The sequence below is a fragment of the Acinetobacter sp. ESL0695 genome (assembly GCF_029392135.1).
GTDB lineage: Bacteria > Pseudomonadota > Gammaproteobacteria > Pseudomonadales > Moraxellaceae > Acinetobacter > Acinetobacter pollinis.
On record NZ_CP113932.1, the window covers coordinates 461,372 to 576,714 of the forward strand.

The 115,343-nt window shown below is 36.9% G+C and carries 112 protein-coding genes, 2 tRNA genes, 3 rRNA genes and 1 pseudogene (2 of these 118 running past the window's edge); 92 read left to right on the forward strand and 26 right to left on the reverse strand.

The genetic code is table 11. From position 1 onward, the window contains the following. From OZX61_RS02105 to OZX61_RS02215, 23 genes are all read left to right on the forward strand, one after another. A protein-coding gene (locus OZX61_RS02105; RefSeq protein WP_277095154.1) for a filamentous hemagglutinin N-terminal domain-containing protein crosses the window boundary here: on the forward strand, positions 1-13,503 show its 3' portion. Its footprint begins 1,764 nt before the window's first position; 13,503 of the gene's 15,267 nt are visible here — the last part of the coding sequence; its start codon lies off the left edge, out of view; it ends in the stop codon at positions 13,501-13,503. 16 nt (positions 13,504-13,519) lie between these two features. Next, the gene (locus tag OZX61_RS02110) at positions 13,520-14,002 is read left to right on the forward strand and encodes a hypothetical protein (RefSeq protein ID WP_277095155.1); all 483 of its coding nucleotides are present in this window, start codon (positions 13,520-13,522) and stop codon (positions 14,000-14,002) included. A 178-nt stretch (positions 14,003-14,180) separates the two neighbouring features. Then, on the forward strand, positions 14,181-14,471 hold the full coding sequence (locus tag OZX61_RS02115; RefSeq protein WP_277095156.1) for a hypothetical protein: 291 nt from the start codon (positions 14,181-14,183) through the stop codon (positions 14,469-14,471). Between the two features lie 183 nt (positions 14,472-14,654). Continuing rightward, positions 14,655-15,296: a hypothetical protein gene (locus tag OZX61_RS02120; RefSeq protein WP_277095157.1), complete on the forward strand. Its 642-nt coding sequence runs from the start codon at positions 14,655-14,657 to the stop codon at positions 15,294-15,296. A gap of 288 nt (positions 15,297-15,584) precedes the next feature. Then, the gene (locus OZX61_RS02125) at positions 15,585-15,956 is read left to right on the forward strand and encodes a hypothetical protein (RefSeq protein ID WP_277095158.1); all 372 of its coding nucleotides are present in this window, start codon (positions 15,585-15,587) and stop codon (positions 15,954-15,956) included. A 23-nt stretch (positions 15,957-15,979) separates the two neighbouring features. After that, positions 15,980-16,105 (forward strand): hypothetical protein, encoded by a 126-nt coding sequence (locus OZX61_RS02130; RefSeq protein WP_277095159.1) that lies wholly within the window; start codon positions 15,980-15,982, stop codon positions 16,103-16,105. Next, on the forward strand, positions 16,081-16,407 hold the full coding sequence (locus OZX61_RS02135; protein WP_277095160.1) for a polymorphic toxin-type HINT domain-containing protein: 327 nt from the start codon (positions 16,081-16,083) through the stop codon (positions 16,405-16,407). The genes OZX61_RS02130 and OZX61_RS02135 overlap by 25 nt, the downstream gene beginning before the upstream one ends. A gap of 430 nt (positions 16,408-16,837) precedes the next feature. Beyond that, the gene (locus OZX61_RS02140) at positions 16,838-17,272 is read left to right on the forward strand and encodes a hypothetical protein (RefSeq protein ID WP_277095161.1); all 435 of its coding nucleotides are present in this window, start codon (positions 16,838-16,840) and stop codon (positions 17,270-17,272) included. Positions 17,273-17,405: 133 nt separating this feature from the next. Further along, positions 17,406-17,726 (forward strand): Imm45 family immunity protein, encoded by a 321-nt coding sequence (imm45, locus tag OZX61_RS02145; RefSeq protein ID WP_277095162.1) that lies wholly within the window; start codon positions 17,406-17,408, stop codon positions 17,724-17,726. Between the two features lie 52 nt (positions 17,727-17,778). Beyond that, complete coding sequence (gene imm45 / locus OZX61_RS02150; RefSeq protein ID WP_277095163.1) at positions 17,779-18,105, forward strand: Imm45 family immunity protein; 327 nt, start codon at positions 17,779-17,781, stop codon at positions 18,103-18,105. Positions 18,106-18,143: 38 nt separating this feature from the next. Then, positions 18,144-18,299 (forward strand): hypothetical protein, encoded by a 156-nt coding sequence (locus OZX61_RS02155; RefSeq protein WP_277095165.1) that lies wholly within the window; start codon positions 18,144-18,146, stop codon positions 18,297-18,299. A gap of 161 nt (positions 18,300-18,460) precedes the next feature. Next, the gene (locus OZX61_RS02160; protein WP_277095166.1) at positions 18,461-18,946 is read left to right on the forward strand and encodes a hypothetical protein; all 486 of its coding nucleotides are present in this window, start codon (positions 18,461-18,463) and stop codon (positions 18,944-18,946) included. 159 nt (positions 18,947-19,105) lie between these two features. Continuing rightward, a complete protein-coding gene (locus tag OZX61_RS02165; RefSeq protein ID WP_277095167.1) occupies positions 19,106-19,504 on the forward strand; it encodes a hypothetical protein in 399 nt (132 codons plus the stop codon). A gap of 72 nt (positions 19,505-19,576) precedes the next feature. Then, positions 19,577-19,870 carry a hypothetical protein gene (locus OZX61_RS02170; protein WP_277095168.1) on the forward strand — a complete coding sequence of 98 codons (294 nt, stop codon included), beginning with the start codon at positions 19,577-19,579 and terminating at the stop codon, positions 19,868-19,870. 42 nt (positions 19,871-19,912) lie between these two features. Beyond that, entirely contained in the window at positions 19,913-20,437 is a 525-nt protein-coding gene (locus OZX61_RS02175; protein ID WP_277095169.1) for a hypothetical protein, read from the forward strand. Next, positions 20,434-20,577 carry a hypothetical protein gene (locus OZX61_RS02180; RefSeq protein ID WP_277095170.1) on the forward strand — a complete coding sequence of 48 codons (144 nt, stop codon included), beginning with the start codon at positions 20,434-20,436 and terminating at the stop codon, positions 20,575-20,577. Before OZX61_RS02175 ends, OZX61_RS02180 begins: the two co-directional genes overlap by 4 nt. Before the next feature lie 181 nt (positions 20,578-20,758). Then, entirely contained in the window at positions 20,759-21,037 is a 279-nt protein-coding gene (locus tag OZX61_RS02185; protein ID WP_277095171.1) for a hypothetical protein, read from the forward strand. Next, entirely contained in the window at positions 21,034-21,369 is a 336-nt protein-coding gene (locus tag OZX61_RS02190; RefSeq protein ID WP_277095172.1) for a hypothetical protein, read from the forward strand. The genes OZX61_RS02185 and OZX61_RS02190 overlap by 4 nt, the downstream gene beginning before the upstream one ends. Positions 21,370-21,544: 175 nt before the next feature. After that, positions 21,545-21,973: a hypothetical protein gene (locus OZX61_RS02195; RefSeq protein WP_277095173.1), complete on the forward strand. Its 429-nt coding sequence runs from the start codon at positions 21,545-21,547 to the stop codon at positions 21,971-21,973. A gap of 195 nt (positions 21,974-22,168) precedes the next feature. Next, positions 22,169-22,765, forward strand: coding sequence for a hypothetical protein (locus OZX61_RS02200; protein ID WP_348521175.1), 597 nt, complete (start codon positions 22,169-22,171; stop codon positions 22,763-22,765). Positions 22,766-22,833: 68 nt separating this feature from the next. Next, entirely contained in the window at positions 22,834-22,986 is a 153-nt protein-coding gene (locus OZX61_RS02205) for a hypothetical protein (protein WP_277095175.1), read from the forward strand. A gap of 146 nt (positions 22,987-23,132) precedes the next feature. After that, positions 23,133-23,444, forward strand: coding sequence for a hypothetical protein (locus tag OZX61_RS02210; RefSeq protein WP_277095177.1), 312 nt, complete (start codon positions 23,133-23,135; stop codon positions 23,442-23,444). Between the two features lie 11 nt (positions 23,445-23,455). Continuing rightward, positions 23,456-23,881 carry a hypothetical protein gene (locus OZX61_RS02215; protein ID WP_277095178.1) on the forward strand — a complete coding sequence of 142 codons (426 nt, stop codon included), beginning with the start codon at positions 23,456-23,458 and terminating at the stop codon, positions 23,879-23,881. Between the two features lie 324 nt (positions 23,882-24,205). Here OZX61_RS02215 and OZX61_RS02220 read toward each other — a convergent pair whose 3' ends face one another. After that, positions 24,206-24,370 (reverse strand): hypothetical protein, encoded by a 165-nt coding sequence (locus OZX61_RS02220; protein ID WP_277095179.1) that lies wholly within the window; start codon positions 24,368-24,370, stop codon positions 24,206-24,208. 543 nt (positions 24,371-24,913) lie between these two features. Between OZX61_RS02220 and OZX61_RS02225 the strand changes: the two genes are divergently transcribed. The 28 genes from OZX61_RS02225 to OZX61_RS02360 all read left to right on the forward strand — a co-directional run bounded on the left by OZX61_RS02225 (position 24,914) and on the right by OZX61_RS02360 (position 41,023). Continuing rightward, the gene (locus OZX61_RS02225) at positions 24,914-25,261 is read left to right on the forward strand and encodes a hypothetical protein (RefSeq protein ID WP_277095180.1); all 348 of its coding nucleotides are present in this window, start codon (positions 24,914-24,916) and stop codon (positions 25,259-25,261) included. Between the two features lie 363 nt (positions 25,262-25,624). Next, positions 25,625-25,867: a hypothetical protein gene (locus tag OZX61_RS02230; RefSeq protein WP_277095181.1), complete on the forward strand. Its 243-nt coding sequence runs from the start codon at positions 25,625-25,627 to the stop codon at positions 25,865-25,867. A 133-nt stretch (positions 25,868-26,000) separates the two neighbouring features. Next, the gene (locus OZX61_RS02235) at positions 26,001-26,285 is read left to right on the forward strand and encodes a polymorphic toxin-type HINT domain-containing protein (RefSeq protein ID WP_277095182.1); all 285 of its coding nucleotides are present in this window, start codon (positions 26,001-26,003) and stop codon (positions 26,283-26,285) included. Between the two features lie 300 nt (positions 26,286-26,585). After that, a complete protein-coding gene (locus OZX61_RS02240; protein ID WP_277095183.1) occupies positions 26,586-27,086 on the forward strand; it encodes a hypothetical protein in 501 nt (166 codons plus the stop codon). A 618-nt stretch (positions 27,087-27,704) separates the two neighbouring features. Next, entirely contained in the window at positions 27,705-28,001 is a 297-nt protein-coding gene (locus OZX61_RS02245; protein WP_277095184.1) for a hypothetical protein, read from the forward strand. Next, complete coding sequence (locus OZX61_RS02250; protein ID WP_277095185.1) at positions 28,001-28,525, forward strand: hypothetical protein; 525 nt, start codon at positions 28,001-28,003, stop codon at positions 28,523-28,525. The genes OZX61_RS02245 and OZX61_RS02250 overlap by 1 nt, the downstream gene beginning before the upstream one ends. Before the next feature lie 110 nt (positions 28,526-28,635). Next, positions 28,636-28,809 carry a hypothetical protein gene (locus OZX61_RS02255; RefSeq protein WP_277095186.1) on the forward strand — a complete coding sequence of 58 codons (174 nt, stop codon included), beginning with the start codon at positions 28,636-28,638 and terminating at the stop codon, positions 28,807-28,809. Positions 28,810-28,978: 169 nt separating this feature from the next. Continuing rightward, positions 28,979-29,152 carry a hypothetical protein gene (locus OZX61_RS02260; RefSeq protein WP_277095187.1) on the forward strand — a complete coding sequence of 58 codons (174 nt, stop codon included), beginning with the start codon at positions 28,979-28,981 and terminating at the stop codon, positions 29,150-29,152. A 14-nt stretch (positions 29,153-29,166) separates the two neighbouring features. Beyond that, positions 29,167-29,811, forward strand: a complete 645-nt coding sequence (locus OZX61_RS02265) for an S-layer family protein (protein WP_348521172.1) — start codon at positions 29,167-29,169, stop codon at positions 29,809-29,811. Positions 29,812-29,817: 6 nt separating this feature from the next. Next, positions 29,818-29,958, forward strand: coding sequence for a hypothetical protein (locus OZX61_RS02270; protein ID WP_277095188.1), 141 nt, complete (start codon positions 29,818-29,820; stop codon positions 29,956-29,958). Between the two features lie 181 nt (positions 29,959-30,139). Beyond that, a complete protein-coding gene (locus OZX61_RS02275) occupies positions 30,140-30,481 on the forward strand; it encodes a hypothetical protein (protein WP_277095189.1) in 342 nt (113 codons plus the stop codon). A 168-nt stretch (positions 30,482-30,649) separates the two neighbouring features. Next, entirely contained in the window at positions 30,650-30,901 is a 252-nt protein-coding gene (locus OZX61_RS02280; RefSeq protein WP_277095190.1) for a DNA/RNA non-specific endonuclease, read from the forward strand. 3 nt (positions 30,902-30,904) lie between these two features. Further along, positions 30,905-31,351 (forward strand): hypothetical protein, encoded by a 447-nt coding sequence (locus OZX61_RS02285; RefSeq protein WP_277095191.1) that lies wholly within the window; start codon positions 30,905-30,907, stop codon positions 31,349-31,351. 980 nt (positions 31,352-32,331) lie between these two features. Beyond that, positions 32,332-32,670, forward strand: coding sequence for a hypothetical protein (locus OZX61_RS02290; RefSeq protein WP_277095192.1), 339 nt, complete (start codon positions 32,332-32,334; stop codon positions 32,668-32,670). 147 nt (positions 32,671-32,817) lie between these two features. Continuing rightward, positions 32,818-33,105, forward strand: coding sequence for a hypothetical protein (locus OZX61_RS02295; RefSeq protein WP_277095193.1), 288 nt, complete (start codon positions 32,818-32,820; stop codon positions 33,103-33,105). 375 nt (positions 33,106-33,480) lie between these two features. After that, entirely contained in the window at positions 33,481-33,777 is a 297-nt protein-coding gene (locus OZX61_RS02300; RefSeq protein ID WP_277095194.1) for a hypothetical protein, read from the forward strand. Positions 33,778-34,040: 263 nt separating this feature from the next. Then, the gene (locus OZX61_RS02305) at positions 34,041-34,409 is read left to right on the forward strand and encodes a barstar family protein (RefSeq protein WP_277095195.1); all 369 of its coding nucleotides are present in this window, start codon (positions 34,041-34,043) and stop codon (positions 34,407-34,409) included. Between the two features lie 234 nt (positions 34,410-34,643). Continuing rightward, the gene (locus tag OZX61_RS02310) at positions 34,644-34,811 is read left to right on the forward strand and encodes a hypothetical protein (RefSeq protein ID WP_277095196.1); all 168 of its coding nucleotides are present in this window, start codon (positions 34,644-34,646) and stop codon (positions 34,809-34,811) included. A 306-nt stretch (positions 34,812-35,117) separates the two neighbouring features. After that, complete coding sequence (locus OZX61_RS02315; protein WP_277095197.1) at positions 35,118-35,411, forward strand: hypothetical protein; 294 nt, start codon at positions 35,118-35,120, stop codon at positions 35,409-35,411. Positions 35,412-35,705: 294 nt separating this feature from the next. Further along, complete coding sequence (locus tag OZX61_RS02320; RefSeq protein WP_277095198.1) at positions 35,706-36,173, forward strand: hypothetical protein; 468 nt, start codon at positions 35,706-35,708, stop codon at positions 36,171-36,173. A 133-nt stretch (positions 36,174-36,306) separates the two neighbouring features. Next, a complete protein-coding gene (locus OZX61_RS02325) occupies positions 36,307-36,480 on the forward strand; it encodes a hypothetical protein (protein WP_277095199.1) in 174 nt (57 codons plus the stop codon). Positions 36,481-36,497: 17 nt separating this feature from the next. After that, entirely contained in the window at positions 36,498-36,842 is a 345-nt protein-coding gene (locus OZX61_RS02330; protein WP_277095200.1) for an Imm8 family immunity protein, read from the forward strand. 350 nt (positions 36,843-37,192) lie between these two features. Beyond that, positions 37,193-37,396 (forward strand): hypothetical protein, encoded by a 204-nt coding sequence (locus tag OZX61_RS02335; RefSeq protein ID WP_277095201.1) that lies wholly within the window; start codon positions 37,193-37,195, stop codon positions 37,394-37,396. Between the two features lie 307 nt (positions 37,397-37,703). Beyond that, positions 37,704-38,123 carry an Imm42 family immunity protein gene (locus OZX61_RS02340; RefSeq protein ID WP_277095202.1) on the forward strand — a complete coding sequence of 140 codons (420 nt, stop codon included), beginning with the start codon at positions 37,704-37,706 and terminating at the stop codon, positions 38,121-38,123. Between the two features lie 285 nt (positions 38,124-38,408). Further along, positions 38,409-38,855 (forward strand): hypothetical protein, encoded by a 447-nt coding sequence (locus tag OZX61_RS02345; RefSeq protein WP_277095203.1) that lies wholly within the window; start codon positions 38,409-38,411, stop codon positions 38,853-38,855. A 268-nt stretch (positions 38,856-39,123) separates the two neighbouring features. Further along, positions 39,124-39,306, forward strand: a complete 183-nt coding sequence (locus OZX61_RS02350; protein WP_277095204.1) for a hypothetical protein — start codon at positions 39,124-39,126, stop codon at positions 39,304-39,306. Positions 39,307-39,578: 272 nt separating this feature from the next. Continuing rightward, positions 39,579-40,046, forward strand: coding sequence for an SMI1/KNR4 family protein (locus OZX61_RS02355; protein WP_277095205.1), 468 nt, complete (start codon positions 39,579-39,581; stop codon positions 40,044-40,046). 506 nt (positions 40,047-40,552) lie between these two features. After that, on the forward strand, positions 40,553-41,023 hold the full coding sequence (locus OZX61_RS02360) for a hypothetical protein (protein WP_277095206.1): 471 nt from the start codon (positions 40,553-40,555) through the stop codon (positions 41,021-41,023). A gap of 13 nt (positions 41,024-41,036) precedes the next feature. Here the strand turns inward: OZX61_RS02360 and OZX61_RS02365 are convergent, their stop codons facing one another. Together OZX61_RS02365 and radC are read right to left on the reverse strand one after the other, a co-directional pair. Further along, complete coding sequence (locus OZX61_RS02365; protein ID WP_277095207.1) at positions 41,037-41,948, reverse strand: bestrophin family protein; 912 nt, start codon at positions 41,946-41,948, stop codon at positions 41,037-41,039. Positions 41,949-42,000: 52 nt separating this feature from the next. Then, positions 42,001-42,693, reverse strand: a complete 693-nt coding sequence (gene radC, locus OZX61_RS02370; RefSeq protein WP_277095208.1) for a DNA repair protein RadC — start codon at positions 42,691-42,693, stop codon at positions 42,001-42,003. Between the two features lie 76 nt (positions 42,694-42,769). Between radC and coaBC the strand changes: the two genes are divergently transcribed. Next, the gene (coaBC, locus tag OZX61_RS02375) at positions 42,770-44,026 is read left to right on the forward strand and encodes a bifunctional phosphopantothenoylcysteine decarboxylase/phosphopantothenate--cysteine ligase CoaBC (RefSeq protein ID WP_277095209.1); all 1,257 of its coding nucleotides are present in this window, start codon (positions 42,770-42,772) and stop codon (positions 44,024-44,026) included. Between the two features lie 29 nt (positions 44,027-44,055). On the opposite strand, the gene OZX61_RS02380 is transcribed toward coaBC, so the two are convergent. Beyond that, positions 44,056-45,411, reverse strand: coding sequence for an MATE family efflux transporter (locus OZX61_RS02380; RefSeq protein ID WP_277095210.1), 1,356 nt, complete (start codon positions 45,409-45,411; stop codon positions 44,056-44,058). 241 nt (positions 45,412-45,652) lie between these two features. Here OZX61_RS02380 and hemW point away from each other — a divergent pair, with 241 nt between their 5' ends. Together hemW and OZX61_RS02390 are read left to right on the forward strand one after the other, a co-directional pair. Continuing rightward, positions 45,653-46,810, forward strand: a complete 1,158-nt coding sequence (gene hemW, locus OZX61_RS02385; protein ID WP_277095211.1) for a radical SAM family heme chaperone HemW — start codon at positions 45,653-45,655, stop codon at positions 46,808-46,810. A gap of 130 nt (positions 46,811-46,940) precedes the next feature. Beyond that, entirely contained in the window at positions 46,941-47,858 is a 918-nt protein-coding gene (locus tag OZX61_RS02390; RefSeq protein WP_277095212.1) for a Dyp-type peroxidase, read from the forward strand. A 44-nt stretch (positions 47,859-47,902) separates the two neighbouring features. Here OZX61_RS02390 and aroE read toward each other — a convergent pair whose 3' ends face one another. Continuing rightward, the gene (gene aroE / locus OZX61_RS02395; RefSeq protein WP_277095213.1) at positions 47,903-48,697 is read right to left on the reverse strand and encodes a shikimate dehydrogenase; all 795 of its coding nucleotides are present in this window, start codon (positions 48,695-48,697) and stop codon (positions 47,903-47,905) included. Positions 48,698-48,951: 254 nt separating this feature from the next. On the opposite strand from aroE, the gene OZX61_RS02400 reads away from it, so the two are divergent. Next, positions 48,952-50,466, forward strand: coding sequence for an OmpA family protein (locus OZX61_RS02400; protein WP_277095214.1), 1,515 nt, complete (start codon positions 48,952-48,954; stop codon positions 50,464-50,466). 489 nt (positions 50,467-50,955) lie between these two features. Here the strand turns inward: OZX61_RS02400 and hemF are convergent, their stop codons facing one another. Together hemF and ribA are read right to left on the reverse strand one after the other, a co-directional pair. Beyond that, positions 50,956-51,894 carry an oxygen-dependent coproporphyrinogen oxidase gene (gene hemF / locus OZX61_RS02405; RefSeq protein WP_195772717.1) on the reverse strand — a complete coding sequence of 313 codons (939 nt, stop codon included), beginning with the start codon at positions 51,892-51,894 and terminating at the stop codon, positions 50,956-50,958. Positions 51,895-51,996: 102 nt separating this feature from the next. Next, complete coding sequence (gene ribA, locus OZX61_RS02410; RefSeq protein WP_277095215.1) at positions 51,997-52,605, reverse strand: GTP cyclohydrolase II; 609 nt, start codon at positions 52,603-52,605, stop codon at positions 51,997-51,999. A 298-nt stretch (positions 52,606-52,903) separates the two neighbouring features. On the opposite strand from ribA, the gene dxs reads away from it, so the two are divergent. The 3 genes from dxs (at position 52,904) to OZX61_RS02425 (ending at position 57,943) form a co-directional block, all read left to right on the forward strand. Beyond that, complete coding sequence (gene dxs, locus OZX61_RS02415; RefSeq protein WP_277095216.1) at positions 52,904-54,823, forward strand: 1-deoxy-D-xylulose-5-phosphate synthase; 1,920 nt, start codon at positions 52,904-52,906, stop codon at positions 54,821-54,823. 118 nt (positions 54,824-54,941) lie between these two features. After that, positions 54,942-55,772 (forward strand): inositol monophosphatase family protein, encoded by an 831-nt coding sequence (locus tag OZX61_RS02420; RefSeq protein WP_195772720.1) that lies wholly within the window; start codon positions 54,942-54,944, stop codon positions 55,770-55,772. Between the two features lie 386 nt (positions 55,773-56,158). Further along, positions 56,159-57,943 (forward strand): DEAD/DEAH box helicase, encoded by a 1,785-nt coding sequence (locus OZX61_RS02425; RefSeq protein ID WP_277095217.1) that lies wholly within the window; start codon positions 56,159-56,161, stop codon positions 57,941-57,943. Positions 57,944-58,011: 68 nt separating this feature from the next. Here the strand turns inward: OZX61_RS02425 and OZX61_RS02430 are convergent, their stop codons facing one another. The 4 genes from OZX61_RS02430 to rplM form a co-directional block, all read right to left on the reverse strand. Then, positions 58,012-58,437 (reverse strand): ClpXP protease specificity-enhancing factor, encoded by a 426-nt coding sequence (locus OZX61_RS02430; RefSeq protein ID WP_277095218.1) that lies wholly within the window; start codon positions 58,435-58,437, stop codon positions 58,012-58,014. 4 nt (positions 58,438-58,441) lie between these two features. Next, positions 58,442-59,101 (reverse strand): glutathione S-transferase C-terminal domain-containing protein, encoded by a 660-nt coding sequence (locus tag OZX61_RS02435; protein ID WP_195772723.1) that lies wholly within the window; start codon positions 59,099-59,101, stop codon positions 58,442-58,444. 141 nt (positions 59,102-59,242) lie between these two features. Further along, positions 59,243-59,629 carry a 30S ribosomal protein S9 gene (gene rpsI / locus OZX61_RS02440; protein WP_195772724.1) on the reverse strand — a complete coding sequence of 129 codons (387 nt, stop codon included), beginning with the start codon at positions 59,627-59,629 and terminating at the stop codon, positions 59,243-59,245. Positions 59,630-59,641: 12 nt separating this feature from the next. Beyond that, a complete protein-coding gene (gene rplM / locus OZX61_RS02445; protein ID WP_023272904.1) occupies positions 59,642-60,070 on the reverse strand; it encodes a 50S ribosomal protein L13 in 429 nt (142 codons plus the stop codon). A gap of 263 nt (positions 60,071-60,333) precedes the next feature. On the opposite strand from rplM, the gene pdxA reads away from it, so the two are divergent. The 3 genes from pdxA to OZX61_RS02460 are packed head-to-tail and all read left to right on the forward strand — an operon-like array spanning position 60,334 to position 62,988. Continuing rightward, positions 60,334-61,311, forward strand: a complete 978-nt coding sequence (pdxA, locus tag OZX61_RS02450; RefSeq protein ID WP_277095219.1) for a 4-hydroxythreonine-4-phosphate dehydrogenase PdxA — start codon at positions 60,334-60,336, stop codon at positions 61,309-61,311. A 17-nt stretch (positions 61,312-61,328) separates the two neighbouring features. Next, complete coding sequence (rsmA, locus tag OZX61_RS02455; RefSeq protein ID WP_195772725.1) at positions 61,329-62,141, forward strand: 16S rRNA (adenine(1518)-N(6)/adenine(1519)-N(6))-dimethyltransferase RsmA; 813 nt, start codon at positions 61,329-61,331, stop codon at positions 62,139-62,141. 1 nt (position 62,142) lies between these two features. Further along, a complete protein-coding gene (locus OZX61_RS02460) occupies positions 62,143-62,988 on the forward strand; it encodes a symmetrical bis(5'-nucleosyl)-tetraphosphatase (protein WP_277095220.1) in 846 nt (281 codons plus the stop codon). Between the two features lie 857 nt (positions 62,989-63,845). On the opposite strand, the gene hflX is transcribed toward OZX61_RS02460, so the two are convergent. After that, the gene (gene hflX / locus OZX61_RS02465) at positions 63,846-65,180 is read right to left on the reverse strand and encodes a ribosome rescue GTPase HflX (RefSeq protein ID WP_277095221.1); all 1,335 of its coding nucleotides are present in this window, start codon (positions 65,178-65,180) and stop codon (positions 63,846-63,848) included. A gap of 396 nt (positions 65,181-65,576) precedes the next feature. Between hflX and OZX61_RS02470 the strand changes: the two genes are divergently transcribed. Further along, the gene (locus OZX61_RS02470; RefSeq protein WP_277095613.1) at positions 65,577-66,386 is read left to right on the forward strand and encodes a lysophospholipid acyltransferase family protein; all 810 of its coding nucleotides are present in this window, start codon (positions 65,577-65,579) and stop codon (positions 66,384-66,386) included. 7 nt (positions 66,387-66,393) lie between these two features. On the opposite strand, the gene OZX61_RS02475 is transcribed toward OZX61_RS02470, so the two are convergent. After that, complete coding sequence (locus OZX61_RS02475; protein ID WP_277095614.1) at positions 66,394-68,016, reverse strand: phospholipase D family protein; 1,623 nt, start codon at positions 68,014-68,016, stop codon at positions 66,394-66,396. 76 nt (positions 68,017-68,092) lie between these two features. Here OZX61_RS02475 and OZX61_RS02480 point away from each other — a divergent pair, with 76 nt between their 5' ends. Next, positions 68,093-69,103: a metallophosphoesterase gene (locus OZX61_RS02480; protein ID WP_277095222.1), complete on the forward strand. Its 1,011-nt coding sequence runs from the start codon at positions 68,093-68,095 to the stop codon at positions 69,101-69,103. 197 nt (positions 69,104-69,300) lie between these two features. Here OZX61_RS02480 and polA read toward each other — a convergent pair whose 3' ends face one another. From polA to OZX61_RS02510, 6 genes are all read right to left on the reverse strand, one after another. Continuing rightward, positions 69,301-72,063, reverse strand: a complete 2,763-nt coding sequence (gene polA / locus OZX61_RS02485) for a DNA polymerase I (RefSeq protein ID WP_277095223.1) — start codon at positions 72,061-72,063, stop codon at positions 69,301-69,303. Positions 72,064-72,126: 63 nt separating this feature from the next. Beyond that, on the reverse strand, positions 72,127-73,008 hold the full coding sequence (locus OZX61_RS02490; RefSeq protein ID WP_195772929.1) for a mechanosensitive ion channel family protein: 882 nt from the start codon (positions 73,006-73,008) through the stop codon (positions 72,127-72,129). A gap of 8 nt (positions 73,009-73,016) precedes the next feature. Next, complete coding sequence (locus OZX61_RS02495) at positions 73,017-73,838, reverse strand: hypothetical protein (RefSeq protein WP_277095224.1); 822 nt, start codon at positions 73,836-73,838, stop codon at positions 73,017-73,019. Positions 73,839-74,100: 262 nt separating this feature from the next. Then, positions 74,101-74,604 carry an anti-anti-sigma factor GigB gene (gene gigB, locus OZX61_RS02500; protein ID WP_195772931.1) on the reverse strand — a complete coding sequence of 168 codons (504 nt, stop codon included), beginning with the start codon at positions 74,602-74,604 and terminating at the stop codon, positions 74,101-74,103. Positions 74,605-74,721: 117 nt separating this feature from the next. Next, positions 74,722-75,690: an RsbU family protein phosphatase GigA gene (gene gigA / locus OZX61_RS02505; protein ID WP_195772932.1), complete on the reverse strand. Its 969-nt coding sequence runs from the start codon at positions 75,688-75,690 to the stop codon at positions 74,722-74,724. A 107-nt stretch (positions 75,691-75,797) separates the two neighbouring features. Then, positions 75,798-76,637 (reverse strand): VacJ family lipoprotein, encoded by an 840-nt coding sequence (locus tag OZX61_RS02510; RefSeq protein WP_195772933.1) that lies wholly within the window; start codon positions 76,635-76,637, stop codon positions 75,798-75,800. 560 nt (positions 76,638-77,197) lie between these two features. Between OZX61_RS02510 and OZX61_RS02515 the strand changes: the two genes are divergently transcribed. The 12 genes from OZX61_RS02515 (at position 77,198) to OZX61_RS02570 (ending at position 90,257) form a co-directional block, all read left to right on the forward strand. Continuing rightward, a 16S ribosomal RNA gene (locus tag OZX61_RS02515) occupies positions 77,198-78,732 on the forward strand. A gap of 59 nt (positions 78,733-78,791) precedes the next feature. Next, a tRNA-Ile gene (locus OZX61_RS02520) sits at positions 78,792-78,868 on the forward strand. Between the two features lie 41 nt (positions 78,869-78,909). Beyond that, positions 78,910-78,985 (forward strand) — tRNA-Ala (locus OZX61_RS02525). 369 nt (positions 78,986-79,354) lie between these two features. Next, positions 79,355-82,244: ribosomal RNA gene (locus OZX61_RS02530) — 23S ribosomal RNA — on the forward strand. A 148-nt stretch (positions 82,245-82,392) separates the two neighbouring features. Further along, positions 82,393-82,507 (forward strand): 5S ribosomal RNA (rrf, locus tag OZX61_RS02535). The 16S, 23S and 5S rRNA genes sit together here with 2 tRNA genes alongside, the layout of an rRNA operon. A gap of 184 nt (positions 82,508-82,691) precedes the next feature. Next, positions 82,692-84,140, forward strand: coding sequence for an RNA polymerase factor sigma-54 (locus OZX61_RS02540; protein WP_277095225.1), 1,449 nt, complete (start codon positions 82,692-82,694; stop codon positions 84,138-84,140). A 135-nt stretch (positions 84,141-84,275) separates the two neighbouring features. Further along, positions 84,276-84,527, forward strand: a complete 252-nt coding sequence (gene ibaG, locus OZX61_RS02545) for a BolA family iron metabolism protein IbaG (RefSeq protein ID WP_195772561.1) — start codon at positions 84,276-84,278, stop codon at positions 84,525-84,527. Positions 84,528-84,534: 7 nt separating this feature from the next. Next, a complete protein-coding gene (gene murA, locus OZX61_RS02550; protein WP_195772560.1) occupies positions 84,535-85,797 on the forward strand; it encodes a UDP-N-acetylglucosamine 1-carboxyvinyltransferase in 1,263 nt (420 codons plus the stop codon). Positions 85,798-85,800: 3 nt separating this feature from the next. Next, on the forward strand, positions 85,801-86,484 hold the full coding sequence (hisG, locus tag OZX61_RS02555) for an ATP phosphoribosyltransferase (protein ID WP_277095226.1): 684 nt from the start codon (positions 85,801-85,803) through the stop codon (positions 86,482-86,484). 124 nt (positions 86,485-86,608) lie between these two features. Beyond that, the gene (gene hisD, locus OZX61_RS02560; protein WP_277095227.1) at positions 86,609-87,910 is read left to right on the forward strand and encodes a histidinol dehydrogenase; all 1,302 of its coding nucleotides are present in this window, start codon (positions 86,609-86,611) and stop codon (positions 87,908-87,910) included. A 48-nt stretch (positions 87,911-87,958) separates the two neighbouring features. Beyond that, positions 87,959-89,050 carry a histidinol-phosphate transaminase gene (hisC, locus tag OZX61_RS02565; RefSeq protein WP_277095228.1) on the forward strand — a complete coding sequence of 364 codons (1,092 nt, stop codon included), beginning with the start codon at positions 87,959-87,961 and terminating at the stop codon, positions 89,048-89,050. 13 nt (positions 89,051-89,063) lie between these two features. Beyond that, entirely contained in the window at positions 89,064-90,257 is a 1,194-nt protein-coding gene (locus tag OZX61_RS02570; RefSeq protein ID WP_277095229.1) for a glycosyltransferase, read from the forward strand. Here OZX61_RS02570 and pabB read toward each other — a convergent pair. Together pabB and OZX61_RS02580 are read right to left on the reverse strand one after the other, a co-directional pair. Then, positions 90,245-91,579, reverse strand: coding sequence for an aminodeoxychorismate synthase component I (pabB, locus tag OZX61_RS02575; protein WP_277095230.1), 1,335 nt, complete (start codon positions 91,577-91,579; stop codon positions 90,245-90,247). The genes OZX61_RS02570 and pabB overlap by 13 nt on opposite strands. A gap of 57 nt (positions 91,580-91,636) precedes the next feature. After that, positions 91,637-92,182, reverse strand: coding sequence for an NUDIX hydrolase (locus OZX61_RS02580; protein WP_277095615.1), 546 nt, complete (start codon positions 92,180-92,182; stop codon positions 91,637-91,639). Positions 92,183-92,410: 228 nt separating this feature from the next. Between OZX61_RS02580 and OZX61_RS02585 the strand changes: the two genes are divergently transcribed. The 6 genes from OZX61_RS02585 to fghA all read left to right on the forward strand — a co-directional run bounded on the left by OZX61_RS02585 (position 92,411) and on the right by fghA (position 97,714). Beyond that, a complete protein-coding gene (locus OZX61_RS02585; protein WP_277095231.1) occupies positions 92,411-92,953 on the forward strand; it encodes a gamma carbonic anhydrase family protein in 543 nt (180 codons plus the stop codon). A gap of 82 nt (positions 92,954-93,035) precedes the next feature. After that, positions 93,036-93,698: a tRNA (adenosine(37)-N6)-threonylcarbamoyltransferase complex dimerization subunit type 1 TsaB gene (gene tsaB, locus OZX61_RS02590; RefSeq protein WP_277095232.1), complete on the forward strand. Its 663-nt coding sequence runs from the start codon at positions 93,036-93,038 to the stop codon at positions 93,696-93,698. Between the two features lie 3 nt (positions 93,699-93,701). Further along, positions 93,702-94,523 carry an undecaprenyl-diphosphate phosphatase gene (locus OZX61_RS02595; protein WP_277095233.1) on the forward strand — a complete coding sequence of 274 codons (822 nt, stop codon included), beginning with the start codon at positions 93,702-93,704 and terminating at the stop codon, positions 94,521-94,523. Beyond that, positions 94,523-95,329 carry a class I SAM-dependent methyltransferase gene (locus OZX61_RS02600; protein WP_195772550.1) on the forward strand — a complete coding sequence of 269 codons (807 nt, stop codon included), beginning with the start codon at positions 94,523-94,525 and terminating at the stop codon, positions 95,327-95,329. The genes OZX61_RS02595 and OZX61_RS02600 overlap by 1 nt, the downstream gene beginning before the upstream one ends. 122 nt (positions 95,330-95,451) lie before the next feature. Beyond that, the gene (locus OZX61_RS02605; RefSeq protein ID WP_277095234.1) at positions 95,452-96,870 is read left to right on the forward strand and encodes a C13 family peptidase; all 1,419 of its coding nucleotides are present in this window, start codon (positions 95,452-95,454) and stop codon (positions 96,868-96,870) included. A 10-nt stretch (positions 96,871-96,880) separates the two neighbouring features. Next, on the forward strand, positions 96,881-97,714 hold the full coding sequence (gene fghA / locus OZX61_RS02610; protein ID WP_277095235.1) for an S-formylglutathione hydrolase: 834 nt from the start codon (positions 96,881-96,883) through the stop codon (positions 97,712-97,714). Here fghA and OZX61_RS02615 read toward each other — a convergent pair. Then, complete coding sequence (locus OZX61_RS02615; RefSeq protein WP_195772547.1) at positions 97,704-98,003, reverse strand: DUF2218 domain-containing protein; 300 nt, start codon at positions 98,001-98,003, stop codon at positions 97,704-97,706. The two genes, fghA and OZX61_RS02615, sit on opposite strands and share 11 nt — an antisense overlap. 169 nt (positions 98,004-98,172) lie before the next feature. Here OZX61_RS02615 and rpe point away from each other — a divergent pair, with 169 nt between their 5' ends. The 7 genes from rpe (at position 98,173) to OZX61_RS02650 (ending at position 103,966) form a co-directional block, all read left to right on the forward strand. Next, a complete protein-coding gene (gene rpe / locus OZX61_RS02620; RefSeq protein ID WP_195772546.1) occupies positions 98,173-98,847 on the forward strand; it encodes a ribulose-phosphate 3-epimerase in 675 nt (224 codons plus the stop codon). Positions 98,848-98,977: 130 nt separating this feature from the next. Beyond that, positions 98,978-99,481, forward strand: coding sequence for a lipocalin-like domain-containing protein (locus tag OZX61_RS02625; protein ID WP_277095236.1), 504 nt, complete (start codon positions 98,978-98,980; stop codon positions 99,479-99,481). A 230-nt stretch (positions 99,482-99,711) separates the two neighbouring features. After that, positions 99,712-100,104, forward strand: coding sequence for a hypothetical protein (locus tag OZX61_RS02630; protein WP_196337902.1), 393 nt, complete (start codon positions 99,712-99,714; stop codon positions 100,102-100,104). Positions 100,105-100,145: 41 nt separating this feature from the next. Then, entirely contained in the window at positions 100,146-102,014 is a 1,869-nt protein-coding gene (locus OZX61_RS02635) for a copper resistance system multicopper oxidase (protein ID WP_277095237.1), read from the forward strand. Next, positions 102,001-102,747 carry a copper resistance protein B gene (locus OZX61_RS02640; protein WP_277095238.1) on the forward strand — a complete coding sequence of 249 codons (747 nt, stop codon included), beginning with the start codon at positions 102,001-102,003 and terminating at the stop codon, positions 102,745-102,747. The genes OZX61_RS02635 and OZX61_RS02640 overlap by 14 nt, the downstream gene beginning before the upstream one ends. 58 nt (positions 102,748-102,805) lie before the next feature. Further along, positions 102,806-103,300, forward strand: a complete 495-nt coding sequence (locus tag OZX61_RS02645; RefSeq protein ID WP_277095239.1) for a methylated-DNA--[protein]-cysteine S-methyltransferase — start codon at positions 102,806-102,808, stop codon at positions 103,298-103,300. Between the two features lie 33 nt (positions 103,301-103,333). Continuing rightward, on the forward strand, positions 103,334-103,966 hold the full coding sequence (locus OZX61_RS02650) for a nuclease-related domain-containing protein (RefSeq protein ID WP_195772541.1): 633 nt from the start codon (positions 103,334-103,336) through the stop codon (positions 103,964-103,966). A 33-nt stretch (positions 103,967-103,999) separates the two neighbouring features. Here OZX61_RS02650 and OZX61_RS02655 read toward each other — a convergent pair whose 3' ends face one another. Further along, positions 104,000-104,767 (reverse strand): hydroxymethylpyrimidine/phosphomethylpyrimidine kinase, encoded by a 768-nt coding sequence (locus OZX61_RS02655; RefSeq protein WP_195772540.1) that lies wholly within the window; start codon positions 104,765-104,767, stop codon positions 104,000-104,002. Between the two features lie 92 nt (positions 104,768-104,859). Between OZX61_RS02655 and OZX61_RS02660 the strand changes: the two genes are divergently transcribed. Beyond that, positions 104,860-105,510, forward strand: a complete 651-nt coding sequence (locus OZX61_RS02660) for an HAD-IA family hydrolase (RefSeq protein WP_195772539.1) — start codon at positions 104,860-104,862, stop codon at positions 105,508-105,510. A 10-nt stretch (positions 105,511-105,520) separates the two neighbouring features. Here the strand turns inward: OZX61_RS02660 and OZX61_RS02665 are convergent, their stop codons facing one another. Continuing rightward, positions 105,521-106,414: a DMT family transporter gene (locus tag OZX61_RS02665; protein ID WP_195772538.1), complete on the reverse strand. Its 894-nt coding sequence runs from the start codon at positions 106,412-106,414 to the stop codon at positions 105,521-105,523. Between the two features lie 72 nt (positions 106,415-106,486). Continuing rightward, positions 106,487-108,700: an OsmC domain/YcaO domain-containing protein gene (locus OZX61_RS02670; RefSeq protein ID WP_277095240.1), complete on the reverse strand. Its 2,214-nt coding sequence runs from the start codon at positions 108,698-108,700 to the stop codon at positions 106,487-106,489. Positions 108,701-109,166: 466 nt separating this feature from the next. Between OZX61_RS02670 and pgaB the strand changes: the two are divergent. From pgaB to dcd, 3 genes and pseudogenes are all read left to right on the forward strand, one after another. After that, a pseudogene (gene pgaB / locus OZX61_RS02675) lies at positions 109,167-111,174 on the forward strand (poly-beta-1,6-N-acetyl-D-glucosamine N-deacetylase PgaB). Between the two features lie 176 nt (positions 111,175-111,350). Next, the gene (locus OZX61_RS02680; protein ID WP_277095241.1) at positions 111,351-113,069 is read left to right on the forward strand and encodes a thiamine pyrophosphate-dependent enzyme; all 1,719 of its coding nucleotides are present in this window, start codon (positions 111,351-111,353) and stop codon (positions 113,067-113,069) included. A 78-nt stretch (positions 113,070-113,147) separates the two neighbouring features. After that, positions 113,148-113,717 (forward strand): dCTP deaminase, encoded by a 570-nt coding sequence (gene dcd, locus OZX61_RS02685; RefSeq protein ID WP_023273668.1) that lies wholly within the window; start codon positions 113,148-113,150, stop codon positions 113,715-113,717. A gap of 32 nt (positions 113,718-113,749) precedes the next feature. Here the strand turns inward: dcd and OZX61_RS02690 are convergent, their stop codons facing one another. Continuing rightward, positions 113,750-115,343 carry the 3' portion of a proline--tRNA ligase gene (locus OZX61_RS02690; RefSeq protein WP_277095242.1) on the reverse strand. It continues 125 nt past the right edge of the window, so 1,594 of the gene's 1,719 nt are visible here — the last part of the coding sequence; its start codon lies beyond the right edge, outside the window; it ends in the stop codon at positions 113,750-113,752.

Below are 115,343 nucleotides of genomic sequence, written 5' to 3' on the forward strand. Positions count from 1 at the left end.
ACTGATCTGAAAATGACGGGGCAGCATTTAAGTAATCAGCAAGGACGTATTTTTAGTAAAAATATTTCAATAAATCATCAATCTATCGATAATGATCAAGGGGTAGTGTTTGCAAATAATACCGCAAATATTGATGTTTCTGAAGAAATAAAAAATAATCAAGGGAAGATTGTTGCCAATGATGATGTTCAGTTAAGTTCACAATCTCTTTCCAATAATCAAGGTGTGATTTCATCTCAGAAAAAAGATGTTTATTTAGATGTTAATGACAAAATTGATAACACACTTGGACAAATAACTGCTCAACAAAATCTTCACATTGAATCTAATGAGCTAAATAATCAATTTGGACAAATTGGTTCGAACCACACTGCTTATATTTATGGTCATCAGATTTCCAATGATCAGGGATTGATTCAAAGCCAGGCCTTGTTGTTAGAAGGTAATGATCTATTCAATAGTGGTCAACTTCATGCTCAGAAGAATCTAACCATTGCAGTTAATCAAATTCTCAATAATGGTATTTTAAGTTCGAACACAGATCTTAATGTCTTAGGAAATGTATTTGTACAAGCGAATTCAGGGATTTCTGTTGCTGGCTTAAATAATGGATTGAATGAAGGTAATTTAAAGATTACCAATAATGCTGTATTTGCAAAAGGTACATTACAAGCAATAAAGGATATTCATATAGATGGTCAGACCACACTTCATCTAGATCAAAGTCGTGTCAGTGCACAAGCCATTGACCTTAGCTCGGTAGAGGGAGATGTATCAACTGCCAATGCCCAAGTCCAAGCCAAAGATCAACTGAAACTAAGTGCAGGCCAGACATTAAATAACCAACAGGGACAACTCCAAGCCAATCAGGTTGAGTTAACAGGACAAACCCTGAATAACCAACAGGGTCAAATTGTTCAGTTGGGTCAAGCTGGACAAAACATTCATCTTGCCAAGATTAACAACGCCCAAGGCCAGATTAAGACCAATGCAGGTGATTTAGATATCGTCAGCCAATCGCTAGATAACCAATCTGGATTCATACTCCATACGGGTTCAGGGGCGTTGGGAATAACAAGCGAAGCGATTGATGGTGGACAAGGTGAGATCCAAAGCCAAGGTCAACTTCAACTTCAAGGTCGACATATTGATCTAAACCATGCAAAAACCCAAGCTGCAGGGATTGAGATCAAAGCAGATCAGCTCGATCATCATTCAGCTCAGATGTTACAAACAGATCAACAGCGTCAGTTAAACATGACTGTGCAACAAGACCTAAACAACCAATCGGGTCAGATTGCAGGACTGGGTGATGTTCGCATTCACAGCACACAGCTTGCAAACCAACAAGGGGCACTACAAAGTGCCCAGCAGGTCATGGTAGAGAGCACTGATCTGAATAACCAACAAGGGATGATCAATGCAGGGACAACAGTTGATCTACAGAGCAAGCATTTAGACAATAGCCAACAGGGTCAGATTCAAAGTCAGGGCAATGTAACGATTGTTAGTGATGCACTCAAGAATAGCACGGGTCGTATTTTGGCCAATAAACAAGTGCAATTGATCGGTCAAACGATCGATAACCAATCTGGGCAGATTGCCAGTATTGCAGGTAAAACACATTTAATTAGTGATGAGGTTAAAAATAGTCAAGGCGTAATACAGTCAAATGAGTTACAGCTTGATACACCAAATTTGGACAATACATCTGGTGTGATTTTATCTAAATCTTCATTGGTATTAAATCAACAAAAGGAAATTCTTAACCGAGCTGGTATCATTCAAACTGGTCAGGATTTAACAATTTCATCTGATTCAGTTGATAATGACCATGGTGTTTTACAGTCTGGAGGTAATCTTGATATTGATGTAGGTAAAGGAACAATTTCAAATCGTGATTCTGATACATCATTAAATTTGGGTGGGATATTAAGTCGAGGTACGATTAATTTACATGCTCAGAATATTGACAATACATTTGGTCGTATTCGTGCAGATCAGAATATTTTACTCGATACAAGAAATACAAAAAACAATAATGGTCAAATGACATCAGCGAATCGTTTAGAGATTGTTGGTGAAACATTAGAAAATACTGGAACAATTGAAGCGCAACATGTGCAATTGTTGCAAGATAAAATAAATAATATTGGCCAGATTTATGGTCATGAAGATATCAATATTTTTGTACCTATCCTTTCAAATGCAGGGACTATTGTTACTGGTAAGCAATTGATATGGAAAGGTTCACAGCTATTACAGACATCGACAGGGAGTTTATGGTCAGGTCTAGATGCATCCGGTAAATTGAGTCAATCAGGTGAAATTGGATTAAGTGCTTCTGATCATATTGAACTACAAGGTCAAGCAATTGCAGATGGTCAAATTCAAGCAACTTCGGCACATGTATTTAATGCCGATCACAGCCAAATTATTGGTCAAGCCATTGACCTTAGCTCGGTAGAGGGAGATGTATCAACTGCCAATGCCCAAGTCCAAGCCAAAGAGCAACTGAAATTAAGTGCAGGCCAGACATTAAATAACCAACAGGGACAACTCCAAGCCAATCAGGTTGAGTTAACAGGACAAACCCTGAATAACCAACAGGGTCAAATTGTTCAGTTGGGTCAAGCTGGACAAAACATTCATCTTGCCAAGATCAACAATGCCCAAGGCCAGATTAAGACCAATGCAGGTGATTTAGATATCGTCAGCCAATCGCTAGATAACCAATCTGGACTCATACTCCATACGGGTTCAGGGGCGTTGGGAATAACAAGCGAAGCCATTGATGGTGGACAAGGTGAGATCCAAAGCCAAGGTCAGCTTCAACTTCAAGGCCGACGTATTGATCTACACCATGCAAAAACCCAAGCTGCAGGGATTGAGATCAAAGCAGATCAACTCGATCATCATTCAGCTCAGATGTTACAAACAGATCAACAGCGTCAGTTAAACATGACTGTGCAACAAGACCTAAACAACCAATCGGGTCAGATTGCAGGATTGGGTGATGTCCGCATTCACAGCACACAGCTTGCAAACCAACAAGGAACACTACAAAGTGCCCAACAGGTCATGGTAGAGAGCACTGATCTGAATAACCAACAAGGGATGATCAATGCAGGGACAACAGTTGATCTACAGAGCAAGCATTTAGACAATAGCCAACAGGGTCAGATTCAAAGTCAGGGCAATGTAACGATTGTTAGTGATGCACTCAAGAACAGTACGGGTCGTATTTTGGCCAATAAACAAGTGCAATTGATCGGTCAAACGATCGATAACCAATCTGGGCAGATTGCCAGTATTGCAGGTAAAACACATTTAATTAGTGATGAGGTTAAAAATAGTCAAGGCGTAATACAGTCAAATGAGTTACAGCTTGATACACCAAATTTGGACAATACATCTGGTGTGATTTTATCTAAATCTTCATTGGTATTAAATCAACAAAAGGAAATTCTTAACCGAGCTGGTATCATTCAAACTGGTCAGGATTTAACAATTTCATCTGATTCAGTTGATAATGACCATGGTGTTTTACAGTCTGGAGGTAATCTTGATATTGATGTAGGTAAAGGAACAATTTCAAATCGTGATTCTGATACATCATTAAATTTGGGTGGGATATTAAGTCGAGGTACGATTAATTTACATGCTCAGAATATTGACAATACATTTGGTCGTATTCGTGCAGATCAGAATATTTTACTCGATACAAGAAATACAAAAAACAATAATGGTCAAATGACATCAGCGAATCGTTTAGAGATTGTTGGTGAAACATTAGAAAATACTGGAACAATTGAAGCGCAACATGTGCAATTGTTGCAAGATAAAATAAGTAATATTGGCCAGATTTATGGTCATGAAGATATCAATATTTTTGTACCTATCCTTTCAAATGCAGGGACTATTGTTACTGGTAAGCAATTGATATGGAAAGGTTCACAGCTATTACAGACATCGACAGGGAGTTTATGGTCAGGTCTAGATGCATCCGGTAAATTGAGTCAATCAGGTGAAATTGGATTAAGTGCTTCTGATCATATTGAACTACAAGGTCAAGCAATTACAGATGGTCAAATTCAAGCAACTTCGGTACATGTATTTAATGCCGATCACAGCCAAATTATTGGTCAAGCCATTGACCTTAGCTCGGTAGAGGGGGATGTATCAACTACAAATGCCCAAGTCCAAGCCAAAGATCAACTGAAACTAAGTGCAGGCCAGACATTAAATAACCAACAGGGACAACTCCAAGCCAATCAGGTTGAGTTAACAGGACAAACCCTGAATAACCAACAGGGTCAAATTGTTCAGTTGGGTCAAGCTGGACAAAACATTCATCTTGCCAAGATTAACAACGCCCAAGGCCAGATTAAGACCAATGCAGGTGATTTAGATATCGTCAGCCAATCGCTAGATAACCAATCTGGATTCATACTCCATACGGGTTCAGGGGCATTAGGAATAACAAGCGAAGCGATTGATGGTGGACAAGGTGAGATCCAAAGCCAAGGTCAGCTTCAACTTCAAGGTAGCCATATTGATCTAAACCATGCAAAAACCCAAGCTGCGGGGGTTGAGATCAAAGCAGATCAGCTCGATCATCATTCAGCTCAGATGTTACAAACAGATCAACAGCGTCAGTTAAACATGACTGTGCAGCAGGACCTAAACAACCAATCGGGTCAGATTGCAGGATTGGGTGATGTTCGCATTCACAGCACACAGCTTGCAAACCAACAAGGGGCACTACAAAGTGCCCAGCAGGTCATGGTAGAGAGCACTGATCTGAATAACCAACAAGGGATGATCAATGCAGGAACAACAGTTGATCTACAGAGCAAGCATTTAGACAATAGCCAACAGGGTCAGATTCAAAGTCAGGGCAATGTAACGATTGTCAGTGATGCACTCAAGAACAGCACAGGTCGTATTTTGGCCAATAAACAAGTGCAATTGACCGGTCAAACGATCGATAACCAATCTGGGCAGATTGCCAGTATTGCAGGTGATGTGCATGTATTGGGCAATGATATTGACAATCAAACAGGCTTAATTCAAGGCAATACGTTAGACATCAAAGGTGACCACCTCAACAATCGTTCAGGGTCATTAATTTCAAATCAATCCATGACGCTTGAACAACACGGTCGCTTTGATAACCATGCAGGGGTATTACAATCTGGTCAGCGCTTAGATCTATCTGCCCAAGGAATTGATAACAGTCAAGGGCTCATTCAGGCAGGGACACATCTACATATTGATGCAAAACATGATGTTATCGATAACTACAAGGACGACACTCAGAGCCAAGGTGGGATTTTAAGTGGTGGTGATTTACATATTGAGCATGTGGAGCAAATTAATAACCAATTGGGACGTTTAATTGGGCAGAATCATGCAAGTATCGATGTAGATGAAATTATTGATAACATACAAGGTCAGATCGGGTCAAAAGAACTCCACTTGAATGTCAATACTCTCAATAATACGGGAGTGATTCAAGGTCAGAACCAGTTACAGATTACTGGTGAGACTGTAAACAACCGAGGAAGGTTATTAGCAAAAAATATTGATTTTAAAGTAAATCATTTTGAAAACAATTCAGGTCAAGTCATTGCATACCAAAATATTCAGGGAAAAGCTGACTCATTAGAGAATACAGGCGGAGTTTTTCAGGCAGATACTATCGATCTGAGTTTTTCAGAATTGCTCAATGGTAATCTGGGTGTATTTTATGGTGGAAATATTCACTTCAAAGGTACACAACTCTCCAACTTAGGCACGATTCAATCGTATGATGACAGTGATTTTGATATTTCTAATATCATCAATAATGGGACACTGATTTCCTCCCAAAATATAAATATGAGTGGTCATCAACTCGTTAATCATAAAATTATATATACAAAAAAGAATTTAAATATTGATGTTAATTCTTTTAGACAGAATAAAGATGCAAGTATATATACAGGTTCTGCTGATACAGAAGGTGGATTTTATTTAAAATCGGGAGATGTTGTACAATTACTTGGTGGGTATATATCAAAAGGTGATTTTGACATCAAAAGTGATCATGATATTCAAGTAGAAAAAGCAAACATTTTTGCAAATAATATACGTATTGACACATTATCGAATTCAGATTCATCTCCAAAGATTTTAATTAAAGATAGCTTTATAGATACTAAAAATAATTTTGTATCTAACAACGGCAATAGTTTTTTCACGAATGATCATAGTACGCTTATTTCAAATAATATTGATATTCATGCAAATGCATATCTTATTCAAAATACAGATAATAGTATTTTATATGCAAAGAACTTATTAAAATTAAATGTGAATGATATTTCAGAAACTGGAAAAATAGTTTCTGAAAGAGATATTGACCTTCATTTGGGGAAAAATTACAACTTTAATGATCAAACTTTCATTAAGGCAGGACACGATCTTAACTTATCTGTAGATGGAGAGTTTAAAAATACATCAAAAATTGTTTCTGGTCATCTTGTTGGGATACAAGCCAGTGCTATTTCTAATGAAAACAATGCATCAATCGTCTCAGATAATATTGCATTGACGTCTCATGGACTTAAAAATAGTGGTTTATTAGAAGCATCAAATGTAGTTGATATCAATGTAGAAGCTAGAGATACTAAGATGACATCACATCTAGATTATGCTAAGGCAGATCGATTGGATAATGTTGGTGGTACTATTTTAGGAAATGTGATTAACATTAAGTCGAATCTACTTTTTAACCAGAGTGACGTTACCGATAAAAAACTAAAAAGTGGTGTAATTTATGCCGCACAACAAATGAATCTAGGGGTTAATGAGTTATATAATACCTCATTTTATTATATTAATGACTATCATGAAATTGTATTCGATACAATTTTTGGGCACTTTGCAACCTCACGTAATGACCTTGTTTCTGCAAATGCAATAGATAATGCTTGGATCTTTAGTGGAGGTGATTTATCTATTGGTAAGTCTTTAGACGAAAATAATCAAGTTCATGGTAGAGCAACATATGTTTCAAATACGAGTGCACGTATAGAGGCAGCTCGTAATTTATCTATTATTGCAGAAAATATAAATAACCAGAATATTCATTTAATTATAGATACAAATGAAACGCGTACACCTACTGTCAAATATGGTTTAAATGGAAAACTCTGGGATGAGTCTGAAGTAAAATTTGGCAATACCAATAGACGTGGTGGCGAAAATGGCGTACTTCTTATTCCAAACCCTGATCCTGCAAAAGCTAAAGCAGAACCATTTATTAAAGGTGGTGAAGATTGGACTAAATATACCTATGATCTAATTACACAGCAAGATGAGGTGAAAGCATCTGCACCTGCACAAATGATTGCAGGACAAAATATTTTATTTGCACCAGAGACAGCAATTAACAATATAGATAGTCAGATTATTGCTGGTGGTACGATTTGGAGTGAAAATAGTTCAATCAATAACACCGTAAGTGATTTAAGAAAATCAGTTTTTAGTCGAAATGGTGAAAGTCGTTATCATTGGATTGAAAGTGCGGGAACATTTGGTAATCGGCATCGACAAGTATGGGAAAAACCACAATTTTATGAAATTGATTATCAACAAACGACTACGCCTGTTACATTGGCTCAGACGAATCTGACGCCAAGTACTTCGGTATTGACTTATCCTGACAAAAACGAATTGGATAAAGATGGCCTTTCAGATAGCATCAATAAATTTAGAAAAACTGCAAGCATAGATACGCCTAATATAGATACTTATCGAGCAAATCACGATGCGGACGTAAGTGTACCAACATCGAATTTAAATGGTAAAGGCAATTTAAGTAATAATGCTGTACATACCTCTATTTTTCCAAGTATGTTGGATAAAATTATTCTCACCACTCAGGATCAGCACTTCACTGATCCAAAAATTGTATCATCGCAAACAGGTATAAGCGGGTCTCATGAGGAAACAAATTCACAAAAGATTATTTCAAAACCAGTTCAATTGATTTATGAATATGTTCCAAGTGTTAAGAATACGACCAGTATCGTAAATCCTAAGGGGCCTATCGCATTTGTTGATGTTCAATCTTTACCTAAAGACCCACAGGTGCATCAGGAAATTACGATAAAGCAACTTCCTACTGAACAAAAAGCAAATGTTGATCAATTACCACAGTTAAATTCGATCGCAGTCTATGCGCCTGAATCTGCTCATGCGACAGGTGAAGAAATTCGTCTTGTCAACTTGACAAAAATCATTCAAGTCCCACAAAGTGGTTTGTATAAAGCCAACATCAGACAGGATCAATCTTATATTGTAGAAACAGATCCTACATTCGTAAGCTATAAAAATTGGATATCTTCTGCGTATATGCTTGACGCACTCAAGCTTGACCCTACATTGACGCAAAAGAGATTGGGTGATGGTTATTATGAGCAACGTTTAGTTCAAGACCAAATTGCGCAATTAACAGGTCGTCGTTTCTTAAATGGATATCATGATGACGATCAACAGTACCAAGCATTAATGAATAATGGACTGACTTTTGCAAAGGAGTATGGTCTACGCCCAGGTATCGCTTTAACAGCAGAGCAAATGTCTCATTTGACGAGTGATATCGTCTGGTTAGTTGAAAAACCAATACAGTTAGAGGATGGTCGTATTGTTCAGGCATTGGTGCCTCAAGTATACGTACGTAGCCAAAAAGGAGATTTAAAAGGTGATGGCGGTCTAATTTCAGCAGATCATATTGTTATTTTAGGTGATCAAAAAGAGATTAATAATTCGGGGACAATCTATGGAAAAGAAGAAGTCCTACTTAATGCAAAAGATATTAATGTACTTAAAGGTCGTATAGAAAGCCAGCAAGTAGAAATGAATGCGAATAACGATCTTCGCATTGAAGATGGTCAGATACAGGGGCAACGTATTGGACTCAGTGCAGGCAAAGACATTACCGTTAATCGGATACAGCCGAAAGCAGATCGTGCCGCGAATATTTACATTCCACCTTTGAATGACACTTCAGCGCCTACACTTATACCAAATTTGAGTATACAAGCAGGCCAAAATATTCAACTGCAAGGGGTTCAAATTGAGAATCGACAAGGCGCGACATATCTTAGTGCTGGAAATACGGTCAACATTGATGCACTTCGTACTCAAAGTATAAATAATGTAGATCAAGATAAAAATAACTTTGTACATCAAAGTCGAATAAAGGACGTTGGCTCAGAGATTAAGAGTCAAGGCGATATAAGCATTGTTGGTGGCGCTGTAGCAGGCAAAGCACTTCATTTAGAAAGTATACAAGGATCTGTCAATATTGCTGCTCAAAATGGTGTGGATTTGTCCGATGGTTTAGACAGTGAAAATTATAGTGAAAACCATACACTTGGTCGTAAACATAGAGAAACAACAACGCAAAGTCATCAAATTGAACGCTCTATTGCAAATACTATTTCTTCGGGCAAAGATATCTCTATATTTAGTGAAGCAGGCGATATTCGTGCAAGGCATCTGATTGCCAATGCGACGGATCATATTGGATTAAATGCAGCGCAAGGCAATGTGGTCTTATTGTCTGCGGTAGACACAGAAAGTAAAGATGTAAAATCTGCAAAGAAAGGTACAGTTAAATATCGTAATGACCAAGTGGGTTACATTCACCAAGATATTGCTCAAACACAGTTAAGTGCAGGTGAAGATATTAATGTGAATGCAGGACAGAACATTGCACTACAAGCGACGAACTTAAATGCAAAACATGACCTGTATATTGCCAACACTAAAACAGATACTAACCATGGTGAACTCAATTCAGATGGACAGTCTTTGGCACCAAACATACATATTTCTACGATAGAAACCCAAAACGAAGATTGGAACGAACATCAATCGGGGTATCGTGGTATAGCAAAAGAATTGGCCAAAGTCATTTCGATTGGACTGAAAAGCTTACCCTTTATAAAATCTCCAGTGACGATTGGGGAAAGCAGTAAGACATACCATCAAACCATTTCACAAAATAGTAGTGACCTGACTGCTACCAACCATATTGGCATAGAAGGTTTAGGCAATACAACGCTGACCAGTACACGTTTAAATGCCAAGGACATTTCTATTTCAGGTGAGAAAGTTATCTTTGATGCGGCCCAAGAACAATTCAAAACCCTCAATAGTCATAGTAAAGAAACGGTTCAAGGTCTTGGTTTTAAGGTCAATGATGACAGTATACGTTTAGGTGGTGTGAGAACAGACAATACAACACAAAGTACCAGCACGACAGGAACACACCATAAAGCAGGAGAGATTACTGCCGAGAACTTAAATATACAGGGCAATACTGGTATTGATATTTATGGTCAAAACATACACTCGACAGGTGTTACGGTGCTTGACCATGGGCAGGGTACATTAAACATTGGTGGTTACGAAGACAAGACCACGACAGAAAATAAAACCCATACCGAAAGCATTTCTGCAGAGATAGGTGTGCGTAATGCCTATTTAGATGCAGCGAAAGCGGTGATTGCCGTTAAAGATGCAGTGAAGGCTCTAAACGATGCAAGACTGGCATACAACCAAGCTGAAAAAGACTATGCGGCAGGAAAGATTACTAAAGATGCTTTAGACGATACAAAGGCCAATATAGCCATGGCAACCACCAATGTTGCAGCAGCACAAATTGCCGCAGGCGCAGCGATGGCAGGTGCAGTAGCAAATACAGCAACCTATGGCTTTACTATCGGGGCGAGTGGTCAACGCCAAGAAACTACCGACATCCAAAGTACCATTCAAGGACAATGGCAAGGCAGTCAGCTTGATTTAAACCACCTCATTTTAAGATCGCAACAACAAGATGCCAACGTAGAAGGCAGTCAAATTCATAGCACAGGCAGTACCTACTTTGATGGGACAAAGAACTTTAACGTGAGTGCAGGTACAGAACATCGTACAGATACACATGACATGCGTAGCAATAGCCAAAGTGCAAGTTATAGCTCAGGGAGTGTAAATGCCTCAATTGGACAACAAAAATCACATGCCGAAACACAAGGTCTAAATCACATTAATAGTGAGATTCAGCTTCAAGATACCTTTGGACACTTAAATGGCTTAAATATTAAAGGTGGCGAGGTTTTGATAGGTGATGTTGACCATCTAAAAGTCGATGGTATTACTGTTGAAAGCGTACAAGATACTCAAAGTAGTCATGAGCGTAGCCAAGGTGGTTCAGTCGGTGTTGGTTTGGGTGGTGGAAGTAAAAACGTCACTGCAGGATTTAACCAAGGAATAAGTCAAACCGATGTGGCTTGGGTAAACCGTACCAGTCAACTGCTGATGGGCGATGCCACTCATGGCGCAGATTTAGACCGTATGGGTGTTCATACTGTGACGAATGTGGGTGGTGTCATTGCCAATGCAGGCAAGAATGTAGATGGGAGTTTAGAGGACTATGGGCATTTAAACTATAGTGGTGCTTTAACGCTCAAAGATATTGAAGACCATCGTTTTAATGAAAGTCGAGGATTTAATATTTCGACAACGATTGGCATTCAAAAAGACAAAGATGCCAACAGCTATAAATATCCAAATGGTTCAACGACGGTGGGTATGAACCATACAGGTCAAGCCACTGAACAAGTGACCAAAGCGACACTTGGGCAAGGCACAGTCGGTCAGGCAACAGAAAGTACTAACCGTGATATTCAACACACGCAAGAGACCACACGAGACCAGACTACAGGATTATTAAATGGTCAAGTGACCGTAGATCATCGTCTTTTCACTGCGGATGGTCGTGCTCAGATTATTCAAGAGCAAAAAGACTTACCGAGAAATGCTGGAATTATTGGTAAAATGACTGCGGCAGGTATAACCAGTTTGGGTGTTGCTACAGCAGCATTAGCAAGCCAAGATGTGACCTTAGAAAAAGCATATAACACCGTAATGACCCCTGCCAACATCTTTAAATTTGTTCAGGAACATCCTGAAGCTGCAGCAGTAATTGAACAATTTAAAAATGGTCAATATCAAAACTTGATGAATACTCAAGGGAGCTTACAACTACTTGCAAATGCACTCAATCAAGACGTAGAAGTGCTTGCAACCTCGATCACTGCATTTTACGGTTTAAAAGGTGCTTATGACCCACAACGTCAACAAGTCGTATTAGATGTAAATAATGTAAACCGTTCAAGCGTTATAGAAACAGCAGGTCATGAGCTGAGTCATGCGCAAGGTATCCAAAGTGAAACTGCTGCTGACCTTATGGGTAAAGCGACTGGTTGGGCATATGACGCTGGCGTTTCATCTAATCAAAACATAATTAATCAGTACAAGAGTACGTTAGGAGATGGTCAAGACAGTACAACAGCTGCACAAAACCAAGAACTTCTGCATCATAACAATCAAACATTTATACAAAATAAAGAAGATCATGGCGATCAGATGGAGAACAAAACGTCATATAAACAAGATTTCATTAACGTCTTGACATGTTGGGATAGCACTTGCCGGCAAAAATATAATGCAACAGATCGTATTCAGCAAGATGCCTATGAACGAGGTACGCGTAAAGCAGTCGATAAGTTTGTAGAGGATCTTAAGAATTTACCGAACGTACCATCTGAGGTTTATGATGCGATAAAAAGAGACCCTCAGGGGACGGTGAAAGCAATATTAAGTGGTGTTGTATCCATTCCTGGCGACATTTTAAAGACTTTAGACACCATCGCCCGTATGAATATAGCAGGGGATACTCCTGCTGATTTTGAGAAGTTAGGTCAAGCTCAAATGTCATCGGCTTTAAATGTCATTTCACTTATTTTGAGTCAAGGTGCTGTAACCGTTGCTAAGAACGGAGTGACGGTCGTTGTTGAGGCTACGAAAGCACTTAAAGAAGCAAAGCTTGCCGAAATAGCTAGAAAGAAACAAATCGTTGAAAATAATATTAATAGAGATGCCGATTTACCTAATGTATTTGATGGGAATCCAAATGCACCAGCAGATCGAGCAATTACTCAGAAGAAAGATACAGATATTGAGATAGGTTTAAATAACCCTCATTATGATAGTAAACATGGTGCTTATACGACTTTAGAGCAACAATACGATCGTGCTATAAACGGTACTAACCCACAGACAGGTCGTAAAGAAAGATTCAAGCCTAATGCATCTAAATTCTTTAATTCAACTGATATGCATGATGCTTTGATAAAGGCTGAAGAGTTGTATAAGAAAAATCCAAGTGAATATGAAAAAGGACAGGTTGATCTTATTTTAAATAGAGCTGTTGGAGAAGGTTATATGGGAGATAATCCTAAGAATATAAAAGCTAATACAGTGGGTGAGTATCGTCGAACAAATACCATAACAGTACGAATAGATGAACAGACTGGCAAAGCCTATACGGCATATCCAAATCTTGAAGAAGGAACAGTACATCCTGATCCGCGGAAACACTAAATAAAGGAAAAAATAAATGATTGAGTACAGTCCATATCATATTGCATTATTATTTGGTGATTTTCATGATGATGCTTTAGAGCATTATTTATCTCGAGAAGAATATAATCAGTACTATGATTCTGATTTTAGAAATACAGATACAGCCTTATATTGGTTAGAAAGATTAGTCGGATCTATTGAAACATATAATGCAGAATATAGAGGATATAATTTATATAAAGAAAGCTTACGCCAAATAATTACATCTAACGGTGTTATTCCAATTAATGCATGTTTTCCTGGCATTGATGATGTTGATACAGTCAGTATTGACATTGAAAAGTGGTATATTGAGTGTTATTACCCATTTCTTTTTGTTTTATGGGATTATTTATTTGATGAAGAATATCAACCTGCTGATTTATCTCAATATCGACAACGCATAGATTACGAGTTTGTTCATTTTCCCCATAAGCTTGAACTTTGGAAAGAGGCAAAGTATAAAGACGGAGTATAAAAAGTGATGATATTAATAACCAAATAGATATAGCTGCTAGTGTTGCAGGATAAGTCCTTATATCGACAACGGACTTAGATAATCGCAAAGAATTTTCAAAACCCTCAATAGTCATAGTAAAGAAACGGTTCAAGGTCTTGGTTTTAAGGTCAATGACGACAGTATACGTTTAGGTGGTGTGAGAACAGACAACACGACACAGAGTACCAGCACGACAGGAACACACCATAAAGCAGGAGAGATTACTGCCGAGAACTTAAACGTACAGGGCAATACCGGCATTGATATTTATGGTCAAAACATACAATCGACAGGTGTTACGGTGCTTGACCATGGGCAGGGTACATTAAACATTGGTGGTTACGAAGACAAGACCACGACAGAAAATAAAACCCATACCGAAAGCATTTCTGCAGAGATAGGTGTGCGTAATGCCTATTTAACAGATTGTACCACATTCAGAAATTAAGGATATTTTACAGAAAAGGCTTGATCAAGCACAAACTAAATATGATAGAAATCCAAGTGATAGGAATAGCAAAAGTTTAGAGAGAGCTGAAAAAGATTTATATAATGCAACTCGGGATGGTGAATGCTTAATTAAAGGCTGTATTCCACCTGAGTATATTAAAAAGTAATGAGGAGAAAGTGTATGGATGATAAAATAGAGTATTTACTCTGTGATATCCCTGAGCATGCCGATTATGCGACTGAACCAGGAGAGCTAGATGCAGAAGATATCCCAGCTGAGCGTATCACTGGTGTAAAAGAGTTGCTTTCTAATTTAAATGATTATATTGCTTTTCAAGCAGCTTTACTACTGACTAATTGGGGTATAAATGAAGGCTTTGATAAGTTAACTGAGCTGATAGATACAGACTCTGTAGAGGGATATATTGGTCATAGGCTACATTCATATGATGCAACACTACAGTATGTGCTTGATGCATTAAGTTGCTATTGGGCGGTTAATTCTGATTTGGGAAATAGTGATATTGCACGAAAGAAGATCTTCCCTTATGTGTGTAAAATTATTCACAGGTCAAATAATGAACCATTCGATATCAGATATATGTTTTCTTTAGTTGAAAAATACCATTTTAATGAATACATTCCCTATTTAGAAGAACATTTGACCGCAATTATTGACCATCCAGAAATTCATCGCTGGAAAATTTATGATGCCATTCAATCGTTGTTAAAAGTTGATCATCAATTTACAGTAGACTTATTGAAATCAAAGAATAAAACTATCGAAGATTTCGATTTCACACCAAAGGGTTTAAAATCTTGACAAGATTCATCATCTCCAATTAATTCTAATGGCTGATATTAACAAAATAAATATAGCCAAAACATCACACAAAATGCAGGTCAGTTAAATGCCATCAACATATGCATACAAGGTTTAGCTAACGCCACATTAACCAGCATAGATATCCATCAAAGATGTATTCATTACAGGAGAAAAGGCATCTTTGATGCGGCCCAAGAGCAATTCAAAACCCTCAATAGTCATAGTAAAGAAACGGTTCAAGGTTTTGGTTTTAAGGTCAATGACGACAGTATACGCTTAGGTGGTGTGAGAACAGACAATACAACACAAAGTACCAGCACGACAGGAACACACCATAAAGCAGGAGAGATCACTGCCGAGAACTTAAATATACAGGACAATACCGGTATTGATATTTATGGTCAAAACATACAATCGACGGGTGTGACGGTGCTTGACCATGGGCAGGGTGCATTAAACATTGGTGGTTATGAAGACAAGACCACGACAGAAAATAAAACCCATACCGAAAGCATTTCTGCAGAGATAGGTGTGCGTAATGCTTATTTAGATGCAGCGAAAGCGGTGATTGCCGTTAAAGATGCCGTTAAAGCTTTAAATGATGCAAGACTGGCATACAACCAAGCTAAAAAAGACTATGCGGCAGGAAAGATTTAGGCGACACAAAAGCCAATATTGCCATGGCAGCTACCAATGTTGCAGCAGCACAGATTGCAGCAGGCGCAGTGATGGCAGGTGTAGTAGCAAATACAGCAACCTATGGCCTTACTATCGGGGTGAGTTGGGTTGGTCACGACACGATATAGCCCACGAATATGGTTACCATCCAGTTATTTCAACCAAATGTACAGTAGACCAAGCTATATTTAAAGTGGTCATTGAAAACTCAATTGGTCAGCAAGAAATCTTAGAAACAACCGTAGAGCATCCATTTTGGGTGAAAGACTATGGATGGCTCAAAGCCTCATTACTTGAATCGGGGATGATATTATTAGATCGGAATAATAATGAATTGAACGTTCTATCTCAGCATTTGATTCCTGACGATTTAGATACAGTTTATAACATTGCGATTGAAGGTTTCCACACTTACCATGTGGGTTCATAATCAGAATTGTGATTAAATTAATAAAAATATTCAAAAAATTGAGAAAGATTATCGCTATGTAGGTGTACATGCTCTTAATCGACACGGTGTAGAAACAACTTTAGAACAACAATATAGAGCTGAAACAGGTATTCCACCTGACTAGCCAAATAGAGTTACAAATAGGTCTAAACATCTCCCCGATGCAACCCGTTTTTTAGATAATCGTGATTTGGAGTACGCAATACAATCTGCATTAAAGGCTCCTGAGAGAGCAGGAGGAAAAGTTAATATTGATTTTGGTAATAAAATAGTTGTAGAAGAATATTATGTGCCGGGGAAGTATATGGTAAATCTAGAAAAGTAGAGGTAACTCTCGATAAAAAACAGGCGAGTTGGTAAGTGCTTATCCAGTTTTACCTGAGCGTAAATAATGATTGAGAGATTATATATGTATTTAGTAAATGAATCTTGGTTTTCTAGTCTCATTGGCGACATTATTATTATAGATGAAGATAATGTTAAGTTTTATTCATGTAATAATGAGGAAGATGTAAAAAAAATTGCGGAAGAAGTGACGATTCCTTCCTATGAGTTTATGAGAGAAAAAAGCATTGCGTGGTACCGAAATTATCAAACTGCTTTTTTTTACCTTATGAAATTTGGTGAAGATGCTGATAAATTATGTTATCGGCGAACACAGGACGTATTTATTGGAGCACCTGATAAAAAGTCAATGGCATTTTTTTTAGAGTCGTTTTATCCGTTGCTATGGCAATATACATTTGGAGATTTCACACTGTCAGATAATATTAATGATTATAAAGTAGTTGATAGTTCGACAACAAGTGCATTTAATTTTTATGGGAATTATTATTATTTATAACCTGAACTTGCCGAGCTTGGGGAAAATTAATCCTAAAAATGGACTCATTTAGGTGAAGTAACTTTACATACATTAACCCCTAAACCTGGTTCTCTTGACAAATCTAGGGGTCATAACTTATTGGTGAAATAAAATGAATTGGTCAAAATTAGTTGATAATCCCAACATTCGAATTCAAAGAGGAATGTTATTTAAATTTGAAAAAAAATATCCTTTTAAAGAGGAGGTCATTATGATGACTTGTGAGGAGGGTTTTAACCCTTTTGGGCTTGGATTAATTTCACTTACAGGTGCTCAAGCTGGGGACAATATGTATACTTTGTTTCCAAATGAAGCTACTCGTAATGGATTAATGTCTAAGTCACTTATTGAAAACTGGAATGAATGGGTGTATCCAAATTGCAATATAAATGAAGTTATGATTCATGAAGGGTTATCAGCTCATGAATTGTAAATATATGATTACTATATGCAGTAAACAGTAGCGAAAATATGAGATTGAAAATATGTTAACAAATTGGGTGAAACTTACGGAATTAGCAGGAAAATCCTTTATTAAAGGAACACTTCTTAAATTTTCTGCAAAATACCCTTTTGAAAGTGAAGTTGTTATGATGATTTGTCAATCACCAGACAAAAGTGGATTATGTTTAATGACGATTACTGGATATAAAGCTGGAAAAAACTGTTATCAGAAACTTCCTGATTCAGAAGTATATGAGGACGTATCAGCTATTTGGCTTACTGAAAATTGGCATAAATGGATTTATCCAGAGTGTAATGTTAAGGATGTTTGGGTTCATAGAGGCTTACAAGTCTGCGATCTTATATAAAAAATCTTAAAATCAGGTTTCTTCGGTAAACATAGTCAATGCAACGGGATCATATTGGATTAAATGCAGCGCAAGGCAATGTAGTCTTATTGTCTGCTGTAAACACAGAAAGTAAAGATGTAAAATCTGCGAAGAAAGGTACATTTAAATATCGTAATGACCAAGTAGGTTACACTCACCAAGATATTGCCTAAACACCATTAAGTGCAGGTGAAGATATTGAAGTGAATGCGGAACAGAACATTGCACTGCAAGCAACGAACTTAAATGCAAGACATACCATCAAATCATTTCACAAAATAGTAGTGACCTAACTGCTACCAATCATATTGGCACAGAAGGTTTAGGCAATACAATGCTGACCAGTACACGTTTAAATGCCAAGGACATTTCTATTTCAGGTGAGAAAGTCATCTTTCATGCGGCTCAAGAGAAATTCAAAACCTTCAATAGTCATAGTAAAGAAACATTTCAAGGTCTTGGTTTTAAGGTCAATGACGACAGTATACGCTTAGGTGGTGTGAGAACAGATAATACGACACAAAGTACCAGCACGACAGGAACACACCATAAAGCAGGAGAGATCACTGCCGAGAACTTAAATATACAGGGCAATACTGGTATCGATATTTATGGTCAAAACATACAATCGACGGGTGTTACGATGCTTGACTATGGGCAGAGTGCATTAAACATTGGTGGTTATAAAGACAAGACCACGACAGAAAATAAAACCCATACTGAAAGCATTTCTGCAGAGATTGGCGTACGTAATGCCTATGTAGATGCAGCGAAATTATTGGACGTCAGACATTTGATACCAAAGAAGGATGGTGGCTAGATTTTGATCCAAAAAAGGGTGTACATATTAATATTTGGGATTTTAGTAATGGTAAAAAATAAAGGAATTAAGCAGGTAATACCCTTTGATGAGCATGAAAAGACGTTTAAGGCCTTATTAAAACAATTTAATTAATTTGATAGAAATTGGAGTGTACAATTGAACTTATTGTTTGAGGAATGTAAAAGTGCTTTAGGTGAAAATATCAATATTATTGATGATCTTAAACAACAAGAAATCATTCTGAATATATTAGATACTTACTTAACTGAATTCAATACTATTGATTTGAGTATTGTATCTCACTGTGATTATCCTTCAGTAAATGTTTTATTAGAAACAAAAATAAATTTTTTAAATGATTCTGTCTATGTTGTGGCGGATAGTTTGGAAGTACCTATTTTTGAGTGTAAGTTAAAACATATTTTAGACAAAATAGAAGACGTTACAGCACTATCCCCTAAAATATTTATTTTTAATAATAGATTTTTGCTTCAAGAGATATTTCCTTCATCGATCTTAAGGTTTTCTCAAAAAAGATCAATTTATATTCCATAATATTATCATATGCTAAAGCAACTAGTTGAATAGGCACGCTTTAGCATACTATTATGCAATGATGTGGTCTTATTGTCTGCTGAAGACATAGAAAGTAAAGATGTAAAATCTGCGAAGAAAGGTACAGTTAAATATCGTAATGACCAAGTAGGTTACATGCACCAAGATATTGCTCAAACACAATTAAGTGCGGGTGAAGATATTGATGTGAATGCGGGACAGAACATTGCACTACAAGCGACGAACTTAAATGCAAAACATGATCTATATATTGCCAACACTAAAACAGATACTAACCATGGTGAACTCAATTCAGATGGACAGTCTTTAGCACCAAACATACATATTTCTACGATAGAAACCTAAAACGAAGATTGGAACGAACATCAATCGGGGTATCGTGGTTTTATGAAAGAACTGGCGAAAGTCATTTCGATTGGATTGAAAAGTTTTCCCTTTATAAAATCTCCAGTGACGATTGGGGAAAGCAGTAAGACATACCATCAAACCATTTCACAAAATAGTAGTGACCTAACTGCTAGCAATCATATTGGCATAGAAGGTTTAGGCAATACAACACTGACCAGTACAAATGCCAAGGACATTTCTATTTCAGGTGAGAAAGTCATCTTTGATGCGGCTCAAGAGCAATTCAAAACACTCAATAGTCATAGTAAAGAAACGGCTCAAGGTCTTGGTTTTAAGGTCAATGACGACAGTATACGCTTAGGTGGTGTTAGAACAGAAAATATAACACAAAGTAGCAGCACGACAGGAACACACCATAAAGCAGGAGAGATCACTGCCGAGAACTTAAATGTACAGAGCAATACTGGTATTGATATTTATGGTCAGCACATACAATCGACGGGTGTTACGATGCTTGACTATGGGCAGGGTACATTAAAAATTGGTGGTTTGGTGGAGATGTGACAGCTAAATCGGATACGCATATAAATATTGATGGCCATCAGGTTGAAGTGGGTCGTAATAGCAGTGGGTGTAAAACTACTAATCTTTCTGAAAATGCTGAGCTTATTGCTTATAAAGATCTAAATAAAAAGGAATTTTAGAATATGATTTAGTAAATAGTTTACAACCATCGAAACACTATAAGTTATGAAATGGTACTGAGTTTAAAACTAAGGAGTTTGATCCTGTTGAGGAAATTAGCTTTAAGCCTGATTTTGATAATAAAGGTAACAGAGATAAAAGACAGACAGCAGTAGGTAAGTTAGGTGAAGAGGCTGATGTATGTGGTCATATTCAGGCTTGTGCTATGGGGGAACGTGTGACCGCTATAACTTATTCCCACAGAATTTAAATTTTAACAATTCTGCTTACAAAGTATATTTTGAAAATGTAGTAAGAAATGCAAACAAGGATGGAACGATTATTGATAATGTTACAGTTAAGTTTACGAGAAATGATCCAAAATCTTCGAGACCTGACCAAATAATCGTAGTATATACTATTGGAGCAGAGAGAAAAACTGTAGAGTTTGAAAATAAAGCAAAAGCAGGGATTAAATGAAAACCCAATTAAATATGTTAAATGAATTAAGTACTATTTTAAACTTCTGTAGTGTAGCTGACTATGATTCAGCATATTTGAAATATATGTTTAATCCAAATGAAGGATGGAAATCAATGACGCTATCTAGTATAAAAAATGGTAAGGCTTATCTTCCATCTGATTATGAATCAACAAAAGTTATTGCGTTATGTAAACAACTACATAATGTAATGCAGCAACACACTGGTGGAGATTGGAGAAAATTTATATTAACCATAGATAGAAATAGAGAAGTAAAAACACAATTCATTTATGATATTCAGTCCTGCATGGATGAATTCAAAGACTAATATAATATTTCAAGATTTCCTAAAAGAAGATTAAACATTAATCTACTTTTTTAATGATCTTTTTTCCAATCTAGGGGGTAATATCAGCTTAAGTGTTGACCATTAAGGTTGATCCTAGACAGAGTTATGGACATTCGATCCTTATAAAGAGAATTTATTAGTAAGTAGCAATGTAATGGTAAATTATGATGAATTTTTTTTTGTTGAAGATGGTAGCTGTAACTTTTTCTTGGAAGATAGAACTAGAGATGATATTAAAGCTATATTAAGTGAATGTATTACTGTAAAAAAAAGTCTATTTGATAATAATACAATCGACTATTCGTTTTCAGATGGTACTGGTATTTATTATGATGATAAAGACATGATAATTGGGTTGGAGATTTATTCACCTCACGGCAGTTTTTTTGTTGATAATATGAATTTAATTGGTACGAAAGTCTTTTCGTTAAAAAAGCTTTTCACTAAAAAAAATATTTATTTTGATGAAGTTGAAGATGATTTAGAAATAAACTTTAACAATCATAAAATTAAGTTATTTATTCCTGATTTAACTGAAAAACAGGATGAGGCAGTGATAGAAAGTATTTATATTACTAAATAATTGGTTTTGTCGTACTAGGAGAGGGTGTTCAAAAACTCTGTGTCAGCCAAATATGTTAGATATTCATAGTGGCGATTCAATAGCCCCTCAAAGCAAATCCATCATTAAGTGATATGTTCCCCCAGTTAAAAGTGGGCAGTGTCCCCTTCTTATTTAAGATCGCAACAATAAGATGCCCATGTACAAGGCAGTCAAATTTATAGCACAGGCAGTACCTACTTTAATGGGACAAAGAACTTTAATGTAAGTGCAGATACACATTACATGCGTAGCAATAGTCAAAGTGCAAGTTACAGCTCAGGTGGTGTAAATGCCTCAATTGGACAAAAAGATTCACATGCTGAAACACAAGGTCTAAATCATATTAATAGTGAGATTCAGCTTCAAAATACCTTTGGACACTTAAATGGCTTAAATATTAAAGGTGGCGAGGTTTCGATAGGTGATGTTGACCATCTAAAACATGAAACTCAGAAAAAAAGTAAAAGGTTTTATCAGAAAGTCGATATTGTTTTAGATGGTGTTGCACACGATGCCAAATACCCAATCATGCTGTCAGGTTCACAACTGAATAGATTGTTTAATATGGTTCCTAAAGTTTCTAGTGAGTATGATCAAGTACAGAAACTTGTTCGAATGCAAGATCAGGTCTCTAAGCAATACCAAGCTAATTTATATGCAAGTGGTAGTGTAAGGAAATATAATTCAGTTTATGTGTATCCAAGGGATAGTTCAGGAAACATAAATTTAGGCTATATCTTTATCCAGACGGTTACCAGAATTGAGAAATAGAGAATACTGCTGAGGCTATTGAGAAATTACGATCAGACAGTAGTCGTGGCGTAAATGCAATACTAGGAATGGTGGGTAATAGTGTTATTGCGGCAGGTAGTTATTTAGGTGTAAAGACCTTTGGAGCAGATCAGGCAATACAAGAGAATATTGCGATTGGTACTGCTCTAGGTAGTCTTACTCTAGGCTCAGGTATTGCAGCGAAATCGAATATATTGTAAGGCACTCCGATTGGTAAGGCTAATGTGAAAGTGCCTGTTAAGTTAGGTATTAATAATAAGATTACAAATAATGAAGTTTTACCAAACTTGAATAAAATAGAGAGTACTCATTAGAAAAGATACTTCTTTAGTGTTTGGAGGTAGTCGTGTGTGGGGGCAACCATGTTGAGGGGAGTGATATTAATATTAGATTTGGTAACTTAAATATTCATCAATCAGGAAAAAATATTAAAAAATTAGATCATATAGCTAATAGTGCTCCTATCGAGAAAACAATTATTACATCAGGAAATTCTACAGCTGTAATTAGTGAAATTAAATCACCAGAAGAGTTTTTTCAGCGCTCTGGTATTCGCTCAGATAGAGATCCTAAAGCAGGAAAACCGTATTACTCATCAGGTTCGGTAACAATTAGTCCAGATGGTAAAGTACTTATAATTCCACCAAATAAATTTTAAAGGAAAATACAGTGTTTCAAGTTCAAAATATGGTTTTAAACTTTGATAAACAAGTGACTATTAGAGATTTAGGTTATGGACAGAATGATATATTAGATTTGGAAAAAGATTTTATATGGAAACAAAACATAAATGAGTTTTTACAGATTACAACTAGTACAATTGATGAATTTATTTTGCAATGCAAAATTGATGATCAGGATCAGTCAGAGCCTGATATTACTTTTCTTAAAACTTTGCAATATCCAGATAGTCAAACTCTCGCTTATAAAAACCCTCGAGAATTTAGTGAATTAATTTTAGATTACGATAATCTACTTTTAAATCCATTTTTCTCAAAAAATATTTCTCAGGGATATGCTATTAATAGAATAAATAGTATACAAATACAAAACCAAGAAATACAGATTAAAGGATTTGGATACTTTTTTGGTTAAATTTGTAATATAACTGCATTGATGTAGTGAACCTGATTATTTAGATACGGTTTATAACATTGAGATTGAAAGTTTTCACACTTACCATGTGGGTACGTTTGGTACCTGGGTTCATAATGCAAATTGTGACCTTAAATATGAGAATGCCTCATATCATGGTAAGAAAGATAATCCTATAAAATCAAAGGCACCAAAAAATGGGCAAGAACAATTGAACAATTCAATTCAAGTTAAAGATTCTTTGCCTAGACGAATTAGTGTAGATAAAGAATTTATTATTTTTGATAAGACTATAGATAACCCAAATCACAGATAAGAAATCATTTAAAAGTCCTGAACTTTAGGTTTAGTCGCAGTACATTGATAAGCAATCAATGTGGCATAAATATGAACAATATACCCTTGCCATGAGCGATGACGGGAGTTTTTTAATCCAAAGCTTTCTTTGAGCTGCCCATACAGTATTTCAAGAAAGTTTCTTTGACACATATAATGCTCACCTTCTTTATTTAAAGGGAATACAGCTATAGATGATCTTATTCGTGTAATCAGTTGACAGCATTTTTTTGCGAAAATTGCTGATGGAATTGAGAAATATATCCTCGATCTGCGAATAATTTACCCTGAAATTTACTCGTATTGAATAATAGATAGGCCACTTCTTGGATATCAGTCCTTTTCCCTGTGGTTACTAAAGCAGATACAATCTAACAAGAACGGTTGACCATAATCAGCAGATGTTCATAATACACCAAGATGATTTACAAAATGAGCAACAACTTGCAAGTATCAGTATAGATAATACTGAGAAAGGTCGAAATATCATTTTTAGCTAACTCATTAAAAGATAATTCAAATGTAATAAAGTCTTTTACTAAAGAAATTAATAGTAATATTCATTTTTTTTAAGATTCGTGGAATTTTAATATCTGGCCTAGGAGGATTTAGAAAAATGGAGGCTTTATTTGAGGTAAGGCCAAATAATTCTAGAAGGTTAACTACAACTATTTTGAAAGGTAGGTTATAAATAATATGTACTCTGTAGATAAAATGATAATACCTAAATGCGAAGAATTTATTTCAGCTTTAGGGTGTGATTGCTATATTAATGATGATTATGTTCAATATATTGAAATATATAATGAACATGAGGTACTCCTAAAAATTAGTTTTGGTTTGCTAGATGGTTTGTTCAAAATCTGTCTTTCAAAAGAAGATGATATTATTTTAGAAATGTATGAAAAAGATTTGCTATCTATTTATATACATGAAGATGATAGTAAGCTAGAAATAAAGTCTTATGTTTCTGAAAATGAAATAAGAACTATAACCCTGGTGATCCATCCTAAAATAAAGCTATTAAGCAGTTATATAGGTTAATCTAAATCCATCATGATCTGAATGATCAGCTTATTCATAAAAAATATCAGTTCTAATCCTTCTGACTTACATTACAGCCTTATTTTGTATAGTCGATGATTTTTTTATAAAATTTGAATCAATGTATTGAGATTTTCTAAAACGAAATAAAATCTCAAACGAATACGAACCTCAAAGCTTAGCTTGTCTGAAACCATATTTATCGTAATCTATTATAAAAATCTCCATTTTAAAAAATTTAGACACCATCGCCCGTATGAATATAGCAGGGGATACTCCTGCTGATTTTGAAAAGTTAGGTCAAGCTCAAATGTCATTTCACTTATTTTAAGTTAAGGGGCCGTAATCGTTGCTAAGAATGGGGTGACGGTTGTTGTTGAGGCTGTAGGGAAGATTAAGAATGCTACAATGGTCAATACTCATATAAAAGAATTAGAATTATTCGGTAATTCAGCTATGAAAGAAAAAATTGAAGAACCTTGTGTAAGAGGCTGTATAACTGAAAATGCGTGTTTTAACGCAGGTACGTTGATAGAAACATCAGAAGGGTTGAAAGCTGTAGAGACATTTGTCGGGGGGGATTGGTTTGGTCACGATATGAGATAACGCACGAATATGGTTACCGTCCAGTTATTTCAACCAAACGTACAGTAGACCAAGCTATATTTAAAGTGATTGTTGAAAATTCAATTGGGGTCAGCAAGAAATCTTAGAAACGACCGTAGAGTATCCATTTTGGGTGAAAGAGTATGGATGGCTGAAAGCCTCATTACTTGAATCGGGGATGATATTATTAGATCGGAATAATAACGAGTTGAAGGTGGTATCTCAGCATTTGATTCCTGATTATTTAGATACGGTTTATAACATTGAGATTGAAGGTTTCCATACTTACCATGTGGGTATGTTTGGTACGTGGGTTCATAATGCAAATTGTGATGAAAACCTTGTAAAGAAAATACAGGGAGAGCAGCCACCTAATTTATCTCTTAAGGGTGCTAGTCGTAAAGGGGAGTTCAAGTAAGCAAAAAGAGATGCAGGAATTCTGACTACTATGCAACCATCGAAGGTTCTTCCAAATGTCGATAAAAGATGTAAAAGCTAACCTGGTTTACAGTATGTATTTAGAGTTCCTAAAGATGGTGGAAGATTTAAAGAAATCGTTATTAGGGATGATAAAGGAAGACATATATTTTATGATGATCCTAAGCAAAATAGAGGACCTTATTTTAATACACCTAATGGAGATCATTATGACTATTAAAGTTGAAAAAATGATAATAAGGAACTATTTATTAGCTCCTATGATTCAATGAATAATGTTATGAAAATGGAGCAGGAAATTGCTAATTATATGGAGAAATATATACCTCTAGATTTTAAATATTATTTTTTTCTATGTTCAGAAACTTGGTGTGATAATAATAGGATTAATATTTATAAAGGATTGTGGAATGATAATTTTCTCACTGATTATTTAATTAAATATAAGCTAAGTAGGGAAGAAATATTTTTAAATAAAGATAAATTAAAATTTGTCACTTTATTTGAAATTGATAGGAAAGATTTATTCCCAGTACTACAAATAAATGCATTTATGTATACAGGCCATTATTTTTTATTTTTATCGAATAAAAAAATAGACTTTTCCATCACAGATATATATGAATCATCTCAATATGTGGACATTACACGTAGTGGAAATGATTGGAATAAATTAGTAGAATTTTTTCATACTAACGGTTGTATACCAATACAAAAATGGGTTGGATCCAATGAGGTGTCAGTAAGATTATTTCTAAACGAGAAATTAGATCTAGTCTGACTTTTATCTAGGAGGTTTTAGGTAGTGAACCGATAGAAAGTCCTCTGCTATTTGATGAAGAATATCAGTCTGTTGATTTATCTCAATATAGATCACGAGTTTGTTCATTCTCCCCATAAGTCCTTATATCGGCAATGGACTTAGATAGATGCCAACAGCTATAAATATCCAAATAGTTCAACGACGGTGGGTATGAACCATACAGGTCAGGCCACTGAACAAGTGACCAAAGCGACATTGGGGCAAGGCACAGTAGAGTGCCAACCGTGATATTCAACATACGCAAGAGACCACACGAGACCAGACCACAGGGCTGTTAAATGGTCGAGTTACCGTAGACATCGCCTTTTCACTGCGGATGGTCGTACTCAGATTATTCAAGACTAGAAAGAACTCTTAGAAAATGCAACGAAAATTGCACAGAATATTGTTGGGGCTTTACCTGAGGGTGCGTATAAAAAACAAGCCTTAGAATCACTTAATCGAATACAAACTAAACTTGCAGTCCTTCCAGATAGCTTCAAGGCATTTGGTAGTGAAATTATTAACAAGTACTAAGAATATATTAGGGAAGGTGGTGATCGTAAATTATTTAGAACATTGGTATATAATCCTCAGGTGCTAGAAGCAACAGAAGAAGCCTATGTACAAGATTTAAAAGCGCAAGGGCTCAATAATAAAGAGGTTAATGAACACGTCAGTCAGTTAATACTGCCGAAAGATTTACAGCAAAAGGATGCTTCTGATTTACAGGCTGCACAGAGACGGGATTCTGACGCAATGATACAGAATGCAGAAAAATTAGCACCAAAACATGTAGGTAAGCTAAAGAATGCGTTTGATACCTTAAATTGTAAAACAAATCAAGATTATGATAAATTCCTAAAAGATATTCTTTACAGAAGTCAAAAGTAATGAAAAAATTTATAGATGATTTGAGTGGTTTTTTAGGAAAATCAAATCAAGATAATAATTTAATCAATTTTTTTGTGAAAAATAATTTTATTAAAGATGAGAAAGATATAAAACTTTCTCTTTATGATGAAGATGGAGATTGGCTAGATGAGCATGACTTATATATAAAGAACGAATCTAAAGGATTAAGTTTTATTTTTACAGATGAAGCATTTTTTTTAGAAAATATTAATAAGCCTCTTCTAGGAGAAATATTATATTTGTCTACAATATTTTTTTATAATGAAGGGGTTGAGTGCTTTTCTAAATACAACTTAGGGCTTCCATTTGATCTTAATTTTTCTATGAAAATACATGACTTAATAGATATTTTTGGAAATCCTATCTTTTGTGGAAAAAGTGATGAAGACATTTTACTTAGTCAAAAGTGGAGTTTTAAACATCTACCTTATACACTCTTTGTTTCTTATAGTTTTTCTGGAGATATTAGGTATATTGCTTTAAGCATACCTGATGCGAAATAGTATAAAAAAATGCCATATATAATACTGAATGTTACATTTCAGACGATAGAGTTATTGGGTGGTTATCATCATCTTTTCACTAAAGATATTCTTTACAAAGGTCAAAAGTAATGAAAAACTTTATAGATGATTTGAGTAGTTTTTTAGGAAAATCAAATCAAGATAATAATTTAATCAATTTCTTTGTGAAAAATAATTTTATTAAAGATGAGAAAGATATAAAACTTTCTCTTTATGATGAAGATGGAGATTGGATAGATGAGCATGACTTATATATAGAATGAATCTAAAGGATTAAGTTTTATTTTTACAGATGAAGCATTTTTTTTAGAAAATATTAATAAGCCTCTTTTAGGAGAGATATTATATCTGTCTACAATATTTTTTTATAATGAAGGAGTTGAAGGCTTTTCTAAATATAATCTAGGGCTTCCATTTGGCCTTTAATTTTCTATGAAAAGTGAAGACCTGGTTAGCTTGCTTGGTGAACCAATATCGATCAGAAAGTATGATAATGGGCATCTTTTAACTCAAAGATGGAGCATTGGTAACGAGCAATACGATTTTTTCGTAAGCTATAGTTCTGTAAAAGAAGTAGAGCTTATGGGTTTAACTATTCCTCATTAAGGTATAATAGTCTAGTGGAGCTAGACTGTGTTCCACCTTTACTCAAGCACAGTCCAAGTACCTCAATGTTTGTTAAAGTAGCGATATCGAAAAGGGTATCTTACCTTGTAGAAACAGATCCTACATTTGTAAGCTATAAAAACTGGGTATCTTCTGCGTATATGCTTGACGCACTCAAGCTTGACCCTACATTGACGCAAAAGAGATTGGGTGATGGTTATTATGAGCAACGTTTAGTTCAAGACCAAATTGCGCAATTAACAGGTCGTCGTTTCTTAAATGGATATCATGATGACGATCAACAGTACCAAGCATTAATGAATAATGGACTGACTTTTGCAAAGGAGTATGGTCTACGCCCAGGTATCACTTTAACAGCAGAGCAAATGTCTCATTTGACGAGTGATATCGTCTGGTTAGTTGAAAAACCAATACAGTTAGAGGATGGTCGTATTGTTCAGGCATTGGTGCCTCAAATATACGTACGTAGCCAAAAAGGAGATTTAAAAGGTTATGGCGGTCTAATTTCAGCAGATTATATTGTTATTTTAGGTGAGCAAAAAGAGATTAATAACTCTGGGACAATCTATGGAAAAGAAGAAGTCCTACTTAATGCAAAAGATATTAATGTACTTAAAGGTCGTATAGAAAACCAGTAAGTAGAAATGAATGCGAATAACGATATTCGCATTGAAGATGGTCAGATACAGGGACAACGTATTGGACTCACTGCAGGCAAGGACATTACCGTTAATCGGACACAGCCGAAAGCAGATCGTGTCGCGAATATTTACATTCCACCTTAACTCTGCTTACAAAGCATATTTTAAAAATGCAAACAAGGATGGAAGGGTTATTGATAATGTTACAATTAAGTTTACGAGAAATGATCCAAAATTTCCGAGACCTGATTAAATACAGTTAAGCTATATTATCGATTATAAGCCTGTTAAAGAAGCATTTAAGAATGAAAAAGGGGAAGATAAAATGCAAGAACAGATTGAAATTTTGAATGAGTTATCACGACAGTTAAATTTTGTAAGTGGAAAAGTATATGATGAGGCATACCTAGAATATAAGTTTAATCGACAAGAGAACTGGTACTCATTTTCAGCTTGGTATGAGCAGGATGGTAGAAAAGAGATTCCTGAGAATTTCGATAGTTTTAGTGATGATTCTCAAAAAATATGTGAAATTTTACATGAGGTAATGCATAAACACTCTGGTGGAGATTGGAGGAAATTTATATTAACCATAGATAGAAATAGAGAAGTAAAAACACAATTCATTTATGATATTCAGTCCTGCATGGGTGAATTCAAAGACTAATATAATATTTCAAGATTTCCTAAAAGCAGATTAAATATTAATCTGCTTTTTTATGATCATTTTGCAAATACAGAGAACAATATGAGATGTAAATAATGTAAACCGTTTAAGCATTATAGAAACAGCAGGTCATGAGCTGAGTCTCAGGGGGGACAATTAATTGCATCTATGTTTAAAGGTCCAGGTGAAGGTATAAATATTGTATCTATGGATAAAAAATTTAACGGCTCAAGTGGTGCATGTTATCAGCTGGAGTTAGGGTGGAAAAAAGCGTTAGAAAGCAACTATTCTGTCAAAGTAAATATTCAACCAGTATATTCAGGTTCGAGAAAAAGACTCGATAGTTTTCTTGTGACACATCAAATTGGTTCAACTGATCCTATAAGACAAATATTGAAAAATACATCAACAGGCGAATAATTTATGAATGATCAACAAATATATCAGAAAATTGGTGAGCTTTTATGGTCAATAATGGCAGAAGAAGCAATTATTATTTTTTGTACAGGTACCATTTATAGTGATTCTAACTCATACAGCTTTAGATGGTTTACTCAAAATGGTGAAAAAAAATCATTTGATTTTTATAAAATGCCAAATGAAATTGGAGATCAAATTATAGTTTTAATGGAGGAGCTAAGATGTTTGGATATATTTGTAGAAAAATGGACTCATTTTAAAATATCTTTAACTGATGATGAGAAGTTTAATATTGATTTTGCATATATTCCAGAAGAAGATAGTTGGGTGAGTTTATATATGAAAGGAATTAGTGATTTAAGTGAAGAAGAGCTTGATCAAGATTATCCTCAAATTCCTAAAGAGTTATGGCGAGAGCGTGTAAAACTAAAAGACCAAAATGTGAAATAACCTATTAAATAAATTTTTTAGACTAAACTATCATTAAGAACATTCTGCAGAAGTGCTAGTACGAAGGGAACACACCATAAAGCAGGAGGGATCACTGTTGAGAATTTAAATGTACAGGACAATACCAGCATCGATATTTATGGTCAAAACATACAATCGACAGGTGTGACGGTGCTTGACCATGGGCAGGGTGCATTAAACATAGGTGGTTATGAAGACAAGACCACGACAGTCAATAAAACCCATACCTGAACCATTTCTGCAGAGATTGGTGTGCGTAATACCTATTTAGATGCAGCGAAAGCGGTTATTGCCGTTAAAGATGTAGTGAAGGCTCTAAACGATGCAAGACTGGTATAACCAAGCTGAAAAAGACTATGCGGCAGGAAAGATTTAGGCGACACAAAAGCCAATATTGCCATGGCAACCACCAATGTTGCAGCGGCACAAATTGCCGCAGGCGTAGCGATGGCAGGTGCAGTAGCAAATACAGCAACCTATGGCTTTACTATCGGGGCGAGTGGCTACTAACTCTAAGAAACCACCGATATCCAAAGTGGTATTCAAGCAATTTACGAAAGAAAAAATTAAAGAGCCTTGTGTAAGAGGCTGTACAAATGAAAATGGTGTTTTACCGCAGATACGTTGATATAAACATCAGAAGGATGGAAAGCTGTAGAGACATTGGGGTGAGTTGGCTTGGTCAAGACATGCGATAACGCACGAATATGGTTGCCGTCCAGTTATTTCAACCAAACGTATCAAGCTATATTTAAAGTGGTTATTGGGTATTCAATTCAAGTTAAAGATTCTTCGCCTAGATGAATTAGTGTAGATAAAGAAAATAAAAAATTTATTATTTTTGATAAGACTTTAAATAATATTTATCATAGATACGTAAGACCTTGGAGTGCATTAAATCAAAGTATGAAAAATGTATTGATTAAAAATGGTATAGTAGATTCAAGAAGAAGATTTAAATGAAATATATTGATCCTAAATTACAGCCAAATTTTAAAATTAAGAATTTTATTCACAATAAATCAGTAGATAATTTGATTGAGGCAATAATATCTACATCTTTATATTCTAACGATCGGATATGGGCTAAGGAGCTTAGTATTAGTCAACTAAATAGTAATGATATAAATGTAATTCGTGCATCCATAAGAGCTCTTAGTCATATTGCTAGAATTGATAAAAATTTAGATTTAGATTTCTATGAAGAAATTAAAAAAAAATTAAAAACAAGGCAGATTTCATTAGGAGAATTAGAAGATTTACGTGATGATATTGAAATCTATTCTACTTTGAAATAAGTAGGTTAAGGTGTTCCTTCATTCGGTTTTAGATCAAATGAAGCGATAGTCTAGAAAATATAGATTGATGATTCTTCGCTAACTTAATAGATGTAACCCATGGTGCAGATTTAGACCATATGGGTGTTCATAAAAGGTTAATAAACAATGATGTTTGGTAATGAAAATATATTTGGATTATACATTAACCCTATTTGCTTTATTCCTGAAATGAATGATTATGATGTGGAGTGTGGGTTCTATATTAATGGGAGAGCATTTATTTCAGAGAAATCTCACATATTTTATACCCAAAAGCAGTCAATTCAAACAGGAGCTTTATGTAATACAATTGATGATGAATATTTATTTAATTTAAATTTAGAAGAATGTTTTAAAAGAATAATAACTATCGTTTTTTCTAATTATATTGCCGAAACTGAGGAAGAATATTAGAGAAAAGAATGGGTTGATGATTCTACTAACCAATTTCGTTATCGTGCAAAGTTAGAACGCGATCTTTTTGAAGATAAAAGATACTACATTTTTTGTATAGGATGTAAGGAGAAATTCGTTTAATTGTATATAAATATCCTAAAAAATCATATTTCTCATTAAAAGACTTAGATCAATATGGTTTGATGGAATGTATAGTTAGCAAAAAATATTTAAAAGATATGATTACTGGGGTTGATGTTTTTTATAATAATTTAATTAGAAGTAATAAGACTAAAAGATAAAAACAGTTATTAATGGTCAAAGAAGAGCAATTGCTATCACTATTGGAAGCAATGGATTTATAGTTGGTGCAAATCCTACGAGGGTTATAAAATGAAAAAATTAATTAAATTGATGCCTGATTATCAATGCTATGCTATTTGGGAATATGACAATGAAGGTATGATAAAAAACCTAAATCCCGAATCTTTAAATATTTCTAAAGATTTATTTGAACGAATTGAGAGTTGGACAAGTAAGTATGATGACACCTTATGCTTAGATGATCCAATTAAATCGGGATTCAGTTCACTAGCTGATGAGCATAATTTTAAATTATTAGGAGAATCTCTAGCTCACGATTTAAAAAAGGAGTTAGAGGACTATGAAATAATTTATGAATATCCTTGATAGACTTCTTGTATAAATCAAAAAATGATAAAAATTAGGTTTAGTAAATAAAGAATTGAACTATCACACTAGTGAAAGTTATCGCTGAAGTAGTGTGATTTACTTGATTGTATAATAAAAATAACTAAAAATAAGGTATAAATCACATTAAAAGCGAGATTAAGCTTTAGCTGATGTTGACCATTTAAGAGTCGATGGTATTGCTGTTGAAAGCGTACAAGATACCCAAAATAGTCATGAGCGTAAGAATTGAGTAAAAATAAATGGAACTACAAAAAACTTTTTTTTATAGCTGTATAGACGATTTAAAGTTAGATGAAAGTAGTAATTTTATAGGAAAATTAAATGATGAAATTTTAAGTGTTCCACAACTTATGTATGATCTTTCATCTGCTTTATCATTCCCAACATATTTTGGAAAAAATTGGGATGCATTATTTGATTGCCTGTGTGATTTCCATTGGATAAATGAAAGAAATATTGTGATATTCCATTCTAGAGTCCCTTCACTATCTGCATCAGATTTGAATATTTACATAGATATTTTAAAAGATGCTTGCCTAAGCTGGACAAAGAGTAACGGTAATGATCATCAGTTATGGATTGTAATGCCAGTTATTTCTATAGAATAAACCGTTCTAAATTTAAAAGGTAGATTAGAATTGATTCACCTTTTTTGTAATATGAGGTAATCATCCACTAAAAAGTGCTTCAGTAGAAGGTGTAGCTACGAGCTATGGTATGGGATTCACACTTGGGGTGACTGGACAATGCTAACAAAGCACCGATATCCAAAGTACCATTCAAGGATAATGGAAAGGCATAGTCGGTCAGCAACACAGAGTACCAACTGTGATATTCAACACATGCAAGAGACTACTCGAGACCAGACCACAGGATTATTAAATGGTCAATATCAAAACTTGATGAATACTCAAGGGAGCTTACAACTACTTGTAAATGTACTCAATCAAGACATAGAAGTGCTTGCAACCTCGATAACCGCATTCTACGGTTTAAAAAGGTGTTTATGACCCACAAAGTCAACAAGTCATATCAGATGTAAATAATATAAACCGTTCAAGCATTATAGAAACAGTAAGTTATGAGCTGAGTCATGCATAAGGTATCCAAAGTGAAATTGCTGCAGACCTCATGGGTAAAGCGACTGGTTGGGCATATGATGTTGGCGTTTCATCTAATCAAAACATAATTAACCAGTACAATCAAGATTTTACCAAAGCCACAACAATCTCAAATTATTATTGTGAGGTAATAAAAATGTGGGTTACAATTTTTTTAACAAAGATGAGACGAAAGAAAAATTAGAAGATCAATGGGTGGCTGAATATGTTAACAGTAACTACTGGGATGCATTTGGTGATTTACTGGATGCAGTATTTTTACCTAACTATTCTAGTTTACATGAAATAATTAAGTCTGAAGAAGGTGAATATTTAAAATTTTATAGTTTTGTAGAGCTCAATAAAGAAGACTTTAACTTAGCAGTTCAGTTGATTAGAAATTATATCTCTAATCAGAAGAACCTAATGAGATGGCAACAAATGGCTCAAGAAATCTGGAATGAAATTGCTGAACCTTATGTAATACAAGACGAAAAGTATATTAAATGAGTTATTGATGAGATTGTCAAAATAGACTTAAAAAAATGCATATTTTTCCGTAGTTGGGGATTCAGTTATACGAATTTATCTACGCTTCTTTTTTAAATAGAGCTGTTGGAGAAGGGTATATGGGGAATAATAGAAAAAATATCGAGGCTAATGTAGTTGGTGAGTATCGTCGAACAAATACCATAACAGTACGAATAGATGAACAGACTGGCAAAGCTTATACTGCATATCCAAATCTTGAAGAAGGAAGAGTACATCCTGATCCGCGGAAACACTAAATAAAGGAAAAAATAAATGATTGAGTACAGTCCACATCATATTGCATTATTATTTGGTGATTTTCATGATGATGCTTTAGAGCATTATTTATCTTCAGAAGAATATAATGAGTACTATGATTCTGATTTTAGAAATACAGATATTGCCTTATATTGGTTAGAAAGATTAGTCGGATCTATTGAAATATATAATGCAGAATATAGAGGATATAATTTATATAAAGAAAGCTTACGCCAAATAATTATATCTAACGGTGTTATTCCGATTGATGCATGTTTTCCTGGTATTGAATATATTGAAGATATGGATGAGTGGCGTAAAGCCTATCAACAATTTCTTTTTGTTTTATGGGATTATTTATTTGATGAAGAATATCAACCTGCTGATTTATCTCAATATCGACAACGCATAGATTACGAGTTTGTTCATTTTCCCTATAAGCCTGAACTTTGGAAAGAGGCAAAGTATAAAAATGGAGGATAAAAAGCAACCACATTGACAACCAAATAGCAATAAATAAAAAAGTAGATCAATCTGGTTTAAATTACAATATAGGTAAGGGTACTGTGGATGAAGCGAGACAACTCAGTTTGGGTTGCTGCTGGTGTTAGAAAAAGTGGAAAAGAGAGTTAGTACATATGGAAAACGTTTGTATAGTCCTCCAGCTAATAAGTCTAAATCGAAATTTGCTTTGGCAGGTATACAAGCAAACTTTAAAACATTTATGTTTGATAGTCAGGGAGAACGGATTAAAGTTGGCAAAGTGCATTTAGATATTATTAATGACTAAAAGGGTTAGATTTATTTATGAAAGCAGAATTGAAATCAATTGATTGGTGTGGGCGTAATCCTTTCGATTATATCCCAGAAAATCAAGATGACTTACATATTACACTCACCTGTTCTATTGGTATAAAAGGATTGGACGGTGCTGATTATTTTGATATCAACATATCTAGCCCAGAATACTTAGCAAAAAGTTGTTTCATTGATACTATCTTAAGAAATACACTTATAGTAAGTGAATATGATATTAAAAAAATTATTAATATAATACATACATATATAGATAAATGTGATGGAGAGGATTGGACGATAATTTCTGAAAAGCTCTCTAGATATTTTTTTTGGGAATTTGAAGACTATAGCTGATCCTAAATAGTATAGATTGGTATTGGTACTCTACTTGAGGGTACATATAAAAAAACAAGCCTTAGAATCACTTGACCTCAGACAAACTAAAGTTGTGGTACTTTCAGATAGCTTCAAAACATTTGGTAGTGAAATTATTAATAAGTACCAAGAATGTATTAGAAAAGATGGTGATCCTAAATTATTCAGAGCATTGGTAGATAATCCTCAGGTGTTGCAAGCAAACAGGAGAAGCCTATTAAGTCCAAAATCCTGACAGCCTATAACAGGATTTAAAAGAAAAAGGGCTCAATAATACATAGATTAAGAACCAAAGCCGTCAGTTGATACTGCCGAAATATCGTCAGAAATTGGATATTACTGATGATAATACGAGTGGTACTGTTTCTTCATCTAGCCAATCAGTCTATACAGATTTAGTCAAAACTCATATCACAGCAAGTACGAACTTATTACCCAATGCAAGTAGCTTTGAGACTGTACTTGGTGATGAAACGATTTCCGTTAAAAAAGGTAGTAATCTCGCGATTGATGAAAGTGGTATAGACAAATAGTAAGCTGCATTGGTTGCCAGTCTAATCAGAAACATACATTTGGTTAGCTAGGAAATAGACCAAATGCAATAGTCGAACCTAAAAGCTTTTTTGAACTATTTAATAACTCCATTTCTTTGGGAGCTAATTCAAATAAAAGATTTACTTTAGATTAAGATGGTGCGATTCATCAGTTTAAATATGAGCGAATTGGCAATAATACATATCATTGGGCTGGTTCAAGTAATGATAAATATAATCCATTATTATTAGATAATAAGACAAAAGCCCAACTGAAAAAACTGGGTTGAAAAACAAAGGACTTAAAATGATTGTTAAACACAATGAAAATTTTTTTATTCAATTTGATATAGTTTACTCTTTAGGAGAAATGAACTTAGGTATTTTAAATTTTTGGATAAATGATAAATGTTATCCAGGTACAGGAATTAATTTAACACTAAGTTCATTATTTTTCATTTTAAGAAGTAATCTTCTAGAAATAGGTAATTTATCTATAGATATAGGTAATATTCCTATGGAAGAAATTGATTTTAAGAACTTTGAAGATGATCGTCTTGTATGGCTAGACACTGGTGAATTATTTCAACTAGGTTTCAGCCTTATAATTGGTTTTAATCACGATTGTGAAAGAATATTTTACTCGATAAATTATGAGAAAAATTACTATGAAATAGTTTTACCTAAAGGCACTTTAAAACATACTTTAGAGTCACTAGATCAATAGTCTTGAAGACTATGGTTTATCGATATTGTACGGGAAATAGTTCAATGAACCAGTTTTGTTGCAAACTTATTCTAATATATAGGGTGAGCTACAGCAGCTTCAAAAAATATATTGATGTGGCTAAAGTACAAGGTGTAAAGATAATCAATCATTTCAAGTAAGTAGTATTCAGCCAATTTATTCTGAAAAGAGTAAATGCCCTGAGAGTTTTATTATTAATCAAAGTATTAATGTATTAGGCAGCCTTCTTTAGAATTGAAAAATACTCCTACAGGAAAAGAGTTTATGAATAATCAAGAAACTTACAAAAGAATAGGAGAGTTATTATGGTCAATAATGCCAAAAGAAGCTGAAATTATTACATTTATAGGGAATATTTACCCAGAATATCAAGGGTGGGGGACTAGTTTTATTCTGAAGAATGGAAGTTTGAGTACATTCTCTTTCGGCGAGGAGCCTACCGATATAGAACTACATATAAAATATTTAGTTAATAATTTGAGAAATTCAGATATATTTAAAGAAAAATGGACACATTACAAAGTAACTTTAACTAATACTGGGAAGCTTAATATTGATTTTGCATATATTCCAGAAGAAGATAGTTGGGTGAGTTTATATATGAAAGGAATTAGTGATTTAAGTGAAGAAGAGCTTGATCAAGATTATCCTCAAATTCCTAAAGAGTTATGGCGAGAGCGTGTAAAACTAAAAGACCAAAATGTGAAATAACCTATTAAATAAATTTTTTAGACTAAACTATCATTAAGAACATTCTGCAGAAGTGCTAGTACGAAGGGAATACACCATAAAGCAGGAGGGATCACTGTTGAGAATTTAAATGTACAGGACAATACCAGCATCGATATTTATGGTCAAAACATACAATCGATAGGCGCTACAGTGCTTAACCATGGGCAGATTAAACATAGGTGGTTATGAAGACAAGACCACGACAGTCAATAAAACCCATACCTGAACCATTTCTGCAGAGATTGGTGTGCGTAATACCTATTTAGATGCAGCGAAAGCGGTGATTGTAGTTAAAGATGTAAACGGTGCAAGACAGGTATACAACCAAGCGGAAAAAGACTATCCCGCAGGTACAGCGATGGCAGGCGCATTAGCTGCCTCTTCAACAAGTTATGGCAGAGGATTTTGGCCAATGGCAATAAACTACTGATATCCCAAGTATCATTCAAGGATAATGGTAGGGTAGTCAACTTGATTTAAACCATCTCATTTTAAGATCGCAACAACAAGATGTAAACGTACAAGGTGGTCAAATTTATAGCACAGGCAGTACCTACTTTGATGGGACAAAAAACTTTAATGTGAGTGCAGGTACAGGCATCACAATGCACCATCAGCGTCAAATAGTTTTCAGTTGCTTCCAATAAGTATTCATAATTCGGTAAATCATATTGGAGAAAGCAGTTTAAGTGGTGGAAATAAATGATAAATTTAATAGTTGCATATGATTTTGGTATTATCGATAAATCGGTAGTCCTCGATTTTGCTAAAGAGAAAAATGTTATATTTCCAGATTTATATGTCGAATTTATATCGATGCATAATGGCGGACAATTCGTCGAAAATAATTTTATTTTTTTTGATGAAGCTGACAATTACATTGAATCTAATATTGGGTTTTGTTCTTATGGCAATATTGTAGGAAATGAGAATATTGAAGATTGTCAAGACTATGATATTTATGGTTATGATAATTTAATCACATTTGGTCTAGATGGAGGAGGGGATTATATTGCATTTGATTATCGAAAAGATCCTTTAACAAATAATCCACCAGTTGTTTTTATGTACCATGATGAATATATAACTGATCATAATAATCAAATTAAAATGAAAGTTATACAGGTAGCAAATAACTTTGAGGACTTTGTAAAAATGTTACATGATTAGCTATCAATAGGGAGCATCCTATTTACGAAATAATTATTAATATTAATCGTCAAAGCAGAGCAATTGTTGTCAAGATTGGAAGTAACAGATTTTCTTCTAAGAGCATATATTTAAATACCGTAACTTAATTTCGATATAATAAGCCTAGAACAGAATCATTCATTGAGATTTAGGTTCATTGGGACTCAGGTAATATACAATCACAGTAGTTATTATACTCACCATAAAGTTGAATAGCGAAAGATTGCTTGTATATTCAATAGGCTTTTTTAAGTTGACTATTCACTATTTCAACCAATCCACACTTTGAAAGTAATGTTTTGTCATCAAAAGTAATAGGTTTATTTTTTCATATTCCGACCTTTTGGTGTGATAAGCCTTAGTCCTCTTAAGGCTAGAATCTCAGTTTTTGTTTTATTCATGTATCCCTTTATAACCAAGTAATATACTTTTGAGATTATGCATAGTTTCTGAACTCAGTATCAGATCAATAGTATCACCTAAGAGTGTGTGATCATCAAATTATCTACACTAAAAAAGATACCAACCATGATGAACTCAATTCAGATGGGCAGTCTTTAGCACCAAACATACATATTTCTACGATAGAAACCCAAAACGAAGATTGGAACGAACATCAATCGGGGTATCGTGGTTTTATGAAAGAACTGGCGAAAGTCATTTCGATTGGACTGAAAAGCTTACCCTTTATGAAGTCTCCAGTTACCATCGGTGAAAGCAGTAAGACATACCATCAAACCATTTCACAAAATAGTAGTGACCTGACTGCAGCCAACCATATTGGCATAGAAGGTTTAGGCAATACAACGCTGACGAGTACACGTTTAAATGCCAAGGACATTTCCATTTCAGGTGAGAAAGTCATCTTTGATGCGACCCAAGAGCAATTCAAAACCCTCAATAGTCATAGTAAAGAAATTATCCAAGAGGTTAGCTTCAAATTGGATAATAATTAAAACTACAATAAACCTAACTTAAGTTATGATTTTTTATAGCAATAACAGGGGGAAGTGGTTTGCCAAGCGAGCTAAGTAGTTCTCGCTCAATAAGACGTACGATCGAGTCTAGGGGTAAATCATTATTCTGTGTTCCAAATGGTTCCTCAAGTTCTGCACTTAGCTTATCTAATCCTAAGAACATATAGGCAATTAAACCAACAAGGAAAGGTGTCCAAAGTCCGAGTGTTGAACCTAAACTAAAAGGAAGCAAGAAACAAAAACAATAAACAGCTCGGTTAAGTAAAACTGAGTAAGCATAAGGTAAAGGCGTACTTGCAATACGATCGCACCCTGCCTGAACTGCACCCAGCTCAATCGTATGATTATTTACTTGGGTATATAATATATCCGTAATTTCTTTTTCTTTATATGCTTGTAGGAGCTCCCACTGAATTAGGCTTAGCATATATTGTGGTGCATTTAGCTGATCATTAAGGTGCTGTACAGACTGTTCATCTAATTCAACCGTTCCAATAAACTGTTCTAAATTGGCTGTTTGATGACGTAAACGATCTCGCAGTGTGCTTGAGAAAACCATAACATGATTAAGAACACGCTCTCTACGTATATGGGAAAGAACTTTACTGTCTCTATCAATGTGTCTAGAGCTCGCAATAAGTGATCCCCATAGTTTTCGGCCTTCCCACCAACGTGCATAGCAAGTGTTATTTCTAAAACCTAAAAATATAGAAAGAATAATTCCAAAGATTGTAAACCCTATAGCAGGTACTTGAGGAATATGAACGATTTGATAATAAGCCAAAAAACCAATAATTGTAGAAATAAGCATTAAGCCAATTAGTTCGGGTAAGACTTTTGGTAAGACTGTTCCTTGCCAAGCAAGTAAAATTTGGAAAATATTGCTTTTATCTCGAATAATCATAATTAATATTACTTTGAAAATTTCATCAGACTTTATATAGCTAAAAAACTGCCTATATGAAGTGGTTCTCTGCAAAAGAGAATGAACCTGTCGGTGAAATAATGCAATGATCAATTAATTTAACTTCAATTAAATCGCAAGCATGCTTAATCTTTTCAGTAAGCTGATGGTCGGCAGCAGAAGGTGTGGCTTTTCCAAAGGGATGTGTATGACAAATAATAATTTGAGATGCATGCTGCTGAATAACGTGACGCATCATTTGATTAATAGAAATAGTGCAGGTGTTTATAGAGCCAAAAAATAATTTTTTAAAATTGAGTTTACATAAATCTGCATCTAAACAAAGTACAGCAAAAACTTCTTGTTTTTCACCCTGTAATTGGTAACGTAAAAAATCAATAACTTTCTTAGAACTATCAAATGCATGTTGCTGTTGTAAGTAAGCATTGTCGACATAACGGCGACCTAGTTCCTTGACTGCCATTAATTGAGCGTATTTGGTTTCTCCAATCCCATGAAATGTGGTTAATTCATCAAGTGAGCAATCAAAAATTGGTGTTAACCCACCAAAATGTAAAATTAAACGACGCGATAGCTCGACAGCAGAATATTGTTTTGATCCCGATCTGAGGAAAATAGCCAATAATTCAGCATCTGAAAGACTTTCAGCACCTTGTTTAATTAAACGTTCACGAGGCCGTTCCTGAATAGGCCATGACTTAATGGAAAAACGATCGACTTTCATTTTAAGATTTAAGTTTGGGAGAATATCGGTTTAGTGCTATTGTGAGCACCACTGCAAGGTAAAGAGTGTTCTATCTGTGAGTTCAAATGTCAATATAAAATTAAATAAAAACATTATCTTGGCGGTAACAGGAGGAATTGCGGCATACAAAAGTGCTGTTTTAGTCCGCCGCCTCAAAGATTATGGTTTTAACGTACGTGTTGTGATGACAAAAGGTGCACAAGCATTTATTACACCACTCACTTTCCAAGCGCTTTCATCGAATCCTGTACATACTACATTGCTTGATCCTGAAGCGGAAGCAGGTATGGGGCATATTGAATTGGCACGTTGGGCAGATTTAATTTTAGTTGCACCAGCAAGTTGCGATGTCATTGCTAAGTTTGCACAAGGGTTAGCAGATGATCTGCTGACGACACTTTATCTGGCAACAAAGGCACCTGTTTGGATTGCGCCAGCAATGAACCAACAGATGTGGGCTGCAAAAGCGACACAACGTAATTTAAAAACACTGACTGAAGATGGTATGCATATTATTATCCCAGATGCAGGTGAGCAAGCGTGTGGTGATATCGGTCGTGGTCGAATGCCTGAGCCAGAGGCATTAGCAGAACAAGTTTTTGAATATTTTAAAACACAAGAGCGAGCATATACACAACAGTTTGGCCTTCTTGCAGGTAAAAAGGTAACAATTACAGCAGGCCCAACCCGTGAAGCGATAGATCCAGTTCGCTATATTTCTAATCATAGTACTGGAAAAATGGGTTTTGCTTTGGCAAGTGCATGTTATGCTGCAGGAGCAGATGTAACTTTAATTGCAGGGCCAGTGACTTTAAACACACCTTATGGGGTTACACGTAAAAATATTGTTTCAGCACAACAGATGTTAGATGAAAGCATGTACATGCTAAATCAGGGCTGTGACATATTTATAGCAACGGCGGCTGTTGCAGACTACAGAGTCGCTGAGATTGCACCACATAAAATAAAAAAAACAGGCGATACATTAGATATTGCATTAATTAAGAATCCAGATATTGTTGCCACTATTGCACAACAAGAAAAAAGACCATTTATGGTTGGGTTTGCTGCTGAAACTCAAAATATTGAGCAATATGCAAACGGAAAGCTTATTTCGAAAAAATTAGACATGATTGCATGTAATGATGTCTCTAGAACAGACATTGGTTTTGGGGCAGATGAAAATGCTATGACAGTATTCTTTGCTAAAAAGTATGACTTTGATCAACGTCAATTAGAAAAAGCATCTAAACTTAAAATTGGTGAACAACTGGTAGAAGCGATTGTTGATGCCTTAAATACAAAAAGTTGAATAAAATAGGGAGCAATGCTCCCTAGAAATTAAGATTTATATTTTTGTGCAAGTTTTTTATTGTTGAAATAAAGTCTAGAAAGTAATAAAGCACATGCCACCGCAAGCCCAATAATCAGGCTGATCCAAACGGCTTGTGGCCCCATAGATGCATAGCGAATCCAATAAATACTTAGAGGAAGTGTGATTACCCAGTAAGCAAGCATGGTTGCCCACATCGGTGCTTTGGTGTCTTGCATACCGCGTAAACAGCCTGCCGCACTGACTTGCCATGCATCCATAAGTTGATAGGCAATACAAAATTGTAAAAGATAAACTGCAATATGAGCCACATGTTGATCTTGCGTATAAAAACTAATAATTTGATGTCGAAATAGTGCAATAAATGACATGGTTAAACAAGCCATTACAGTTGCTGTCATCAGGCCAACTTTTTGAACCTTACGCATGGCTTCTAAGTTTTTTTCACCATAATACGTACCTACTCGTATGGTAAGTGCTATTGCCAATGACATAGGTAGCATAAAGAGCTGTGATGTCACAGATATGGCTATTTGATGTGCAGCTACGACGGTATCGCCCAAAGTACTTAAAATAATTGCAGCTGTAGAAAATACGCTGACTTCAAAAAATATAGCCAGTCCAATTGGAAAACCTAAAAGAAGTAGCCTCTTAGCAAGAAGAACATTAAATTTTTCAAAACCTGCAAAGATATGATCTTTTTGATAAATCTTAGCCTTAGAGATATATAGAATAAGGCTAAATAACATCAGCCACTGCAAAGTTGCTGTAGCAAAACCACACCCCGCGCTTCCCATACGAGGAATAGGGCCATAGCCATACATAAAGAGATAGTTTAGTGGAATAAGAATAACTAAGGATAAAAGACTGATGGCAGTAACGGGTCTGGGATTCCCAATCGCTTCTGAATAGCAACGTAAAGAGGTATATAAACAGACAGCAGGCATACCCAAACCAATTGCGTGTAAAAATAACCCAGCTTTAGGTTGTAAATCTTCAGGAACTTTAAATAGTGGCAAGAGATATGGCATGAATTGCAAAAGAACTAACGCAATGAAACCTAATATTCCCGCCATCCACAGAGACTGACGTACAATATGACCAATCTCATGGCGATTATGTGCGCCGACAGCTTCTGCAACTAATGGGGTGGTGGCCAATAAAATACCTGTAAAAAGTAGCATAACTGGAATCCAGATTCCTACACCCACAGCAATGGCAGCCAAGTCTAAAGCAGAAAATCGTCCAGCCATAATTGTATCTATAAGCCCTAGACCTGCTTGGGCAAACTGGGTAATTAAAATAGGAATCATAAGAGACAATAAGCGTTTGAGCTCAATGCGCGAAGAAACAACAGTTGTCATAAAAACTACTCGGAAGAATTTGTGCTGTATAGAGTGGACAAGACAGCCTTGTTATAAGTGAAGAGAGATCCTTTTCTCGTTACACTGATTTGAAAAAATTATTTAAATTTGATCAGATAGTACAATAAATACAATGATAAAAATACTTTTGTGCTTATTTAAATTGATGCAAACTTTAAGCTTTACTCAAAAGTCATGTTAAAATTATTAACTTAGACCTGATGTGAAGTTGAGTAATTTCTTGAGTGATTTAGTACCGCAAAGTATACCATTGTCGTTATATATTCATATGCCTTGGTGTGTGCGAAAATGCCCATATTGTGACTTTAACTCACATACTGTGCCAGGCGGTCAACAATTGTCATTAGAGCTTGAAAAAGAATACTTACATGCATTAGTAGAAGATTTTAAAACTCAGATAAATTTTGCTCAAGACCGTGAAATAACGAGTGTATTTATTGGGGGTGGTACACCTTCGCTGATTTCTGCTGAAGGTTACCAGTGGTTATTTGCTCAGCTTAAACAGCATCTCAATTTTTCCAACAATTGTGAAATTACACTAGAAGCTAACCCAGGAACACTAGAGCACGAACCTTTTGAAGCATATCTCAAAGCAGGGATTAATCGCTTATCGATTGGCGTGCAAACTTTTAATACAGCGCATTTAACAAAGCTTGGCCGTATCCATAGTGCAGATAATGCAGTTAATGCAATACAACAAGCAAAAAAAGCTGGTTTTAAACGTGTTAATGTTGACCTTATGCATGGTTTGCCTGAACAGACCTTAGAACAAGCATTATATGATTTAAAAATGGCGGTTGATCATGGTGCAACCCATATTTCATGGTATCAACTTACTATTGAGCCCAATACAGTGTTCTTTAGAACACAACCTATTCTGCCTTCTGAGAATATATTGTCAGATATTCAAGAAGAAGGTGAGAAGTATCTTATTGAGTCTGGCTTTACCAACTATGAAGTTTCTGCATGGCGTAAAGAAAAACCATCACTCCATAATTTGAATTATTGGCAGTTTGGCGATTATCTAGCGATTGGTGCAGGTGCACATGGCAAAGTCACTCAAGAAGATGGTGTATACCGTTTTCAAAAAACTCGGTTGCCAAAAGACTATTTAGAAAAAACACCCGCGCCAATGATAAATTTTGAAAAAGTTGTATCTGATGATTTACCTTTTGAATTTATGATGAATGCACTTCGATTAAAAGAAGGTGTACCTGCCGATTACTATAAACAGAGAACAGGGCTCGAATTGACGACAGCAAATGACTCCTTACAACAATTATATAATCAAGGACTATTGTCTAAAGAGTCTGAACGAATTGTTTGTACTGATAGAGGATATCGCTTTTTGAATGCTGTTTTAGAAGAATTTTTATAACCATCTTTTGGGGTTGAATCGGGTAAGTTGATATTGATTTATTTTGAATAAAATCATCTACATTACCTCATTTAAAGGTAAACTAAAGACAGGAACTAGCCATAAATTACACAGCATTTCGGAGTTATAAATGACTGCTCAATCCGTGATTTTGCCACTTCCATCAGATCATGCGCGCTTTATTGTTATACGCCTTAAAAATTTATCTGTGGATGAACTTAAACATCAGCTTAAAAATCTGATCTCTGAACGAAATCGTCTCATTACACAGCATCCTAATGATCAAGTGAAAACAGGCATTGCTTTTGGGCCTGAAACATGGTCAAAACTCTATAAAAACTCCCCTCAAGATTTTAAACAACTTGAAGTGGAGCAAGGTAGTTTTAATATGCCTGTCGTGCCTGGTGATGTTTTTATTCATATTGCGAGTCAGCGTACAGATATCTGCTTTGCATTGAGCCAAGCATTTTTTCATGGCATACGAGAAAAGGTTGAAGTACTTGAAGAAAGAACCTGTTTTCGCTATCTAGATGGTCGTGATCTAACAGGCTTTATAGATGGGACAGAGAACCCGCAATTTAAAGAAGATCGTGCAGAAACAACATTGCTTTCCTCAGAACATGGTGTATTTGCAGATGGTACATTTGTATTTGCACAGCGTTATGTTCATGATTTAGAAAAATGGCAAAGATTAAAAGTAGATGCACAAGAGCGAGTAATTGGTCGAACAAAACTTGAATCGATAGAACTTGATGATGATGTGAAGCCTGAGAATGCACACATTAGTCGTACAGTTGTAGAAGATGACGAAGGTGAGGAGCTCGAAATCTTACGTCATAGCTTACCTTATGGTGATGGCCATGGTGAACAAGGCCTCTACTTTGTTGCATATACAAAAGAGTTAAGTCGAATTGATGCAATGCTTAAGCGTATGTTCGGTACAAGTGGCGATGGTATACATGATCGCTTATTACATTTTGTGACGCCAGTCGATGGTGCATACTATTTTGCACCATCAGAACATTTATTGGCTGAAGTATTGGCATAAAGCGAAGTTTCCCCATATTGCTACTATAGAATATGGGGAAAATATTATAAAAAGTCTTTGAGATTGGGTCTTGTACCGTTCCAAATATAGAAAGATTCAATCGCTTGTCCAACCAGCATGCCAAATCCATCTGCGTAAGGAATGTTCCTTTTTTTTGCTTCATCTAGAAAATGAGATGGTTTTCCATATGCCATTTCATAAGCATAATTAAAAGTTAAAGATTCAGGAAGTAAAAGAGCATCTCCTGAAAGCGATGCAGACGTTGCATTAATCACAATATCAAAATGTCCTGTTAGTTGGTCTAGTCCAACTGCATTGAGCGAGGTATTTTGAATATGAGGTGATAAATCTTGTATAAGTTGAGTTGCACGCGAGAGAGTACGGTTTGCAATGACAATCTCATGAGCACCTGCCTCTGCAAGTGGAAAGATCACGCCTCGAGTTGCACCACCTGCACCTAAAATAAGAATTCTAGACTGAGAGAGTGGCCACTCTAATGCATTGATTGCATTAACAAGGCCTTGTCCATCTGTATTGTCGCCGTAAAGTTTGCCCTCTTTTTGCCAAAGCGTATTCACAGCTTTTGCAATTTTTGCGCGCTCTGTGAGTACATCGCAAGCCTTAAAAGCATCTTCTTTGAAAGGGACTGTCACATTTAAACCTGTGCCATGATTCTTGAAAAACTCATCAATGCTAGATTCAAATTGTCCGATCTGTGCCAATCGCTTGTTATAGACTAAAGTTATTCCTGTCTTTTGAGCAAATGCTTGGTGTAATTCAGGCGATCTTGAATGTGCAATAGGATTTCCAATGACTGCAAAGTGTTTAGTTGTTTGCATAATATGGCGCTCTATAATTGTCATGGTGAATAGAAATATACAAGAAAACGAATAAAAATAGGGGAATCAAAGATGAGTTTTTTTACCGTTTACATAAACACATAGGAAGCAATAGCAAAAAAAAGTAAAATGAACGAATCACATACTTAGGCACAAATAATAGCCATAGCCAATAAGAATTTACGTCGATGAAGGCGTATTTACGATGGTAAAAAGATAAAAACAATCGCAATTTCCCTATGAGGAGTATAAGAATGTCTATAAACCCTGTCGAATTGCTGAAAGAAAAAGTAACACCAGCAATTATTAATCAACAACAACTTGCTATTGATGCTGATAAAAAATCATCATTGCTGGCTCAATTCTATCCAATATTATTATCGATATTACATAAGTTTCCTGAACGTATTCAGTCTACAGTAAATTTAGAAAGTAATGGTTTAAATACGTTATTTGGTAATCAAGCACCAATTATTCGACAGGTAGTAGAGGGGTTCTCTACACATCATAGTCTACCTGAAAAAACGGTAACCTCTCTTTTTGATCAAGCAATTCCTTTAAGTGTAAAAACTTTAAAAGATGAAGTTGGCCAAGACAAAATTGGTGCTTATCTTACCAGTCATTTAAAAGATATTGCGACAAGTTTTCCTGCGTGGAGTGCGGGTCTAGTTTCTGCACTTGGTTTAAGCAGCTCGTTGGGTACACAAGCATCGTCTCAGCATGTTTATAGTAAAGAGCCTGAGAAAAAATCTGGTATGTTCGGGAAGCTTTTACCTATTATTGGTCTAATTATTTTGGCATTAATTGTTATTTTCCTTTGGAAATCTTGTCAACATAAAATGGATATGCCAATTCCACGAAATAACGAGGCATCAGAGCCAACTGCACAAGAAATGGCTCAAGCACATCATGAGGAAGAGCAAGATACCGAGCAAAGTCAAATTACACTGGTTTCTGGTGTAGGTAATCAAGTACAAGCATGTCATGCAACGGTTGGAAATGAAAGTTTGTCTGAGGCAATGCAAAAGCGCTTAGCTCAAATCTTTGGCTCAAATGTAAAATGTGATATTACTGTAGATCCGTCTTACACGACTGCTTTACAAGGTGTAAGTAAATTCCAACAAGTGATGGATCAGATTAAAGCTGTACCGAATGCAAGTATTGATTGGCAAGGTAATCATATTACTGTAAATGCACCTGATGCAAAATCAATGAATGAATTGGTAGAGAAAATAAAAGCCGTTGAACCTACATTAGTCGTTTCTGCAACAACACCGTTAAATGAAGAGCAATCTGTAGATTCAAGTATTGATAAAAGCAGATCAGCACTTTCAATGTTAAATGGAAATTCAACGCCACAAGATGTTGCAAATGCTTTGAATATCCAGATTATTAATTTCCCAACTGCATCAAAAGTATTACCACAGAAAAATAAAGAAATTTTAGATGAAGCAGCGAAGCTTATCCAAAACGTGCCAAATGTTAAATTAACTGTTGCAGGTTATACCGACTCAACAGGTAATGCGGAAGCAAACAAAACATTATCTCAACGCCGTGCGCAATCAGTTTTAGATTATTTAGTATCGAAAGGTGTAAATAAAGATCAATTAACTGCAGTGGGATATGGTGCTGAAAATCCAATTGCAGACAATGTGACTGCTGAAGGTAAATTCCGTAATCGTCGTATTGAGTTCAAAGTAGTCAATACAGAGAATGGTAAAGCAACAGTTGTTGATGGTGAGCATGAAGTGAAAAACATCACACAATAAAACATCGGTTGTAAAAAAAGCAGTCTTTAAATAGGCTGCTTTTTTATTCGGTAAAAGAAAGTGGTGTAAATCATCTTGCGGTTCTAACAAACAAATTATGAAGGGTTACAAATATCACGAACCTTCTCTACAAGGCACGAAGTGAGAGTGAAGAATAGGGTAAAACCGAGAAGGATACTTGTGGTGATGGAAATACTATCGGAAAGAACATCGTTATAACTTACGGTAATGCCAATGGAGCTGAGCATCAGGAGAAAGAGGCAACTCATTATAAGTAACCACTTATATTCATTTAAAAACTTCAACATAAAATATAGGCCTGCTATTTTCTTTACTGGGTTGATCAAAGAAACAACAAGTAGTGTAAACGGTAAAGACCAATATAATATGAAATTTTGCTTAAGATACGAGATTTTTTATTTAAAAAAGTAACGAGATGTATTGTAATACAAAAGAGTAGTTTTACTCTTTTGTATATTGATTTAGTTTTTATAGCTCTGAAAGCCAGTCATGTGGCTTCAAATAGTAGTCTGTTAGGCGCTTTTCAATTGAGTTTTCTTCCCATTCAGGACGATAAGACCAACTGACTAGGTTTGGAAGACTGACCAAAATCGATTCTATACGTCCACCAGTTTGTAGACCAAAAATTGTTCCTCTATCGTATACCAAATTAAACTCTACATAACGGCCACGTCGGTAAAGCTGAAATTCTCTTTGAGCAGGTGTATAAGGTTTTTCACGGTTTCTTTCAAAGATTGGTAAAATTGCAGTTAAGTAGCCATTACCTACAGCTTGTATATACTTAAAGCAGGTTTCGAAATCCCAACAATTTAAATCATCAAAGAATAAACCACCTACACCACGCTGCTCATCACGATGTTTCAAGTAGAAGTAGTCATCGCACCATTTTTTATGTTCGTTATATACGTTCTCACCAAATGGTTGGCAAAGATCAAAAGCGTTTTGATGCCAATGTTTAATATCTTCATCATGTGGATAAAAAGGTGTTAAATCAAAGCCTCCACCAAACCACCAAATAGGATCTTTTCCTTCAGGTTCAGCGACAAATAAACGAATATTCGCATGAGAGGTTGGAATGTTTGGATTTTTAGGATGAATGACCAGTGATACACCGAGTGCTTGTGCCTTTGCACCTGCAATTTCAGGGTGTCTCGCTGTTGCTGATGCAGGTAATTGACGAATGTTTATGTGGGAAAACATCACGCCGCCTTTTTCTATAACTTCACCATTTTGAAGTACACGTGAACGTCCACCACCACCTTCAGGACGTTCCCAGTCATCAATAATAAATTTTTCGCTACCGCCGCCAATTGTTTCTTGTTCTTCAAGTGCTGTACAAATACGTAATTGTAAATCGAGTAAAAATGTTCTGACCCGTTCAATATCTATCTTTGATGGATTCTGCATGAATGCCTCATACATAAAATAAAAGTGATCATATAAAAACATAAATCCATAAAAAAAGTAAGGGATTTTGTATGGGTAAAATCCCTAAGTTTGATTGATTTTTTATTTTGAAAAGTCATCTTCTTTATAAAGATGTGACATACGACTGACCTTTGTTTTTAAATAAGAGGCATTAAATGGGTTCAGTCCTACAGTTAGAGGAACACGCTCAGTAATTTGGATACCTAAAGATTCTATAGCTTCTACTTTAAGCGGATTGTTCGTCACTAATTTAATTTGATGTATACCAAAATGATCTAAAATAATTTTACACATGTCGTACTTGCGCGCATCGGCAGGTAAATTCAGCATTGTGTTTGCATCTACAGTATCGTGTCCTTGGTCTTGTAAAGCATAAGCACGAATTTTATTTGTTAAACCAATGCCACGACCTTCTTGTCGTAAGTAGAGTATGATACCTTGTCCGGCTTGATCAATGAGTGATTGCGTTGCTTTGAGCTGAGGGCCGCAATCGCATTTTAAAGATGCAAAAGCATCTCCAGTTAAGCATTCTGAATGAATACGTGCTAATACTGGCCCATTTGGCGGTGTTTCTAAGCCTTTGGTGAGCGCAACGTGTTCTTCTTTTGTTTGAGGATCTTGAAATACACTAATATAGAAATCACCGAAAGCTGTTGGAAGCTTCGATGTTGCAACAAATTCGATAGCCACAATAAAAACCATTTATTAGAAGGAAATAATAAAAGTATAGCTGAATGGTGTCACAGAAGTTGTTTAAATATACAAAATTTCAGACAAACCGTTTATTTTTGTGGAAAGACGAAGATAAGGGTTGATCATTCATAGCATTTTTTTAGATAATTCCATGCTTGTCTGAGACAAAGCAATGTAAAACTACAGATCGTTGATGTGGCGCATTGAAAATAAGTACTGATAGGTTAAAATTATCGGTTTAACGCACTATAACTCAGCTTCGGATTAGCCCAGCTCTAGAAGGCTCTGCCACATTATGTTGTATACAGAAATACCAGCTCAGCGTCCTGTTACGCCATTGTTAGATGCAATTGACCATCCAAAACAATTACGTCAACTTGATCCAGACCAACTTTTACAGGTGGCTGATGAGTTGCGTCAGTATATTTTATATGCTGCCGGAATTAGTGGAGGGCATTTTGGTGCAAATCTTGGCGTAGTTGAACTGACTATTGCGTTACATTATTGCTTTAACACACCGAATGACCGTTTAATTTGGGATGTGGGGCATCAGGCTTACCCACATAAAATTTTAACAGGTCGACGTGAAGATATTACAACAATCCGAGCAAAAAATGGTTTAGCAGCATTTCCAGCACGAGAAGAATCAGAGTTTGACACCTTTGGTGTTGGGCATTCTTCGACTGCAATTTCTGCAGGTTTGGGAATGTCATTAGCACGCCGTTATCAAGGCAATCCTTGTGAGGTTGTTTCTATTGTAGGTGATGGTGCAATGACGGCTGGTATGGCATTTGAGGCCATGAACGATGCTGTGGCTCATCAAGCAGACCTAATGGTTGTTTTAAACGATAACGACATGTCAATTTCATGCAGTACTGGTGGATTTGCAAAGCATTTGGCAGCAATTTGGGAAAAAGGGCATTTTGTAAATATTACAGAAGCTGGCGAAGCTGTTGTGGAGCCTTATCCAAATTGGACATATACTTCAAGATTGCATGAAGCAGCAACCAACGAAGCAGATAACTTATTTAAAGCCATTGGTTTTGAATATTACGGTCCATTTGATGGTCATGATATTCCTCAACTCTTACGTGTGTTTGAATCATTAAAAAAACGTCAAGGACCGCGTTTGATTCATGTATATACTAAAAAAGGTAAGGGGTTTTCTCCTGCCGAAAAAGATCCTATTAAATATCATGCAATCTCAAAAACACCTGTCATCGTACCTCAAACACTGGCTTCGAAAAAATCTGCACCAAAGTATTCGAGTGTGTTTGGGCAGTGGCTCTGCGACGAAGCTGAGCAAGATACACGCTTACTTGCAATCACACCTGCAATGTGTGAAGGCTCTGGAATGGTTGAGTTTGCAAAAAAATATCCAAAACGCTTTTTTGATGTTGCTATTGCAGAACAACACGCTGTAACACTAGCTGCGGGTATGGCATGTGAGGGTTTAAAACCTGTCGTTGCAATTTACTCAACTTTCTTACAACGTGGCTATGATCAACTGGTTCATGATGTTGCTTTACAAAACCTAGATGTGACTTTTGGAATAGACCGTGCTGGTTTAGTTGGGGAGGATGGCCCCACACATGCGGGTGTATATGATTATGCTTATATGCGAACAGTACCTAATTTAGTACTCATGGCACCAAAAGATGAAAATGAGTGTCGCCAAATGTTGCATACAGCGTATCATTACAAAGGTCCAGCAGCTGTACGTTATCCACGTGGTGTTGGTGAAGGTATAGATATTCAGCAAGAAATGAAAAGTCTAGAAATTGGTCGTGCTGAGATCGTGCTTCATGCAGATGAACAGTATGAAGAGCAGATTACAATTTTGGCTTTTGGTAGTCGAGTGAGTCCTGCATTAAGTGCAGCACACCAGTTATCAAAACAGCTTGATATTGGCATTTGTGTTGTGAATATGCGCTTTATCAAACCATTAGATACATGCATGATTGATGAGCTTCAGGCAAAAACAGCACTCTTCGTGACAATTGAAGAACACGCCGTAATGGCTGGTGCTGGAAGCAGTGTAAATGAATATCTGGCACATGCTCAGATATTAAAACCGATGTTAAATCTAGGCCTTCCAGATGAGTTCTTAGCGCAGGCCGATCATAAGCAAATGCTACATGATTGCGGTTTAGATGCCGAGGGTATTACTGAATCAATTTTAAGTGCATGGAAAAAAAGCCTTACGCTTTGTTAATCAATTGCCTAATTATTTTTAATAAATTCTATTAAAAAGCATGTCTATTTGTTAGAATAGCCATGCTTTTATGCATTATTCTTTGTCAAAATCTTCAATATTTGAGTGTGGGTGTTCAATGGAACCTATGGTGGTGATGGCTGCGCGTGCAGCACAATTAGTTGGTCAAGAGCTTTTAAAGGCACATAAAAATCGTCATAAGTTGGACCTGCAAGTTGAAGAAAAAGGCATTGATGGCCCTGTAACACGTGTAGATCGTTACTTAGAGCAGTTGGCGATTGATACACTACGTAAAAGTTATAAAAATCATAGTTTCTTGGGCGAAGAGTTTGGTCTACAAGAAGGCAATGGTCATGATGCCGATTGGTGTTGGATTATTGACCCTTTAGATGGCACACTTAACTTCGTTAATGGTCTTCCTCATTTTTGTATTTCAATCGCAGTTCAACATAAAGGTGTAACTCAGCACGGCGTAATCTACGATCCTGTACGCGATGAGCTATTCTCTGCAAGTCGCGGCCGCGGTGCGATGATGAATCAGCGTCGTATTCGTGTGAATACACGTGACAGTCTAGAAAACACATTTATTTCTGTTGGTCATGCTTACCGTGCAAAACGTAATGGCGAAATTGTATCTTATGCAAAACAGCATTTTGATGCGATGCTTGCAATTACAGAAGCAGGTTCACAGTTCCGTCGTGGTGGTTCTGCTGCACTTGATCTTGCATACGTTGCCGCAGGCCGTTTTGATGGATTCTTTGAGCTAGGCTTAAAACCATGGGATATTGCTGCTGGTGAGCTTATTGTAAAAGAAGCTGGCGGTATTGTGGTTGATGGCCGTGGCGGTTCAGAATCTATGGAAAATGGTCAGGTTATTGCATGTTCTATGAAAATGCTTAAACCATTTATGCAAGCGATTACCCCTGCGTGGGCAAACGCAATTAAGTAGGATATTGTATGAAAGAGTGATATAAGTCACTCTTTCTACTTATTGTTTCAGTCATATGAAAAATAATGAAGAATTTTATATAAACTAGGTGACATTTATAATTAACCTGTTATAATTTCCCAAACGCACTTCATTTCCGTTCATTACCTGAACATTTCTCTCTTATTATTGTGTATGCGCGTGCGGTCCATAGAGGACGAATTCTCGCGCCCCAATCGCTGAAAGCGATTCTTCAGGTTACTATCGTAATCATGCGTGCGTAATATTCACATCGTTGTATTTCGGATCGCCGCTGAATTCTAGATTTCAGCTTTTGTTGCTGTGCCGCTTTTGCCGATGTTACTTTTTATTATTAAATGGAGCACCCTTGTAGGGTGGAATTCTCTATGAGCAAAACTTTTGCCGATTTTTCATTACATGAGTCTCTTACACAAGCATTAGAGGCGTTAAATTTTACAAATCCAACACCAGTTCAAGAGCAGTCAATACCAGCAGCATTAGAAGGGAAAGATCTACTAGTTTCTAGCCAGACAGGTTCTGGTAAGACAGCGGCATTTTTACTACCGACACTTCATAAACTTGCCGAAAATGATGTATTCGTTCCTTTCAAAGAGCGTATGCGTGCAGTTACACAACCAAATATTTTAGTACTTTGCCCAACACGTGAGCTTGCTCAACAAGTAAGCCAAGATGCAATTGCATTTGTTCGTCACATGAAAGGTGTGCGTATTGCAGCTGTTATGGGTGGTATGCCTTTTGGTAAACAAATTCAACAACTTAAAGGTGCACAAGTTGTTGTAGCAACACCAGGTCGTTTACTTGATTTAGTAAACCGTCGTCAGATTAAGCTAGACAAAGTTGATGCATTAATTGTTGATGAAGCAGACCGCATGCTTGACTTAGGTTTCTCTGAAGACTTAGAGGCTATTAGTGATTTTGCTGCAAATCGTAAGCAAACATTAATGTTCTCTGCGACATTTGCAGGTCGTATTATCAGCTTAGCTGAACGTATGATGAATGATCCACAACGTATTGCGATTGAAACAGGTCATTCAACAAATACAGATGTTACGCAAACACTTCATTGGACTGATGGATTTGAGCATAAGAAAAAATTGCTTACTCATTGGTTAAATGACGAAAAACTAGATCAAGCTGTTGTATTTGCAAGTACTCAAGAAGATACAGATATGTTAGCTGAAGAGTTAGCTGAAGCTGGTCACTCGGTTGTTGCTTTACATGGTGCAATGCCACAAACAGTTCGTAACCGTCGTTTACGTAGTATTCGTGAAGGCCGTGCACGTATTTTGGTTGCGACAGACGTTGCAGCGCGTGGTTTAGACGTTCCGACTATTTCTCATGTAATTAACTTCGGTTTACCAATGAAACATGAGGACTACGTACACCGTGTAGGTCGTACAGGTCGTGCTGGTCGTACAGGTCAAGCAGTAACACTTGCAACTTACCGTGAGCGTGGCAAGATCCGTGCATTAGAAGATTATTTAGAAACACGTTTAAATGTTTCTGAAATTGAAGGTTTAGAGCCATCTCCACCTCCTGCACGTTCAGGCCGTGATGGTGGTCGTGGTAACGGTAAACGCGACGGTCGTCGTGGTGGCGGTTTTGGCGGTGGTCGTCGTTTTGAAGGCGAAAGCAAGTTCAAACGTAATGATCGTGATGGCGGTGATCGTCGTCGTTTCGATGATAAACCACGTAAAGAAGGTAGTTTCGAAGATCGTCCACGTCGCGAGTTTAACTCAGACCGTCCACGTCGTGAATTTAATTCAGACCGTCCACGTCGTGAGTTTAACTCAGACCGTCCAAAGCGTGAATTCAACTCAGATAGTCCGCGTCGCGAATTTAATTCAGACCGTCCACGTCGTGAGTTTAATTCAGATCGTCCAAAGCGTGAATTTGGTTCAGATCGTCCAAAACGCGAATTTAATTCAGATCGTCCAAAGCGTGAATTTGGTTCAGATCGTCCAAAACGCGAATTTAATTCAGATCGTCCAAAGCGTGAAGGCTTTGGTGACAAGCCACGTTTCAATATGAATGATGACAACCGTGGTAATCGTGCAGATTACAAACCTCGTTCATTCCGTGGAAACAGCGAGCGCGGTTCAGATGATCGCGGACGTTCATCAGATCGTCGTCGTAAATTTAACGACTAATTAGATGTCTTTAAAAAAGCCAGTATTTATACTGGCTTTTTTATTATTTAAAATAAGTATTCTTAATTTTATTCAACAATTTTTAGACTTGGTTTTTTCTTTGGTTCAGGTTTTTCTTCTACAGTCTCTGTCTTAGCTTCAGTGTTAATATCAATATTGTCATATTCATTTGGATCAAAAAATAGACCTTGACCATTTTCTTTGGCATAGATACCAATTAATGCATAAAATGGTATAAAGATATTTTTCGAAACTCCCCCAAAACGTGCAGAGAAGGTAATAGCATCATTACTCATATAAAGCTGGTGAACCGCATGTGGTGCAGTATTTAACACAATTTGTCCATCTTTTACAAACTGCAATGGAACATCTGTATTGGGCTGTGTTGCATCTACAAGTAAGTAAGGCGTCAAGTGGTTATCGCAAATCCATTCATAGATTCCACGAGCGAGATACGGGCGTGTTGGGCTGAGTTGAGGCTCTTGTTCGGACATATGCTTAATTCTCGGTGTTCTTTAAAAGATGATTGTAACGAGTTTTCTCTTGTAGAGTCATTGATTTAATAAAACTAGTACGATTAAAAATGCGCTGACAATATAGAAAAATAGCTCGGCACTGTGATGTGGGTAAGTGTACACCCATACTATTTAAACGTAATAACATGGGCGCAAGCATGCAGTCTAATGCCGAAAATGTTTCAGACATAAAGTAAGGAAAATGTTGAAATAATGGCGTTAAAGAAATAAGAGTGTTTCTTAGCTCAGTTTGTGCTTTTTCTTTTTCTTTTTGGTTTAAACTGTCAGGGTGTAAAAGCATGATGTCTGCAAGGCGAAACCAATCTTTTTCAAACCGCCAAATATACTGACGTTGTTCTGCTCTTTGTAATGGGCTATCCATAAAGAGTTTATTTTGACGATAACGATCATCTAAATATTCAGCAATAATGCTAGGCTGAAAGAGTTTTATGCCTTGGTCAAGTAAAACTGGGAGAGTATTGTAGGGATTAAGAGAGGCTAAATCTTCATCATCATAATCTGTTAAAATAAGTTGATGCTTAATTTCTTTTTCTGTAAGAATAAAACGCATCCAATGCGAGCGGAAATCATCTGCATGACTGAGTAAGGTGATTCCTTGGTGTTCAGATATTTCTAATGCCATGAATAGAGTGTAACCTTTACAGAATCAATAAGCATACTAAAATTACGTTTCAAACGCATCATGTTCATAACAGAATATATTTATTTTTATATAAAAAAACCTCGGATAATCCGAGGTTTTTTGTCCAATTCGGTAAACGAATTAACGTTTAGAGAATTGAGGACGCTTACGAGCTTTACGTAAACCAAGTTTCTTACGTTCAACTTCACGAGCATCACGAGTAACGAAACCTGCTTGACGAAGTGCTGGCTTTAAAGATTCGTCAGAAGCGATAAGCGCACGAGTGATCCCGTGACGAATAGCACCTGCTTGACCACCAATACCACCACCTTTAACAGTGATGTAAAGGTCATACTTTTCAGTCGCTTCTAAAAGCTCTAATGGTTGACGAACAACCATACGCGCTGTTTCACGACCAAAGTACTGTTCGATAGAACGGTTGTTAATAACGATTTTCCCTGTACCAGCAGATAGGAAAACACGTGAAGTTGCGGTCTTACGGCGACCTGTACCATAGTTTGTAGCCATGTGCTGTATCCCTTAGATGTCCAAAACTTGTGGCTGTTGAGCAGTATGAGGATGCTCGCTACCAGCGTACACTTTCATCTTCTTGATCATTGCATAACCAAGAGGGCCTTTTGGCAACATGCCTTTAACAGCGCGTTGGAAGATTTCTTCAGGTTTATGAGCAACTAATTTTTCGAAATTAGTTTCTTTTAAACCGCCTGGGAATTCAGTGTGGCGATAGTATTTCTTATTTAAAGACTTCTTACCAGTTACTTGAACTTGTTCAGCGTTAATTACAACGATGTAATCGCCTGTGTCAACGTGAGGAGTATAAGAAGTTTTGTGCTTACCGCGTAAACGACGAGCGATTTCAGTCGCTAAACGACCAAGAGTTTTGCCAGAAGCATCAACAACGAACCAGTCGTGTTGCGTTTCAGCAGGCTTTGCGCTGAGAGTTTTCATCTACTACATACCTATTATAGTTGGTTTGAACGTGAAAATGTCCAAACAAAAGAGAGTCGAGATTCTATGTTAAAAGGTTAGAATGACAACATCATCAATATAAAATTGAGCGCACATTCTACCCGAATTAAAGTCTTTTAGAAAGTTATTTACATAAAATTCTTTTTTTTATTTCTATCATTTTATAAGTGAGTTTGTTGAAAATAATATCTTCATATAATAAGGTGAAAGTCTATAAGTCGGGGAGTTATAAGCGGGTGGGTATGTATCTTAAACCTTTATATGTGACCAGTGGCGAACCTGCAGGAATTGGACCTGACATTTGTTTAACACTCGCAAAACGTATAGATAAACGTCCAGTAGTCGTTTTTGCAGATATATTTTTGTTAGAGGCACGTGCTCAGAAACTGAATTTAGATGTGAAATTGACACTATATGTCGGTCAGACGATCCCATCTGAAGAAAATGAATTGTATGTCGAGCATATTGCAGTAGCAATACCTGTCATAGATGGTGTATTAAATCCTAAAAATGCGCCTTATGTGATAGAGCAGCTTGAGCGTTCAGCACGATATGCTTTGGAAGAAAAAAGTGTGGGAGTGGCTACAGGACCTGTTCAAAAATCCGTCATTAATGACGCAGGTATTATATTTAGCGGTCATACTGAATATTATCAGGAAATTGCAGGTGTAGATCGTGTTGTAATGATGCTTGCAACGAAACAACTTCGAGTTGCTTTAGCAACAACACATTTGCCGTTAAAAGATGTTGCTAATTCGATTACAACAACGCGCTTGACTCAAGTGATTGATATTTTAATTCACGACTTAAAAGAAAAATTCAAAATTGATACCCCTCGTATTTTAGTTTGTGGTTTAAACCCGCATGCAGGAGAAGGTGGTTATTTAGGTACAGAGGAAATTGAAATTATTGACCCCTTACTTAAAAAATATCAATCAGTGGGTGAACAAGTAAGCTTAAGTTTGCCTGCAGATACATTATTTACACCATCACACTTAAAAAATGCAGATGCTGTTTTGGCAATGTACCATGATCAAGGTTTACCTGTGTTAAAATCGCAAGGTTTTGGTGAAGCAATTAATATTACTTTAGGGCTTCCTTTTATTCGTACTTCTGTTGATCACGGTACCGCATTAACATTAGCTGGTACAGGTCAGGCAAAAGCCTCGAGTTTACATGTAGCTGTAGATCTTGCTTTACAGCTAGCATCTTCAAAATAATTTGTCGGAATGAGTGTATGTATCAGATTAATGCCTTAAACCCAAAAGAAGAGGGGCATAAGGCACGTAAGCGTTTTGGGCAAAACTTCTTACATGATCAACGTGTTATTGCTAAAATTGTTCGTTCAGTGAATCCACGAACAGGCGATAACCTTGTAGAAATTGGCCCAGGTCTAGCTGCGCTTACATCACCACTTATTGGTGAGTGTGATGCACTGACTGTTGTTGAGTTGGACCGAGATTTGGCTGCGGGGTTGCCTGAGCGAGTACCACATCCAGAGCGCTTAACCATTGTAGAAGCAGATGCATTGAAATATGATTTTAATCAGCTTTTAAAAGACGATAAGCCTTTACGTATTGTTGGTAACCTTCCATATAATATTTCTACGCCTTTACTTTTTCATCTTTTGGAGTTTGGAAGTAAAGTTAAAGATATGCATTTCATGCTACAAAAGGAAGTGGTCGATCGTATTACAGCAAAACCGAATACGAAAGAATATGGCCGTTTATCTGTGATGATTCAATATTACTGTGCAGCGACTTATTTATTTGAAGTGCCGGCAGGTTCATTTAATCCGCCGCCAAAGGTTACGAGTGCGGTATTTCGCTTAGAGCCATATGACCAAAAACCAATTGTTGCAAAAGATGAAAAAGCATTATCTAGATTGGTGAGTCATGTTTTTACACAGCGTCGTAAAACTCTGCGTAATAGTTTAAAAGGAATGCTAAGTGATGATGCCTTTGAAAAAGCAGGTATTGATCCTATGGCTAGACCTGAAACACTGACACTTGCTCAGTTCGTTGCATTGTCAGACCAAATGGTGGCATAAAATGAATAAGGCGAAGCGTTTTCACTATGTAGTTGGTGATGTTCAAGGTTGTTTTGGAGCATTACAGAAACTATTGGAAACCATAAATTTTGATACAGAAAAAGATTTTATTTGGTTTGCTGGTGACCTCGTAGCACGTGGAGAGAATTCCTTAAAAACGCTTCGCTTTATTAAATCTATGGTTGAAAAAAAATGTGCTGCTACGGTACTCGGAAACCATGATCTCACATTAATTGCATGTGCGCGCGGTATAAAAAAAGCAAAAACCAAAGATAAAATTCATGACATCTTAGAAGCGAAAGACTGTGATGAACTGATTGATTGGCTTAGACATCAACCTTTATATTTAGCTTTAAATGATACCGCAATCATGACACATGCAGGTATTCCACATATTTGGAATATTCAGCAAGTAGAAAACTATGCAATTGAAGTTGAAAAGGTCTTGAGGGATAAAAATTGGAAAAATGTGGATACATTCTTAAAGGAAATGTATTCAAATGAGCCTGATACTTGGTCTGATCATTTAACAGGTCAAACACGTCTACGTGTAATTGTAAACTATTTAACTCGAATGCGTTTGATTGATATAGAAGGTAGATTAGATTTTCATTTCAAAGAAGGTTTAAATGATCCAATGCCTCAAGGTTTTGCACCTTGGTTCTCTATTAAAGGACAGATAGAAAAGACACATCAGATTTTCTTTGGTCATTGGGCAGCTTTAGAAGGAAAAACTCATCATAAAATGATTCATAATGTAGATGGGGGCTGTGTTTGGGGTGGGCATATGATTGCCTATCGCTTAGAAGATCAACATGTGTTCAGAGTAAAAAATTTAATCGAATAATAGTTAATCCTCATTAATACTATATAAGTAAAATTATCTTGATGATTAACTTTATACCAAATAATTGAATATTATTTAAATGCAAATATATATGATATTTGATTAGTTTTTAATAGCATAAAGTACTCCTATGAATATGATTAATAGCAATATCAATACATACATCATTACTTCGCAAAATTTACTTTTATCTTTTTCAGCGTAGCATGCAACAATATGTACGATTAATCCTATAATTGTAAAAGGCCAAAAGATAAAAAATAAAGCAATAACCCCTACATAAAAAGGTATACTAATCATAAAAAATCATTAAAATGTGATTTTATTCACAATATTGTATTAAGCCAGTTTTGTCTAGAGGTAATCAACATTAATTGGTTTAGTTGCATTTTTTATATGGAACATCAGAGAAGTTAAAGTAATCTAATACAGGATGTATCAAATTTAACGTTTAATTAGCATTAATATTATTGGCAAATAAATGGTAATAATTATTCTATCTGTTGTTATATAACAGAAGTGTGCACACTTCATACTGCTATTTTAACCTATATAAGTAGGGTATCAGAATCAAGTTTATAGGAACGATGGGTTAATCTTAATACCGATTTCAAACTTAAAATTGTCTAATAACTGTTCTTATGGAGTAGTCTTCTTCATAGTTGGAGAATACTTCATGTCTAAAATATTCGGAAAAACTTATGTTTAGGCGCCATAAGTTAGCCCCAAGCTTGCTAAGCTCTGTATGGTTAACGAAATAATTAAACCATACAGAGACTTCGTTGAAGATAACAACAATTAAAACAACTCGAATAATCTATCTGATTTATTTCTATTATCAGAAGATTGAGCGAATATTATGGCGAAGAAATTTCAAAAGCCTCTAATGGACGTTTGAACTGCTGTGCTGCTTCACCTAATATTTCATCAATAGGTAAGTGTAGCTGTTTAATCGTTTGTTCAAGTTTATGTGGTGCAATGCGAACATGGATGAGTAAATCACCATCATCGTTATAGTCTTCAGATTGTATAACATTCAGATTATATAGCGCTGTTCTTAGCTTACCATAGGCTGGTTTAAGAGAGAGTTCAAATGTTTGAATTTGACCCACTAAGCTTTCCTGTACAGCTTGTTTTAGAAGGTCTAATCCTTGTTGGGAATGTGCAGATACATATACTCGATCTGGCGTATTTGGTGAAGCATAAATAATTTTCGCATCTTCGCCAGACTGATCAATTTTGTTATATACCCTAAGGATAGGTACATCTGCACCAATTTCTTTTAACACTTCTTCAACAGCCTCAATTTGCTCCATCATATCGGGGCTGCTACTGTCTATGACGTGAAGTAGAAGTGTCGCTTCTAAGGTTTCCTCTAAAGTTGCTTTAAATGATTCGACCAACGAGTGTGGAAGATCTCTAACAAACCCAACAGTATCGGCAAGAACCAAAGAACCAATACCATCCCAATTTAGACGACGTAAGGTTGGATCTAATGTGGCAAAAAGTTGATCTGCTGCGTAGACTTCACTATTTGCAAGAATATTAAAAAGTGTAGATTTACCTGCGTTGGTATAACCGACCAATGAAACAGTCGGAATGGCTGCTTTTTGACGCGCAGCACGTCCTTGAATTCGTGTCTGTCTTACTTTTTCAAGTTTGTCTTTAAGTTGTCCCATTCTTACACGAAGTAAACGTCTATCGGTTTCAAGTTGTGATTCACCTGGGCCGCGTAAACCAATACCACCTTTTTGACGTTCTAAATGTGTCCAACCCCTTACTAATCGGGTTGAGAGGTGTTCAAGTTGAGCAAGTTCAACTTGTAATTTACCCTCATGTGTTCGGGCACGTTGAGCAAATATATCCAAAATGAGCCCTGTTCGATCGATGACTCGGCATTTAAGTATTTTCTCTAAATTGCGCTCTTGGCCTGGAGATAAAGCATGATCGAATATCACAAGTTCTGCTTCAAGGTCTTCTACCAAGACTGCTAACTCCTCAGCCTTACCTGAACCGATAAAAAGTTTTGGGTCAGGCCTTTGGCGTTGAGCAGTCACTTGTTCTAAAATGTCAGCGCCTGCTGATTTGGCAAGTAACTGAAACTCTTCGGCATCAAGATCTTTAAGCATTTGTACTGCTACATGGACGAGTATGGCGCGCTCACCGCCTTGATGACGATCGAAATATTCCACTTATATAATTACCTACTGAATGAGTTGAATGATAATGTTTTTGACATCTCTCTGTAACATTAGCATCATTCAGAATAGACTTACAAGACCGACGAAAAAAACTTACATACCAGCAAAAATGAGCCGAAGTATAAGATCGAACAGCCTGCAATAATTCTTAATTGATAAAATGCATGTTTAGGTTTCATTTTCAATTCGGTTTGATTGATTGTATTCATTGCCCATGTCTCCTAATGTGAATAGACCTATTCTATTTTTATTGTTTGGATAAATAAAATTGTAAAATTTAATAGTTTTGTTCGATTTATTAGATGCAGTCTGTAAGTTTATTTACAGCGTAGAGCATCTGTACTTTATAATAAATAAAATTGTATGAATAGCTAACCAAAGATCATGATGCACAATATTAATACAGTATTAAAGTCGAGTAAAACGAGTTTGGGGAAGACCTTTCACTATGCCAAAAAGGTAGGAAGTGGTGTCACTGCAATTGGTGAGGGGTTCTATGTGGTTTATAAAAATCAGTTGTACAAGTCTCCAAATAAACCTGAGAATACAAAATATGTACAATGGTTCTGTCGCAAAATGTGTCAGGTATTTAATGTAGATATTCAAATTCATGGCGAGCAGCGAAAAGACCATACGGTTGCACTATGGGCCAGTAACCACATTTCTTGGTTAGATATTCCAGTTTTAGGTGCAAGTGCGCGTATTTTCTTTTTAGCAAAGGCAGAAATAGAACAATGGCCTATTTTAGGTAAACTTGCTAAAGGTGGTGGTACGCTTTTTATTAAAAGAGGATCGGGTGATTCAGCAAAAATTAAAGATCAGATCACAGCATTTTTAAAGCAAGATGTACCTGTTTTATTTTTTCCTGAAGCTACAACATCAGATGGTACATATATACAACGAATACATGGTCGATTATTTGCCGCAGCAATAGAAGCACAAAAACCAGTGCAACTTGTTTTACTTTGTTATGTGAACCAAGAGGGTAAGTTAGACCAAGTTACGCCTTATATAGGAGATGCCTCTTTGGTAAAACATGTAAAAAATGTTGTAGATATGCCAAAGGTAACAGCGCATGTTGCTTTTTTACCTGAGATTGATGTTAAAGGTCATACTGTAGAAACGCTTACCAAAACAGTACAAGTGGCAATGAAAGAAGGCTTATTACATTTACACCAAAAGGTACTCTCTAAGTAGGTGAATGTTACATCATTCCTTCTAGTGGCAACCATGAAATGAGTTGTAGACCATTGTGTTGCCACCACGTCATTTTTGGTTCTTTATCAAAAGTGACAGTGCCACCTGTAGAAAGTTTTTTCGTCCAAGTAATTTTATTATCTGGGGTAAGCTGTAATTGATAGCTATAAGCATCAATATTTTCCGATAATGTTTGATGAATTTCGTCGGCAAGCGCTGGGCTATTGAGAAGCACACCAATCTCCGAGTTCAGTTGACTTGAGCGTGGATCTAAATTGAAAGAGCCTATAAATACTTGATCATCAACAGCCATCATTTTTGCATGGAGGCTAGAACGACTTAAACTTTTTAAACTAATTTTAGCTTCTCTGGATAAATTCTTGGTGTAAGGTTTGAGTTCTTTATAGCTTAATGTAGGTAAAAACTCATAAAGCTGTACGCCGTTTTTTAATAGAGCTTCTCTATACTTAGAATAAAATGCGTGAACGAGCCAAACGTCATTTGCTTTAAAAGAATTTGTCAGAATACGAACTTGAACTCCGTTATTAGAAAGTTGATTTAGAAAATCTGTTCCCTTTTTTTCTGGTACAAAATAAGCAGAAACAATATCTAAATGTTTTTTAGGCTGTTTTAGGTATTGGCTTAATTGTTGCTGTAAAAACTCATTTGGTTTTGCAGTTCCATGAATTTTACTCGGCGCATCACTCACTACATCTGCTTTTACCCAATCTAACCTCAAATCATGGTAAAGCCAATGATCAAATGCATCTGAATGGTTGGCTAAATTCAGATAATCTTGTACAGAAACACGTTTATAGTGTTCAGTAAGCTGTTTTTTTAAACTGTCATAACGCAGCAAATGCTGACGTGGGTTTACGAGTTGTCTAATTGGATAGGCATAACTGTCATTCCAATAGTCATCAAAAGAATGATTAATCTGATCTACAGACTGTCCAACCAATAAGATATCGATATCTGAAAACTGATAGTTATCACTGGTAAAATAGTATTGGTTACTCATATTGCGACCACCAATTAATGCAATTTGGTTATCTACAATAAAACTTTTAATATGCATACGCCGATTAATTCTTTTTAAGTCGAGTACCATATCTAGAGGTCTGAAATTACGATATTTATAAGGGTTGTAGAGTTTAACTTGAATATTTACATGTTGATCGAGCGCTAAAAAAATACCCTCCATTTTCTTAGCATTATTGTCATCTATAAGTAAGCGAACTTTAACACCACGGTCTGCAGCTTGAATAATATCGTATAATGCGAGTGCACCAATTTTGTCGTTATCCCAAATATAGTACTGAATATCTAAAGTTTTTTGAGCCTTATTAATAAGACTTAAGCGTGCAGCAATTGCTTCTAGTGGGTCAAACAGCACATGGTAGCCAGTGAGGCCTTGGTTTTGTTGTTTTAATGGTGTAATGAGGTGTGAAAGTGCAGTTTTTGAGGTATCGAAATCTGTACTATACGTGGGTTTCGGTGCATTTAATGGTGGAAGTGTGCTGCATCCATGAAGACCAAAGAGTATACCAAAACTAAGAGTTAAGACCCCATAGGCCTTAGTGTTTATGGCGTCCAAGTAAATTCGATATTTTTCTCTTTGTTTTGGCATAATGTTAATAGTTATCACGTGTGGATCGGTTCATGATAGCGATAAGCTCTTAAACTGAGCTGATCTGAGAGTATATATGTTGGATTCTAATTCAATTTTTAATTTTTTTTATATCATTTTTTTTATCGTTGCGTTGTGGGCGACGTTACAGTCATGGAAAAGTCAATCAAAAACAGAAACGATCCATCCCTTTAAAGCATTTATACACTTATTAATTTTCTATCAATCTTATCTTTTCATACCTTTTTTAGTCTTTATTTGTACGGCATATCTCTATGGCCGTGTTTCTGCGGTAACTGCTGGTATTTTAGGATTATTAAGTATTATTTTTATTTATGCTCGTTTTATTGAGCCGAATTGGTTACGTACAAAACATACCTCATATCAATTAGATAGCCAGCACCCTTTTTGCCAACCATTTAAAATTGCTTTAATTGCCGACTTACATATTGGTCTTTTTTCAGGACATGAGAAGCAATTGGAAACGATTGTTAAAATTATTAATAAAGAGCGTCCTGATATTGTCGTGGTGGCAGGCGACTGGACATATGAACCTGAAAATACACTTGCAGAGGAATTATCAATTCTTAAACAGATTGATGTACCTGTATATTCAGTGTTAGGTAACCATGATGAAGAATATCCAGGGCCACCCATTCAAGAGTTATTGAATCATGCATTAGAAAGTAATCATATTATGGATATTGAGGGAAAAATTGTTGAATTTGATCATTTTAGATTACTAGGTGTAGGGGACTTGTGGGCAGGTAAAACCGATATGTGTTTCATGCCAGATTTACCACAAGATAAACCATGGGTTATTGTTTCGCATAATCCAGATACTGTGGAAATGGTACCTAAGCTTCCAACTAAACCGCTTATGTTGGCGGGACATACACATGGTGGGCAGGTGGAGTTGCCTTGGTTAACCAGTTATATGATGAAAAAGGCTTCAATTATGGGCCATAAAAGAGGGCTTTATCATCATCTTCATGCAAATGTGTATGTAACTGTGGGAACAGGTATGGTTGGTGTACCTTTTCGGTTCCGTGTAAGACCGACAGTCGATATTATTGAGCTCACATAAAAAAAGATCTTTTCTTAAGTAGCTTAAGAAAAGATCTTGAAAGAATAACTTATTGACTGGAGGTATCTTCAACAAGTTACTTAAGTTCAAGGCTGAGCTTATAGTACCTAATCATAAATACTATATGTGTCATCCTAACACATTTGATAGTAGATGATTATTTGTGCAATATTTTGTTGCATAAAAGCCCTTTTTCCTTAGTGGGCTTCGTCCCAGTTTATACCTCGACCGACTTCAACATCTAGAGGGACAGACAGGGAAAGCACAGATGACATGACTTCTTGAATTTGAGGAATGAGCTGATCTGCATACTTCTCATCTGCCTCAAATACCAACTCATCGTGAACTTGTAGCAATAGTGATGCTTGCTCTTTTGGAATTTTTTTATCAACTTCAATCATTGCGAGTTTAATAATATCGGCTGCACTTCCTTGCAATGGGGCATTAATTGCTGCTCGTTCTGCTGCTTTTCTTACCATCATATTTCTTGCATTAATATCAGGTGTATATAGACGGCGACCTAAGACAGTTTCAACAAAACCTTGATCTAGAGCGACTTGTCTTGTGCTCTGCATATATTCGTAGATGCCAGGATAGCGTTGGAAATACTGTTTAATGTATTCACGAGATTCTTCACGTGTGAACCCAAGTTGACGAATTAGTCCAAACTCTGACATGCCATAAAGTAAACCAAAGTTCACGGCTTTAGCTTGACGACGTTGGTCAGATGTTACATCTTGTAAAGCAATTCCTAGAACTTCTGCTGCTGTACGTTGGTGAATGTCTTGTCCATGATTAAATGCATCAATGAGTGCTGCATCTTGTGAAAAGTGAGCCATAAGACGCAGCTCAATTTGTGAGTAATCGGCAGCAAGAATAATTTTACCTTGAGGTGCTATAAAAGCCTTACGAATTTGTCGTCCGATTTCTCCACGAATTGGAATATTTTGTAGATTTGGATCAGATGAAGAGAGACGGCCTGTTGCAGTATTGGCTTGATGATAGCTTGTATGTACTCGCATGGTATCAACGTTGGCTTGTTCAACCAAACGATCCGTATAGGTACTTTTCAGTTTAGCCAGACCACGATATTCTAAAATCATTTCAGCAATTGGATGCTCAAGTTTTTCTAATACACTTTCACTTGTGCTGTATTGACCTGAAGCAGTTTTCTTCCCACCTTTAACACCTAATTTATCAAAGATAATTTCACCTACTTGTTTAGGTGATGCAATGTTAAAAGATTCACCAGCAATTTCTGTGGCTTTTGCTTCTAGGGTTTGCATGGTTAGTGAGAATTCATCACTTAATTTGCCCAAGAAGGCTGGGTCAAGCTGAATGCCAATTTCTTCCATTTGAGTAAGTATTGAAGCAACTGGCATTTCTACGTTATGCAAGATGTTTAGCAGTTCTGGAGAGTCTTGTAGTTTTTCATTTAATACTTCATATAGACGGAAAGTTACGTGAGCATCCTCTGCAGCATAATGTCCAGCAACTGCAAGATCAATTTGGTTAAACGTTTTTTGTTTTGCACCTTTGCCAGCAATTTCTTCAAACGTTGTATTTAAGTGACTCAAATATAAACGTGCTACATCATCCATACCATGGCGTGTTGCTGTTGCATTTAAAACATAGGACGCTAGCATGGTATCGAAATACCAACCTTGAAGATGAATCCCATGATTTGAAAAAATATGTGCATCATACTTTAAATGATGTCCAATTTTTTGAATGTTGGGATTTTCAATAATGGGTTTAATCTGAGCTAGGATATCTTCTCTATTCAGCTGTATAGGTGCACCATCATAATCATGAACAAAAGGTACGTAATAAGCATCTTTTGCATCAAATGCAATTGAAAAGCCCACCATCTCTGCAAAACGATAGTCAAGGTGTGTTGTTTCTGTATCAATAGCGAATTTTTTAGCACTTTGCATTCGTTGAAATAGGTGATTCCAATCTTCACCATTTAATACAGTATGGTAAGTTGCTTGTCCTAACTGATCATCTTGACTGGTTGAGGTAGCTTCATCCATATTGTTTTGAACAGTATTGGCATCTTGTTGAATGACAGCCTGACTATTTTGTTTATAAACTTTACTATTCGGATTATTTGGATGATCGAGTGACTGTAGCTGATTACGAAACTCTAACTCGGTGTAGAGTTTACGTAACTCATCTGTATTTGGATGTTGGAGTTTAAGATCATCCCACTCTAAAGAAAGATCTAGATCACAAACAATACTCGCAAGCTGATGGTCAATTGCAATTGTATCTACATGTTCTTTGAGGTTTTTACCTACGCGACCTTTGATATTATCTACATTTTCTAAAATTCGACCCAAACAGTCATATTCATTTAATAATTTCGCTGCCGTTTTAGCACCAACACCTGGTACACCTAAGATACCATCTGAAGCATCGCCCATAAGTGTTAAATAGTCGATAATTTGATGAGGCCATACGCCAAATTTTTCGAATACGCCGTCTACATCAAGTACACGCTCTTTAAAGCTATCTTCCAGTTTTACGCGCTCATTAACAAGTTGTGCCATGTCTTTGTCGCCAGTAGAAATGAGGACATGGTGTCCTTCTTTTTCTGCGCGCTTGGTTAATGTACCAATGACATCGTCAGCTTCAGCACCAGGCAGGGAGTACAATGGTATTCCTAATGCACGAATTAATGCATGTAGATATGGAATTTGTTCAGATAAATCATCTGGCATTGCAGGGCGATCACCCTTATAAATTGGAGAGAGGAGATGTCTGAAAGTTGGCTCAGGTGTATCGAAAATTACGGCCATATGTGTTGGTTCTATACGGCGCATTAGTTTTTGAATCGCAGCAACTGCTCCTCGCACTGCATTGGTATGCAATCCAGTCGATGTCGTGAGAGGGGGAATAGCATGGTATGCTCGAAATAAAAAATAAGACCCATCAACCAAAACAAAAGGTGGCATCATCACTTCCTTAATAAAATCTTCTTATATTTTACGTGAAAATAAGAAACTATACAGGGTTCTCTATTGATCATCTCTGAAGTTTTTAGAAGAAGGTTTTAAATCTTCGTTTACAAAGTCCATTTTAGGTACAGGAATTTCAATATGATTGTCGATGAAACTGTTGCGAATGCGTTCTAAAATTTCATCTTTGACTTGTACATAATGTGACTGATGACACCATACGGTAAACGTTAATTCAATAGAGGACTCTGCAAACTCTGTTACGGCAACATGCGGTTTTGGATCATCTAAAATTAAGGTGTGATATTGTGCAGTTTGCGTAAGTACTCTTCTAACTTTGGAGAGATCTTCATGAAATGTCACTGGAAGCGTGACGGGAATTCGCCGAATCGGATACTTAGAAAGATTATAGACAGGAGTTCGAATCAGTTGCTCATTTGGAACACGAATATAAGTATTATCCATTGTGAGTAATTTTACTGAGAGTAGATCAATAGATATTACTTCACCCTCAATAATTTGGCCGCGCAGTAAAGACATTTGAATAACATCACCAATTTCAAATGAACCCTCTCCAATCAAGAAAAGTCCACTAATAAGGTTGGTTGCAGATGTTTGAGATGCAAAACCAAGGGCAACTGTTAATATACCTGCCGCACCTAAGAATACACTTACCTTAAAACCGGCTTCCTTTAATGCAGCGATAATAAAGAAAACAAAAATAGTATAAAAAATACCTCTTCGCCAGACCATTCTTTGATGTGCATTAAATCGTAAACCAATGGTGCGAATAAATGTATTGGAAATTAAACGTGCTGTGACGAATCCAATAAGACCTAAAATGGCAGCAATAAACAGCTCACCAATTCTATCTAAGTTAATTGCTGTAAAAATAGCTTTAAGGCTAAGTACAATATCTTGAGGGATCTGAGTTTTATCCATGAGATATCCTAAAAGAAAGAGTCGAACATATTGAATAAAACTCCACCAGGTGATCGTGGTGCATGCATATAAGTCACTTCTCCTGCACGGGGAGGTGTTCTATTTTCTATTTTAATACGAGGTGGTCGGTCGGATGAGTCATGAACTACTTTAATGTGTGATGTCCATAAACGGTTCGTACTTTCACTATAAAAAAGCGGTAAGGCCACCATAGGTACATTCATACGATCTAACCTTAATAGCTCATGACTTGTATTGTGAAACACAATTGGTGTCACTGCTCTAAATGCTTTAGGTTTTAATCTTTCGAGTTCGGTACGCCCATTTACTTCAGTTGCATAACATAATTCACCTGTTCTCGTGTCTGGACCAAACCACGTTTCTTTAGGCTGAATGACAGGAATATCAAAAAGTGACTCTTTATGTCCCTCAGAAAAACCAACGACCCATAAAGGCGTACTAATATACAGTAGCCCTTTTTGACCAGCAGGAATGTAAATGGGTTCAATTGGGCGTATAACCACGGAATGATCGGCCAATCTAGGCATTAATTGAAATTTATTTTGGGTTTTCCTAAACATGTAGCGTTCAACATGCGTGGGTTCGGGTAAAGGAAATTCTGGATCTAAAATTTCACCCCAACTTTGTTCGTCATCTTGCTGTCTTATAGGACGGTGATATTCCATACGCCATTCTTGTGCATGACGTGTAATACGTAGAAGCAACGATCCAAACTGCCAAGTACGTGCTTGGTTAAGTTCAAACTCATATTCACCCCACCAATGGATGTTTGGCGTCTCTACTTCAGCTTCATCTAAAATGACCGGCACAAGATTTCCTTTTAATTTTCTGAAGCCCATTTATTTGATCATAAAATATATTTTAGAAGAGTAGATATTGTTACATAACATGAATCAAAAAGAATGGTATTTATTTACAAAAATGAGAGCTTTCTATTTTTAATATATCTGAAAATTTAGTTTATTTTAAATCAAAATTTAGTATAGGTATTGAAATTAAATTGTTACGCCTACGACCATTAAAATGATCGTAGGAAGTGGGAGTAAGCTTTAGTAGAAAAAGAAAAACTGATTACACTTTTTCTTGCTCTTTTTCTTTTTCAAGTTGTTTTACAAGTGGTTCAAAAATATTGTGATTACTTTGGTTTAGTTTGCAGAGCGTTTTGTGGGCATCAAGGACAGTAGTTAACATTTTCTTTTGTGTGGTTTCTTCGTCTGGGAGAACTTTGGTACACACTTTTGTCTCTTCGCTACATGTTAAGATAGCAAAAACTTGACCTAGCCCCATGCTATTGGCAAGGGTTGTAATATCAGGATTCGTCGACAGCATGACACTTTGGATATTATGCATTTGCTTTAACTTTAACCCGAGTTTAGCCAAAATACCAAGCACAGTACTATCGATAAACGTAGTTTGGGTTAAATCTACGACTGCACTGACGATATTAGTAGACTGTTTTTCAATCTTACCCAATAACTTGTCTAGACTTATACAAGATTGCGCACGAACTTCGCCAATAATTTTAAAGAAGTGCGTACCATTCAAACTTGCATATTCAACATGACCTGTTGACATATATATGCCATTTCTTGAGAAGGATTAGTCAATTATCCCATAGCCCATTGTTATACTCAATAGGGCGGTCGACTAAAGTAAAAAGCTATAAAATTATCTTGCTGATTTACAATAACTTTATTTCTTGCGACGAATGCTTAATATTGCAATATCGTCTGCTACATGTTCTGGTGCTTGAAAGGTTTGATTCTTTAAATGTTCAATTAATTGGTGAAACTGATCATTCAAACCACCTTCAAAAGGTTCTAAAGCACCGTCAGAGCACACCATAAATCTTGCATTTTTTGATAAAGTACATTCGAATTCTTCTACTTCTAAATCTTCAGTTAAACCTAAAGGAAAGCTACTGGTATTTAGAATAATTGGTGGTTCATTTTCATTAAATAAAATTGCCGGAGGGTAATGTCCTGCACTCGACCAACGTAATTTATGTGTTTCAAAATTTAACACCCCTGTGATCATTGTAATGTGCTTTTCAATATTCTCTTGAACCAACATTCCATTGAGTTTTTTAATTAATGATCTTGGTTTTTTTGAACGTCCATGAAACGCAGCCATCCATGAAGTGAGTAAGCTACTGGCAACGCCGTGACCAGATACATCTGCTAAATAAAACATGACTTCTTGATCATTAATCTTCCAATAATCATACCAATCTCCTGAAAGATAGGCTGAAGGTTTGAAAAAAGATTCTATTTTATAGTTAGGTATTGAGATGTCATCGGGGAGAAGTTTTTTTTGTAATACAGCGGCGGAAGGAAGGTCTCGACTGTCTTGATTTCTCTTATATTGAGCATCAATCTTAATTAATTGTTTAATCGGATCTTTAGGAATCTTATGCCATACCCACCCAGCTAAAGCACCTGCTTGCCAGGCTTCTGCCAATGCAGACCCTTCATGCTCATAGGCAATCACAATCGTTGGAAAGCTCCAACGATAATTTAAAAAGTCTTGTACATCAGCAATAGCCAGAATATTCTCGTCATGTTGAGATATTTCATCAACATGAATCATCTGCACATCAGGCAGTGCATCAAGAACACTTTCTAAATGTGATACTGTGCGAGTAGGTTGTATAAAGTACATAATAAAGAAAATTATATGCCCAAATAATAATAAAAAAGATAGGTATTGTAGAAATATTATCTCTACATATTACCTATCATACAGACTCTATATAAAATTTATGCATCTTATTGAGCACTATTTGTATCACTGTCATCACTCACAAAAGAAACATCTTGGTCTGCTTTCCCTTGCTTTTCACTAATTAAGAATTTTTTACGCTGTAAGTAAAGATCTCTGATCGCTGCATATTTATCACCTTGCAGGGTACTATCTAATTGTAAAAGAGAACTTCTGGTATCAATTGCGCCAAGAACTGCATCTGACCAATAGAGTTGATCTGAATCTTCAAAAATATAACGTTGTAATTTAGCTTGTCGATCTGCTACAAGACCAATACCATCTCTTAAAGTACTCGGACCAAAAAATGGCAACATTAGATAAGGTCCAGATGGAACTCCGTAATAACCTAAAGTAGTTCCAAGACTTTCATCATTATTATTTAAGTTAAGTCGTGTTGCAGGATCTGCTAAACCTAAAGTGGTTAGTGAATTAAAAGCAAAACGGCCTAAGGTTTTTAAAGCAACCCACGGTTTCCATTGAATTGTCTGATTAACTGCATTCCAAGGCTCATTTAAGTTACTTCTAAACTGTGAATAAGAACCACGAACGGTTTCTGGTACTTTTAAACTATATTGAACAGCAACAGGACGTAAAAAGTGTGTATCTAGAAAATCATTAAATACATATACCTTACGATTAAAACCTTCAAAAGGGTCTTTTACATCATCTGGTTGAGCAGCATTTGCATCAACTTTTAATTTATTTGACAAATGATGAAGCTCTGTAGAGATATTCTTAGAATCTTCCACATGGGAAGACTGAATATTAGTTTCCGCTAAAGCAACTGAAGATGTTGTTATAGATATAAATAAAGATGTCCACAATTTATAAGATTTATGACGCATATATATTCCTGAACGATGCGATAAACATGGACGTAGTGTATAACAAGCCAAACAATCTTTGGGTAAAAACATAAAAGAGAATATAAAATAAACCAAAAAAGTTAAATTTGATTATTTAACGTTCTATTGACAAATAAAATAGAAATAAAATGGCTTAGGGGGTTGTGTTTGGAATTGATTGGTCTATAATGCGTATCCATCGGCGGTGATGTTGAAAGAAACTTCTTGATAAACAATAACTTAGTTGATTGGTTTGAGATTTAGTTCTTAGATTGATTGAGGTTAGAGTTTGATGAAGGGGATAAAAAACTTTCAGATTGCAGTTGACTTTCTTTAAAAAGAGAGTAATATAGCCGACCTAGCTTGCTGATGACGAATCAGTGATGCGAATCATTAATAGAATTGAAGAACAACTTGTGTGGATTTTTACTGAGTGATCACTGAATATATTTAAGATTCATTGATTAAAAGTAGAAATTTACTCGAAGATTTATTTGAGAGCGAATATTTTTGCTAGTGATTAATGAGCCAGATTGATTCCCTTAAGGAATTAATGATTTTAACTGAAGAGTTTGATCATGGCTCAGATTGAACGCTGGCGGCAGGCTTAACACATGCAAGTCGAGCGGGGAAGGTAGCTTGCTACTGGACCTAGCGGCGGACGGGTGAGTAATACTTAGGAATCTGCCTATTAGTGGGGGACAACGTTCCGAAAGGAGCGCTAATACCGCATACGCCCTACGGGGAAAGCAGGGGATCTTCGGACCTTGCGCTAATAGATGAGCCTAAGTCGGATTAGCTAGTTGGTGGGGTAAAGGCCTACCAAGGCGACGATCTGTAGCGGGTTTGAGAGGATGATCCGCCACACTGGGACTGAGACACGGCCCAGACTCCTACGGGAGGCAGCAGTGGGGAATATTGGACAATGGGCGCAAGCCTGATCCAGCCATGCCGCGTGTGTGAAGAAGGCCTTATGGTTGTAAAGCACTTTAAGCGAGGAGGAGGCTTACCTAGCTAATATCTAGGCTAAGTGGACGTTACTCGCAGAATAAGCACCGGCTAACTCTGTGCCAGCAGCCGCGGTAATACAGAGGGTGCAAGCGTTAATCGGAATTACTGGGCGTAAAGCGCGCGTAGGTGGCCATTTAAGTCAAATGTGAAATCCCCGAGCTTAACTTGGGAATTGCATTCGATACTGGATGGCTAGAGTATAGGAGAGGAAGGTAGAATTCCAGGTGTAGCGGTGAAATGCGTAGAGATCTGGAGGAATACCGATGGCGAAGGCAGCCTTCTGGCCTAATACTGACACTGAGGTGCGAAAGCATGGGGAGCAAACAGGATTAGATACCCTGGTAGTCCATGCCGTAAACGATGTCTACTAGCCGTTGGGTCCTTTGAGGACTTAGTGGCGCAGCTAACGCGATAAGTAGACCGCCTGGGGAGTACGGTCGCAAGACTAAAACTCAAATGAATTGACGGGGGCCCGCACAAGCGGTGGAGCATGTGGTTTAATTCGATGCAACGCGAAGAACCTTACCTGGCCTTGACATACTAAGAACTTTCTAGAGATAGATTGGTGCCTTCGGGAACTTAGATACAGGTGCTGCATGGCTGTCGTCAGCTCGTGTCGTGAGATGTTGGGTTAAGTCCCGCAACGAGCGCAACCCTTTTCCTTACTTGCCAGCATTTCGGATGGGAACTTTAAGGATACTGCCAGTGACAAACTGGAGGAAGGCGGGGACGACGTCAAGTCATCATGGCCCTTACGGCCAGGGCTACACACGTGCTACAATGGTCGGTACAGAGGGTTGCTACACAGCGATGTGATGCTAATCTCAAAAAGCCGATCGTAGTCCGGATTGGAGTCTGCAACTCGACTCCATGAAGTCGGAATCGCTAGTAATCGCGGATCAGAATGCCGCGGTGAATACGTTCCCGGGCCTTGTACACACCGCCCGTCACACCATGGGAGTTTGTTGCACCAGAAGTAGATAGTCTAACCCTCGGGAGGACGTTTACCACGGTGTGGCCAATGACTGGGGTGAAGTCGTAACAAGGTAGCCGTAGGGGAACCTGCGGCTGGATCACCTCCTTAACGAAAAGGTGAGACTTGGTAAGAATCCACAACAAGTTGTTCTTCGGTATATTATCTGAGGGTCTGTAGCTCAGTTGGTTAGAGCACACGCTTGATAAGCGTGGGGTCACAAGTTCAAGTCTTGTCAGACCCACCAAAGACGAAAGATAATGTACAATTCACAAATGATTTTAAGCTGGGGACTTAGCTTAGTTGGTAGAGCGCCTGCTTTGCACGCAGGAGGTCAGGAGTTCGACTCTCCTAGTCTCCACCATGATTTTAGTTCGATTGATATTTCAATTTAATTAAGATTAAGCTAATAAATAAGCAAACAGCTTATTTGCTTATAGAGCTTAGTAGAAAGATTGTGTAAGATATGCGACCTTGATATTAACCTCTGTGAGTAATCACGGTACATGACCTGACGAAGGCATGTAAAATCATTAACAGATTATTCAATTTGAGTCTGAAATAAATTGTTCACTCATACATTTTGAAGCGTTTTAATTGAAATTTTAATTAATTTAGATTGAGACAAATTGAAATGAGATGAGAACTAGCAAATTAACTGAATCAAGCGTTTTGGTATGAGATTGAAGCTGTACACCTTGAAGTTCGCGTAAGCGACTGTTTGGGGTTGTATAGTCAAGTAATTAAGTGCATGTGGTGGATGCCTTGGCAGTCAGAGGCGATGAAAGACGTAATAGCCTGCGATAAGCTTCGGGGAGGCGGCAAATATCCTATGATCCGGAGATTTCTGAATGGGGGAACCCACTTACCATAAGGTAGGTATCAATAACTGAATACATAGGTTGTTGAGGCGAACGAGGGAAGTGAAACATCTCAGTACCCTTAGGAAAAGAAATCAATTGAGATTCCGTCAGTAGCGGCGAGCGAACGCGGATCAGCCCATTAAGTTATCTAAGTTTTAGTGGAACACTCTGGGAAGTGTGACTATAAAGGGTGATAGTCCCGTACACGAAAGGGCTTAGATAATGATATCGAGTAGGGCGAGGCACGTGAAACCTTGTCTGAATATGGGGGGACCATCCTCCAAGGCTAAATACTCCTGACTGACCGATAGTGAACCAGTACCGTGAGGGAAAGGCGAAAAGAACCCCTGTGAGGGGAGTGAAATAGATCCTGAAACCGCATGCATACAAGCAGTGGGAGCATACTTTGTTATGTGACTGCGTACCTTTTGTATAATGGGTCAGCGACTTATATTCAGTAGCGAGGTTAACCGTATAGGGAGCCGTAGAGAAATCGAGTCTTAATAGGGCGTTTAGTTGCTGGGTATAGACCCGAAACCAGGCGATCTATCCATGAGCAGGTTGAAGGTTGGGTAACACTAACTGGAGGACCGAACCCACTGTCGTTGAAAAGCCAGGGGATGACTTGTGGATAGGGGTGAAAGGCTAATCAAGCCTGGTGATAGCTGGTTCTCCCCGAAAGCTATTTAGGTAGCGCCTCGGACGAATACCATAGGGGGTAGAGCACTGTTTCGGCTAGGGGGTCATCCCGACTTACCAAACCGATGCAAACTCCGAATACCTATGAGTACTATCCGGGAGACAGACTGCGGGTGCTAACGTCCGTAGTCAAGAGGAAAACAATCCAGACCGCCAGCTAAGGCCCCAAAATCATAGTTAAGTGGGAAACGATGTGGGAAGGCATAGACAGCTAGGAGGTTGGCTTAGAAGCAGCCACCCTTTAAAGAAAGCGTAATAGCTCACTAGTCGAGTCGGCCTGCGCGGAAGATGTAACGGGGCTAAAACTATGTGCCGAAGCTGCGGATTTACGCATTAGCGTAAGTGGTAGGGGAGCGTTCTGTAAGCCGATGAAGGTGTGTTGAGAAGCATGCTGGAGGTATCAGAAGTGCGAATGCTGACGTGAGTAACGATAAAACGGGTGAAAAACCCGTTCGCCGAAAGACCAAGGGTTCCAGTCCAACGTTAATCGGGGCTGGGTGAGTCGACCCCTAAGGCGAGGCCGAAAGGCGTAGTCGATGGGAAAATGGTTAATATTCCATTACTTCTGTGTAATGCGATGAGAGGACGGAGAAGGTTAAGTCAGCCTGGCGTTGGTTGTCCAGGTGGAAGACAGTAGGCATGCATCTTAGGCAAATCCGGGGTGCTCTATGCTGAGAGTCGATAGCAAGTAGGTTTACCTACGAAGTGGCTGATACCATGCTTCCAAGAAAAGTCTCTAAGCTTCAGTTACACAGGAATCGTACCCGAAACCGACACAGGTGGTCAGGTCGAGTAGACCAAGGCGCTTGAGAGAACTCTGCTGAAGGAACTAGGCAAAATGGTACCGTAACTTCGGGAGAAGGTACGCTGCTGATGGTGATGGAACTTGCTTCCTGAGCTGTCGGCAGCCGCAGAAACCAGGCCGCTGCAACTGTTTATTAAAAACATAGCACTCTGCAAACACGAAAGTGGACGTATAGGGTGTGATGCCTGCCCGGTGCTGGAAGGTTAATTGATGGGGTTAGCGTAAGCGAAGCTCTTGATCGAAGCCCCAGTAAACGGCGGCCGTAACTATAACGGTCCTAAGGTAGCGAAATTCCTTGTCGGGTAAGTTCCGACCTGCACGAATGGCATAATGATGGCGGCGCTGTCTCCAGCAGAGGCTCAGTGAAATCGAAATCGCGGTGAAGATGCCGTGTACCCGTGGCTAGACGGAAAGACCCCGTGAACCTTTACTGCAGCTTGACATTGAACTTTGACCTTACTTGTGTAGGATAGGTGGGAGGCTTTGAAGTAGTAACGCCAGTTACTATGGAGCCATCCTTGAAATACCACCCTGGTAATGTTGAGGTTCTAACTCTGACCCATAATCTGGGTCGAGGACCATGTCTGGTGGGTAGTTTGACTGGGGCGGTCTCCTCCTAAAGAGTAACGGAGGAGTACGAAGGTGCGCTCAGCGTGGTCGGAAATCACGCGTAGAGTATAAAGGCAAAAGCGCGCTTAACTGCGAGACCAACAAGTCGAGCAGGTACGAAAGTAGGTCTTAGTGATCCGGTGGTTCTGTATGGAAGGGCCATCGCTCAACGGATAAAAGGTACTCTGGGGATAACAGGCTGATACCGCCCAAGAGTTCATATCGACGGCGGTGTTTGGCACCTCGATGTCGGCTCATCTCATCCTGGGGCTGAAGCAGGTCCCAAGGGTATGGCTGTTCGCCATTTAAAGAGGTACGCGAGCTGGGTTTAGAACGTCGTGAGACAGTTCGGTCCCTATCTACCATGGGCGTTGGAAATTTGAGAGGATCTGCTCCTAGTACGAGAGGACCAGAGTGGACGAACCTCTGGTGTACCGGTTGTGACGCCAGTCGCATCGCCGGGTAGCTATGTTCGGAAGGGATAACCGCTGAAAGCATCTAAGCGGGAAGCCTACCTCAAGATTAGATTTCCTGTGACTTTATGTCACCTAAAGAGCCGTTCAAGACTAGGACGTTGATAGGTTGGATGTGGAAGTGTAGCGATACATGAAGCTGACCAATACTAATTGCTCGTGAGGCTTGACTATACAACACCCAAACAGTTGTATTTCTCTTCAAATAGCTTGATTTAGTGATAAACCTAGTTACAATACAGACCAATTGAATAAACTGTTATGCCAAATTTGGTGGAACAGAGGCAATAATTAAGACCTCAATGTTCTCCATAAAAGTTATGCTGGCGACAATAGCGAGAGTGAACCACCTGATCCCTTCCCGAACTCAGAAGTGAAACCTCTTAGCGCTGATGGTAGTGTGGGGTTACCCATGTGAGAGTAAGTCATCGCCAGCATCTAATTCCTAAAAAGCCTCCACAAGGAGGCTTTTTTTTATCCCTATAGTCTTAAAATTTCTAATGGTATATGCCATATACAAAAAATACTCACTTTAGACTATTGCATCGTATAATTTATACAAATCTTGTGTTATAAAAAATAATAACGGCATAGATTTTGCTAGTAAAGTGAGGTTTGTTTATGAAGTTGTCTCTTGGGCTAAAAGTAGCGAACTCCCTATCGTTAACACCTCAATTACAACAGGCGATACGTTTATTGCAACTGTCAAGCCTTGAATTAGAGCAAGAAATTCAAAATCAATTAGATAGCAATCCACTATTAGAAAAAGTTGAAGAGCATATCGATCAACAAGTTGATGATAAGAAAATAGAAAATACTTCTGAGTTATCCGACCAGTTAAATGAGAACTATCTTCCCGATGATTTGCCTATAGATACGCAATGGGATGATATTTATACTCATCAGCCAACAGCTTTGGGGAGTGGAGACTTTGAAGATAAACAAGAACAACATTCAGAAGATATGACGCTGAAACAACATTTAGAAGATCAGATTAACTTATTGAATTTTTCAAAAATCGATAAATTAATAGCCTTTTGTGTGATTGATGCTTTAGATGAAAAAGGTTTTTTATCTATCTCTATTGAAGAAACAGTAGAATCAGTAGAGCATTTACTAGACCAAGTTGGTTTAAGTCATTTAAATATAGAGGAAGATGAAGTTTTAGTTGTCTTAAAACATATACAGCAACTTGATCCTTTAGCAGTGGGTTCTAGAAATTTGGTTGAATGTTTATTTATACAACTCAATGCACTTCCTGATTCTATCAAAGAGAAATCAAATGCATTGAATGTACTTAAACATTATCAGTTTCTGATTACAAATGATTTGCAAAAGCTTCTTAAAGTAACGAGCTTATCAATTTTAGAGTTAAAAGAAACAATTAATTTAATTAAAACATTAAAGCCTTATCCAGGGATCGATTTTCAATCAAAACAATTTGAGTATCAAATTCCAGATGCAGTAGTGATGAAAAAAAATAATATTTGGAGTGTTGGGTTGAATCCAGACATCGCTCCTAAACTACGTGTGAATAGCTATTATTCTAGTCTAATTAAGAGGGCAGATTCTAGTGCAGATAACCAATACTTAAAAACACAATTATTGGAAGCTAAAAATTTTATTAAAAGTATTGATGAAAGACATAAAACTTTGTTAAAAGTCGCTACTTGTATAATTCGACATCAACAAGATTTTTTAGAATATGGTGATGAAGGTATGAAACCTTTAATTCTAAGAGATGTAGCAGAAGAGGTTGAGTTACATGAATCTACTGTTTCGCGTGTAACGACGAATAAATATATTTTAACGCCCAAAGGTTTATTTGAATTGAAATATTTTTTCTCAAGCCATGTTGGTACAACAACGGGTGGAGAATGTTCGTCTACTGCAATTCGAGCAAGAATTAAAAAGCTAATTTCTGCCGAAAGCCCACAAAAACCTCTCTCTGATAATACAATTGCAAATCTACTTAAAAATGAAGGTATAGATGTTGCAAGAAGAACTGTAGCGAAATATCGTGAATCTTTGCATATTCCATCTTCGTCAGATCGGAAAGTATTAATATAGTATGTGAGAATAAAAAAGGAGGGACCATTAACCCTCTTTTTTGTTTCAAAATGATTGAGACTTAATGAATTAACTTTAAGATTTATAGTAAAATAGCCGACTTTTAGCCGTAGGTCCAAAGCGAGGTCTTTGATAATGAATAGCGAACAACTCACAGAAATTTTAAAACAAGCATTTCCGAGTGCAGAAGTAGTTGTGAGTGGACAGGCAGGCAAGTTTGACCTACGAGTTGTTGATGATCAGTTTGAAGGGAAACGTCCTGTTGTGCGTCAACAGCTTGTATATGCACCATTGAATAGTTTTATTTCAAGTGGCGAGGTACATGCAGTAACAATTAAAGCAATGACAAAAGAAGAATGGCGTAAAGCTAGCATGTTCGGAGTATAAAAGTTAAATGGATAAATTTCTTATTCAAGGTGGTACGAAATTACGTGGTGAAGTGCGTATTTCAGGCGCAAAAAATGCAGCTTTACCTTTGTTGGCTGCAACAATTCTTGCAGAAACTCCGATAACGATTACAAATGTACCTAATCTAAAAGATGTGAATACACTCGTTGAACTTATTGCAGGATTAGGCGTGACCATCTGTTATGAAAATGGCCATCTTGTGAGAGCAGATACATCTACCTTAGATAACCAGTTCGCACCTTATGAATTAGTAAAAACGATGCGTGCTTCAATCTTAGTTTTAGGTCCACTACTTGCAAGATATGGAACAGCACGTGTTTCTTTACCTGGAGGGTGCGCAATTGGATCACGTCCTGTAGACCAACATCTTAAAGCTTTAGAGGCTTTAGGCGCTACTATTGAAGTAGAGAATGGTTACGTGAATGCGCATGTTGATGGCCGCTTAAAAGGTGGTGAAGTTATTTTTGATATGGTAACTGTTGGTGGTACTGAAAATATACTAATGGCGGCTGTGCTTGCAGATGGTGTGACAACAATTAGAAACGCAGCCAAAGAACCAGAAATTACTGATCTAGCACACATGCTCGTTAAAATGGGTGCAAAAATTGAAGGTATAGATACAGATACTTTAGTTGTTACGGGTGTTGAGCATCTAAATGGCTGTGAACATGCAGTTGTTGCAGATCGTATAGAAACTGGGTCTTATTTAGCAGCAGCAGCAATTACAGGTGGCTGTATAAAAACGACGCATACAGATCCAACGCTTCTTGAATCTGTTTTAGAAAAATTTGAAGAAATGGGTGCTGAGGTTACTCGTGGCGAGGATTGGATTGAACTTGATATGCAAGACAAGCGTCCTAAAGCCGTAAGTTTTAGAACATTACCTCATCCTGAGTTTCCGACAGATATGCAAGCCCAAGTGATGGCTGTAAATACAATTGCAAAGGGTTTTGCAACGATCTCTGAAACAATTTTTGAGAATCGTTTCATGCACGTACCTGAGCTTTCGCGTATGGGTGCAAATATTCAAGTGGAAGGCAATGATGCAGTGGTAACTGGCGTGGATAAACTTTCAGCTGCCCCTGTAATGGCAACGGATTTACGTGCTTCTTTTTCTTTAGTATTGGCTGCGCTTGCTGCTGAAGGTGAAACTTTAGTGGATCGTATCTATCATATTGATCGTGGATATGAAAAAATTGAAGAGAAACTTCAAGGCCTTGGCGCACAAATTAAGCGAGTAAGTGAGTAAATCATGAGTGACCTAAGAAACGATGATCCAAATTTTGATGTAATGGGGAATTTTGATCATGGTTTGACATTGGCATTAAGCAAGGGACGTATTCTAAAAGAAACACTTCCTTTGCTAGAAACAGCAGGCATCAATCTATTAGAAGATCCTGAAAAGTCTCGTAAACTAATTTTTCCAACAACCCATAAGCATGTTCGTATTTTAATTTTGCGTGCTTCAGATGTACCAACGTATGTAGAAAATGGTGCTGCTGATATTGGCGTTGCAGGGAAAGATGTGCTAATGGAACATGGTGCTCAGAATGTATATGAACCATTAGATTTAAAAATTGCAAATTGTCGATTAATGACTGCAGCAAAAGTAGGCATGAAACGTCCTAAAGGTCGTTTAAAAATTGCGACGAAATATGTCAATCTAACACGCCAATATTATGCAAGTCTGGGTGAACAAGTTGATGTAATTAAATTATATGGTTCTATGGAGCTTGCACCTTTAGTTGGTTTAGGTGACTACATTGTAGATGTTGTCGATACGGGAAATACTTTACGTGCAAATGGTCTAGAACCATTAGAAGAAATTTGCCAGGTATCTTCACGTTTAATTGTGAACAAAGCAAGCTTCAAGCGTAAACAAAACTTACTGAGCCCTATTTTAGAGCAATTAGAACAGGCTGTAGCTTCAAAATAGCCTTGGCATCGGGAAAATTTATAGGAGTAAGTAGAAAAAATTATGAACTCTTATAAATTGAATGAGATATCTTACCCACAAGTGACTTTAAAAAGGTTAAACTGAAGCCTTAATTGTTTAACTTGTGGGTAAATTGATGCGACGTTTATCGACTCAAGACCAAAATTTCAAACAGGTCTTTGCGGATTTATTGGCTTTCGAAACAGTCAACGATCCTGAGCTTCTTTCAACTGTAGATAAAATTATTGCTGATGTTCGTCAGTTTGGTGATGAGCATGTTCTTAAATTGACTCAACAGTTTGATCGACATCCTGCGCATCATTTTTCTGAACTTGAATTGACGCAAGAGCAATTAAAAACGGCATTTGATCATTTAAATGTTGAAGTGCGCGAAGCATTAGAAATGGCTGCAACGCGTATTCGCACATTCCATCAAGCGCAGAAGCAAGAAGGATGGACTTATGTTGATGATCTAGGTAATACATTAGGTCAAAAAGTCACACCGCTTGATCGTGTTGGAATTTATGTACCAGGCGGTTTAGCATCTTATCCATCTTCTGTATTAATGAATGCAATTCCTGCACATGTTGCAGGTGTTGCAGAGATTATTATGGTTGTGCCCGCACCAAAGGGTGAGTTAAATCCATTGGTGCTTGCGGCTGCATATTTAGCAGGTGTAAGTCGAGTATTCACTATTGGTGGCGCGCAAGCTGTTGCTGCTTTAGCTTATGGTACTCAAACAATCCCACCTGTAGATAAAATTACAGGCCCAGGAAATCGCTTTGTTGCTGCCGCAAAACGTGCTGTGTTTGGGCAATGCGGTATTGATATGATTGCAGGGCCATCTGAAATTTTGGTGTATGCTGAAGGAAATAATGATCCTAAATGGATTGCAATGGATGTGCTCTCTCAGGCAGAGCATGATACGGTCGCCCAAGCTATTCTCATTACTCCCGATGAAAATTTTCTAGAAGCGGTTGCTCAAGCAATTGAGTCACATTTGGCTGAATTACCAAAGGCTGAAATTGCACGTACTTCTATTGAAAATCGTGGTGCGCTTATACTGGTTAAAGACAGAGCGGAAGCAATTGAATTAATTAATCAAGTTGCACCTGAGCATTTAGAGTTATGCTTAGATGAAGCTCAAGCGATGAGTGAAGAAATTCGTCATGCAGGTGCGATCTTCATGGGAAGATATACGCCAGAAGCGATTGGTGATTATTGTGCAGGGCCAAATCATGTTTTACCTACTTCAGGTACGGCACGTTTCTCTTCACCACTCGGTGTGTATGATTTTCAAAAACGTTCTAGCTTGATTATGTGCTCGGAAGAAGGGGTAAAACCACTCGCAAAAGTTGCAGATATTCTGGCACAAGAAGAAAATTTAGATGCGCATGCACGTTCAGCACGTTACCGATATAAATAAGAATAATAAGGTGGTCTTTAAGACCACCTCAATCTGAGATGAAGTTAAATGACCATAACCAATGAAAAAATGCGTTTTTGGAGTCCTGAAGTTCGTGAGCTAGAACCTTATGTACCTGGCGAACAACCTAAGATTCAAAATCTTTTAAAATTAAATACAAATGAAAATCCATATCCACCTTCACCAAAAGTGGTAGAAGCTTTAGAAAAACAGTTATCTAATCAGGCTGATGTACTACGTTTATATCCAGATCCTGATGCAAGTGTTCTAAAAGAAGCGATTGCACAACAGCAAAAAATTCAAGCTGATCATATATTTGTAGGTAATGGATCAGATGAGGTTTTGGCACATATTTTTAAGGCATTCTTTCAGCAGGAAGAACCGGTATTATATTCGGATATTACTTACAGTTTTTACCCTGTATATAGTCAATTTTTTAATACTCAAACAAAAGTCATTCCTTTAAATGAATATTTTGAAATTGATATTCGAGATTATCAACAACCTAATGGTGGGATCATAATCACAAATCCTAATGCGCCTACGAGTATTGCATTGCCATTAAGTGAAATTGAGAAGCTTTTAAAAGACCATCCAAACCGTGTGGTTGTGATTGATGAGGCCTATGTAGATTTTGGTGCTGAATCAGCAGTTTCCTTGGTAGCGCATTATGAAAATCTTGTAGTTTGCCAAACGACGTCGAAATCTCGTTCATTAGCAGGTTTAAGGGTAGGTTATGCGATTGCACAACCACATTTAATTGCAGCGTTAGAAACAGTAAAAAATAGTTTTAACTCATATCCAATTGATCGTTTAGCGATTGCTGCTGCGGTGGCTTCTTTTGAAGATCAGCCTTATTTCGAAGCACATTGTAATAAAGTGATTGAAAGTCGTGAAAAGTTAATTGCTGATTTAAAAATATTAGATTTTAATGTTTTACCATCTAAAGCAAACTTTATTTTTACCTCGCATCAGCACGAAAAAGCAAATATCTTGGCCGAAAAGCTACGAGAACAAGGTGTTATTGTACGTTATTTCAATAAGCTAAGAATTGATAACTTTTTGCGTATCACTATTGGTACAGATGAAGAGAATAAACGATTGGTCGATAGTTTAAAGGATATTTTAGAAACTGTATAACTAGAAGAAAAATATGAAAAAAACGACAATTTGTTTAAATATGATTGTCAAAAATGAAGCGGATATTATTGTAGAAACGCTCGATAATATTCGCTCATCTATTGAAATTGATTATGTTGTTATTTGTGATACTGGTTCATCCGATGGTACACAAGATAAAATTACAAATTATTTAAAAACACATCATATTCAAGGTGAGGTACATGAGCATACTTGGAAAGATTTTGCACATAATCGCAACTTGGCACTGAGTTTGTGTGACGGAAAAGCAGACTATGTAATTGTCTTTGATGCCGATGATCGATTTCATGGTGAGTTTAGACTACCTCAGCCTTTAACTGATGATATTTATCATGTTACGTTTAAAAGTGCAGATAGAGAGTTTTTTTATACGCGTAAAATATTATTTAAAAATAATAATATTGTGAAATGGGTGGGTGTACTACACGAGAGTATTATAAATATACAAGATCAACTGTCTGAAATTGAAATACAAGGCGATTATTATATTCAAACCGGTCATTTCGGTGCGAGGAGCCAAGATCCGCAAAAATATTTAAAAGATGCACAAATGCTCACTCAGGCATTTGAAAATGAAAATGAAGATCTTCTTTTAAAAGCCAGATATGCTTATTATGCAGCAACATCGTATTATAGCTATAACGATATTACTCAAGCGATTTTTTGGTTTAAACAAAGAATTGAATATGCAAATCGGTCTTCCAATACGTTAGAAACCTACTTAGCCTGTCGTCATTTAGGATCGATTTATAAAGAACAGCAAGCATTTGATGAGGCCATTGTAGTTTGGTTGAAAGGGTGTAATGTTGAACCATTGTATTTAGAATGTCTGTACGAGTTGAGCCTTTTATACACTGAGCGTAATGAATACCATGTTGCTTATGACTTTGCTTTACTTGCAAAACAAAAGAAAATAGAAAAGCATGCCACTGCACTCGAAACACGTATCTTAAATTATGGGATTGACTATCAGGTGTTAAGCTTAGGTATTCAGTTGGGTGAATACCATCATGCTTATTTGGCATGGCGAGATTTGTTGAATCAACCCTTTTATTCGAAAGAGTTAACACAAATTATTTTGAATCATCGCGAGCTATTTTATAATAACTATGTGAGTCGTCTATCATCTGAAGAGCAGGCAACTATTCAAAATGCATTGATACAGCAAGAGCGTTATATTGAGTGATAAGTATTGATCAGCTCAAGCATGGCATTCACTTTATCAAAGCATTCTTGGTACTCAGCTTCCTCATCTGATGCAATGGTGATTCCACCGCCGGCCCAAATTGACAGTGATTCTTTGTATTTCTGAATAGAGCGTATAAGAATATTCCAACAACCTGTTCCATCTAGATTAAAGTAACCGAGTGAGCCACAATATGCTCCACGTGGTTTTTGTTCTAATTCTTCAATAATTTCCATGGCTCTAATTTTAGGTGCACCCGTAATAGAGCCACCAGGCAAGGCGGTGAGGAGCATATTTAAGGGAGAGGTCTCTATTGTTAACGTTGCATGAATTTCACTGACCATATGGTGTACTTGTTTAAAACTCTCAATTTCAAAAAGTTTTGGAGTTTTTACTGACCCATTTTCAGCATATACACTTAAATCATTGCGTAGTAAGTCTACAATCATCAAATTTTCTGCTTGGTCTTTCTCAGAGTCCTTGAGTCGCTGTTTTGAAATTTCATCTTCTTGTATATCTAAAAATCTAGGCATTGTTCCTTTAATGGGACGTGTTGTTATTTGACGGTTAGGATGAAACTCAATAAATAACTCTGGTGAGCAACTCAGTAGCTCAAAGTCATTTAACTTTAGATAGCCGGCATAAGGTGCATGTGTGAGTTGCCAAAATTCTTGTGCGGTTGCAAGTAATTGTCCTTGCGCTGTTGCTGAAAATTTTTGGGTAAGATTAATTTGATAGCAGTCGCCTGCACGAATGTAATCTTGAACTTTTTGGAATTTTTGACTGTACTCTTGCTTGCTCCATTCAGCTTGGCAAGATGTGATTAAGTTAAAATTTATTTCGGACGAATCACTAGCAAGGAGATGCTCTACGAGGTTTAAGATTTCAACTGCTTGAATATCTGTACTGTAAAAAATCCATTGATGGTTTTCGTATTTTAAATATGAGTGATATAAACCTAAATATGCTGCAGGCTGTTGATGTTGCGGATAGTCAATAGCTTGTTGCGATGCATAATCATAACCAATAAAGCCCATCCACCCACCATTGAAACCGTTTTTTTGGGGTTTGTTTTTATGGTGTTGGTCCAGTTGAATAAGCTTTAAAGGATGATCTTGAACGTTGTTTGAGTCCAGCACATAAGAAAAATCATTTTGTCTGTTGAAATAAAAGCTTCCATCATGTTCTAACCAGTACTTTTCAGGCAAAAATGAAATAACGGGTTTACCATGATCTTGTAGAAAGATAATGCCATGAAGCTGTTGTAGTTTTTGTAATACTTGTGCAGGAGAAAGTGTTAAATTTGAAAGATGTTTTTGCATAACAAAAAAATAGCCATAATTATAGATTCTTTTGAATCATCAGTTGGTTAAAGCGATTTAAGGTTGATCTATTTCTGAGTGAATTGTTTCAAAGTGCAGGGGATAATGTTGATTCAATTTATCTTTAAAGTAGTGACGTAATGTCTGTTTGACACTTGGGAAAGCCAAAGAATCCCATGGAATATCTTCCTCTTTAAAGAGGCGAGTTTCAATTGTTTCAGGCCCTGCACCAAAAATACCGTCTTTCAATTGTGCTTTGAATAAGGCATATATTTGTCCAATATGAGGAATATCATACATACAGTATAAACCTTCGATATTAATATGTGCTTCAGCTTCTTCAAAAGTCTCTCGAGCTGCACCTTCAGCCATGGTCTCTGCAAGTTCCATATAACCAGCAGGAAGTGTCCATAATCCATAGCGTGGTTCGATTGCTCGTCTGCAAAGAAGAATTTGATTTTCCCAAATGACTAGCGCACCACAAATTACTTTGGGGTTTTCATAATGAATAGCTCCACAGGCCACACACACTTGACGAATTTTACTGTCACCTAATGGGACTTTTTTCGTGGTTTCATGCCCACATTTTTGGCAGTAGTGTATCGTCATCATGATTCTTCTATCTGTAAAATGGATTAAATTGCCTTATTTCATTATTTTGGCATGTCATATCAAAAAAGTCAGCAATATTCCCGTTATCGTCCTTACTTCAAAAAGCGAATTTAGATTTAATACAGTTTATTGTTATGATTTATAGCATTTTTATGACTTATTTAATAAAGCACAGTATGTTGATTTTATAAATGACAAAGAAATAAAAGGAAAAAAATAATGATGTATAAATATAAAGGTTATGCGCCGTCAACTACTTGTCTTCCATGGAATGGTTGGATTGAAGAGACTGCCAATGTAATTGGTCAAGTCACTTTAGGGAGCAACGTGAGCATTTGGTTTGGTGCAATTGTCAGAGGTGATACAGGAAGTATCCGTATTGGTGATTACACCAATGTGCAAGCTTATAGTATTTTAGAGGCAGGTGATGCTAAACATTTAGAAATTGGTGAGTATGTGACGGTTGAACATCATGCCACCTTACGTGGTTGCGCTGTCGGACATCATACTTTAATTGGTATGCATAGTATTGTTTCTGACTATGCTGTCGTTGGAAATTATTGCCTAATTGAAGCAAATACAGTGATAGAACCCCATCAAATTATTCCTGATTATTCAGTGGTTGCAGGTACTCCTGCAAAGATTATTGCAAATGTGACTGAGCAACATGTTCAGCAGATTCAACATAAAGCAGAGATGGCTTATGGATTGATCGAAAATTATAGAGCACTTGAACCGTATTGGTTTGGCGATAACGAATAATTATAAAGAGGGTATCGCAAAGCTTTTTAGAGTTGCGTATGATACCTTAAATTTTTAAGTTTCTTTCACAATAAGGGCATGCATGAAACTGCTAGCACTCGAAACCGCAAATGACCAATGTTCTGTTTGTTTGATGCGTGATCAAGATATTCTATTTAAAGTTTTAAGTGATCAAGCAAAAATGCAAACACAAACATTATTGCCAATGATTGAGCAGGGCTTACAACATTGTAATTTAAACACTGAAGCATTAGATGTTATTGCATTTAGTCGTGGACCAGGTTCTTTTAGTGGTGTAAGAATTAATGCTGCTGTTACACAAGCGCTTGCATGGGCAAATGATTTACCTGTAATAGGTGTTTCTACACTTCAAGCATTAGCACAGGCGGCGTATCGTGAGCATGGTTTGATGGCTGTTACTGCTGTGATTGATGCAAGAATGAAAGAAGTATATATCGCGAATTTTGAGTTAGATGATCACGGTATAATGCAAGCTGTAGATGCAGAACAATTATTAAGCTATGTAGATGCAACGCAACATACAAAATTTACGCTTGTTGGTTCAGGAGCAAATTTGTTGCAAGAAAATACAATGTTTACTCATGTGAAAGCAACTGCTGAAGATATTGCAACCATTGCTATGTCGCTAGCTCAAGAAAAAAAATGGGTCAGTGCAGAATATGCATTGCCTGTATATTTGCGTGATAATGCATGGAAAAAAATTTCTGAACAAGGCAAGTCTTAATTCATGGATCTTATTTTACTTTTTAAAGCCGCGATTATGGGGTTGGTGGAAGGTGTTACCGAATTCCTACCGATCTCTAGTACGGGGCATCTTATTTTAACTGGTCAGTTACTCGATTTTTGGACACCTGAAAAAAGAGATATGTTCTCTGTTGCTGTACAAATTGGTGCAATTGCAGCAGTAATTTATCAGTATTGGAATAAACTCTGGGGTGCATTAATTGGTGCACTTACAGGTCAGGAACAAGGACGCCGTTTAAGCATTAATCTGATTGTTGCGACTATTCCAATTATGGTGATTGGTCTTACTTTTGGTGAGGCATTAAAATCTTATTTGTTTAATGCAATTACTGTTGCGATTGCCCTCATTATTGGTGGGTTTATTATTTTATGGGCTGAAAAACGACAACATAAAACAGTCAGTCATGAAGTAGAACAATTAAGTTTTAAACAAGCTGCACTCATTGGTCTTATTCAATGCTTTGCACTGATTCCTGGTACATCTCGCTCTGGTTCCACAATTATAGGTTCTCTATTTTTAGGTGTGTCGCGTAAAGCGGCGGCAGAGTTTTCGTTCTTCTTAGGAATTCCTGTACTGATGGGCGCAGGATTGCTTGATATGTACAAAATGCGTCATGAGCTACATGTAGAAGATATGGAAATTCTAGGCGTTGGAATTATTGTTGCCTTCATTTCTGCATTGCTTGTGATTCGTGCATTAATTCGTTATGTATCTAAGCATGACTTTAGTGTTTTTGCTTATTATCGAATTATCTTTGGTCTCTTTATTTTAGTAACGTGGTGGACAGGCTGGGTAAGTTGGTAATGCAATTTGTTTGTTGGTTTGAGCAAGAGTACGAACAAAAAGCACATGAGATTGCAGCGCGCCTGCAATCTCGTGATGTCGATGTGGAGTTATGTATAACCGAGAAAGTGAATGCCAAATTTTTGCGTTTACATCCTGAGTTATCATTCGTGATTGATCGTGATGGTCTTAGTCTTTCTGCGCAAGGTATGAAAATGCAACCCGATTGGTATGCAGAAATTCCTAGACTAAAAAGAGCATCGTTAAAAACTGAAATGTTAGCTAGAGCCACACAGTCAAATGATGCGCCTATATTAATTGATGCAACAGCTGGTTTAGGTCATGACTCACTGTTAATGGCTAAGTTTGGTGCCCATGTAACGCTTATTGAGCGACATCCTATTTTATTTACATTGCTTGAAGAAGCATATGAAAGTGCAAAAAAAGATGTATTTTTAGCATCAATAACTGATAAAATTCAGCTTATATTTGCAGACTCAGCAAGCTATCTTGAACAGCTAGCTCAGATGAAACAAACTGTTGATGTTGTTTATTTGGACCCCATGTTCCCACAAAGAGACCAAAACCAACAAGGACAAAAAAAACAAGCACAGGTCAAAAAACAGATGCAACTTTTGCATATGCTATTGCCCGAACATGGTGAAATGGATTTAGGCGACCACTTACTTATTAAAGCAAGGAAAGTTGCAAAAAGAGTCATTGTAAAGCGACCGCGTCATGCAGTGTTCTTAAATAATGAAGAGCCCAAGCATCAATGGCTAGGTGATGCATGTCGTTTCGATGCCTATTTCAATATGGACACATAAACAAGTTGTTGTTCGTTTTTGTAATGTAATGCTGTAGTGCGTGAGATATCGATTAGACTACATAAACAATAAATGAGCGATAACGTATAAAGCAACGCATGTTGCTGGCCAGCAAGAATCCTATGATAGACCTTAAGCCCTCTATTAATTTTTGGCATGATTTAAAAAGCAACCAAGCGGCAGGCCTATGGCTGTTTCTTGGTTCGCGTAAATCATTACAAATTGTACATCCATCTATTCTTCAGCTACTTTTCTGGGGAGCAGTCGCAGCAAGTGTAAATACGCTTTATAGTTGGATGGTTGCGGGACAAGTTGGGCATTTTAACTCTCAGGGACTTGTAAGCTATGCACTATGGCCTTTTATTGCATTAATCGTAGGTATTTTTCTTTCCCAAAGAATGAACAATACACGCCTTATGCTCGTACCTGCTTTACTTTGGCTTGTGCTTGACAGCAATGTTTTACTCATTCAATGCTTTTTGCAGTACTTGGGTGATAATAATCTATTAAACTTTTTACCAGATCGTATTTATAACTTTTTACCCACCTTATTTATGGTGTTTTTTGTATGGCAAAGCTTGGCAGTTATTTGGGTCTTTTCACGTGAATTAAAGTGGCCTTGGTGGGAGAGGGCATTGATTATGTTTGCCACCATTTGCACACTTGTGGTTTGGCAAATGTCTGTTAAGCAACAACCGATTTGGAAAGTTGATGACACACCTCCAACGATTTCAGAAGATGCATTGTATGCACAAGGCAATTTATTACGCCAAACATTAGAGCAAATACAGTTAGGTGACTTTTCACAAACGCACTGGTATTTTTTAGGCGTGGCTGGAGATAGCTACGACTCTGTATTTAGTTCAGAGGTACAACGTATTAAAGCGCAATTTGATACGCGTTTTGGAACCTTAGGGCGTTCTGTCCAATTGGTAAATGATCCAGATACCATCACAAAAATTCCAATTGCTTCAAAAACCAGTATTCAAATGGCTTTAAATCGTATTGGTCAGCAAATGAATAAAGATACTGACGTTTTATTTATGTATCTTACATCGCATGGGTTGGAAAACCATTTCGAACTTGAAAATGCACCCATTGATTTAAAGCAAATTGATCCTGAATGGCTAAGAGGTGCTTTAGATAAATCTGGTATTAAATGGCGTGTTATTGTCATTTCTGCATGTTATTCAGGAAGCTTTATTCCTGCATTGCAGTCAGAAAATACATTAGTTATTACGGCCTCGGCAGCAGATCGCTCATCATTTGGTTGCAATAGCGAATCTGATTATACTTATTTTGGTAGAGCTTTCTTCGATCAAGCAATGCGAGAGAAAAGCACTTTGCATGATGCATTTAATGATGCGCAATCTACGGTATCTAAATGGGAAAATGCGCAAGGATTCCAACCTTCTGAACCACAATGGGTTTTAGGAAAGAGTATAGAGTTAATGTTGCCTCAACTGGAAAAACATCTTTTTCCAAGTCCGACTGTAATGCCAAATAATGCCAATCAAGTCCCTATCTCGACAGTACCCTAGGAAGAATAATATGGAACTATTACAAAAAAATTATTGTTTTGGTGGTGAGCAGAGAACTTATTCGTTGTTTTCTCACGCATTAAAAAGTGAAACGAAATTTTCTATATATCTTCCTGCACAGTCAATAGAGCAAAACTGTCCTGCTGTATTTTTTCTTGCTGGCCTCACATGTAATGAGGAAACATTTGCAATAAAAGCCCATGCACAAAAGATGGCTGCAACATTGGGTATGATTTTAATTATGCCCGATACGTCACCACGAGGTGAAGATGTTGCTAATGAGCAGGCTTGGGATATTGGACAAGGTGCAGGGTTTTATATAAATGCTCAAAAAATGCCATGGAAAAAACATTTTCATATGGAAAGCTATTTAATTGATGAGTTGTATCCTCAAGTTGTAGAAAGCTTTTTAATAGATAAGCAAAAGATTGGTATTATGGGGCATAGTATGGGAGGGCATGGTGCTTTAACCCTAGCATGGAAGTATCCTCATTTATTCAACTCTATTTCAGCATTTGCTCCGATTTGCGCAGCCAGTGAATGTGCATGGGGCGAAAAAGTTTTTTCTGCTTATTTAGGTGAAGATAAGTTGGAATGGAAAAAGAATGACGCGGTAGCTTTAATTGAAAATAAAGGCGCATTATTTCCAGATATACTGATTGATCAAGGCTTAAATGATCAATTCTATGAACAACTTCAACCTGAGAAACTTAAGGACATCTGTGAGAAAAAGGGTCAATTCCTCACGCTAAGATTCCATGATCATTATGACCATGGATATTACTTTATTCAGTCATTTATTGATGACCATTTGAAATTTCATATGGCTCAAATTAATGAGTAGATGATTCATCGGATATGTGCTGCCATGTCACATCAAATTCTTGGTGTGCCATTCGATTTAGATGGTCAATAATAACTTGCTCTAAACGTGCAAAGTCGACATCTTCTTTACCCTCGATAGAAACATCTAAAGTCGTTTCTTTTGGATAAAGGAAAACGTTTGCGTTTGGAAATGGAATGAAAAAAGCTGTTTCAGTTTCTTCAACTTCAAATTTATGTTTCCAGTGATTAAATAGTCTTTTTGCAATACGTTTTCCTTCTTCAGTATGAATTTGAGTAAAACTTTTCATATCTACGTATTCCCTTTAATTTTTTAATGAGAATTAATCTTAACAATATTGAATAAATTAGATGTAAGAAAAATGTAGTTAAAGCGCATTGATATTATACTTTCGTTTAAGACGATAACGCTTAGATTTGCTATAATCGTAGAATACCTGTTCATTGTTTGGGATTTTCATGTCTAAGCCATATCTTATTGCGCCGTCTATTCTATCTGCCGATTTTGCTCGTTTAGGCGAAGAGGTTGAAAACGTTTTAAATGCGGGCGCGGATGTTGTTCACTTTGATGTGATGGATAATCACTATGTACCTAACTTAACTTTTGGTGCTGGTGTATGTAAAGCCCTCAAAAATTATGGAATTAAAGCACCTATTGATGTGCATTTAATGGTTTCTCCTGTTGATCGTATGATTGGCGATTTTTTAGATGCGGGCGCGGATATTATTACCTTTCATCCAGAAGCATCAGATCATATTGATCGTTCTTTACAGTTAATTAAATCTGGCGGTGCAAAAGCTGGCCTCGTTTTTAATCCCGCGACGCCATTACATTATTTAGATTATGTATTAGATAAAGTAGATCAAATTCTTTTAATGAGTGTGAATCCTGGTTTTGGCGGTCAAAAGTTTATTCCGATGACTTTAGATAAATTACGCCAAGCTCGTCAAATTATTGATGCAAGTGGTCAAGATATTCGTTTAGAAGTAGACGGCGGTGTAACCCCAGAAAATATTGCTGAAATTGCTAAGGCAGGTGCAGATATGTTTGTTGCAGGATCTGCAATTTTTGGTAAGCCTGATTATAAAAGCGTAATTGACCAAATGCGTCAGGCATTACAAGAAGTAAAATAACGATCAATAAATATGTATCAGTCTTTTAGAAAGGAGGGTTGATACATATTCTTGAATAATGTGATCAATTAGATATTATTTGTAATATAATTAACGATATAATGGTTTTTTTGCCTTATTTGGGGAAACCATGCAATTCTTTGGTTCAAAACGTATATTGACGGTTATATTTTCTCTTTTTTGTATGAATGAGAGTGTGTTTGCAATAGAAAATGAAGTAAAACCAAGTATTGAAGGTGCTTGGGTACTTGAAAGTTATAAAGTTGAAGATCAAGCGACGCATCAATTTATTCCAGCTATGGGTGAACACCCAACTGGACGTGTAATTTTTACTTCAGATCATCGTATTAACTTTGTTTTGACTGGAGACAATAGAAATAAGAATGCGACGACAGATGCTGAAAAAGCAGCATTGCTTGATTCTGTAATTGCATATACAGGTAAATGGTCTTTGAAAGAAAATCAATGGTGTACAGATGTAGAGGCTGCATGGAATCCGAAGTGGGTTGGTACACAACAATGTCGAGAGTTTCATGTACACGGTAATACCTTAGATGTTTTAACGCCGTGGCGTCAGATGCCGAATTGGCCAGGAACGACACGTTCAATTATTACATTTAAAAAAGATATTTAAAACTTTAGGGTATCGCCTTAGTTATTAAATAGGCGATACTCAAATAACTTTTTATAAAATATAAATATTTAAATTATTATATTGTCATACTTTTACTAAGGTATATATGTCCAAATCCTCACTCACCCTGTTTAAGGGCTTAATTACATTAATAGTTACGAAAATAGTTTGAATAGCATGTTCTGGTCTATTATGATCGGACAAATAGTTTTTATTTTTTATATATGCACATGACGAACGTTTTTCATCTTGCTGTAAAGTTGCTTATTGCTTTTGCAATAGGTTGCTTTGGCGTGGTGAATGCAAAAATGCAAGTAGCATATATAGATATAGAAAAAAATGAAAAAATATCAATGTCACATCATGAGATGATGCAAACACATTGCATGGATCCAGACGATGGCTTTGAAAAAAATATAAAAAAACCTCATCAGCATAAAATAGGTTGTATAGATTGTCAGATTTTGCATTGTCAAAATACTAATTATGCATTTGCAGATCATAAAGCAGTGGTCAATCCTTTATTTGCAAATGAGACACTTATACAACCACCCTCACTTGAATATCACTCGGTACCTTTAAGCGGTTATTTACAAGAGATATTACGTCCTCCTAGAGTTTAATCTTTTTCTGGATATTCATTTTCTATTAAAAGGTTAATCTTATGTTACGTCAGTTATTTCGCCTATCTGTTATATGTTTATGTGGTGTGCTGTCACAAATTTCTTTAGCACAAATCAAGGAATATCATTTAGATATTAATGAACAAACTGTAAATGTTACGGGAAAATCTGTCCCTAAAATTACAGTCAACGGACAATTTCCTGCACCAACGTTAACCTTCAATGAGGGTGACGAAGCAGTCATTCATGTACATAATTCCTTAAAAAAAGAACCTACTTCTGTGCATTGGCATGGAATTTTATTGCCAAATTCAATGGATGGTGTACCAGGATTAGGTGGATTTAAAGAGATCCAACCCAATGGTGATTTCACATATCGTTTTAAACTGCGTCAAAGTGGTACATATTGGTATCATGCTCACAGTGAAGGACAGGAGCAAGATGGTTTATATGGCTCATTTGTGGTTTATCCCAAAGATGATACCCCTTTAACATCCACTGAAAAAGTACAACAAGATTATGTGGTAATGCTGTCAGATTTTCATACATCTTCAAGTAAAACGATTATGAAAAATCTTAAAAAATCGCCTGATTATTATCAAAATCAGCGTGAAACGATGATAGATGTATTTCATCAGGTACAACAACAAGGCATTAAAGCGACTTGGCAAGATCGTAAAATGTGGAACCAAATGCGTATGCTCAAAACAGACTTGAGTGATGTGACTGGTTATACGTTCTTAATGAATGGTAAAACACCTCAGCAGAATTGGACTGGTTTATTCGAACAAGGAAATCGTGTTCGTTTGCGTTTCATTAATGCTTCGGCAATGTCATTCTTTGATGTAAGAATTCCCAACTTAAAAATGACAGTTGTCAGTGCAGATGGACAACCTGTAAAGCCTGTAAGTGTAGATGAATTTCGTTTTGGTGCAGGTGAAACCTATGATGTGATTGTCGAACCAACCGCAGACAATTATCAAATTCAAGCCGAATCTATTGATCGAACAGGTTTTGCAGTTGGTAATTTGCATAATCAAGCCTCAAAACCTACTGAATTTGTCATGCCAACACACCGACCAAGAGCATTATTAAATATGCAAGATATGGGTATGTCACATGATGAAATGGACATGTCTAAGCACAGCATGATGGGTATGGATCACTCAAAACATGCGATGAAAGATATGAATATGTCTGAGCATGACATGAAAAGTATGGATATGTCAGGGCATCAAATGCATATGGATCATATGAATATGTCTGGTCATCACAATATGCAAGATGTAAAGACTTCATCGGATGTGCCTAAATATGATCCAGCAGATGGTTGGGCCAATGCTTCGACCCCTAAAGGTTTGAAAATGTTGCAATATCAAGATTTACAATCATTGACACCTCAGAAAGATCAGCGCCCTGCAGACAAGACAATTGTTTTAAATTTAGATGGCAATATGGAGCGTTATATTTGGGAAATTAATGGCAAAAAATATAGCCAAGCGACTCCATTTAAAGTGAATTATGGTGAACGTATTCGAATGACTTTTGTGAATAACACCATGATGGCACATCCGATGCATTTACATGGGATGTTCTTCCAATTGGAAAATGGTCAATCTGAATCCAATATGCCTAATAAGCATACAGTTATTGTTCCACCTGGAAAAACGGTGAGTGTTTTATTAACAGCAGATGAGGCAGGTGAATGGGCACTACATTGTCATTTGTTGTATCACATGACTGCGGGCATGATGAGCACCTTAATTGTAAATACACCTGATCAGTCACAGTTACCTGCGGCAGCAACTACTGCACCGACAACGGTAGAAAAACAACATGAGCACCATGCTGATATGGATATGTCTGACATGATGTCTATGCCAATGGGAGGTCATCATGCACATCACTAAAGCATTTCAATTACTGACAGTCGTTAGCCTTGTATTAACTGCAATGCAAACATGGGCGAGTGATATGGAGACGATGGATCATCGTCATGGTGACCAAATTTATCAGGCAACAACGTTCGACAGTGAATGGCTTATGAATCGCCGTGGAGACGGGCAATTAAGTACAGGGCTAAAAACTTGGGTTGGAACAGATGAGAACAAACTGTTTATTGAAGCTGAGCTAACTAAGGAAGAGTCTGAACACAAAGAATACGATATTTCGGCATTATATAGCCGTAATATTGCAACATTTTGGGATGCTCAAGTCGGTGCAAGATATAGAAATGATGCAAATAAGTATGAAGACAAAACTTCAATAGATGGCGTTGTTGGTTTACATGGTTTAGCTCCCTATTTTTTTGAAACTGAAGCTTATTTATATGTTGGACAAAATAATTATGCTGCATTTTCTTTAAGTACCAGTCGTGATTTTTTACTGACACAGAAATTGATTACTCAGCCTTATATCAATGCAACGCTTGTAATGAGTGATAAATCTCGTAGTGCTCAGAAAACTGGGTTATCTGAGGTGATGACAGGTGTACAAACACGTTATGAAATTACAAAAAATGTAATGCCTTTTATTCATTTCGCATATAAATATGATAAAGGACTAAAGCAAACCAATTGGCAACGTTATACAGAAACTGAAGAAGGCTTTTATTATGGTGCTGGTGTGACTTTTAAGTTCTAATATTTTAAAAGAGCATGGTCGTTTTCTAACGATCATGCATCTCCTCTAGGATAAGAATATGGATTTATTTGAAATAAGCATGGATAGCCCTCTTGGTAAGCTTAGACTTGTTGCACATGATCAAGCACTTGTTGCTGTATGTTGGTCAGACGATGAAATAAGTATGTTTGCAAAGCAAAAATTTGCGATTAAGCATAATCATCCTATATTTGATTTAGCACAGTATCAACTCAATGAATATTTTAATAAAAAACGACAGGATTTTGATATTCCATTAGATTTTTTAGGAGGAACGCCGTTTCAACAGTCTGTATGGAATGCATTAAAGAAAATTCCTTTTGCAACCACATGGAGTTATTCAGATGTTGCATCTTATTTAAATCATCCACTTGCTATTCGTGCAATTGGTGGAACAATCGGTAAAAATCCACTATCGATTATTATTCCCTGCCATCGTGTGATTGGTAAAAATGGCAAACTTACAGGCTTTGCAGGTGGCTTAGACCGTAAAAAGTATTTATTAGAAATTGAAAATATAAGAATTGATGTATAATAACCTACTGAAAATTTTAGGTTAATTTATTCCGTGTTACTTTACTTATTTCTTGCTGTTCTTGTCTTTGTTGTTTTAGGCGTTATTTCGTCTCCCAAGTTTAAGGGAAAAGTGGGGGAGAGTATTGTTCATTTGCATTATAAAAAGTATTTAGATAACGACAAATATGTGCTGATAAATAACTGTACATTGCCAACGAGTCATGGCGGAACAACCCAAATTGATCATATTTTATTAAGTCCTTATGGTATTTTTGTACTTGAAACAAAGAATTATAAAGGATGGATTTTTGGCGATAAGTTTCAAAAACAATGGACACAATCTTTTCCAAAAAGTAAACATCGCTTTCAAAATCCACTGCATCAAAATTATAAACATACGAAAGTTTTAGGTGAGTTATTAGAAAGCCAGATGAATTTTGATTTAAACCATTTATATTCGGTAATTATTTTTGTAGGGGAGTGCGAGTTTAAAACGGACATGCCTGAAAATGTATTACGTGGTAAAGCATGGGTAAATTATGTGAAACAGTTCGATACCCCTGTGCTGTCTATGGTCGCTGTCAGAAAAGCCCAATATTTAATTGAACAGCAGCTTTTAGAGCGTGGAAGAAAAACTGATAGATTGCATGTGAAAAATTTAAAGACTGCTCATCAAGGGAAATGAAGCATAAATAACTTATGCTTCATGTTGTAGCAGTTAAAACCGCTTTGGCATTTTTTGTCCATTGATTACAGGCATTTCAGCATTTTTGAGTACACCAAACAACCATGTCTCCGCATGATGAACGGCCTGTTTGATATGATCTCCTTGCGCTAAACGTCCTGCAATAAAGCTCGCGAGGGAGCAACCAGAACCATGAAACTCTCCCTCCAAGCGTGGACAGCGTGTTTCAGAAATTATTTCGCCGTTTATATACAGTGTATTTAGAATATGATCGGGCGTCGCTTCATGACCACCTTTTACAAGTACCGCTTGTGCACCCATTTTAAAGAGTGCTTGTGTCGCTTCATGTAGATCGTTTAACCCTGTGAGTGCACGTAGCTCTACAGTATTTGGGGTAATGAGAGTGGCCAATGGAATAAGAGCTTTAAATGCTTGTACCAAGGTTGCTTGATCGCCTAAAGAGCCACCACTGTTTGCAACCAAAACGGGGTCGAGCACATATAAATAATCTGGATGTTCACCCAAAAACTGTGCAAGTGCTGAAATATTATCTGTTGTACCGAGCATTCCTGATTTTACACAACGAATCGGTAAATCTTTAACGACAGCATTTGCTTGAGCAAGTAATAATTCTTTAGAGGTTGCTTCAAATCCAAACACTTGTTGAGAATTTTGAATAGTGAGTGCTGTACATGCAATCGCTGCATGTGCGCCACTTTGACCAATGGCTTCAATATCTGCTTGTAGTCCTGCACCGCCGGAAGGATCTAAACCTGAAAAACAAAGTACTGTAGAACGCACGTAGAGAACTCCTAATTTGTTACACTTATGGTTAGTATAGGGTAAGTTTTCTAAAACTTCCGAGTTCTTTTTAAATGACTAACAGGTGAATCATGGATCAGATCAAGTATGTATTATTGGATTTAGATGGAACACTTACAGACCCAAAGCAAGGGATTCATGCTTGCATCCATTATGCAATGAATAAGTTAGGATTGCCTTTACCAGAAAATACCGATTTAGATTGGACCATAGGACCACCACTAAAACAGTCATTTGAGGTTTTATTAGATACTGTAGGTAGAAAGTCAGATGCAGAGCAAGCACTGATTTTTTATAGAGAGCGATTTGCTGATGTAGGTCTATTTGAAAATTATGTTTATCCTCAGGTAAAGGAAACGTTACATATACTTAAAAATAAGGGTTACGTACTTTATTTAGCAACAGCCAAACCACAAATATATGCACAACGCATCTTAGCCCATTTTGAACTACTAGAATATTTTAAATATGCATATGGTAGTGAGTTAAATGGCGATCGTACCAATAAGGCAGATCTTATTGCTTACATTTTGCAAAGTGAAAAGATAAATGCAAATGAGTGTGTAATGGTTGGAGACCGTCGATATGATATTTTAGGGGCAAGACATCATCATATAGACACGATTGCTGTACGGTATGGTTATGGTACTGAGCAAGAGTTAGACGATGCCGCTCCTAAATATAGTGTTCAAAGTTTCAATGAGCTTATGAATATTTTATGACGGATGGTTGCTATGACTGCCTTTTTTTTCTTTTGAAGAAAGAAGGCTTTAACTCACTGAGTAGTACACCAATAATGACGAGTACACTACCAAAAATAGCATATTCAGAAAGTCTTTCACCTGCAATACGACCAATAATTCCTGCCCATACGGGTTCACCGGCATAAATAACCGTTGCACGAGCTGGATCGACAAATTGTTGTGCCCAGTTCATCGTAAATTGAATTAAAGCACTGGCTAGACCAATGGCAATGATGATAATGAACAGTGTCCATGAAAATGTAGGTAAATGATTTTCACCGACAATAGGCATACTGATGAATGCAGCCAGTGAAGCAACGATAAGTTGAATAATAGTCACACGCTGAGGATTTACTTTATTTGCAAATAAACCAATAAAAATAATTTCGAAAACGATCGCTACTGCACTGAGTAATGTAAATAATTGACCCGTATTTAATGAGATATTTAAAGAGTGGTTTCCTGTAAGTAAAACTAAACCTATAAATGCACATAGAATACCAATCCATGTCATCAGTCTTGGTGCTTTTTTGAAAATAATCCACTGAAATAAAGGTACCATTGGAACATATAATGCGGTCAAAAATGCCGACTCAGTACTTAAAATGCTTTGTAGACCTATCGTTTGTGCACCATAGCCAATCGCAATCATACAGCCAATAGAACTGCCTGCTAGGATATCCAACCATGTTGTATTTTTTAATGCTTTCCACGACAGTAAGCAAATTGCAATAGAGGCGGCAGCAAACCTGCAACCCACAAAAAACATAGGGCTACTTAATGTTAATGCATATTGCACAGTTAAAAATGTACCACCCCATATAAAGGTAATAAAGATGAGTGTGAGTTCAGGGAAGTGTGAGTGTTGCGTAATACGACGCATGAAGCAATCTCGGTAAATATATTTTGTATAGAAACATGAAGCCACTTCTTTGGAGTGGCTTCAATTAATGACTTAGAGAAATATGCTCGGTTTTTGTGCAGCCTTTGCACGTGCTGCATGAAGTTTTTTGTAACTATCGATGAGGCGTAAATGGCGGTCTAGACCTTCAAGCTTCATACTTGTTGGTGTTAAACCATAGAAACGAACGTCACCTGTAATAGAACCAAGAGCAGCATCCATTTTTTCGTGACCAAACATTTTACGGAAGTTCATCTCGTAGTTACTCAATTCCAATTCATCGTCTAAGGTGACTTCAAGAACAACGTTGAGTGCCTGATAAAATAGCCCTCGGTCTACGGTATTGGTATTGTATTGTAAGAATGCCTCTACCAAATCTTTTGCAGTTTCAAAGTCTTTTAGGGCAAGGTAAATGAGCAACTTTAGCTCTAGAATTGTGAGTTGTCCCCACACCGTATTGTCATCAAACTCAATACCGATAAGTGTTGTAATATCGATGTAGTCATCTAGCTCACTTTCTTCTAGACGTTCCACCAATGCTTCAAGCTGTTCATCTTCTAAGCGATGTAAGTTTAGGATATCTTCACGGAAATTTAATGCTTGGTTGGTATTGTCCCAAATGAGGTCTTCGACCAAATAAATTTCAGAGTATCCTGGTACTAAAATACGGCAAGCAATCGCACCTAGATCATCATAAACAGCCATATATACTTCTTTGCCAAGTTCTTTAAGAATAGCAAATAATTTCTCTGCTTCTTCTACATTTGAAGCTTGGCCATGGTTTGAAAAGTCCCATTCTACAAATTCAAAGTCAGATTTTGAGCTGAAGAAGCGCCATGATACGACTCCACTTGAGTCGATGAAGTGTTCTACAAAGTTATTTGGTTCTTTAACTGCATGACTTCTAAATGTTGGTTGAGGTAGATCATTGAGACCTTCAAAACTACGCCCTTGAAGTAGTTCTGTTAAACTTCTTTCTAAGGCTATTTCTAAACTTGGGTGTGCACCAAAAGAAGCAAATACACCACCTGTACGCGGGTTCATGAGTGTCACGCACATCACAGGAAATTGACCACCTAAGGATGCATCCTTGACTAATACAGGAAAGCCTTGTTCTTCTAAGGCTTTTATACCTGCTTGAATACTTGGATATTTTTCTAATACGTGTTCAGGCACGTCTGGTAGACATATTTCCTTTTCTAAAATTTCACGTTTAACAGCACGTTCAAAAATTTCAGAAAGGCATTGTACTTGTGCCTCTGAAAGCGTATTTCCTGCACTCATTCCATTACTTAGGAACAAGTTTTCAACTAAGTTCGAAGGGAAGTAAACGGTTTTACCATCTGAAAGGCGTGTATAAGGTAGCGAGCAAATACCACGCGCCGTATTTCCCGAATTTGTATCGTAAAGATGTGACCCACGAAGTTCATCTTCAGGGTTATAAATACTTAAACAGTGTGCATCTAAGATTTCTTCAGGTAATTCATCTTCAGGCCCTGGTTTAAACCAATGCTCATTAGGGTAGTGTACAAAGTCTGCATTGGCAATTTCTTCACCCCAAAACTGATCATTGTAGAAAAAGTTACAATTGAGACGTTCGATGAATTCACCAAGGGCAGAGGCAAGTGCACTTTCTTTGGTTGAACCTTTACCATTGGTAAAGCACATTGAAGAGTGTGCATCACGAATATGTAGTGACCAAACATTCGGTACAATATTTCGCCATGATGCGATTTCAATTTTCATGCCTAAGTTTTCTAAAATACTAGACATATTTGCAATTGTTTTTTCTAATGGTAAGTCTTTACCTAAAATATAGGTACCGTCTTCTGTTTGACCATTTGGAATAAGCAATGCCTGTGCATCGGCATCTAGGTTGTCGACTTCTTCAATAATGAATTCAGGTCCATTTTGCACAACGCGTTTGACCGTACAACGATCGATTGATCTTAAGATACCTTGACGATCTTTTGCTGAGATATCTGCTGGCAATTCAACTTGAATTTTAAAGATTTGTTGATAACGGTTTTCTGGGTCTACAATATTATTTTGTGATAAACGAATATTTTCTGTAGGAATATTACGTGTTTGGCAGTAAAGTTTAACGAAATAAGCTGCACATAATGCAGAAGATGCAAGAAAATAGTCAAAAGGCCCTGGTGCTGAACCATCCCCCTTATAACGAATGGGTTGATCGGCAATGACGGTAAAATCATCGAACTTGGCTTCGAGACGAAGGTTGTCGAGAAAATTAACCTTGATTTCCATATTGGCACCTAATGCTTTTTCACCAAATCATGGCTTAGTGAAGAAAATAATTGTATAACGATTAAAAGCGTTGAATTCATTTATTCAAATGAGCAGTTCTAGTATAAAAGGAACTGAAATAATTATCATGTTTTCAGAGTTTTTATTCACTTTTATCGTGGTCGGTGGACAGATTTTATACTAAAAAAACTTTTCTTGTAGATCTTTAAAAAGCAAATTTTATACAAGGAAGTGATGTTTCAAGATTCAATTTGACCAAATTTCTTTTTTAAGAAAAATCATATTGATAAAATGTGTATATTTAGGTAGAGAAATGTAGGTTTTATAAAGTCAGCTCTGATTTATCACTATAATACTTAAGCGCATTTTAATTGTTATATTATAACATCTGTGTATGTAATCTTGAAAATGTACCTGATTACAAAAATAGCTTATCATAAAAATCTAATAGTAAAATGGACCCTCTATGCTTACTCGTTTTTTAGGTTCAGTCGTTGCCGGCTGTGTTAGTTTAGCCATGTTAGGCATTTCTCCGTCGTTGTATGCAGCGAAGAAACCTCACATTCAGCCAACAACCCTCACGGTCATTGGATATCATGAGGTAACCAACCAAGCAAATGATGCATTAATTCCATTTTATGCGGTAACCACAGAAAACTTTGAAAAACAAGTTAAATGGTTACAACAAAACGGCTTTCACTTTATATCAGTAAATGACTTGCTTAAAGCCCATGCAGGTAAATATACCTTGCCTGCAAAACCAGTTTTATTAACGGTAGATGATGGCTATGAATCGTTTTATAGCAATATCTATCCGTTTGTTAAAGAAAATAAGATTCCTGTCGTTTTGGCCGTCGTTGGTGCATGGGTAGATACACCTGCAAACCAAGAAGTCCACTTCGGTGATGAGCTTGTGGTACGTAATAAGATTTTAACGTGGCCACAAATTAAAGAAATGAGTGACAGTGGTTATGTTGAGATTGCCAGTCATAGTTATGACTTACACCATGGTGTAATTGGTAATCCACAAGGCAACTCAGAGCCTGCAGCAACAACACGTATTTATAATCCCAAGACTAAGAAGTACGAAGGGGATGGTGAATATAACCGACGTATCTATAACGACTTAAAGAAAAACAACGAAGCGTTTAAGGCCAATGGTGTACCTGTACCTCGAGTAATGGTGTGGCCTTATGGTCGTTATAATATGGAAACTGTACGTATAGCCAAACAATTGGGTATGCCTGTGACCATTACGCTTGATGATGGCCCTGCTTATTTGAAGAAATCGTTAGGTGCGCTTAACCGTATATTGGTTGAGCATGACATGACTTTGGATGATTTAGGACGAGAAATTGAGAGCCGAGAAAAGAATCTAGGCGATAACTACCGTCCACAAAAATCATGCATGTAGATTTAGATTATATCTACGACAAAGATCAGAAGCAGGAAGAAAAGAATTTAGGCGCGTTGCTTGATCGCATTCAGAAGATGAATGTGACGACAGTTTACCTACAAGCTTTCTCCGATCCAGATGCCAATGGTTCAGCGGACATGGTGTATTTCCCAAACCGCTACATTCCAATGCGTCAGGATTTATTTAACCGCGTGGCTTGGCAGATTTCCTCACGTACGCAAGTACAACGCATTTATGCATGGATGCCTTTATTGGCATGGGAGCTTCCAAAGTCGAATCCTGTGTCTAAAGACCTTGTGGTGACGCAACAGCCGAAGAACAGTGATCACTTAAATATGGGTTACATTCGTTTGTCACCATTTTCAGCACCAGCGAGAAAGATTATTGAGGGGATTTACCAAGATTTAGGTAAGTCGGCAACAATTGATGGTGTGTTATTCCATGATGATGCGACATTATCTGATTATGAAGATGCGAGTCCGGCTGCATTACAGGCGTATAAAAAGGCAGGTTTACCGACAGACTTAGAAGCCATACGTAAAGATGACAAGAGTCTACAAAAGTGGACATATTTAAAACATTTAAAACAAATTACTTAGATAACTTTGCGTTACAATTGGCAGGAGAGGTTAGACAATACCAACCTGCATTGTTAACAGCACGTAACATGTATGCACAAGTTGTACTTAACCCTTATGCTTCAACGTGGTACTCACAATCGTTAGAAGAGTCATTAAACAAATATGACTTCACTGCGATTATGGCGATGCCATATATGGAGCAGGCGAAAGATCAGAAGAAGTTTTATGCAGACATTGTGAAACGTTTGAAACAATATCCAAATGGTATTCGTAAATCTGTTGTTGAATTACAAGCGGTTGATTGGAGACAAAACAGTAAGCCTATTCCGACACAGGAGTTAGCAGATACGATTAAATCTTTGTATCAGCAAGGTGTGATGCATGTAGGATATTATCCGGATGATCCAATTACAGGTAATCCTAATACTAAAATTATGCGTAAAGCATTTGATATAAAGCATAGTGACATGCCTTAAAACGATGTTTTTTCTTTTTAAAAGATAGCTTTAATAGCTATCTTTTTTATTTGTCTATATAAAATATAAAGTGATATTTCTATACAAATTTGAGACATAAGTGAACGTATTTTTTTTAAAAAAGAGAAGAAAATACATTAATAAGTCGTAAAAAAATAATATTAAAGGAAATAGAGATGACAAAAAAAGTATCGGATCTAATTGTAGAAGTTTTAGAGGATGCAGGTGTAAAACGATGTTATGGCATTGTAGGTGATACACTAAATCATATAACCAATTCTATAGCAAAAAGTAAAATCGATTGGGTTCATGTACGCCATGAAGAAGTAGGTGGTTTTGCTGCAGGTGCAGATAGTTTAATGAGTGGAGAACTAACAGCATGCGCAGGTTCTTGTGGCCCGGGCAGTTTGCACTTTATTAATGGTCTCTATGAGTCTCATCGTAATAAGGCACCTGTCATACTTATTGCGAGCCAGCTTTCAACAGATATAGCGGGATTTGTTGATTTTCCTCAATATGTCGATTTTAAATCTGTTTATGAAAAATGTAGCGTATTTTGTGAGGAAATTACACAAGCATCTCAAGCACGTCGTATTTTTACGCTCGCTTGTCAGGCAGCTATAAATAAGAAAGGGGTTGCGGTTGTTATTGTTCCTGCAAACATTAGTGAAGCTCACATAGAAGATGATGATAGTTTTCGTACTTATGTTACTAATCCTCAAGTTTTACCCGCACAGAATGAACTTTATGAAATTAAAGAATTAATCAATAGCTGTGAGAATATAACGATTTATGCAGGTGTTGGTGCAGCACAGGCACATAAGCAACTTATTCAGTTAGCAGAAAAAATTAAAGCACCAATTGCGCATACTTCACGTTCCAAAGATTTTATCGAATATGACAATCCTTATAATGTAGGAATGACGGGCGTATTTGGTGCTAAAGCTGGCTATCATGCTCTCATGGATTGTGACTTATTAATATTACTTGGAGCCGACTTTGCATGGTCTCAGTATTATCCACATCATACTAAAATTATACAGATAGATATTAACCCAGAACACTTAGGGCGACGTCATCCAATTGAAATTGGAGCAGTAGGGCAAATTCATACGACTTTGGATGCATTATTGCCTTTGCTCAATGAGAAAAGTGATAGCTCGTTTCTAACGCATATACTATCGCTTAAGCAGCAAAGTGATCAAACGCGTAAAGAAGAGGAGAGGGTCGGCAAAAATGGCTTAATACATCCACAATATGTCGTTTCTTTACTGAATAGATATGCTACAGATGATGCATTTTTTACAGCAGATGGTGGTTCTCCAATGGTCTGGATTTTGCGCCATATTGATGTGAATGGAAAGCGTAGAACATTGACCAGTTTATTGCATGGCACGATGGCAAATGCAATGCCTCAGGCTTTAGGTATACAAAAGGCATTTCCATCTAGACAAGTCATTGCTATTTGTGGTGATGGTGGCTTAGCCATGCTTTTAGGCGATTTATTAACAGCGGTTCAAGAAAAACTACCCATAAAAATTGTTGTTTTAAATAATAGTTCTTTAAATTTTGTGGAATTAGAGCAGAAAGTTGAGGGACTTTTAGATCATTATACAGATTTAATGAATCCCGATTTCGGGAAATTGGCAGAAGTAATTGGTTTTTATGGTCGTACTATTAAAACAGGAGAGGGACTAGAGCAAGCGGTACAGGAATTTTTAGAACATGCTGGTCCAGCATTATTAGACGTTCATACCAACCCTGTAGAGTTAGTTATGCCTCCTGACCCTCATCTTAATCAGGTTACATCTACTTCTTTATATGCGGTCAAAGCACTTCTTTCTGGACGGGGAGAAGAAGTCAAAAACCTGTTGCTGAATAATTTCGTGAAGTAGCCCAATACACGACTTTGAATCAGTTATATTTTCAGTTAAAGTACGTGCAGAGATATGATTATTTAATTTGGAATAAATATGGCAATTAAATCTGATCGTTGGATTCGCGAGATGAGCCGTGAACATGGCATGATTGAACCTTATGCAGAAAATCAGGTTCGTTTTAATGATCAAGGTGAAAAGCTGATTTCATATGGTGTTTCAAGTTATGGATACGATGTACGTTGTGCACCTGAGTTCAAAGTATTTACAAATGTGCATTCGGCAATTGTAGATCCTAAAAATTTTGATGATAAGAGTTTCATTAATATTGAATCAGATGTATGTATTATTCCACCTAACTCATTTGCTTTAGCGCGCACAGTGGAGTATTTCCGTATCCCACGAAATGTATTAACTGTATGCCTAGGAAAATCGACATATGCACGCTGTGGTATTATTGTTAACGTCACACCACTTGAGCCAGAGTGGGAAGGTCATGTGACATTAGAATTTTCGAATACGACGAATCTTCCTGCAAGAATTTATGCGGGAGAGGGTGTTGCGCAAATGCTATTTTTTGAAAGTGATGAAGTATGTGAGACATCCTACAAAGACCGTGGTGGCAAATACCAAGGTCAAACAGGTGTAACATTACCTAAAGCATAAAAAAACCGCTCATTTTGAGCGGTTTTTTTGGATTAACTTTTCAGTTTTTCTAAAAGTTCATCTTTATTTAGGTTCGTAGCTGTCTCATCTCTACGGCCTTTGTATTCGAAAGTGCCTGCATCTAGACCCTTTTCTCCAATAACAATACGATGAGGAATACCAGTTAATTCAAGGTCGGAGAATTTAACACCCGGACGTTCATTTCGGTCATCGAGCAATACATCGTAACCTAGCTTTAGTAACTCTTCATAAAGTTCTTCTGCAGCTTCAAGCGTGCGAGGAGATTTATGTCCATTCATTGGGACAATCGCAATATCAAAAGGTGCTAATGCTTTTGGCCAAATAATGCCTTTATCATCGTGATTTTGTTCTATTGCTGCTGCAATGACGCGGGTAACACCAATGCCATAGCAACCCATAGAAACAATAGTCGGCTTTCCATCTTCACCAAGTACAGTGCAATTTAATGCTTCTGAATACTTCTGTCCGAGTTGGAAAATATGACCAACTTCAATACCACGTTTAATTTGTAACGTGCCATGACCATCTGGAGATGGATCGCCATCTACTACATTACGCAAGTCATAGACTTCAGAATAGGTAGCATCTCTGTCCCAGTTAAGACCAGTAGCATGTTGGTCTACTGTATTAGCACCTGCTACAAAATCTGAAAGTATAGAAGCTGCTCGATCTACAATGACAGTAATGCCTTTCTCTTTTAGGCCTTGTGGTCCAATATATCCAGCAGTTAAACCATGCGATGCGAGCTGCTCTTCTGTAGCAAACGTGAGCGGAGCTGCAATATGTGGGTGTGATTCTGCCTTAATAGTGTTTAGTTCGTGATCACCACGTACAAATAATGCGACTACAGGAATTTGTGGATTTTCTTCTGAAGCCACACCTTGAACCAGTAACGCTTTTACTGTTTGTTGTGCAGGTACCTTCAGATAATCGGAAACTTTAGCAATCGTATTTTGATTTGGTGTATCTACGATTTGCATGTCCTGTTGAGCAGTTGGTCTATCACCTACTAAAATAGCTTCTGCTTTTTCAACATTTGCAGCAAAGTTTGACTCCGTTGAAAAAACGATAGCATCTTCACCACTTGATGCAAGTACATGAAACTCATGCGAAGCAGAACCACCAATAGAACCTGTATCTGCTTGTACTGGTCTAAAGTTTAAACCAAGACGTGTGAAAATACGACAATAGGTATCGTACATAACCTCATAGGTTTCTTGTAGAGATGCTTGATTAATATGAAAAGAATAAGCATCTTTCATAATAAATTCACGTGATCTCATAATACCAAAGCGAGGACGAATTTCGTCTCTAAATTTGGTTTGAACCTGATAAAAATTCAAAGGCAATTGCTTATAACTTTTCAGTTCATTGCGTACCAGATCTGTAATTACTTCTTCATGTGTTGGGCCAAGCACAAAATCATTGTTATGACGATCTTTGAAACGTGTTAACTCAGGACCGTACTGTTCAAAACGACCTGATTCTTGCCATAAGCTTGCAGGCTGAACAACAGGCATGAAGACTTCTAGTGCACCAGAGCGATCCATTTCTTCTTTAATGATTTTTTCAATCTTATTCAGGACACGTTTACCCGTGGGTAAC

Coding starts and splice junctions, on each gene's coding strand:
- OZX61_RS02365 (WP_277095207.1), bottom strand. CDS start 41,948: ATGATTATTCGAGATAAAAGCAATATTTTCCAAATTTTACTTGCTTGG.
- OZX61_RS02205 (WP_277095175.1), top strand. CDS start 22,834: ATGGTGGGTAATAGTGTTATTGCGGCAGGTAGTTATTTAGGTGTAAAG.
- OZX61_RS02570 (WP_277095229.1), top strand. CDS start 89,064: ATGAAAAAAACGACAATTTGTTTAAATATGATTGTCAAAAATGAAGCG.
- OZX61_RS02290 (WP_277095192.1), top strand. CDS start 32,332: ATGAAATATATTGATCCTAAATTACAGCCAAATTTTAAAATTAAGAAT.
- OZX61_RS02475 (WP_277095614.1), bottom strand. CDS start 68,016: ATGCCAAAACAAAGAGAAAAATATCGAATTTACTTGGACGCCATAAAC.
- aroE (WP_277095213.1), bottom strand. CDS start 48,697: ATGCAAACAACTAAACACTTTGCAGTCATTGGAAATCCTATTGCACAT.
- polA (WP_277095223.1), bottom strand. CDS start 72,063: ATGCCACCTTTTGTTTTGGTTGATGGGTCTTATTTTTTATTTCGAGCA.
- OZX61_RS02110 (WP_277095155.1), top strand. CDS start 13,520: ATGATTGAGTACAGTCCATATCATATTGCATTATTATTTGGTGATTTT.
- OZX61_RS02435 (WP_195772723.1), bottom strand. CDS start 59,101: ATGGCATTAGAAATATCTGAACACCAAGGAATCACCTTACTCAGTCAT.
- hisC (WP_277095228.1), top strand. CDS start 87,959: ATGACCATAACCAATGAAAAAATGCGTTTTTGGAGTCCTGAAGTTCGT.
- rpe (WP_195772546.1), top strand. CDS start 98,173: ATGTCTAAGCCATATCTTATTGCGCCGTCTATTCTATCTGCCGATTTT.
- tsaB (WP_277095232.1), top strand. CDS start 93,036: ATGAAACTGCTAGCACTCGAAACCGCAAATGACCAATGTTCTGTTTGT.
- OZX61_RS02270 (WP_277095188.1), top strand. CDS start 29,818: ATGAATGCGAATAACGATATTCGCATTGAAGATGGTCAGATACAGGGA.
- OZX61_RS02280 (WP_277095190.1), top strand. CDS start 30,650: ATGTTTAAAGGTCCAGGTGAAGGTATAAATATTGTATCTATGGATAAA.
- hemF (WP_195772717.1), bottom strand. CDS start 51,894: ATGCAGAATCCATCAAAGATAGATATTGAACGGGTCAGAACATTTTTA.
- OZX61_RS02630 (WP_196337902.1), top strand. CDS start 99,712: ATGACGAACGTTTTTCATCTTGCTGTAAAGTTGCTTATTGCTTTTGCA.
- OZX61_RS02430 (WP_277095218.1), bottom strand. CDS start 58,437: ATGTCCGAACAAGAGCCTCAACTCAGCCCAACACGCCCGTATCTCGCT.
- OZX61_RS02330 (WP_277095200.1), top strand. CDS start 36,498: ATGAAAGCAGAATTGAAATCAATTGATTGGTGTGGGCGTAATCCTTTC.
- OZX61_RS02635 (WP_277095237.1), top strand. CDS start 100,146: ATGTTACGTCAGTTATTTCGCCTATCTGTTATATGTTTATGTGGTGTG.
- OZX61_RS02310 (WP_277095196.1), top strand. CDS start 34,644: ATGCAAGAGACTACTCGAGACCAGACCACAGGATTATTAAATGGTCAA.
- OZX61_RS02625 (WP_277095236.1), top strand. CDS start 98,978: ATGCAATTCTTTGGTTCAAAACGTATATTGACGGTTATATTTTCTCTT.
- OZX61_RS02175 (WP_277095169.1), top strand. CDS start 19,913: ATGAAAGAACTGGCGAAAGTCATTTCGATTGGATTGAAAAGTTTTCCC.
- rpsI (WP_195772724.1), bottom strand. CDS start 59,629: ATGGCTACAAACTATGGTACAGGTCGCCGTAAGACCGCAACTTCACGT.
- rsmA (WP_195772725.1), top strand. CDS start 61,329: ATGTATCAGATTAATGCCTTAAACCCAAAAGAAGAGGGGCATAAGGCA.
- OZX61_RS02225 (WP_277095180.1), top strand. CDS start 24,914: ATGTACTCTGTAGATAAAATGATAATACCTAAATGCGAAGAATTTATT.
- OZX61_RS02595 (WP_277095233.1), top strand. CDS start 93,702: ATGGATCTTATTTTACTTTTTAAAGCCGCGATTATGGGGTTGGTGGAA.
- dxs (WP_277095216.1), top strand. CDS start 52,904: ATGTTGTATACAGAAATACCAGCTCAGCGTCCTGTTACGCCATTGTTA.
- OZX61_RS02390 (WP_277095212.1), top strand. CDS start 46,941: ATGACTGCTCAATCCGTGATTTTGCCACTTCCATCAGATCATGCGCGC.
- OZX61_RS02190 (WP_277095172.1), top strand. CDS start 21,034: ATGAAAACCCAATTAAATATGTTAAATGAATTAAGTACTATTTTAAAC.
- OZX61_RS02340 (WP_277095202.1), top strand. CDS start 37,704: ATGATTGTTAAACACAATGAAAATTTTTTTATTCAATTTGATATAGTT.
- OZX61_RS02140 (WP_277095161.1), top strand. CDS start 16,838: ATGTATTTAGTAAATGAATCTTGGTTTTCTAGTCTCATTGGCGACATT.
- OZX61_RS02470 (WP_277095613.1), top strand. CDS start 65,577: ATGCACAATATTAATACAGTATTAAAGTCGAGTAAAACGAGTTTGGGG.
- gigB (WP_195772931.1), bottom strand. CDS start 74,604: ATGTCAACAGGTCATGTTGAATATGCAAGTTTGAATGGTACGCACTTC.
- rplM (WP_023272904.1), bottom strand. CDS start 60,070: ATGAAAACTCTCAGCGCAAAGCCTGCTGAAACGCAACACGACTGGTTC.
- dcd (WP_023273668.1), top strand. CDS start 113,148: ATGGCAATTAAATCTGATCGTTGGATTCGCGAGATGAGCCGTGAACAT.
- OZX61_RS02665 (WP_195772538.1), bottom strand. CDS start 106,414: ATGCGTCGTATTACGCAACACTCACACTTCCCTGAACTCACACTCATC.
- OZX61_RS02600 (WP_195772550.1), top strand. CDS start 94,523: ATGCAATTTGTTTGTTGGTTTGAGCAAGAGTACGAACAAAAAGCACAT.
- OZX61_RS02670 (WP_277095240.1), bottom strand. CDS start 108,700: ATGGAAATCAAGGTTAATTTTCTCGACAACCTTCGTCTCGAAGCCAAG.
- OZX61_RS02640 (WP_277095238.1), top strand. CDS start 102,001: ATGCACATCACTAAAGCATTTCAATTACTGACAGTCGTTAGCCTTGTA.
- OZX61_RS02460 (WP_277095220.1), top strand. CDS start 62,143: ATGAATAAGGCGAAGCGTTTTCACTATGTAGTTGGTGATGTTCAAGGT.
- OZX61_RS02195 (WP_277095173.1), top strand. CDS start 21,545: ATGGTAAATTATGATGAATTTTTTTTTGTTGAAGATGGTAGCTGTAAC.
- fghA (WP_277095235.1), top strand. CDS start 96,881: ATGGAACTATTACAAAAAAATTATTGTTTTGGTGGTGAGCAGAGAACT.
- OZX61_RS02615 (WP_195772547.1), bottom strand. CDS start 98,003: ATGAAAAGTTTTACTCAAATTCATACTGAAGAAGGAAAACGTATTGCA.
- OZX61_RS02155 (WP_277095165.1), top strand. CDS start 18,144: ATGCAACGGGATCATATTGGATTAAATGCAGCGCAAGGCAATGTAGTC.
- pdxA (WP_277095219.1), top strand. CDS start 60,334: ATGTATCTTAAACCTTTATATGTGACCAGTGGCGAACCTGCAGGAATT.
- OZX61_RS02160 (WP_277095166.1), top strand. CDS start 18,461: ATGCTGACCAGTACACGTTTAAATGCCAAGGACATTTCTATTTCAGGT.
- OZX61_RS02250 (WP_277095185.1), top strand. CDS start 28,001: ATGAAAAAATTTATAGATGATTTGAGTGGTTTTTTAGGAAAATCAAAT.
- OZX61_RS02295 (WP_277095193.1), top strand. CDS start 32,818: ATGATGTTTGGTAATGAAAATATATTTGGATTATACATTAACCCTATT.
- OZX61_RS02380 (WP_277095210.1), bottom strand. CDS start 45,411: ATGACAACTGTTGTTTCTTCGCGCATTGAGCTCAAACGCTTATTGTCT.
- OZX61_RS02275 (WP_277095189.1), top strand. CDS start 30,140: ATGCAAGAACAGATTGAAATTTTGAATGAGTTATCACGACAGTTAAAT.
- OZX61_RS02605 (WP_277095234.1), top strand. CDS start 95,452: ATGATAGACCTTAAGCCCTCTATTAATTTTTGGCATGATTTAAAAAGC.
- OZX61_RS02425 (WP_277095217.1), top strand. CDS start 56,159: ATGAGCAAAACTTTTGCCGATTTTTCATTACATGAGTCTCTTACACAA.
- OZX61_RS02400 (WP_277095214.1), top strand. CDS start 48,952: ATGTCTATAAACCCTGTCGAATTGCTGAAAGAAAAAGTAACACCAGCA.
- OZX61_RS02585 (WP_277095231.1), top strand. CDS start 92,411: ATGATGTATAAATATAAAGGTTATGCGCCGTCAACTACTTGTCTTCCA.
- OZX61_RS02480 (WP_277095222.1), top strand. CDS start 68,093: ATGTTGGATTCTAATTCAATTTTTAATTTTTTTTATATCATTTTTTTT.
- OZX61_RS02305 (WP_277095195.1), top strand. CDS start 34,041: ATGGAACTACAAAAAACTTTTTTTTATAGCTGTATAGACGATTTAAAG.
- OZX61_RS02185 (WP_277095171.1), top strand. CDS start 20,759: ATGTGGTCATATTCAGGCTTGTGCTATGGGGGAACGTGTGACCGCTAT.
- OZX61_RS02355 (WP_277095205.1), top strand. CDS start 39,579: ATGATAAATTTAATAGTTGCATATGATTTTGGTATTATCGATAAATCG.
- radC (WP_277095208.1), bottom strand. CDS start 42,693: ATGAAAGTCGATCGTTTTTCCATTAAGTCATGGCCTATTCAGGAACGG.
- OZX61_RS02220 (WP_277095179.1), bottom strand. CDS start 24,370: ATGTGTCAAAGAAACTTTCTTGAAATACTGTATGGGCAGCTCAAAGAA.
- pabB (WP_277095230.1), bottom strand. CDS start 91,579: ATGCAAAAACATCTTTCAAATTTAACACTTTCTCCTGCACAAGTATTA.
- OZX61_RS02285 (WP_277095191.1), top strand. CDS start 30,905: ATGAATGATCAACAAATATATCAGAAAATTGGTGAGCTTTTATGGTCA.
- OZX61_RS02680 (WP_277095241.1), top strand. CDS start 111,351: ATGACAAAAAAAGTATCGGATCTAATTGTAGAAGTTTTAGAGGATGCA.
- OZX61_RS02240 (WP_277095183.1), top strand. CDS start 26,586: ATGAAAATGGAGCAGGAAATTGCTAATTATATGGAGAAATATATACCT.
- OZX61_RS02320 (WP_277095198.1), top strand. CDS start 35,706: ATGATTGAGTACAGTCCACATCATATTGCATTATTATTTGGTGATTTT.
- murA (WP_195772560.1), top strand. CDS start 84,535: ATGGATAAATTTCTTATTCAAGGTGGTACGAAATTACGTGGTGAAGTG.
- OZX61_RS02130 (WP_277095159.1), top strand. CDS start 15,980: ATGGCAGCTACCAATGTTGCAGCAGCACAGATTGCAGCAGGCGCAGTG.
- OZX61_RS02645 (WP_277095239.1), top strand. CDS start 102,806: ATGGATTTATTTGAAATAAGCATGGATAGCCCTCTTGGTAAGCTTAGA.
- gigA (WP_195772932.1), bottom strand. CDS start 75,690: ATGTACTTTATACAACCTACTCGCACAGTATCACATTTAGAAAGTGTT.
- OZX61_RS02255 (WP_277095186.1), top strand. CDS start 28,636: ATGAAAAACTTTATAGATGATTTGAGTAGTTTTTTAGGAAAATCAAAT.
- OZX61_RS02300 (WP_277095194.1), top strand. CDS start 33,481: ATGAAAAAATTAATTAAATTGATGCCTGATTATCAATGCTATGCTATT.
- OZX61_RS02660 (WP_195772539.1), top strand. CDS start 104,860: ATGGATCAGATCAAGTATGTATTATTGGATTTAGATGGAACACTTACA.
- OZX61_RS02120 (WP_277095157.1), top strand. CDS start 14,655: ATGGATGATAAAATAGAGTATTTACTCTGTGATATCCCTGAGCATGCC.
- OZX61_RS02540 (WP_277095225.1), top strand. CDS start 82,692: ATGAAGTTGTCTCTTGGGCTAAAAGTAGCGAACTCCCTATCGTTAACA.
- ibaG (WP_195772561.1), top strand. CDS start 84,276: ATGAATAGCGAACAACTCACAGAAATTTTAAAACAAGCATTTCCGAGT.
- hisG (WP_277095226.1), top strand. CDS start 85,801: ATGAGTGACCTAAGAAACGATGATCCAAATTTTGATGTAATGGGGAAT.
- OZX61_RS02260 (WP_277095187.1), top strand. CDS start 28,979: ATGAAAAGTGAAGACCTGGTTAGCTTGCTTGGTGAACCAATATCGATC.
- OZX61_RS02490 (WP_195772929.1), bottom strand. CDS start 73,008: ATGGATAAAACTCAGATCCCTCAAGATATTGTACTTAGCCTTAAAGCT.
- OZX61_RS02420 (WP_195772720.1), top strand. CDS start 54,942: ATGGAACCTATGGTGGTGATGGCTGCGCGTGCAGCACAATTAGTTGGT.
- imm45 (WP_277095162.1), top strand. CDS start 17,406: ATGAATTGGTCAAAATTAGTTGATAATCCCAACATTCGAATTCAAAGA.
- imm45 (WP_277095163.1), top strand. CDS start 17,779: ATGTTAACAAATTGGGTGAAACTTACGGAATTAGCAGGAAAATCCTTT.
- OZX61_RS02510 (WP_195772933.1), bottom strand. CDS start 76,637: ATGCGTCATAAATCTTATAAATTGTGGACATCTTTATTTATATCTATA.
- OZX61_RS02345 (WP_277095203.1), top strand. CDS start 38,409: ATGAATAATCAAGAAACTTACAAAAGAATAGGAGAGTTATTATGGTCA.